The sequence below is a fragment of the Pseudomonas fluorescens genome, assembly GCF_902497775.2.
Classification (GTDB): Bacteria; Pseudomonadota; Gammaproteobacteria; order Pseudomonadales; family Pseudomonadaceae; genus Aquipseudomonas; species Aquipseudomonas putida_F.
This window is the reverse complement of the sequence record NZ_OZ024668.1, coordinates 727,606-841,527: the sequence shown is the minus strand read 5'-3', so window position 1 is coordinate 841,527 and position 113,922 is coordinate 727,606. Positions and strand designations below refer to the sequence as shown.

102 protein-coding genes, 2 tRNA genes, 3 rRNA genes and 2 pseudogenes (2 of these 109 cut by a window edge) are annotated in these 113,922 nt (G+C 62.1%); 55 read left to right on the top strand and 54 right to left on the bottom strand.

Annotation, left to right across the window (positions count from 1 at the left end; all coding sequences use genetic code 11):
- From relA to F8N82_RS03970, 5 genes are all read right to left on the bottom strand, one after another.
- Positions 1-2,034, bottom strand: the 5' portion of a protein-coding gene (gene relA, locus F8N82_RS03990; protein ID WP_038993910.1) for a GTP diphosphokinase. The gene continues 207 nt to the left of window position 1, outside the view; only the first 2,034 of its 2,241 coding nucleotides appear in the window; the start codon lies at positions 2,032-2,034; its stop codon lies off the left edge, out of view.
- A gap of 99 nt (positions 2,035-2,133) precedes the next feature.
- A complete protein-coding gene (gene rlmD, locus F8N82_RS03985) occupies positions 2,134-3,492 on the bottom strand; it encodes a 23S rRNA (uracil(1939)-C(5))-methyltransferase RlmD (protein WP_038993909.1) in 1,359 nt (452 codons plus the stop codon).
- Entirely contained in the window at positions 3,492-4,394 is a 903-nt protein-coding gene (gene cysM / locus F8N82_RS03980) for a cysteine synthase CysM (protein ID WP_038993908.1), read from the bottom strand. The genes rlmD and cysM overlap by 1 nt, the downstream gene beginning before the upstream one ends.
- Before the next feature lie 159 nt (positions 4,395-4,553).
- Positions 4,554-5,924 (bottom strand): sensor histidine kinase, encoded by a 1,371-nt coding sequence (locus F8N82_RS03975; protein ID WP_038993907.1) that lies wholly within the window; start codon positions 5,922-5,924, stop codon positions 4,554-4,556.
- Positions 5,896-6,612, bottom strand: coding sequence for a response regulator transcription factor (locus F8N82_RS03970; RefSeq protein WP_038993906.1), 717 nt, complete (start codon positions 6,610-6,612; stop codon positions 5,896-5,898). Before F8N82_RS03970 ends, F8N82_RS03975 begins: the two co-directional genes overlap by 29 nt.
- Before the next feature lie 213 nt (positions 6,613-6,825).
- Between F8N82_RS03970 and F8N82_RS03965 the strand changes: the two genes are divergently transcribed.
- The 4 genes from F8N82_RS03965 to F8N82_RS03950 all read left to right on the top strand — a co-directional run bounded on the left by F8N82_RS03965 (position 6,826) and on the right by F8N82_RS03950 (position 11,515).
- On the top strand, positions 6,826-9,579 hold the full coding sequence (locus F8N82_RS03965; protein ID WP_038993905.1) for a response regulator: 2,754 nt from the start codon (positions 6,826-6,828) through the stop codon (positions 9,577-9,579).
- Positions 9,580-9,655: 76 nt separating this feature from the next.
- A complete protein-coding gene (locus F8N82_RS03960; protein WP_038993904.1) occupies positions 9,656-10,645 on the top strand; it encodes a 2-hydroxyacid dehydrogenase in 990 nt (329 codons plus the stop codon).
- Between the two features lie 31 nt (positions 10,646-10,676).
- Complete coding sequence (locus F8N82_RS03955) at positions 10,677-11,114, top strand: hypothetical protein (protein ID WP_038993903.1); 438 nt, start codon at positions 10,677-10,679, stop codon at positions 11,112-11,114.
- The gene (locus F8N82_RS03950) at positions 11,111-11,515 is read left to right on the top strand and encodes an META domain-containing protein (RefSeq protein WP_038993902.1); all 405 of its coding nucleotides are present in this window, start codon (positions 11,111-11,113) and stop codon (positions 11,513-11,515) included. The genes F8N82_RS03955 and F8N82_RS03950 overlap by 4 nt, the downstream gene beginning before the upstream one ends.
- 99 nt (positions 11,516-11,614) lie before the next feature.
- Here F8N82_RS03950 and F8N82_RS03945 read toward each other — a convergent pair whose 3' ends face one another.
- Positions 11,615-12,079: a TlpA disulfide reductase family protein gene (locus tag F8N82_RS03945; protein ID WP_038993901.1), complete on the bottom strand. Its 465-nt coding sequence runs from the start codon at positions 12,077-12,079 to the stop codon at positions 11,615-11,617.
- Positions 12,080-12,165: 86 nt separating this feature from the next.
- On the opposite strand from F8N82_RS03945, the gene arsC reads away from it, so the two are divergent.
- The 3 genes from arsC to F8N82_RS03930 are packed head-to-tail and all read left to right on the top strand — an operon-like array spanning position 12,166 to position 13,530.
- Positions 12,166-12,519 carry an arsenate reductase (glutaredoxin) gene (gene arsC, locus F8N82_RS03940; RefSeq protein ID WP_038993900.1) on the top strand — a complete coding sequence of 118 codons (354 nt, stop codon included), beginning with the start codon at positions 12,166-12,168 and terminating at the stop codon, positions 12,517-12,519.
- Positions 12,516-13,121 carry an NAD(P)H:quinone oxidoreductase gene (gene wrbA / locus F8N82_RS03935; protein ID WP_038993899.1) on the top strand — a complete coding sequence of 202 codons (606 nt, stop codon included), beginning with the start codon at positions 12,516-12,518 and terminating at the stop codon, positions 13,119-13,121. Before arsC ends, wrbA begins: the two co-directional genes overlap by 4 nt.
- The gene (locus tag F8N82_RS03930; RefSeq protein ID WP_038993898.1) at positions 13,114-13,530 is read left to right on the top strand and encodes a DUF2069 domain-containing protein; all 417 of its coding nucleotides are present in this window, start codon (positions 13,114-13,116) and stop codon (positions 13,528-13,530) included. The genes wrbA and F8N82_RS03930 overlap by 8 nt, the downstream gene beginning before the upstream one ends.
- An 81-nt stretch (positions 13,531-13,611) precedes the next feature.
- On the opposite strand, the gene F8N82_RS03925 is transcribed toward F8N82_RS03930, so the two are convergent.
- Both F8N82_RS03925 and ttcA read right to left on the bottom strand, forming a co-directional pair.
- Positions 13,612-14,283, bottom strand: coding sequence for a DNA-3-methyladenine glycosylase I (locus F8N82_RS03925; protein ID WP_038993897.1), 672 nt, complete (start codon positions 14,281-14,283; stop codon positions 13,612-13,614).
- A gap of 5 nt (positions 14,284-14,288) precedes the next feature.
- The gene (gene ttcA / locus F8N82_RS03920; protein WP_038993896.1) at positions 14,289-15,113 is read right to left on the bottom strand and encodes a tRNA 2-thiocytidine(32) synthetase TtcA; all 825 of its coding nucleotides are present in this window, start codon (positions 15,111-15,113) and stop codon (positions 14,289-14,291) included.
- 267 nt (positions 15,114-15,380) lie between these two features.
- On the opposite strand from ttcA, the gene F8N82_RS03915 reads away from it, so the two are divergent.
- Positions 15,381-15,980: a Yip1 family protein gene (locus F8N82_RS03915; RefSeq protein WP_038993895.1), complete on the top strand. Its 600-nt coding sequence runs from the start codon at positions 15,381-15,383 to the stop codon at positions 15,978-15,980.
- Positions 15,981-16,117: 137 nt separating this feature from the next.
- Positions 16,118-16,612 carry a SprT family zinc-dependent metalloprotease gene (locus tag F8N82_RS03910; protein ID WP_038993894.1) on the top strand — a complete coding sequence of 165 codons (495 nt, stop codon included), beginning with the start codon at positions 16,118-16,120 and terminating at the stop codon, positions 16,610-16,612.
- Between the two features lie 124 nt (positions 16,613-16,736).
- On the opposite strand, the gene F8N82_RS03905 is transcribed toward F8N82_RS03910, so the two are convergent.
- The 4 genes from F8N82_RS03905 to F8N82_RS03890 form a co-directional block, all read right to left on the bottom strand.
- A complete protein-coding gene (locus F8N82_RS03905) occupies positions 16,737-18,059 on the bottom strand; it encodes a dicarboxylate/amino acid:cation symporter (protein ID WP_038993893.1) in 1,323 nt (440 codons plus the stop codon).
- 271 nt (positions 18,060-18,330) lie between these two features.
- Positions 18,331-19,686 (bottom strand): ATP-binding protein, encoded by a 1,356-nt coding sequence (locus tag F8N82_RS03900; RefSeq protein ID WP_038993892.1) that lies wholly within the window; start codon positions 19,684-19,686, stop codon positions 18,331-18,333.
- Positions 19,683-20,360, bottom strand: a complete 678-nt coding sequence (locus F8N82_RS03895; protein ID WP_038993891.1) for a response regulator — start codon at positions 20,358-20,360, stop codon at positions 19,683-19,685. The genes F8N82_RS03900 and F8N82_RS03895 overlap by 4 nt, the downstream gene beginning before the upstream one ends.
- Before the next feature lie 114 nt (positions 20,361-20,474).
- On the bottom strand, positions 20,475-21,077 hold the full coding sequence (locus tag F8N82_RS03890) for an outer membrane protein (protein ID WP_038993890.1): 603 nt from the start codon (positions 21,075-21,077) through the stop codon (positions 20,475-20,477).
- Between the two features lie 142 nt (positions 21,078-21,219).
- Between F8N82_RS03890 and F8N82_RS03885 the strand changes: the two genes are divergently transcribed.
- Both F8N82_RS03885 and F8N82_RS03880 read left to right on the top strand, forming a co-directional pair.
- Entirely contained in the window at positions 21,220-22,017 is a 798-nt protein-coding gene (locus F8N82_RS03885; RefSeq protein WP_038993889.1) for a dienelactone hydrolase family protein, read from the top strand.
- A 116-nt stretch (positions 22,018-22,133) separates the two neighbouring features.
- On the top strand, positions 22,134-22,835 hold the full coding sequence (locus F8N82_RS03880) for a 4'-phosphopantetheinyl transferase family protein (protein WP_038993888.1): 702 nt from the start codon (positions 22,134-22,136) through the stop codon (positions 22,833-22,835).
- A 3-nt stretch (positions 22,836-22,838) separates the two neighbouring features.
- Here F8N82_RS03880 and fhuF read toward each other — a convergent pair whose 3' ends face one another.
- From fhuF to F8N82_RS03865, 3 genes are read right to left on the bottom strand one after another with little or no spacing between them, the layout of a single operon-like run.
- Positions 22,839-23,384 (bottom strand): siderophore-iron reductase FhuF, encoded by a 546-nt coding sequence (gene fhuF / locus F8N82_RS03875; protein WP_150776993.1) that lies wholly within the window; start codon positions 23,382-23,384, stop codon positions 22,839-22,841.
- Complete coding sequence (locus tag F8N82_RS03870) at positions 23,381-24,997, bottom strand: ATP-binding protein (protein WP_038993887.1); 1,617 nt, start codon at positions 24,995-24,997, stop codon at positions 23,381-23,383. Before F8N82_RS03870 ends, fhuF begins: the two co-directional genes overlap by 4 nt.
- Positions 24,994-25,716: a response regulator transcription factor gene (locus F8N82_RS03865; protein ID WP_038993886.1), complete on the bottom strand. Its 723-nt coding sequence runs from the start codon at positions 25,714-25,716 to the stop codon at positions 24,994-24,996. Before F8N82_RS03865 ends, F8N82_RS03870 begins: the two co-directional genes overlap by 4 nt.
- A 764-nt stretch (positions 25,717-26,480) precedes the next feature.
- Between F8N82_RS03865 and F8N82_RS03860 the strand changes: the two genes are divergently transcribed.
- Positions 26,481-29,369, top strand: coding sequence for a ribonucleoside-diphosphate reductase subunit alpha (locus F8N82_RS03860; protein WP_038993885.1), 2,889 nt, complete (start codon positions 26,481-26,483; stop codon positions 29,367-29,369).
- Between the two features lie 232 nt (positions 29,370-29,601).
- On the top strand, positions 29,602-30,849 hold the full coding sequence (locus tag F8N82_RS03855; RefSeq protein ID WP_038993884.1) for a ribonucleotide-diphosphate reductase subunit beta: 1,248 nt from the start codon (positions 29,602-29,604) through the stop codon (positions 30,847-30,849).
- Between the two features lie 62 nt (positions 30,850-30,911).
- Here the strand turns inward: F8N82_RS03855 and F8N82_RS03850 are convergent, their stop codons facing one another.
- Positions 30,912-31,808 carry a LysR family transcriptional regulator gene (locus F8N82_RS03850; RefSeq protein WP_191626744.1) on the bottom strand — a complete coding sequence of 299 codons (897 nt, stop codon included), beginning with the start codon at positions 31,806-31,808 and terminating at the stop codon, positions 30,912-30,914.
- A gap of 99 nt (positions 31,809-31,907) precedes the next feature.
- Here F8N82_RS03850 and F8N82_RS03845 point away from each other — a divergent pair, with 99 nt between their 5' ends.
- Both F8N82_RS03845 and F8N82_RS03840 read left to right on the top strand, forming a co-directional pair.
- Positions 31,908-32,570 carry an NADPH-dependent F420 reductase gene (locus F8N82_RS03845; protein WP_038993883.1) on the top strand — a complete coding sequence of 221 codons (663 nt, stop codon included), beginning with the start codon at positions 31,908-31,910 and terminating at the stop codon, positions 32,568-32,570.
- 374 nt (positions 32,571-32,944) lie between these two features.
- Entirely contained in the window at positions 32,945-33,247 is a 303-nt protein-coding gene (locus F8N82_RS03840) for a hypothetical protein (RefSeq protein WP_038999209.1), read from the top strand.
- 54 nt (positions 33,248-33,301) lie between these two features.
- On the opposite strand, the gene F8N82_RS03835 is transcribed toward F8N82_RS03840, so the two are convergent.
- From F8N82_RS03835 to F8N82_RS03800, 8 genes are all read right to left on the bottom strand, one after another.
- A complete protein-coding gene (locus F8N82_RS03835; RefSeq protein WP_038993882.1) occupies positions 33,302-34,294 on the bottom strand; it encodes an asparaginase in 993 nt (330 codons plus the stop codon).
- Positions 34,291-35,481 carry a hypothetical protein gene (locus F8N82_RS03830; protein ID WP_038993881.1) on the bottom strand — a complete coding sequence of 397 codons (1,191 nt, stop codon included), beginning with the start codon at positions 35,479-35,481 and terminating at the stop codon, positions 34,291-34,293. Before F8N82_RS03830 ends, F8N82_RS03835 begins: the two co-directional genes overlap by 4 nt.
- A gap of 10 nt (positions 35,482-35,491) precedes the next feature.
- Positions 35,492-36,388, bottom strand: coding sequence for a nitrilase family protein (locus F8N82_RS03825; protein WP_038993880.1), 897 nt, complete (start codon positions 36,386-36,388; stop codon positions 35,492-35,494).
- A gap of 262 nt (positions 36,389-36,650) precedes the next feature.
- Positions 36,651-36,766, bottom strand: a 5S ribosomal RNA gene (gene rrf / locus F8N82_RS03820).
- Between the two features lie 137 nt (positions 36,767-36,903).
- Positions 36,904-39,794 (bottom strand): 23S ribosomal RNA (locus F8N82_RS03815).
- A gap of 222 nt (positions 39,795-40,016) precedes the next feature.
- Positions 40,017-40,092 (bottom strand) — tRNA-Ala (locus F8N82_RS03810).
- 10 nt (positions 40,093-40,102) lie between these two features.
- Positions 40,103-40,179: transfer RNA gene (locus F8N82_RS03805), tRNA-Ile, on the bottom strand.
- Between the two features lie 85 nt (positions 40,180-40,264).
- Positions 40,265-41,801 (bottom strand): 16S ribosomal RNA (locus F8N82_RS03800).
- The 16S, 23S and 5S rRNA genes sit together here with 2 tRNA genes alongside, the layout of an rRNA operon.
- Positions 41,802-42,368: 567 nt before the next feature.
- Here F8N82_RS03800 and F8N82_RS03795 point away from each other — a divergent pair.
- Positions 42,369-43,175: an aminoglycoside phosphotransferase family protein gene (locus F8N82_RS03795; RefSeq protein WP_038999207.1), complete on the top strand. Its 807-nt coding sequence runs from the start codon at positions 42,369-42,371 to the stop codon at positions 43,173-43,175.
- A 52-nt stretch (positions 43,176-43,227) separates the two neighbouring features.
- Positions 43,228-44,121, top strand: coding sequence for a formate/nitrite transporter family protein (locus tag F8N82_RS03790; RefSeq protein WP_038999206.1), 894 nt, complete (start codon positions 43,228-43,230; stop codon positions 44,119-44,121).
- On the opposite strand, the gene F8N82_RS03785 is transcribed toward F8N82_RS03790, so the two are convergent.
- Positions 44,118-45,218, bottom strand: coding sequence for an MBL fold metallo-hydrolase (locus F8N82_RS03785; RefSeq protein ID WP_038999738.1), 1,101 nt, complete (start codon positions 45,216-45,218; stop codon positions 44,118-44,120). The two genes, F8N82_RS03790 and F8N82_RS03785, sit on opposite strands and share 4 nt — an antisense overlap.
- 129 nt (positions 45,219-45,347) lie before the next feature.
- Here F8N82_RS03785 and F8N82_RS03780 point away from each other — a divergent pair, with 129 nt between their 5' ends.
- Positions 45,348-46,421: a diguanylate cyclase gene (locus tag F8N82_RS03780; RefSeq protein ID WP_038999737.1), complete on the top strand. Its 1,074-nt coding sequence runs from the start codon at positions 45,348-45,350 to the stop codon at positions 46,419-46,421.
- 55 nt (positions 46,422-46,476) lie between these two features.
- Positions 46,477-49,059 carry a bifunctional diguanylate cyclase/phosphodiesterase gene (locus F8N82_RS03775; protein ID WP_038999205.1) on the top strand — a complete coding sequence of 861 codons (2,583 nt, stop codon included), beginning with the start codon at positions 46,477-46,479 and terminating at the stop codon, positions 49,057-49,059.
- Here the strand turns inward: F8N82_RS03775 and F8N82_RS03770 are convergent.
- Positions 49,056-49,637 carry a TetR/AcrR family transcriptional regulator gene (locus tag F8N82_RS03770; RefSeq protein WP_038999204.1) on the bottom strand — a complete coding sequence of 194 codons (582 nt, stop codon included), beginning with the start codon at positions 49,635-49,637 and terminating at the stop codon, positions 49,056-49,058. The two genes, F8N82_RS03775 and F8N82_RS03770, sit on opposite strands and share 4 nt — an antisense overlap.
- A gap of 105 nt (positions 49,638-49,742) precedes the next feature.
- On the opposite strand from F8N82_RS03770, the gene F8N82_RS03765 reads away from it, so the two are divergent.
- Entirely contained in the window at positions 49,743-51,185 is a 1,443-nt protein-coding gene (locus F8N82_RS03765) for an amidase (RefSeq protein ID WP_038999203.1), read from the top strand.
- Between the two features lie 56 nt (positions 51,186-51,241).
- Here the strand turns inward: F8N82_RS03765 and F8N82_RS03760 are convergent, their stop codons facing one another.
- The gene (locus F8N82_RS03760; RefSeq protein ID WP_038999201.1) at positions 51,242-51,565 is read right to left on the bottom strand and encodes a DUF2025 family protein; all 324 of its coding nucleotides are present in this window, start codon (positions 51,563-51,565) and stop codon (positions 51,242-51,244) included.
- Between the two features lie 187 nt (positions 51,566-51,752).
- On the opposite strand from F8N82_RS03760, the gene F8N82_RS03755 reads away from it, so the two are divergent.
- On the top strand, positions 51,753-52,967 hold the full coding sequence (locus tag F8N82_RS03755) for a GAF domain-containing sensor histidine kinase (protein WP_038999200.1): 1,215 nt from the start codon (positions 51,753-51,755) through the stop codon (positions 52,965-52,967).
- Here the strand turns inward: F8N82_RS03755 and F8N82_RS03750 are convergent.
- Complete coding sequence (locus F8N82_RS03750) at positions 52,906-53,694, bottom strand: LysR substrate-binding domain-containing protein (protein ID WP_038999199.1); 789 nt, start codon at positions 53,692-53,694, stop codon at positions 52,906-52,908. The two genes, F8N82_RS03755 and F8N82_RS03750, sit on opposite strands and share 62 nt — an antisense overlap.
- 125 nt (positions 53,695-53,819) lie before the next feature.
- Between F8N82_RS03750 and F8N82_RS03745 the strand changes: the two are divergent.
- A pseudogene (locus F8N82_RS03745) lies at positions 53,820-54,306 on the top strand (SDR family NAD(P)-dependent oxidoreductase).
- Here the strand turns inward: F8N82_RS03745 and F8N82_RS03740 are convergent.
- On the bottom strand, positions 54,303-55,079 hold the full coding sequence (locus F8N82_RS03740) for a LysR family transcriptional regulator (protein ID WP_038999193.1): 777 nt from the start codon (positions 55,077-55,079) through the stop codon (positions 54,303-54,305). The pseudogene F8N82_RS03745 and the gene F8N82_RS03740 sit on opposite strands and share 4 nt — an antisense overlap.
- 100 nt (positions 55,080-55,179) lie before the next feature.
- Here F8N82_RS03740 and F8N82_RS03735 point away from each other — a divergent pair, with 100 nt between their 5' ends.
- Complete coding sequence (locus F8N82_RS03735; protein ID WP_038999192.1) at positions 55,180-55,905, top strand: SDR family oxidoreductase; 726 nt, start codon at positions 55,180-55,182, stop codon at positions 55,903-55,905.
- On the opposite strand, the gene F8N82_RS03730 is transcribed toward F8N82_RS03735, so the two are convergent.
- From F8N82_RS03730 to F8N82_RS03700, 7 genes are all read right to left on the bottom strand, one after another.
- Entirely contained in the window at positions 55,906-56,775 is an 870-nt protein-coding gene (locus tag F8N82_RS03730) for an efflux RND transporter periplasmic adaptor subunit (protein ID WP_038999191.1), read from the bottom strand.
- A gap of 11 nt (positions 56,776-56,786) precedes the next feature.
- On the bottom strand, positions 56,787-56,993 hold the full coding sequence (locus F8N82_RS03725) for a DUF1656 domain-containing protein (RefSeq protein WP_010221104.1): 207 nt from the start codon (positions 56,991-56,993) through the stop codon (positions 56,787-56,789).
- The gene (locus F8N82_RS03720; protein ID WP_038999189.1) at positions 56,980-58,968 is read right to left on the bottom strand and encodes an FUSC family protein; all 1,989 of its coding nucleotides are present in this window, start codon (positions 58,966-58,968) and stop codon (positions 56,980-56,982) included. The genes F8N82_RS03725 and F8N82_RS03720 overlap by 14 nt, the downstream gene beginning before the upstream one ends.
- Before the next feature lie 180 nt (positions 58,969-59,148).
- Positions 59,149-59,265, bottom strand: coding sequence for a cytochrome c oxidase subunit CcoM (gene ccoM, locus F8N82_RS03715; protein ID WP_038999736.1), 117 nt, complete (start codon positions 59,263-59,265; stop codon positions 59,149-59,151).
- A 134-nt stretch (positions 59,266-59,399) separates the two neighbouring features.
- Complete coding sequence (locus tag F8N82_RS03710; protein ID WP_095162293.1) at positions 59,400-59,564, bottom strand: hypothetical protein; 165 nt, start codon at positions 59,562-59,564, stop codon at positions 59,400-59,402.
- 76 nt (positions 59,565-59,640) lie between these two features.
- A complete protein-coding gene (locus F8N82_RS03705) occupies positions 59,641-59,970 on the bottom strand; it encodes a hypothetical protein (RefSeq protein ID WP_038999188.1) in 330 nt (109 codons plus the stop codon).
- A 91-nt stretch (positions 59,971-60,061) separates the two neighbouring features.
- Complete coding sequence (locus tag F8N82_RS03700; protein ID WP_038999186.1) at positions 60,062-60,748, bottom strand: M949_RS01915 family surface polysaccharide biosynthesis protein; 687 nt, start codon at positions 60,746-60,748, stop codon at positions 60,062-60,064.
- Positions 60,749-60,866: 118 nt separating this feature from the next.
- Here F8N82_RS03700 and rapA point away from each other — a divergent pair, with 118 nt between their 5' ends.
- A complete protein-coding gene (rapA, locus tag F8N82_RS03695) occupies positions 60,867-63,713 on the top strand; it encodes an RNA polymerase-associated protein RapA (RefSeq protein WP_038999184.1) in 2,847 nt (948 codons plus the stop codon).
- A gap of 35 nt (positions 63,714-63,748) precedes the next feature.
- Here rapA and F8N82_RS03690 read toward each other — a convergent pair whose 3' ends face one another.
- Positions 63,749-65,119: a spinster family MFS transporter gene (locus F8N82_RS03690; RefSeq protein WP_052251640.1), complete on the bottom strand. Its 1,371-nt coding sequence runs from the start codon at positions 65,117-65,119 to the stop codon at positions 63,749-63,751.
- A gap of 278 nt (positions 65,120-65,397) precedes the next feature.
- On the opposite strand from F8N82_RS03690, the gene F8N82_RS03685 reads away from it, so the two are divergent.
- Positions 65,398-67,674 carry a putative bifunctional diguanylate cyclase/phosphodiesterase gene (locus F8N82_RS03685; RefSeq protein WP_038999182.1) on the top strand — a complete coding sequence of 759 codons (2,277 nt, stop codon included), beginning with the start codon at positions 65,398-65,400 and terminating at the stop codon, positions 67,672-67,674.
- Here the strand turns inward: F8N82_RS03685 and F8N82_RS03680 are convergent.
- Positions 67,574-68,461 carry an NAD(P)-dependent oxidoreductase gene (locus F8N82_RS03680; protein ID WP_038999180.1) on the bottom strand — a complete coding sequence of 296 codons (888 nt, stop codon included), beginning with the start codon at positions 68,459-68,461 and terminating at the stop codon, positions 67,574-67,576. The genes F8N82_RS03685 and F8N82_RS03680 overlap by 101 nt on opposite strands.
- A gap of 201 nt (positions 68,462-68,662) precedes the next feature.
- On the opposite strand from F8N82_RS03680, the gene F8N82_RS03675 reads away from it, so the two are divergent.
- Positions 68,663-70,843: a hypothetical protein gene (locus F8N82_RS03675; RefSeq protein WP_038999178.1), complete on the top strand. Its 2,181-nt coding sequence runs from the start codon at positions 68,663-68,665 to the stop codon at positions 70,841-70,843.
- A gap of 157 nt (positions 70,844-71,000) precedes the next feature.
- Here the strand turns inward: F8N82_RS03675 and F8N82_RS03670 are convergent, their stop codons facing one another.
- Complete coding sequence (locus F8N82_RS03670) at positions 71,001-71,306, bottom strand: DUF2288 domain-containing protein (RefSeq protein WP_038999176.1); 306 nt, start codon at positions 71,304-71,306, stop codon at positions 71,001-71,003.
- Positions 71,307-71,668: 362 nt separating this feature from the next.
- Here F8N82_RS03670 and F8N82_RS03665 point away from each other — a divergent pair, with 362 nt between their 5' ends.
- The 6 genes from F8N82_RS03665 to F8N82_RS03640 all read left to right on the top strand — a co-directional run bounded on the left by F8N82_RS03665 (position 71,669) and on the right by F8N82_RS03640 (position 77,043).
- Positions 71,669-72,796: a branched-chain amino acid ABC transporter substrate-binding protein gene (locus F8N82_RS03665; RefSeq protein WP_038999175.1), complete on the top strand. Its 1,128-nt coding sequence runs from the start codon at positions 71,669-71,671 to the stop codon at positions 72,794-72,796.
- A 227-nt stretch (positions 72,797-73,023) separates the two neighbouring features.
- On the top strand, positions 73,024-73,947 hold the full coding sequence (gene livH, locus F8N82_RS03660; protein WP_028943524.1) for a high-affinity branched-chain amino acid ABC transporter permease LivH: 924 nt from the start codon (positions 73,024-73,026) through the stop codon (positions 73,945-73,947).
- A complete protein-coding gene (locus F8N82_RS03655) occupies positions 73,944-75,200 on the top strand; it encodes a high-affinity branched-chain amino acid ABC transporter permease LivM (RefSeq protein WP_038999174.1) in 1,257 nt (418 codons plus the stop codon). Before livH ends, F8N82_RS03655 begins: the two co-directional genes overlap by 4 nt.
- The gene (gene livG, locus F8N82_RS03650; RefSeq protein ID WP_038999173.1) at positions 75,197-75,964 is read left to right on the top strand and encodes a high-affinity branched-chain amino acid ABC transporter ATP-binding protein LivG; all 768 of its coding nucleotides are present in this window, start codon (positions 75,197-75,199) and stop codon (positions 75,962-75,964) included. The genes F8N82_RS03655 and livG overlap by 4 nt, the downstream gene beginning before the upstream one ends.
- Positions 75,965-76,666 (top strand): ABC transporter ATP-binding protein, encoded by a 702-nt coding sequence (locus F8N82_RS03645; RefSeq protein WP_038999172.1) that lies wholly within the window; start codon positions 75,965-75,967, stop codon positions 76,664-76,666.
- Positions 76,667-76,806: 140 nt separating this feature from the next.
- Entirely contained in the window at positions 76,807-77,043 is a 237-nt protein-coding gene (locus tag F8N82_RS03640; RefSeq protein WP_038999171.1) for a hypothetical protein, read from the top strand.
- Positions 77,044-77,046: 3 nt separating this feature from the next.
- Here the strand turns inward: F8N82_RS03640 and F8N82_RS03635 are convergent, their stop codons facing one another.
- Positions 77,047-77,955 carry a LysR family transcriptional regulator gene (locus F8N82_RS03635; RefSeq protein WP_038999169.1) on the bottom strand — a complete coding sequence of 303 codons (909 nt, stop codon included), beginning with the start codon at positions 77,953-77,955 and terminating at the stop codon, positions 77,047-77,049.
- 107 nt (positions 77,956-78,062) lie between these two features.
- On the opposite strand from F8N82_RS03635, the gene F8N82_RS03630 reads away from it, so the two are divergent.
- The 3 genes from F8N82_RS03630 to F8N82_RS03620 all read left to right on the top strand — a co-directional run bounded on the left by F8N82_RS03630 (position 78,063) and on the right by F8N82_RS03620 (position 81,127).
- Positions 78,063-78,662, top strand: coding sequence for a short chain dehydrogenase (locus F8N82_RS03630; RefSeq protein ID WP_038999168.1), 600 nt, complete (start codon positions 78,063-78,065; stop codon positions 78,660-78,662).
- 70 nt (positions 78,663-78,732) lie between these two features.
- Positions 78,733-79,407: a COG3650 family protein gene (locus tag F8N82_RS03625; protein WP_038999167.1), complete on the top strand. Its 675-nt coding sequence runs from the start codon at positions 78,733-78,735 to the stop codon at positions 79,405-79,407.
- A 106-nt stretch (positions 79,408-79,513) separates the two neighbouring features.
- A complete protein-coding gene (locus F8N82_RS03620) occupies positions 79,514-81,127 on the top strand; it encodes an NAD(P)/FAD-dependent oxidoreductase (RefSeq protein ID WP_038999165.1) in 1,614 nt (537 codons plus the stop codon).
- Between the two features lie 112 nt (positions 81,128-81,239).
- On the opposite strand, the gene F8N82_RS03615 is transcribed toward F8N82_RS03620, so the two are convergent.
- The gene (locus F8N82_RS03615; protein WP_038999163.1) at positions 81,240-82,334 is read right to left on the bottom strand and encodes a PLP-dependent cysteine synthase family protein; all 1,095 of its coding nucleotides are present in this window, start codon (positions 82,332-82,334) and stop codon (positions 81,240-81,242) included.
- A 223-nt stretch (positions 82,335-82,557) separates the two neighbouring features.
- Between F8N82_RS03615 and nhaA the strand changes: the two genes are divergently transcribed.
- Entirely contained in the window at positions 82,558-83,739 is a 1,182-nt protein-coding gene (gene nhaA, locus F8N82_RS03610) for a Na+/H+ antiporter NhaA (RefSeq protein ID WP_038999161.1), read from the top strand.
- Positions 83,740-83,806: 67 nt separating this feature from the next.
- On the opposite strand, the gene F8N82_RS03605 is transcribed toward nhaA, so the two are convergent.
- Entirely contained in the window at positions 83,807-84,271 is a 465-nt protein-coding gene (locus F8N82_RS03605; RefSeq protein ID WP_010221079.1) for a glycine zipper 2TM domain-containing protein, read from the bottom strand.
- 147 nt (positions 84,272-84,418) lie between these two features.
- Here F8N82_RS03605 and F8N82_RS03600 point away from each other — a divergent pair, with 147 nt between their 5' ends.
- Positions 84,419-84,655, top strand: coding sequence for a hypothetical protein (locus tag F8N82_RS03600; RefSeq protein WP_038999159.1), 237 nt, complete (start codon positions 84,419-84,421; stop codon positions 84,653-84,655).
- Here the strand turns inward: F8N82_RS03600 and pdxH are convergent.
- The 5 genes from pdxH to dinG form a co-directional block, all read right to left on the bottom strand.
- A complete protein-coding gene (gene pdxH / locus F8N82_RS03595) occupies positions 84,652-85,299 on the bottom strand; it encodes a pyridoxamine 5'-phosphate oxidase (protein ID WP_038999158.1) in 648 nt (215 codons plus the stop codon). The two genes, F8N82_RS03600 and pdxH, sit on opposite strands and share 4 nt — an antisense overlap.
- A gap of 18 nt (positions 85,300-85,317) precedes the next feature.
- A complete protein-coding gene (locus F8N82_RS03590) occupies positions 85,318-86,298 on the bottom strand; it encodes an OmpA family protein (RefSeq protein ID WP_038999156.1) in 981 nt (326 codons plus the stop codon).
- A gap of 99 nt (positions 86,299-86,397) precedes the next feature.
- Positions 86,398-87,543, bottom strand: a complete 1,146-nt coding sequence (locus tag F8N82_RS03585) for an EstA family serine hydrolase (protein ID WP_038999155.1) — start codon at positions 87,541-87,543, stop codon at positions 86,398-86,400.
- Between the two features lie 107 nt (positions 87,544-87,650).
- Complete coding sequence (locus F8N82_RS03580) at positions 87,651-89,909, bottom strand: beta-galactosidase (RefSeq protein ID WP_038999152.1); 2,259 nt, start codon at positions 89,907-89,909, stop codon at positions 87,651-87,653.
- 79 nt (positions 89,910-89,988) lie between these two features.
- Positions 89,989-92,133: an ATP-dependent DNA helicase DinG gene (gene dinG, locus F8N82_RS03575; RefSeq protein ID WP_038999151.1), complete on the bottom strand. Its 2,145-nt coding sequence runs from the start codon at positions 92,131-92,133 to the stop codon at positions 89,989-89,991.
- A gap of 96 nt (positions 92,134-92,229) precedes the next feature.
- Between dinG and F8N82_RS03570 the strand changes: the two genes are divergently transcribed.
- Positions 92,230-92,688, top strand: coding sequence for a CopD family protein (locus F8N82_RS03570; RefSeq protein ID WP_038999150.1), 459 nt, complete (start codon positions 92,230-92,232; stop codon positions 92,686-92,688).
- A gap of 70 nt (positions 92,689-92,758) precedes the next feature.
- Here F8N82_RS03570 and F8N82_RS03565 read toward each other — a convergent pair whose 3' ends face one another.
- The 4 genes from F8N82_RS03565 to F8N82_RS03550 all read right to left on the bottom strand — a co-directional run bounded on the left by F8N82_RS03565 (position 92,759) and on the right by F8N82_RS03550 (position 95,385).
- Positions 92,759-93,517, bottom strand: coding sequence for a hypothetical protein (locus tag F8N82_RS03565; protein ID WP_038999148.1), 759 nt, complete (start codon positions 93,515-93,517; stop codon positions 92,759-92,761).
- The gene (locus F8N82_RS03560) at positions 93,510-93,785 is read right to left on the bottom strand and encodes a DUF1145 domain-containing protein (RefSeq protein WP_038999146.1); all 276 of its coding nucleotides are present in this window, start codon (positions 93,783-93,785) and stop codon (positions 93,510-93,512) included. Before F8N82_RS03560 ends, F8N82_RS03565 begins: the two co-directional genes overlap by 8 nt.
- 97 nt (positions 93,786-93,882) lie before the next feature.
- A complete protein-coding gene (locus F8N82_RS03555; RefSeq protein ID WP_038999144.1) occupies positions 93,883-94,602 on the bottom strand; it encodes an OmpA family protein in 720 nt (239 codons plus the stop codon).
- Positions 94,603-94,692: 90 nt separating this feature from the next.
- Positions 94,693-95,385, bottom strand: coding sequence for an OmpA family protein (locus tag F8N82_RS03550; protein ID WP_038999143.1), 693 nt, complete (start codon positions 95,383-95,385; stop codon positions 94,693-94,695).
- 160 nt (positions 95,386-95,545) lie between these two features.
- Here F8N82_RS03550 and F8N82_RS03545 point away from each other — a divergent pair, with 160 nt between their 5' ends.
- The 11 genes from F8N82_RS03545 (at position 95,546) to F8N82_RS03495 (ending at position 106,405) form a co-directional block, all read left to right on the top strand.
- A complete protein-coding gene (locus tag F8N82_RS03545; RefSeq protein WP_038999142.1) occupies positions 95,546-96,040 on the top strand; it encodes a DUF6231 family protein in 495 nt (164 codons plus the stop codon).
- A 4-nt stretch (positions 96,041-96,044) separates the two neighbouring features.
- Positions 96,045-96,521 (top strand): YchJ family protein, encoded by a 477-nt coding sequence (locus F8N82_RS03540; protein WP_038999141.1) that lies wholly within the window; start codon positions 96,045-96,047, stop codon positions 96,519-96,521.
- Positions 96,522-96,526: 5 nt separating this feature from the next.
- On the top strand, positions 96,527-96,997 hold the full coding sequence (locus F8N82_RS03535) for an LEA type 2 family protein (RefSeq protein ID WP_038999140.1): 471 nt from the start codon (positions 96,527-96,529) through the stop codon (positions 96,995-96,997).
- A 6-nt stretch (positions 96,998-97,003) separates the two neighbouring features.
- Positions 97,004-97,204: an SEC-C metal-binding domain-containing protein gene (locus F8N82_RS03530; RefSeq protein ID WP_010221064.1), complete on the top strand. Its 201-nt coding sequence runs from the start codon at positions 97,004-97,006 to the stop codon at positions 97,202-97,204.
- A gap of 168 nt (positions 97,205-97,372) precedes the next feature.
- A complete protein-coding gene (locus tag F8N82_RS03525) occupies positions 97,373-99,814 on the top strand; it encodes a penicillin acylase family protein (RefSeq protein WP_095162279.1) in 2,442 nt (813 codons plus the stop codon).
- Positions 99,815-100,008: 194 nt separating this feature from the next.
- Complete coding sequence (locus F8N82_RS03520) at positions 100,009-102,048, top strand: c-type cytochrome (protein WP_038999137.1); 2,040 nt, start codon at positions 100,009-100,011, stop codon at positions 102,046-102,048.
- Positions 102,049-102,212: 164 nt separating this feature from the next.
- Positions 102,213-102,995, top strand: a complete 783-nt coding sequence (locus F8N82_RS03515) for a transporter substrate-binding domain-containing protein (protein ID WP_038999135.1) — start codon at positions 102,213-102,215, stop codon at positions 102,993-102,995.
- A gap of 63 nt (positions 102,996-103,058) precedes the next feature.
- Positions 103,059-103,787, top strand: a complete 729-nt coding sequence (locus F8N82_RS03510; protein WP_038999133.1) for an ABC transporter permease — start codon at positions 103,059-103,061, stop codon at positions 103,785-103,787.
- Positions 103,784-104,494, top strand: coding sequence for an ABC transporter permease (locus tag F8N82_RS03505; RefSeq protein ID WP_038999132.1), 711 nt, complete (start codon positions 103,784-103,786; stop codon positions 104,492-104,494). The genes F8N82_RS03510 and F8N82_RS03505 overlap by 4 nt, the downstream gene beginning before the upstream one ends.
- 7 nt (positions 104,495-104,501) lie before the next feature.
- Positions 104,502-105,617, top strand: a complete 1,116-nt coding sequence (locus F8N82_RS03500; protein WP_038999131.1) for a succinylglutamate desuccinylase/aspartoacylase family protein — start codon at positions 104,502-104,504, stop codon at positions 105,615-105,617.
- Positions 105,618-105,640: 23 nt separating this feature from the next.
- Entirely contained in the window at positions 105,641-106,405 is a 765-nt protein-coding gene (locus tag F8N82_RS03495) for an ABC transporter ATP-binding protein (protein ID WP_038999130.1), read from the top strand.
- Between the two features lie 3 nt (positions 106,406-106,408).
- On the opposite strand, the gene F8N82_RS03490 is transcribed toward F8N82_RS03495, so the two are convergent.
- Positions 106,409-106,642: a hypothetical protein gene (locus F8N82_RS03490; protein WP_038999129.1), complete on the bottom strand. Its 234-nt coding sequence runs from the start codon at positions 106,640-106,642 to the stop codon at positions 106,409-106,411.
- A gap of 99 nt (positions 106,643-106,741) precedes the next feature.
- The gene (gene dcd, locus F8N82_RS03485; RefSeq protein ID WP_028943496.1) at positions 106,742-107,308 is read right to left on the bottom strand and encodes a dCTP deaminase; all 567 of its coding nucleotides are present in this window, start codon (positions 107,306-107,308) and stop codon (positions 106,742-106,744) included.
- Positions 107,309-107,659: 351 nt separating this feature from the next.
- Here dcd and F8N82_RS03480 point away from each other — a divergent pair, with 351 nt between their 5' ends.
- Complete coding sequence (locus F8N82_RS03480) at positions 107,660-107,869, top strand: cold-shock protein (protein WP_010221054.1); 210 nt, start codon at positions 107,660-107,662, stop codon at positions 107,867-107,869.
- Between the two features lie 128 nt (positions 107,870-107,997).
- Here the strand turns inward: F8N82_RS03480 and apbC are convergent, their stop codons facing one another.
- Positions 107,998-109,092, bottom strand: coding sequence for an iron-sulfur cluster carrier protein ApbC (apbC, locus tag F8N82_RS03475; protein ID WP_038999127.1), 1,095 nt, complete (start codon positions 109,090-109,092; stop codon positions 107,998-108,000).
- A gap of 156 nt (positions 109,093-109,248) precedes the next feature.
- On the opposite strand from apbC, the gene metG reads away from it, so the two are divergent.
- From metG to F8N82_RS03450, 5 genes and pseudogenes are all read left to right on the top strand, one after another.
- A complete protein-coding gene (gene metG / locus F8N82_RS03470) occupies positions 109,249-111,288 on the top strand; it encodes a methionine--tRNA ligase (RefSeq protein ID WP_038999126.1) in 2,040 nt (679 codons plus the stop codon).
- Between the two features lie 90 nt (positions 111,289-111,378).
- Complete coding sequence (locus F8N82_RS03465) at positions 111,379-111,960, top strand: Rnf-Nqr domain containing protein (RefSeq protein WP_038999125.1); 582 nt, start codon at positions 111,379-111,381, stop codon at positions 111,958-111,960.
- Positions 111,957-112,793 (top strand): annotated as a pseudogene (gene rsxB, locus F8N82_RS03460) (electron transport complex subunit RsxB); the annotation flags it as partial. The gene F8N82_RS03465 and the pseudogene rsxB, both read left to right, overlap by 4 nt.
- Before the next feature lie 4 nt (positions 112,794-112,797).
- A complete protein-coding gene (locus F8N82_RS03455) occupies positions 112,798-113,778 on the top strand; it encodes an RnfABCDGE type electron transport complex subunit D (protein WP_038999123.1) in 981 nt (326 codons plus the stop codon).
- Positions 113,775-113,922, top strand: partial view of an RnfABCDGE type electron transport complex subunit G gene (locus tag F8N82_RS03450; RefSeq protein ID WP_038999122.1) — the 5' end (the start) only. 470 nt of this gene lie beyond the right edge of the window; the window shows 148 of its 618 coding nt (coding positions 1-148); the start codon lies at positions 113,775-113,777; its stop codon lies off the right edge, out of view. The genes F8N82_RS03455 and F8N82_RS03450 overlap by 4 nt, the downstream gene beginning before the upstream one ends.

Here is a 113,922-nt window from a genome sequence, read left to right as displayed (position 1 = left end):
ACGGTCGTAGGCGCGGATGATGATATCCACCGGGTAGGTCTGCACCGGCACCGGGCCCCAGCTGACCTGGATGATCCGCTCCGGCTCGCGCCCGGCCAGTTGCAGCACCGAGGCGCAGTCCTGGCGGTGAATGGTCACGCCGCGGCCCTGGGTGATATAGCCAACGATCGCATCGCCCGGCAGCGGCTGGCAGCAACCGGCCATCTGCGTCAGCAGGTTGCCGACGCCCTGGATCTGGATGTCGCCACGCTTGCCCGGCTTGTAGCCGGTAGCCTTGCGCGGCACCAGTTCGACGTGATCGCTGCGCTCCGGCTCCACCAACTGTTGCGCGGCGTTGACCAGGTGCGCCAGGCGCAGGTCACCGGCGCCCAGCGAGGCGAACATGTCCTCGGCGGTACGCAGGTTGGCTTTTTCCGCCAGGCGTTCAAAGTCGACCTGCGGCAGCCCCAGGCGGTTGAGTTCGCGTTCGAGCAAGGTCTTGCCGGCGGCGACGTTCTGGTCGCGGGCCTGCAGCTTGAACCAGTGGACAATCTTCGCCCGCGCCCGCGAGGTGGTGACGTAGCCCAGGTTCGAGTTCAACCAGTCACGACTGGGGTTGCCGTGCTTGCTGGTGATGATCTCGACCTGCTCACCGGTCTGCAGGCTGTAGTTGAGCGGCACGATGCGGCCGTTGATCTTCGCCCCGCGGCAGTTGTGGCCGATCTCGGTGTGCACCCGGTAGGCAAAATCCAGCGGCGTAGCGCCCTTGGGCAAGTCGATGGCGTGGCCATCGGGGGTGAATACATAGACCCGGTCCGGCTCGATATCAACCCGCAATTGTTCGGCCAGGCCACCGATGTCGCCCAGCTCTTCGTGCCATTCCAGCACCTGGCGCAACCAGGAGATTTTCTCCTCGTAGTGGTTGGAGCTGGGCTTGACGTCGGTGCCCTTGTAGCGCCAATGCGCGCAGACGCCGAGCTCGGCCTCTTCGTGCATGGCGTGGGTGCGGATCTGCACCTCGAGAACCTTGCCCTCAGGGCCGATAACCGCCGTATGCAACGAGCGGTAGCCGTTTTCCTTGGGGTTGGCGATGTAGTCGTCGAACTCTTTGGGAATGTGCCGCCAGAGGGTGTGGACGATGCCCAGCGCGGTGTAGCAGTCGCGCATTTCCGGGACCAGCACGCGCACTGCGCGCACGTCGTAGATCTGGCTGAACTCCAGGCCCTTGCGCTGCATTTTGCGCCAGATCGAATAGATGTGCTTGGCCCGGCCGCTGATGTCAGCGTTGACGCCGGTGGCCAGCAGCTCGTTCTGCAGCTGGTTCATCACGTCGCTGATGAAGCGCTCACGGTCCAGCCGGCGTTCGTGCAGGAGCTTGGCGATCTGCTTGTACTGATCGGGTTCGAGGTAGCGGAAAGACAGATCCTCCAGCTCCCACTTGATGTGACCGATGCCCAGGCGGTGGGCCAAAGGTGCATAGATGTCGAAGACTTCACGGGCGACGCGGTTGCGTTTCTCGTCGTCGGCGCCCTTGACCGCGCGAATCGCGCAGGTACGTTCGGCCAGCTTGATCAGCGCCACACGGACGTCATCAACCATGGCCACAAGCATCTTGCGCAGGTTCTCGACCTGCGCCTGCGAGCCCAGCACCAGCGAGTGGCGCGGGCTCAGGCTGGCGCTGATGGCGGCCATGCGCAGCACGCCGTCGATCAGCTTGGATACCACCGGGCCAAAGCGCTGGCCGACTTCAGCCAGGGTCACCTTGCCTTCGCGTACGGCGCGGTAGATGACCGCGGCGACCAGCGAGTCCTGGTCGAGCTTGAGGTCGGCAAGGATTTCGGCGATTTCCAGGCCGGCCTGGAAACTCGACGTGCCATCGGCCCAGGAATGCTTGGCCGGATTGCCCTTCTTCTCGATGTCCTGGGCGAACTCGCAAGCGGCCTTGAGGGCCTCCCGGTCCAGCGCCAGGTCGACGCTCACCACATGATCCAGCCATGCTTCGAGATTGATACTGCCGTCGGTGTTGACCGGCTGGTGCACTCTCACCTGTACCATCTTTGTTTACCTTTCCCTACAGCGCATTCGCGATGCGCTTGAAATCACTGGTGCTGCCCCTGCCGGACCCAAGGTGCAGCGCCGAACGCGTCAGCCTGGCTAACCCGCTTCGAATAACGCCATGGCTTCGACATGCGCCGTTTGAGGAAACATGTCGAGAATCCCGGCACTTTTTAACCGGTAACCCTGCCTGACCAGTTCGACGGTGTCGCGGGCCAGGGTCGCCGGATTGCACGATACATAAACAAGACGTTTCGCGCCGAGGTCTGCGATTTTTCGCACAACCTCAAATGCACCATCACGCGGTGGGTCCAAGAGTACCGCAGAAAAGCCTCCTGCGGCCCAGCCCGACGCCGCCAAAGGCTGCGATAAATCGGCCTGAAAAAACTGCGTGTTATGCAAATTGTTGCTACGGGCATTGGCGGCCGCCCGCTCGACCATCGCCTGCACCCCTTCCACCGCCACCACTTCCTTCGCCTGCCGGGCCAGCGGCAGGGCAAAATTGCCCAGACCGCAGAACAGGTCGAGCACGCGTTCATCGGCCGTGGGCGCCAACCAGGCCAGGGCCTGCTCGATCATTGCGGTGTTGACCTGAGCGTTGACCTGGACGAAATCGCCGGGCCGGTACGCAAGCTCCAGACTCCAGGGCTCAAGGCGGAAACCGAGGCTCTGACCGGCTTCCACCGGCAAAGGTTCACCCTCGCCTTGCAGCCACAGCTGTACCCCCGCCTCGGCGCTGAACGCCTGCAGACGCGCCAGGTCGCCCTCGCCCAGTGGCCCGGTATGGCGCAACAGCAGCGCCAGCGCGGTACCGCTGAACAGTTCGACGTGGCCCACCACCTGCGGCTTGCTCAGGCTGCGCAACAGCGTTGGCAGGTGGCGCATGATCGACTGCAAGGGTTGTACCAGCACCGGGCAGTCGTCGATGGCGACGATGTCCTGGCTGGCTTCGGCGCGAAAGCCGACTTCGAGATTTTTTGCCTTGTTGTCCCAACGCACGGCAACCCGTGCCCGGCGCCGGTAGCCGAATTCCGGCCCGGTCAAGGGCACCGCCCAATGCTCGGGCTGCACGCCAGCGACCCGTTGCAACTGCTCGGCCAACAGGCGTTGCTTGAGCGCCAGCTGATCGGCATGGGACAGGTGCTGCAGGTTGCAGCCACCGCAGCGGTCAAAGTGCTTGCACGGGGCCTCGCGGCGCGCCGGGCTGGCATTGAACACCCGCTCCAGGCGAGCCTCGACCACCTTGCCGTGGGTGTTGAGCACCCGCGCTTCGACCTCTTCCTCGGCCAGGGCGCCACTGACGAACCAGGTGCGACCGTCGAGAAAGGCAATGCCACGGCCGTCACCGGCCAGGCGCTCGATACTCAGACGCTGTTTCTTGCCGGTGGGGATCTGTGGCGCACGGGTGCCACCGGCCGGCTGAAAGCGCAGGCCGCTGTTACGTTTGTTCTTGGACATCAGTTCACTGAATCGAAAATGCCGGTCGACAGGTAACGGTCGCCACGGTCGCAAATGATCGCCACCATCACGGCGTTTTCCAGCTCGCGGGACAGGCGCAGCATGGCTGCCACTGCACCACCGGAGGACACACCACAGAAAATGCCCTCTTCGCGGGCCAGCCGGCGGGTGGTTTCTTCGGCTTCGCTCTGGGCCATGTCGACCACGCGGTCAACGCGCTCGGACTGGTAGATCTTCGGCAGGTATTCCTGCGGCCAGCGGCGAATGCCGGGGATGGCCGAGCCTTCCATCGGCTGCAGGCCGACGATCTGCACCGCCGGATTCTGCTCCTTGAGGTAGCGCGAGCAGCCCATGATGGTGCCGGTGGTGCCCATGGAACTGATGAAATGGGTAATGGTGCCCTGGGTCTGGCGCCAGATTTCCGGGCCGGTGCTCACATAGTGGGCTTCAGGGTTGTCGCCATTGCCGAACTGGTCGAGCACCAGGCCACGGCCTTCGGCCTGCAGGCGGTCGGCCAGGTCGCGGGCGCCTTCCATGCCTTCTTCCTTGCTGACCAGGATCAGCTCGGCGCCGTAGGCAGTCATCGCCGCCTTGCGCTCGGCGCTGGAGTTGTCGGGCATGATCAGGATCATCTGGTAACCCTTGATCGCCGCCGCCATGGCCAGAGCGATGCCGGTATTGCCCGAGGTCGCTTCGATCAGGGTATCGCCCGGCTTGATCTGCCCACGCAGCTCGGCGCGGGTGATCATCGACAGCGCCGGCCGGTCCTTGACCGAGCCTGCCGGGTTGTTGCCTTCGAGCTTGAGCAGGAGGGTATTGCTGGTTTCGCCGGCAATGCGCTGCAGGCGGACCAGAGGCGTGTTGCCGACGCAATCGGCGATGGTTGGGTACTGCAAGGTCATGGCGTATTCGCAATCCAGACTGCGGGGGCGCCTATCATACCGGCAAACGGGATTTGCCCATATCACGCAATGTGTTGGGGTTATAGCTGCGAGCTATAAGCAGGGGGTCCGGGTGCTTGTTGCGGCCCTATCGCGGGTCGAGCCCGCTCCCACAGGAGATCACACCGCTGGCAACTGCATGTTCAGGCGCAGGCCCTGGCCGGTGTTTTGCGCCCACAAGCGCCCGCCCTGGCGGACGATGGCGTTGCGGGCAATACTCAGGCCCAGGCCGAAGCCGCCATCGCCCGGGCGTGAACCATCGAGCCGGGTAAACGGCGCGAAGATGCGCTCAAGCTCCCCCTCCGCCACGCCACCACCCTGGTCTTGCAGCCAGATCAGCCAGTCATCGCCCTGGCGTCGACCATCCAGGCGAATCACGCCACCGGCTGACGAATGCCGAATGGCATTGCGCAAGATGTTCTCCAGGGCCTGGGCCAGGCTGTTGAGGTTGCCCTGCACCCAGCACGAGGCGTCCAGCGCACAGTGCAGTTGCGCAGCCGGCCAGGCACTTTCGTAGCAGGCATCTTCGGCCAGCATCTCCCACAGCGCCTGGACCTGGATCGGCTCCTTGCTCAGTGGTGCGCGCTCGGTGTCGAGCCAGGCCAGTTGCAGGGCATCCTCGACCAGGCGCTGCATGCAGTCGATTTCCCGGCCCAGGCGTTCGCGCAATTGCCCGGCATCAGCCTCGCTGTCGCAGGCCACGCGCAGGCGGCTCAAGGGCGTGCGCAGTTCGTGGGAGAGATCGCGCAACAACTGCTGTTGCAGGGCCACCGTGCCTTGCAGACGCTCGGCCATGTCATCGAAGGCGCGGCCCAGCTCGCCCAGTTCGTCCTGGCGACTGGTGGTGCTGCTGGCCACCCGCGCTGCGAGCTGATCGGCGCGCCAGGCATTGGCCTGCTCACGCAACTGGATCAGCGGCACGATCAGCATGCGATAGAGGCCGACGCACAACAGCAGGGTAAACAGCCCGGGGATGATGCCGTTGGTCACCACCCGCCACAGCACCCGGTACTGCCCCGGCGCCAGGCGTTGCGGCAGTTCCATGACCAGGGTGCCCAGGTGCGGCTGCTGCGGGAACGGCAGGCGCATCCACGGCATGCCGATCGAGCGTGGGCTCACCGGCCAGTCAATGCCGCGCAAAAAAGTCAGGCGCCGGCTTTCAGCCTCGTTGAGCGGCGTGCTGCTCAATGACCGCAGGTCCGGGCCGATCACCCCGCCCCAACCGGACTCCTTTTCACGTAGTGCCGCCAGCCAGGCGTCGACACCGCCCTGCCCTCCTCGCAACCAGGCCTGCTCGGCTTCGCTGGCATAGCCTTGCAGCGTGCTCTTGGCCTGCTCGGAAAGGAACGCGTTCTGGGTTTCCATATGCCGGCCCCAGGTCCAGCTCAGGCCGATCATCAGCAGGCAGAAGCCCACCAGCAGGATGGCCAGTTTCCAGAACACTGAATGGCGATTGGGCACTTCAGTGAACCTCGGCGGCGCTGAGCACATAACCCTTGCCCCACACCGTGCGCACTTCACGTTCGAGGTAACCGATGGCCTTGAGCTTGCGGCGGATCTGGCTGACATGCATGTCCAGGCTTCGATCGTGGCGGGCATAGCCACGCTGCAATACCTGCTGATAAAGGAAGGCCTTGCTCAGCACCTCTTCATCGCTGCGGTGCAGGGTGTCGAGCAGGCGGTACTCGCTGAGGGTCAGCCCCGCCCACTGCTCGGCATAACTGACATCGCAGGCCTCTTCATCAAAACGCAATTCCCCGGCCTGCACCTGAGCGGGTTGTTGATGACGGCGTTCCAGTGCCACCCGGCGCAGGATCGCCTCGATGCGCACCTGCAGCTCGACCATGCTGAAGGGCTTGGGCAGGTAGTCATCGGCGCCGCGCTGGAAGCCGGTAATGCGGTCGGCCTCGGCGCCCAGCGCCGACATCAGGATCACCGGCGTCGAACTGCTCTGGCGCAGTTGCGCCAGCACATCCAGGCCATTGAGGCCCGGCAGCAGGATATCCATCAGCACCACGTCAAAGCAGCTGTTTTGCGCGACCTGCAGGCCTTCGTTGCCATTCTGGCACCAGGTGACCTTGAAGCCGCCGCGTTGCAGCTCTTCACGCAGGTAGGCGCCCAGGACCGGATCGTCCTCGATGGCAAGGATGTTGGAGGTGCGAATAGATACAGGAGTCATTGGCCGATGCTAGCAATTCTCAATCACGCAATTATTCGGCATTCGCTGTGCGCAGGCAACCGGGGCTCGAGCAAAGCCGCAGTTATAGTTGGCAATCGACAAAAGCAGATACAAATGAGTGCATTACGCGAGTAGGCGCGGTACTTTTCCGACTTGGTCTGTCAGCAGGAGCTGGCGGAGGCTTACAGCGCTTACCGAGCACAGGAGAGTGGCGTGCTGAATAGATTGGGGATCAGAAGCCGCGTGCTGTTGCTTGCCTTGTTGCCAGCCGGCCTGATGGCGCTGGTGCTGGGCGGCTACTTCACCTGGTTGCAGCAGAGCGAGCTGCAGACCCAACTGCTGCAACGCGGCAAAATGATTGCCGAGCAACTGGCGCCGTTGGTGGCGCCGGCCCTGGCGCGGCACGACCCGGCGCAGCTGGAACGCATCGCCGCCCAGGCCCTGGAGCAGTCCGATGTGCGTGCCGTGGCCTTCCTCGGCCCCGACCGCAACGCCCTGGCCCATGCCGGCCCGAGCATGCTCAACCAGGCACCCACCGGTGGCGGCACGCAGTTGCTGCAACGCACCGGCAATGACGCCACCCGCTACCTGCTGCCGGTGTTCGGCCGCCACCGGGACCTGGCTGGCGAGCTGATCCCCGGTGAAGCCGACCGCCTGCTCGGCTGGGTGGAAGTCGAACTGTCCCACGACGGCACCCTGCTGCGCGGCTACCGCAGCCTGTTCACCAGCCTGCTGTTGATTCTTCTGGGCCTGGCCGCCACCGCCCTGCTGGCCTTGCGCATGAGCCGCACGATCAACGGCCCGATTGGTCAGATCAAGTACGCGGTCACCCAGTTGAAGGACGGCAACCTCGAAGAGCGCCTGCCGGCGATGGGCAGCTACGAGCTGGACGAACTGGCGGCCGGTATCAACCGCATGGCCGAAACCCTGCACAACGCCCACGAAGAGCTGCAGCACAGCATCGACCAGGCCACCGAAGACGTCCGCCAGAACCTGGAAACTATCGAGATCCAGAACATCGAATTGGACATGGCGCGCAAGGAGGCCCTGGAGGCCAGCCGGATCAAGTCCGAGTTCCTCGCCAACATGAGCCATGAGATCCGTACGCCGCTCAACGGCATTCTCGGCTTTACCCACTTGCTGCAAAAAAGCGAACTGACTCCGCGCCAGCTCGACTACCTGGGCACCATTGAAAAATCCGCCGGCAGCCTTCTGGGCATCATCAACGAGATCCTCGACTTCTCCAAGATCGAGGCCGGCAAGCTGGTGCTCGACAGCATCCCGTTCAACCTGCGCGACCTGATCCAGGACACCCTGACCATCCTCGCCCCGGCCGCCCACGCCAAACAGCTGGAGCTGGTCAGCCTGGTATATCGCGATACCCCGCTGTCGCTGGTCGGTGACCCGCTGCGGCTCAAGCAGATCCTCACCAACCTGGTCAGCAACGCCATCAAGTTCACCCGCGAGGGCACCATCGTCGCCCGGGCCATGCTCGAGGATGAGCGCGAAGACAGCGTACAGTTGCGCATCAGCGTTCAGGATACCGGCATCGGCCTGTCAAACCAGGACGTGCGGGCGCTGTTCCAGGCCTTCAGCCAGGCCGACAACTCGTTGTCGCGCCAGCCCGGTGGCACTGGCCTGGGTCTGGTGATTTCCAAGCGCCTGATCGAGCAGATGGGCGGCGAGATCGGTGTCGACAGCACGCCCGGCGAAGGTTCGCTGTTCTGGATCAGCCTGAGTCTGCCCAAGGCCCGCGACGATGCCGAAGACCTGCCCATGCAACCACTGGTGGGCCGCCGCGTGGCGATTGTCGACAGCCACGAACTGGCGCGTCAGGCCCTGGAGCACCAATTGGAAGACTGCGGCCTGAGCGTCAGTCTGTTCGTCACCGTCGAACAATTGCTGCACGCGGTCGAAGCCGCCACCCTGGCCGGGCAACCTTTCGAGCTGGCGGTGCTCGGGGTCAACCTCGACAGCCTCTCGCCGGAACGCCTCGGCCAGTACATCCAGCATTTGGAGGGCTTCGCCTGCCAGGCCCTGGTGCTGTGCCCGACCACCGAGCAGGCGCTCTACCATCCGTACCTGCCCAACGCCCACGGCCAGTTGCAGGCCAAGCCTGCGTGCACGCGCAAGCTGCGCCGGGCATTGGTCGAGATGGTCCAGCCACGGCGCCCGGGCAGCGAAAGCAAGCCGGTGTCCGACCAGCCGTTGCCAAAAGTGTTGTGCGTCGACGACAACCCGGCCAACTTGCTGCTGGTGCAAACCCTGCTGGAGGACCTCGGCGCCGAAGTGCTGGCGGTCGACAGCGGTTATGCGGCGGTTCAGGCGGTACAGGACGAGCGTTTCGACCTGGTGCTGATGGACGTGCAGATGCCCGGCATGGACGGGCGCGAATGCACCGAGCAGATCCGCCAGTGGGAAAGCAGCCAGAGCGGCCCGGCGCTGCCGATCGTTGCCCTGACCGCCCACGCCATGGCCAACGAAAAGCGTGCCCTGCTGCACAGCGGCATGGATGATTACCTGACCAAGCCGATCAGCGAACGCCAGCTGGCCCAGGTGGTGCTCAAGTGGACCGGCATGGCCCTCGGCGCGCCACGCCCGGAACGCCCGCTGGAGCGCACGCCCGACAGCAGCGAACTGAAGGTGCTCGACCCCGAGGAAGGCCTGCGCCTGGCCGCTGGCAAGCCGGACCTGGCCGCCGATATGCTGGCGATGCTGCTGGCATCGCTGGAGTCTGACCGCGAAGCGATTCGCGCCGCCCGCGAGGCAGCCGACCGCAATGGCATGATCGAGCGCGTGCACCGGCTCAATGGCGCCTCGCGCTACTGCGGCGTACCGCAACTGCGCGCCGCCTGCCAACGCAGTGAAACCTTGCTCAAGCAGGATGACCCACAGGCGCCGCAAGCCCTGGACGAACTGGACCGGGCCATCACCCGGCTCACGGCCCAGGCGCGCATGAGCGCCTGAGCCCTGGCTGACCTGGGGCAAGGCCGAATCCTTGCCCCTTGGTTAAACTTTCCGGCAAAGCCTTCAGGAACATCCCATGCGCGTATTGTTTTTCAGCAGCCAGACCTACGACCAGGACAGCTTCACCAGCGCCACTGCCGTGCCGGGGCTTGAGCTGCACTTCCAGCCCGCACGCCTGACCGAAGACACCGCACCGCTGGCCGCCGGCCATGAGGTGGTCTGCGCCTTCATCAACGATGACCTCGGCGCTGGCGTGCTGGAGCGCCTGGCCGCCGCCGGCACACGCTTGATCGCCCTGCGTTCGGCCGGGTACAACCATGTCGACCTGGCCGCCGCCAAACGCCTGGGCCTGGCGGTGGTGCGGGTACCGGCCTATTCACCCCATGCCGTGGCCGAACACGCGGTGGCGCTGATCCTGGCGCTCAACCGGCGCCTGCACCGGGCCTACAACCGCACCCGCGAAGGCGACTTCACCCTCCACGGCCTGACCGGCTTCGACTTGCACGGCAAGACCGTCGGCGTGGTCGGTACCGGGCAGATCGGCGCGGCCTTTGCCCGGATCATGGCCGGCTTCGGTTGCCAGTTGCTGGCTTACGACCCCTACCCCAACCCCGAACTGCTGGCGCTCGGTGCGCGCTACCTGAGCCTGCCGCAGCTGCTGCGCCAGGCGCAAGTCATTAGCCTGCACTGCCCGCTGACCGACGACACCCGGCACCTGATCAACGCCCAGAGCCTGGCCGAGCTGCAGCCAGGGGCCATGTTGATCAATACCGGCCGCGGCGCCTTGGTCGATACCCCGGCGCTGATCGAGGCACTGAAAAGCGGCCAGCTCGGCTACCTGGGGCTGGACGTCTATGAAGAAGAAGCCCAGCTGTTTTTCGAGGACCGCTCCGACCTGCCCCTGCAGGACGACGTACTGGCACGGCTGCTGACCTTCCCCAATGTGATCGTCACCGCCCACCAGGCCTTCCTCACCCGCGAGGCACTGGCGGCCATTGCCACTACCACCCTGGACAACATAACCCGCTGGGCGGCAGGCAATGCGCAGAACTTGGTCGAGGGTTGATGCTAGGATACGCGGCAGATTTGGAGGACCCATGGTCGAACACGATTTCCGCTACACCCTGTTTAACCCGCAACACACCCTGATCGAGTGCCGCGCCCTGGTGCCAGGCCGCTATCAAGTGACCGGCAACGGCGGCTCGATCCAGAAGAACGACGTTCTACTGGTGACCCTCAAGGGCAGCAAGGATTTGTCCATGCGACTGACCGTGGAATCGGTGCGCCACCTGATCAACCCGACCGGCCAATGGGTCGCGGTGGCCAGCGGCCCGGTGTTCGGCGAGCTGGCGATCCACACCTGGGACGTCAACTGCGACAGCTGCCAGGCCACCCTGAACTTCGAGTTCGCGGTCGACGCCAAACTGGGCAAGAAGGCCCAGCAACCCGCCGCCAGCGCGCGTATCGCGGAACTGGGCTGGATCAGCCGCGGCGACAAACACCTGTGCCCGAAATGCAAGGAGACGGCCCAGTGAAAACGCTGTTGCTCTCAGGCCTGATCGGCACCGCCCTGCTGGGTTGCGCCGCCGAGCCGATGAAGCTGGAACAGGAACGCAGCTACCTGCTGGAGTGGATTGGCGAGCGTCCGCTGATGGACTACAGCCACCTGACCCTGACCCTGGCCGCCGACGGCCGCGCTTATGGCAATGGCGGCTGCAACCACTGGTTCGCGCCGTACCAGCTGGAGGGCGACAAGCTGACCTTCGGCAAGGTCGGTAGCACCCGCAAGCTGTGCGCACCGGCGCTTATGGAGCAGGAAAAACGCTTCCTGCAGGCGCTGGAAACCGTACAGCGCTGGGATATCTCGCCGATCGAGCAGGTGCGTTTCTGGCCAGCCGAGGGCAAGCCGCTGCGCTTCTGGCCGGAAGAGGGTTGACTTAAGCGGCAAGCTACAAGCTTCAAGCCGCAAGTAAGAGCAGACTGTGCGCGGTCTGGCTCTTTCTTGCAGCTTGTAGCTTGTGGCTTGAGTCTGCTGTCAGGCGCCCTTGAGCGCCTTGACCTTCTGGGTCAATCCCTCAAGGGTCTGCTCACCCATCAACTGCTCACGCACCTTGCCTTTGTCATCGATGATGTAGGTCACCGGCAAGGCTTCGCTACGCGGCAATTCGTAACGCTCGGCCGGGTCGCTGGCCAGTACCGTGAAGCCGATGCCCAGCGCTTCGCTGGCCTTTTTCAGGTCTTCACCCTGCAGGCCGTCGAAGTTCACCCCGAGCACCTGCACGCCCTGCCCCTGCCATTGCTTGGCAGCTGCGTTGAGTTCGGGAATTTCTATGCGGCACGGGCCGCACCATTCCGCCCAATAATTGAGCACCAGCCAGTGCCCTTCAATCTGCTCGGCTTTCACTGCCTGACCGTGCTGGTCCAGGCCGTAATCTGCACCGCAACCGCCGAGCAACAGGCTCGCGGTGATGGCCAGTGCTGCTGCCAAACGCCTTGTCATGGGTCAATCCTTCTCGAAGATTCAAGCAAAATGCGAAGTCGCTGCGGTTAGAATAGCCGCCACACCCTGCTGGATGCGACCCGAACATGACTGACCTGACCCTCTATCACAATCCGCGCTGCTCCAAATCCCGTGGCGCCCTGGAGCTGCTCGAAGCCCGCGGCCTGGCCCCGACCGTGGTGCGCTACCTGGAAACGCCGCCGACTGCCGACGCGCTCAAGGCTCTGCTCGGCAAGCTGAACATCAGCGCCCGCCAGCTGCTGCGCAGCGGTGAAGACGAATACAAAACGCTCAACCTGGCCGACGCCAGCCTCAGCGAGGCGCAGTTGATCGAAGCCATGGTCCAGCACCCCAAGCTGATCGAGCGGCCAATCCTGATTGCCGGCGATAAAGCCGTGATCGGCCGGCCACCGGAGAAGGTGCTGGAGATCCTGCCGTGAGCGCGCCGTACATCCTGATCCTGTTCTACAGCCGTCACGGCTCGACCAGCGAGATGGCCCGGCAAATTGCCCGCGGCGTCGAGATGGCCGGCCTGGAAGCGCGCATCCGCACCGTACCGGCGATTTCCACCGAGTGCGAAGCGGTAGCCCCGGACATCCCCGATACCGGCGCGCTGTACGCTACCCTGGACGACCTGCGCCACTGCTCGGGCCTGGCTCTGGGCAGCCCGACGCGCTTTGGCAACATGGCCGCGCCGCTCAAGTACTTTATCGACGGCACCAGCAGCCTGTGGCTGAGCGGCGGCCTGGTGGGCAAGCCGGCGGCGGCGTTCACTTCCACCGCCAGCCTGCACGGCGGCCAGGAGTCGACCCTGCTGTCGATGCTGCTGCCGCTGATGCACCACGGCATGCTGATCATGGGCCTGCCCTACAGCGAGTCGGCGTTGCTGGAAACCCGTGGCGGCGGTACGCCCTATGGCGCCAGCCACCATGCCGGCGCCGACGGCAAGCGCGACTTGGATGCTGACGAAATCGCCCTGTGCCGCGCCCTTGGCCAGCGCCTGGCGAGCACCGCCAAACTGCTGGAGAACGGCCGTGGCTAAAAAGCCCAAGGTACTGCCGCCACTCGAATGGCTGGCGCCGCGCCTGCGCCTGACCCGGGCGCTGAGCCTGGCGAGCTTTTTCGGCCTGATCGCCTTGCTGACCCTGAACAACCTGCTGTTCGCCGACCTGCACGGTGCGCGGGTCGGGGTGATCCTGGCGATCGAGCTGGTGCCGCTGGCCCTGCTGCTGCCGGGCATGCTGCTGGGCAACGCCCGCGCCCACGCCTGGACCTGCTTTGTGGTCAACCTGTACTTCATCAAGGGCGTGCTGGCCGCGTTCGACCCGGCCCGGGCGCTGTTCGGCTGGCTGGAAGTGGCGATCAGCCTGGCGTTGTTCGTCAGTGCCCTGCTGTATGTACGCTGGCGCTTTCAGTATGAGCGGCGCTTGGCGGGGGAAGGTTCGAACTAAGAGTTGAATCCATCGCTGGCAAGCCAGCTCCCCCAGGGTTTTTTGGGAGCTGGCTTGCCAGCGATGGCGGCACCACCGATTTCAGTGATTGACGGTATGCGCCAGCATCACCGACAGCTGACACAGTGGCCGCCCGCTCTCGGCATGCCACTGATTGAAAGCCTGCTGCACCAGGGCCAGGTCGCGCTGGCTGGTCGGCGGCTTGTCGATGATGTCCTGGGCGATCAGCGCCGCAGCCATGTCAGTGGTGGGGATGAACGTGTCCTTGCCGCACATGCGCAAGAAGCGCGGCGCCGACAGCCCGCCCAACTGGTTGCCATGCTTGGCCAGGTACTTCCACAAGCCGACGATATCGGTCACCGGCCAATCCGCGATAAACGTGCCGAAACTGCCGTGCTGCTTCTGGATATCGAGGATCATCTGCGCATTGCGCGGCACGCTCTTGAGCTTGCCCAGGTGGCGGATGATCCGCGTGTCGTGCATCAGCCGCTCCAGGTGCTCGGCGCCCATCAGCACGACCTTTTGCGGGTCGAAGCCGAAGAACACCTGCTCGAAGGCTGGCCACTTGGCATCCACCAGGCTGTGCTTCAAGCCGGCGCGAAACACTCGCAGGGCCAGGGTCGACAAGTAACGGTCAGCGCCGATCGCGCGCAACTGCTCGGGGCTTTTCGCCTGGGGCAGGTGCGCTTCGAGGGCCGCAGCCGAGCCGAAGCGGTTCAGGCAGTACTCATGCAGCCATTGGTAATCACGCATGGCCGTCAGATGTTCAGCACGTCGACAAAGCGCGGGGTGGCGGTCTCGTCGATCTTCAGGCTGGTGAAGTCGAACAGGTTGCGGTCAGCCAGTTGCGACGGCACCACGTTCTGCAGGCCACGGAAGATGTTCTCGGTACGCCCCGGGGTCTTGCGCTCCCACTCCACCAGCATGTCCTTGACCACCTGACGCTGCAGGTTTTCCTGGGAGCCGCAGAGGTTGCACGGGATGATCGGGAATTCCTTCATGTCCGAGTAGGCCTGGATGTCCTTCTCGCTGCAGTAGGCCAGCGGGCGAATGACCACGTTGCGCCCGTCATCGGCACGCAGCTTGGGCGGCATGGCCTTGAGGGTACCGTTGAAGAACATGTTGAGGAAAAAGGTCTCGACGATGTCGTCGCGGTGATGCCCCAAGGCCATCTTGGTCGCGCCGATCTCGTCGGCGAAGGTATACAGGGTGCCACGACGCAGGCGCGAGCACAGCGAGCAGGTGGTCTTGCCTTCCGGGATCAGTTCCTTGACCACCGAGTAGGTGTCCTTCTCGACGATGTGGTACTCGACGCCGAGGGCTTCGAGGTAGGCCGGCAGCACGTGCTCGGGGAAGCCAGGCTGCTTCTGGTCCATGTTCACTGCGACGATGTCGAACTTGATCGGCGCCACTTTCTGCAGGTGCAGCAGAACATCGAGCATGGTGTAGCTGTCTTTGCCGCCGGACAGGCAGACCATGACCTTGTCACCGTCTTCGATCATGTTGAAGTCGGTGATGGCTTCGCCGGCGAGACGACGCAGGCGTTTTTGCAGTTTGTTCTGGTTGACCGAAAGGGTGCCCATAGCGCTTGGAATCCGCGAGGTGTGACAAAAGCCGAACATTTTACCCTTAAACCGCCAGTGGGCGTAGGCCAATCCGATAAAGACTGCATTGTGATTAAGCAGGCCCCTGACAGCGCGATTTGCTCTAAAAAGCCGGCTTTATGCGGCGAACGCCTTCCTATACTGCGACATAAGGCCACACCAAGGTGACCTCCAACCTCTGGCCCAGACTTGGGGCCGCAAGCGCTCCGATGGGGGGCGATGGCAACAACGAAAGGAGTGACCGGCATGATCCATCACGTTGTTGGGCTGTTTACCCATCCCGATCAGGAATGGAAAGAAATACGCGGTGAAGAAGAAAGCATCAGCCACATGTACCTCACCCACACGCTGATCCTCGCCGCGATCCCGGCGATTTCGGCGTTCATCGGCACCACCCAGGTTGGCTGGGTCATCGGCGATCGCGCTCCGGTCATGCTGACCCAGGAAAGCGCGCTGTGGATGACCATCATGTCTTACCTGGCCATGCTCGGCGGCGTGGCGGTGATGGGCGCCTTCATCCACTGGATGGCCCGCACCTACGACGCCAACCCCAGCCTGGCGCGTTGCATTGCCTTCGCCACCTACACCGCGACGCCACTGTTCGTCGGCGGCCTGGCGGCGCTGTACCCGCACCTGTGGCTGGGCATGATCGTCGGCACGGCAGCGGTGTGCTACACGGTCTACCTGCTGTATGTCGGCCTGCCGACCTTCATGAACATTCCATCCGATGAGGGCTTTTTGTTCTCAAGCTCGGTGCTGGCGGTGGGCCTGGTGGTGCTGGTCGCCATCATGGCCTTTACCGTAATTGTCTGGGGACTGGGCGTGGGGCCCGTCTACACCAGCTAGAGTGAACCATTAGAAACAGCAACATAGGCGCAACACCCTCAGGCCGCCGCCAGGCGGCCTGATACTGTGCGCTGACAGGTGGCTCGGCAGCGCCGCTGCGGTTGCGGCATAATTGTCGGCCAGGAGTGTTCCCCGATATGCCCGAACTGCTCAAATCCCGCGTCGAAACCTGTTACCAGCAAGCCGAAACCTTTTTCAAACGCCCCTTCCCGCGCCCCGAAGTCAGCTTCAAGTTGCGCGGTCAGAAGGCCGGCGTCGCGCACCTGCACGAAAACCTGCTGCGCTTCAATTTGCAGCTGTACCGCGAGAACAGCGAAGATTTCCTCAAACAGACGGTGCCCCATGAGGTCGCCCACCTGGTTGCCCACCAGCTGTTCGGCGACCGCATCCAGCCCCATGGCGAGGAATGGCAGCTGATCATGCGCGGCGTGTACGAACTACCGCCGCACCGCTGCCACAACTACGCGGTCAAGCGCCGCACGGTGACCCGCTATATCTACCGCTGCCCGTGCACCGGCAGCGACTTCCCGTTCTCGGCGCAACGCCACAGCCTGGTGCGCCAGGGGCGGCGGTACCTGTGCCGGCGCTGTCGCAATACCCTGGTGTATAGCGGCGAGACCCGGGTGGAGTGAAAGCATCGCGGGGCAAGCCCGCTCCCATCCAATCTGTAGGAGCGGGCTTGCCCCGCGATGAAGCCCCCGCAGACACAAAAAAGCCCATCCGAAGATGGGCTTTTTGCATTACACAGTCTGCCTGTTAGCGAGCAGGACCTTCAGCCACGCCCAGGTCATCCATCGGACGGGTGTCAGTCAGCGGCGAGCCACCGGAAGCCAGCTCGGCCTGCAGCTTGTCTTCGTCCAGCTCATTGACCCACTTGGCCACGACCACGGTGGCCACGGCGTTGCCGATCAGGTTGGTCAGGGCACGGGCTTCGGACATGAAGCGGTCGATGCCAAGGATCAGCGCCAGGCCGGCAACCGGCAGGTGGCCAACGGCCGACAGGGTTGCGGCGAGGACGATGAAGCCACTACCGGTAACGCCCGCAGCACCTTTGGAGGCCACCAGCAGCACCAGCAGCAGGGTGATCTGGTGGGTGATGTCCATGGTGGTGTCGGTCGCCTGGGCGATGAACACAGCAGCCATGGTCAGGTAGATCGAGGTGCCGTCGAGGTTGAACGAGTAGCCGGTCGGGATCACCAGGCCAACCACGGATTTCTTCGCCCCCAGACGCTCCATCTTGGTCAGCATGCGTGGCAGCGCCGACTCCGAAGAGGAGGTACCCAGAACGATCATCAGCTCTTCACGGATGTAGCGGATCAGCTTGAGGATGCTGAAGCCGTGAGCGCGAGCGATGCTGCCGAGCACCACCAGGATGAACAGCACGCAGGTGACGTAGAAGCAGATCATCAGCTGGCCCAGTTGCACCAGCGAACCGACGCCGTACTGGCCGATGGTGAAGGCCATGGCACCGAAGGCACCGACCGGCGCCAGCTTCATGATCATGTTGATGATGTTGAACATGACATGGGCGAAGCGATCGATCAGGTCCAGCAGCGGCTTGCCGTAGGCACCCAGGCGATGCAGGGCGAAACCGAAGATCACCGAGAACATCAGCACTTGCAGGATGTCGCCGTTGGCGAAGGCGCCGACCACGGTGTTGGGGATGATGTTGAGCAGGAAGCCGATGGTGGTCTGCTGCGCGCCGGCGGCGGCGTAAGCAGCCACACTGCTGGCGTTCAGGGTGCTGACGTCGATGTGCATGCCGGCGCCAGGCTTGACCACGTTGACCACGACCAGGCCGATGATCAGGGCGATGGTCGAAACGATTTCGAAGTAGAGCAGCGCGTAGCCACCGGTCTTGCCGACCGATTTCATGTTCTGCATGCCGGCGATGCCGCTGACCACGGTGCAGAAGATGATCGGGGCGATGACCATTTTGATCAGTTTGACGAATCCGTCACCCAGTGGCTTCAGGGCCACGCCGGTTTCAGGGTAGTAATGGCCCAGCAGGATACCGATGGTGATCGCTACTAACACCTGGATATACAGCGATTTGTACAGTGGCTGACGCGTCGTCATGGCTAATTCCTCAAGGGTACCGACCCATCCTTCACAGGATGTGGGGTACCTAAAGCGCGAACCCTCCTGCACTGGAGGGATTTGTTGTGTCGAGCTGCCTGGCAGAACTCTGATGAGTCCATAGCAAGCCCGATGCCAAAATGCGCTTTAACAGTGCAAGCCCCGGTTTTACGGGGCCGCGATGCACAATGAGGTTGCAGGTGGGTGGAATGGGGTTGGCGGATTTCCGCACGCCACGGAAAAGATTCCGACAATGATGGCGGTAATCCGCCTAGGCATTTCGCTCCAGCTCGAAGCGAATACGGAAGGCCGCACCGCCCAGGGACGAATCGTCGAGGGTCAGGGTCGCGTCGTAGCTTTCGATGATGTCCTTGACCACCGCCAGGCCAATGCCCTGCCCCGGGTTCTGCCGGTCGAGGCGCTCGCCGCGCTGGAGGATGCGTTCGCGCTGATCGGGCGGAACACCCGGACCGTCGTCCTCGATACACAGCACCACCTGGGTTTCGCTGGCCTGCAGGCTGATGTGCACCTGGCCAAGACACAGGCGGTAGGCGTTTTCCAGCAGGTTGCCAAGCAGTTCGAGCAAGGCGCCTTGCTCCATCGGCACCAGGGCGTGCTCCGGCACATCCACGCGGATGTGCACATGCTTGTCGCGGTAGACCTTGGCCAGGGTGCTGCACAGGCTGTCGAGCAACGGCCGCAACTGCACCTGGTGGCGCACCAGGCCGCTCTTGCGCAGGCTGGCGCGTTGCAGCTGATAGTCGATCTGCTGGCTCATGCGTTCGATCTGGCTTTGCAGCACCCGCGCCTGTTCACGGTCTTCGCGGCGCTGGGCCATGCTTTCGCTGACCCCCTGGAGCACGGTCAGCGGGGTTTTCAGGCTGTGGGCCAGATCGCCCAGCGAATCGCGGTAGCGCCGACGCTGCTCGCGCTCGCTGCGCAGCAGGCGGTTGAGCGAATCGGTCAGGCGCAGCAGTTCCCGCGGGTGTTCGCCGCTCAGGCCTTCACGGGCGCCGGATTCGACATCGTCCAGCTCGCGGCTCATCTGCCGCAGCGAACGCAGGCCCCAGGTCAGACCGGCCCAGAGCAGCACCAGCAACGCCAACAGCGCCGCGCCAAAGCCCAGGTAGAGCTTTTCGCGCAGGCCATCAAGGGTGTGCTGGTACTCGCGCACCGGTTGCAGGGCAACGATACTGAAAGCGGCGGTCTTGCCGCCGAGCAGCTTGACCTCGACGTCATAGACGAAGAACTCCTCGCCATCGTCCTGGCGAATCCGCGCGAACTCGTTGCCGCGCCCGTCATAGCGCGGGGTGTAGTTGATGTTCTCGTCCGCCGTGGCGCGCGAACGCCACACCAGGTTGCCCTGGCGGTCGTAGATGTAGCCGAGCAGGCGGCTGTCGGGCAGGTTGAATTTCTCATCGGGCAACAGCACCGGCATCTGCAGGTTGCCGTCTTCGATGCGCGCAGCGGAAATCAATGTGGTGACGTCCGAGGCCAGGCGCTGCTCGATAGACTCCTGCAAGGCCAGGCTGAAGGCCTTCTGCAAGGCCGGCAGCAAGCCGAGCATGAACAGCAGCGCCAGCACTGCGGCCGCCAGCATCAGGCGCAGGCGTAGCGAACGGATCATCGGCAGCGCTCGGTAAACAGGTAGCCCAGGCCGCGCACGGTGTCGATCGGCTTGAAGCCGTTGCTGCCCTCAAGCTTGCGCCGCAGGCGGCCGACCAGCACCTCTATGACATTCGGATCGCGCTCGTCATCGTCCGGATACAGTTGCTCCATCAGACGGTCCTTGGCCACCACCTGCTGGTGATGACGCATCAGGTATTCGAGGATGCGGTATTCATAGGCCGTCAGCGCCAGGGGCTGTTCATCGAGGGTTGCCTGCTTGCGATTGAGGTCGAGCACCAGGGGCCCGGCGGCGATGGTCGACTGGGTAAAGCCGCTGGAGCGGCGCAGCAAGGCGTTGAGGCGGGCTTCGAGCTCTTCGAACTGGAAGGGTTTGACCACGTAATCGTCGGCGCCGGCGGCCAGGCCTTCGACCTTGTCCTGCCAGTTGCCACGGGCGGTGAGGATCAGGATCGGGAAGCTGTTGCCCTGGGAACGCAATTGGCGGATCAGGTCGAGCCCGCTCATGCCCGGCAGGCCCAGGTCGATCACCGCCAGGTCATGGTTGAACTGCTCGGCCTGGTACAGGGCCTCCTCGGCATTGGCCACCGCTTCGACCACATGCCCGCTTTCCGTCAAGCGGCTGTACAAGTGATGACGCAAGAGTGCCTCATCCTCGACCACCAGCAGTTTCATACGCTCCTCCAGATCCGTGCCGGCCTTCATTGGCCAGTCAATTTGTAGACCGAATGCAGAATAACAGCGAACCGGCCGTGCGCATGCAGGCCGGTTCGGACATCGTCAGGCGACTTAGAACGCGTAGTTGGCCGACAGGTAGGTCTGGGCGCTGCTGTTCAGGCGCAGGCTGCCGACTTTCGGGCCATCATGCTCGGACAGCTCGGTGCTGGCGTTGCTGCGCAGGTAACGGTAGCCCAGTTCCACCGAGGCATTGTCGCTGACTTGCTGCAATACGCCGGCTTGCAGGCCGATGGCATAGCCGGTGTCGGTGTCGCGGCTGTAGCCGGAGGACTCCATGCTCATCTTGGTCAGGCCGGCGCTGGCGCCACCGAACAGCTTGGTGGTGCTGCCCAGCGGGTAGAACATGTCGTAGCTGCCCAGCAGGTTTTCCTGACGCACTTTCAGGCCGCTGTGGTCGTTGGAGACGTTGTCGTAGGTCAGGTAGTAGCGGCCCTGGTCGTTCATCTGGCCGACGCGGATGCCGTAGGTGCTGTCCTTGCTGATGATGCCGTCGGTGTTCAGGTGATCAGTGTTGCGGGTCAGCAGACCGGACTTTTTCATCTTGTCGCTGGTCTGACCATAGGTGACGCCGGCGAAGGTGGTGTCAGCGGCCTGGGCGGCGGCGCTGGCGCCAAGGAAAGCAACGGTGAGCAGCAGGGTGTTGAGCTTTTTCATCGTGTGGTACTCCAGGTGATGCACTGTGTTGGTGTGGAAGCTAGAGTAAGCAAGCCGTCCTGAACCGCCGCTGAACCCAGGCTGAACCTCGGCTGAACAGCTGCACTGAATGCAAAACCGACTGCACATAAGGAGTACGACCATGCGTTGTCTGCTCGCTCTGGCCCTGTTCGGTGCCGCCAGCCTGGCCCAGGCGGCGGTGCAAACCCGTGAAATCCCCTACCAGGACGCCGATGGCAAGCGTCTGATCGGCTATTACGCCTACGACGACGCCGCCGAGGGCAAACGCCCGGGAGTGGTCGTGGTGCATGAATGGTGGGGGCTCAACGACTACGCCAAGCGCCGCGCCCGCGACCTTGCCGGGCTTGGCTACAGCGCCCTGGCGATTGACATGTATGGCGACGGCAAGAACACCGAGCACCCGGCCGATGCCCAGGCATTCATGGCCGCAGCGCTTAAAGATCCGAATGCGGCGGCCAAGCGCTTTGATGCCGGGGTTGAACTGCTGAAGATCCAGCCGCAGACCGATACCAGGCAGATCGCCGCCATCGGCTACTGCTTCGGCGGCAAGGTGGTACTCGATGCCGCGCGCCGCGGTGAAGCACTGGCCGGGGTGGCCAGCTTCCATGGTGCGCTGGTCACCAATGCGCCCGCGACGCCGGGCAGCGTCAAGGCCAAGGTGCTGGTGGAGCACGGCACCAGCGACAGCATGGTGACTCCGGAGCAGGTGGAGAAATTCAAAGAGGAGATGGATGCGGCCGGCGTGACCTATGAGTTCGTCAGCATTCCCGGGGCCAAGCATGGCTTTACCAACCCCGATGCCGACCGCCTGAGCCATGGCGAGCATGGCGGGCCGGATATTGGCTACAACAAGGCGGCGGATGAAAGCTCGTGGGCGGACCTGCAGGCGTTCTTCAAGAAGATCTTCCCTAAAGGTTAACCTCTGTAGGAGCGGGCTTGCCCCGCGATAGCGGTGTGTCAGACAGACCGTTATCGCGGGGCAAGCCCGCTCCTACACAGTGGCGCGCGGGCAACTGCCACGGCACAATACCGGCCATGAACCGACTGCCCACCTGCTGCGCCCCGCTCCTGCACCACTGGCCCCTGCCGCGCCCGGTCCCCGGCGCGCTGCTGGTCAGTTGCCCATTCGACCCTGCCCTGCTGGCCAGCGACGACTTCATTCGCGCCGGTATCGAGCAGACCGCCAGCCTGCAACGCTCGGTGGCCAAGCGCCAGGCCGAGTACCTGGCCGGCCGGGTGTGTGCCCGCGCAGCCTTGAAGCAGCTCGATGGCAGCGACTATGTCCCGGGCACCGATGAAGACCGCGCGCCCATCTGGCCAGCCGGCATCTGTGGCTCGATCACCCATGGCAAAGGCTGGGCTGCCGCCGTGGTTGCGCGTAACAGCGATTGCCAGGGGCTGGGCCTGGATCAGGAAAGCCTGCTCAGCGAGGAGCGCGCCGAGCGCCTGGCCCGGGAGATTCTCACCAAAGCCGAACTGCAGCGCATGAACCCCAGCCAGGTGGGCCTGACGGTAACCCTGACCTTCTCGCTGAAAGAAAGCCTGTTCAAGGCGCTCTACCCTATCGTCAAACAGCGGTTCTATTTCGAGCATGCCGAAGTGCTGGAATGGTCCGCTGACGGCCATGCACGCCTGCGCCTGCTGACCGACCTGTCGGCGCAGTGGCACCACGGCCGGGAGCTTGAGGGGCAGTTCTGCCTGCAGGACGATCAGCTGTTGAGCCTGGTCAGCGTCTGAGCCTCAGGGCAGCAGCGGGCAATGCTCACAGTGCCCGACCCAATCGACCTTGTAGCTCAGGCAGCAGCTACGGCGTCGACGCCTGCCGGCAGCATCCTGGCTGACGGCGGCATATAAAGGACTGCCGAGGGTTTCCAGCAGCACCTGCAAGCCTGCGCTGTCCCTGCCGTCTTGCAGCGCCTGATCCAGGCAATCGCCGGCATTGCCCCACAATACAGCCGTAGATACCGCGCCCAGTTCCGCCAGGCGCGCCACGAACGGTTGCAGATGCTCCGCCAGCAGTGCCTGCAGGCCCTGACAGGGTGCGCCCTCGGCAATCAGCGTGAGCGGCAGACCGCGCGCATCCACCTGCACCGCGGTAGCGCTGAAAGCCGACAAGGGTGCGCCCTCGCGCAACATCCGCCAGAACAACGCGAAGTAATACTTGGACCACTGCGACACCAGCACCGGCCGCTGCGCCGACATCAACTCGGGGCCATACAGCGCCAGCAGCAAAGGATCGAAGCGGGCTGGGTCGAGCAAGGCCTGCAGGGCCATCGGCGAGCTCATTCGCCGTCCTGGTTGCGTGGCCAGTTCAGGCTGAAGCAGGCGCCGCCCAAGCGTTCGCTGCGCCCCACTGACGCCCGCCCGCCATGCCAATAGATGATCCGTCGCACGATCGACAACCCCAGGCCATGCCCGCCCGAGGCACGGGTGCGGCTGTCGTCGAGACGGGTAAACGGCGTGAAGATACGCTCCCAGACGCTTTCCGGCACACCGGGACCATCGTCCTCGACATCGATTCGGCAGCGTTGCAGGCCCAGCTGATAGCTGAGGCAGACCTGCGATTCAGCGTGGCGCATGGCGTTGCTGACCAGGTTCTGCAACGCCCGGTGCAAGTAGCGCGGCTCGGCCTCGACCCACGCCCCCTGGCCATCCGCGCCCTTGTCGCCGCCCTGGCACGGCCCGCGCAGCACCCGTACCTCGCGGCGCAGCGGCGCCAGCTCGGCGATCACCTGATCGAGCAAGGCATCCAGGTCGACCCGCTGGAAATGCAGGGCCGGCGCACCCTGCTCCAGGCGCGCATAGGTGAGCATTTCATCCACCAGCTTGTCCAGGTCCTGAATATCCCCATCCATACCGGTCAGGTACTTCTCCCGAGCCTGGTCATTGCTGGCACTGGCGATCATCTCCAGGCCAAAGCGCAAGCGCGCAACCGGCGTGCGCAGCTCATGGGACACCGCCCGCACCAGCTCGCGTTGAATGGTCAGCGAGCGCTGCAGGTGTTCGGCCATGCCATTGAATGCCGCAGCCAGGCGCCCGACCGAATCGGCGTCGTCGGCGGCCACACGGGTTTCCAGGCTGCCCTGGGCAATCAGCGTCGCGGCGGCTTCAAGCCCGGACAGGCGCCGCTCCAACTGGCGTACCAGCAGGTAGACGATCAGGCCGATCAGGCACAGGCCCAGCACCGCGATCAGCACCAGCAACTGCGGCGGATAGGGGTTCATCTGGTACAGCGGGCCGATTTCCAGCACCCAGGGCGTGCCGACAAGGCCTGCGAACACGCGGATAGAGTCGCCGTCCTTGCCCAGGGCCATCACCGTGTCGCCTTCATCGATGCGCCGGCGCTGGTCGTCGTCCATGTCGGTCTGGTTGACCCGCTGCAGGCGCAGGTCGAAGCCAAAGCCCTTGCTCTGTTTGAGTGCGGCCAGGCGCTGGGGCTGCTCGGCCACCGGGTAGCGCACCAGCTCATCGGCCAGCAGATAGATAGTGGCACGGGCCAGTTGCTCGCTGATCTGCTGCACTTCGCCGACCAGCAGCAAATCCTGATCAGCGACCTGGCGCAGCACCTTGGCCGCGTGCGGGCCGGTTTTCTCGACCAGTACCTGGCCGCGCTGCAACTGGCTGCGCTGGCTACCGTCGAGGGCGGTACGGCTCAGCGCCTGCAACTCCAGGGGAATCCCCAGCAGGCGCTCCCAGATCAGCAGCGCACGCTTGCGCTCGACGGCGTCCAGCGGCGCCAGGTTGTCCGCCATCAGGGTAAAGGTGCCGTGGGCCAGGCGCTCGCGGTACTGGCCGGCGCGCACCTCGTTGAGCAGGTGCAGGCTGAGCACGCCAAGCACCGCCACCAGCACCAGGGCGGCGAGCATGCCGCCATAGATGCGCAGGAAGATCGAGTTCATTGCACCTGACCCATGGCTTCGGCCGCTTCGCGGACGAACAGGTAGCCTTTGCTGCGGATGGTCTTGATCATCCGCGGGTGCTCCGGGTCGTCGCCTATTTTCGGGCGGATGCGCGAAATACGCACATCGATGGAGCGGTCCTGGCCGTCATAGCCGACGCCGCGCAGGGAGGTGAAGATCTCCTCGCGCGACAAGGTGCGCCCGGCGTTGCTCACCAGCAACCATAAAAGGTCGAATTCGGCGCTGGTCAGTTCGATACCGCTGTCGTACAGCCAGGCCTCGCGCAGGGTATTGTCGACCCGCAACGGGCCGAACTGCAGGGCTTGCGGCGTCTGCGCCTCGGCCGGCACCTCGCTGCGGCGCAGCAGGGCGTTGATGCGTGCCAGCAACAAGCGCGGGCGCACCGGCTTGCACACGTAGTCGTCGGCGCCCAGGTCCAGGCCCTGGATCTGATCCAGGTCGTCGCTGCGCGCGGTCAGCATCAGGATGGGCCCTGGGTATTGCTTACGCACCTTGCGGCAGATGCTCAGGCCGTCCTCGCCGGGCAGCATCAGGTCGAGAATCACCAGGTCCGGCTGCTCGGCAATGATCCGCGCCGCAGCCCGGGCGCCATCGCCCTCCACTTCCACGGCAAAGCCATTGGCCTGCAGGTATTCACAGGTCAGGTCCGCCAGCCGCTGGTCATCCTCGACGATCAATACCCGACTGCTCTGCTCCACGGCTCACCTCAACAGCTTGTTGTTATATAGAGTGCCCAGATCACCAAAAGGCAACATTGGCCCCGGATACTACGTCGGGCACCGACGCCTGCCAACTGCCGCTCCCGGGGATCAAAAAGCAGCGGGAAAGCCGCTCGGACAAGGCGATTTTTTGTGATAGGGTTCGCGCCCGCAAAATCTGCCTGCGACCCTAAGACCCGCGAAAAAATCGGTGACGGGCGGTCATGCAGCGCTAAGACGCGGCCTACAAGGGGTTGAGTGAAGTCACTCACAAAATACGCACAAGTTATCCACAGAGCTCGACCTTGCATTACCCCCAAGACCGCATTATCTTGTATCCCCAGCGAAACAAAACACTACATCTTGGGGTTTCCTGAAAATCCCAAGCACAAGTGAAGCAGAGAACTCAAGCCCTCAACGGGTAGATTTTTTGCTTGAACTTTAGAAGAGATCAGCAGCCAAACCGCTCCTGCGGAGGCGACCGGTGCAAGCCCTTGGAGGGTGTTGTTTCGGGTACGGGTGAGGCCATCAGCACACCCGACAGCAACAGTTTTGAGTCGTAGATTCAAAACCTTTGACTTCGGCCAGGGAGCGGCAAGCATTTGCCCTAATTCCTGAACTGTCCCGAAGTGAGTATGCCCGACCTGTGCGGCATGCCGGAACGCTCGTTCCTGCGCGCCCTTGAGGTCGGTTGTTGAGCTTTCGGACGGAACGGTTGGCGCTCATAAAGCGCCTAAACATACTTAGAGAACGTGGAGACACCCATGCAAACCGACACAACTCGCGAGAACCCGCAGGCTTTGGCGCCGCAGGCCGCTGATTCGAACCAGGATCTGGCTGCCACCGCCCCGGGCCAACTGCGCGTGATCAAGCGTAACGGCACTGTCGTCGCCTACACCGATGACAAGATCACCGTGGCCATCACCAAAGCGTTCCTCGCAGTTGAAGGCGGCACCGCTGCCGCCTCGTCGCGCATCCACGACACCGTTGCCCGCCTGACCGAACAAGTCACCGCGACCTTCAAGCGCCGCATGCCTTCGGGCGGCACCATCCACATCGAAGAAATCCAGGACCAGGTCGAACTGGCCCTGATGCGTGCCGGCGAGCAGAAAGTCGCCCGCGACTACGTGATCTACCGTGACCAGCGTGCCAAGGAGCGTGCCACCCGTGGCCACGCCGAAGACGCAAGCGTGCAGCCGCACCCAAGCATCCGCATCACCCTGGCCGACGGCAGCCTGGCGCCGCTGGACATGAACCGCCTGAACACCATCATCAGCGAAGCCTGCGAAGGCCTGGCCGAAGTCGATGGCGACCTGATCCAGCGCGAAACCCTGAAGAACCTCTACGACGGCGTGGCCCTCACCGACGTCAACACCGCCCTGGTGATGACCGCCCGTACCCTGGTCGAGCGCGAGCCGAACTACTCGTTCGTTACCGCCCGCCTGCTGATGGACACCCTGCGCGCCGAAGGCCTGGGCTTCCTCGAGGTCGCCGACAGCGCTACCCACCACGAGATGGCTGAGCTGTACGCCAAGGCCCTGCCTGCCTACATCGCCAAGGGTGTCGAGTTCGAACTGCTCAACCCTGCCCTGGCCGACTTCGACCTGGACAAGCTGGGCAAGGCGATCAACCACGAGCGCGACCAGCAATTCACCTACCTGGGCCTGCAGACCCTGTACGACCGCTACTTCATCCATAAGGATGGCGTGCGTTTCGAGCTGCCTCAGGTGTTCTTCATGCGCGTGGCCATGGGCCTGGCGCTGGAAGAGAAAGACAAAGAAGCCCGTGCCATCGAGTTCTACAACCTGTTGTCGTCCTTCGACTACATGGCTTCGACCCCGACCCTGTTCAACGCCGGTACCCTGCGTCCACAGCTGTCGAGCTGCTACCTGACCACCGTGCCGGACGACCTGTCGGGCATCTACCACGCGATCCACGACAACGCCATGCTGTCGAAATTCGCCGGTGGTCTGGGCAACGACTGGACCCCTGTGCGTGCACTGGGCTCCTACATCAAGGGCACCAACGGTAAATCCCAGGGCGTCGTGCCGTTCCTGAAAGTGGTCAACGACACCGCCGTCGCCGTTAACCAGGGTGGCAAGCGCAAGGGCGCTGTCTGTGCCTACCTGGAAACCTGGCACCTGGACATCGAAGAATTCATCGAGCTGCGCAAGAACACCGGTGATGACCGTCGTCGTACCCACGACATGAACACCGCCAACTGGATCCCTGACCTGTTCATGAAGCGCGTCTTCGATGACGGCAAGTGGACCCTGTTCTCGCCATCGGAAGTGCCAGACCTGCACGACCTGACCGGCAAGGCCTTCGAAGAGCGCTACGAGTACTACGAAGCCCTGACCGAGTACAACAAGATCAAGGTGTTCAAGACCATCCAGGCCAAAGACCTGTGGCGCAAGATGCTCTCGATGCTGTTCGAGACCGGCCACCCATGGCTGACCTTCAAGGATCCGTGCAACCTGCGTTCGCCGCAGCAGCACGTGGGCGTGGTCCACAGCTCGAACCTGTGCACCGAGATCACCCTGAACACCAACAAGGACGAGATCGCGGTCTGCAACCTGGGCTCGATCAACCTGCCGAACCACATCAATGATGGCAAGCTGGACACCGCCAAGCTGCAACGCACCGTCAACACCGCCGTGCGCATGCTCGACAACGTGATCGACATCAACTACTACTCGGTGCCGCAAGCGCGTAACTCGAACTTCAAGCACCGTCCGGTCGGCCTGGGCATCATGGGCTTCCAGGACGCGCTGTACCTGCAGCACATCCCTTACGGCTCCGACGCTGCCGTCGAGTTCGCCGACAAGTCGATGGAAGCGGTCAGCTACTTCGCCATCCAGGCTTCCTGCGACCTGGCCGACGAGCGTGGCGCCTACGAGACCTTCCAGGGCTCGCTGTGGTCCAAAGGCATCCTGCCGCTGGATTCGCAACAGATCCTGATCGAAGCCCGTGGCCAGAAGTACATCGACGTCGACCTGAACGAGACCCTGGACTGGGCACCGGTACGTGCCCGCGTACAAAAAGGTATTCGTAACTCGAACATCATGGCCATCGCGCCGACCGCGACCATCGCCAACATCACCGGCGTATCGCAGTCCATCGAGCCGACCTACCAGAACCTGTACGTGAAATCGAACCTCTCGGGCGAATTCACCGTGATCAACCCGTACCTGGTTCGCGACCTCAAGGCCCGCGGCCTGTGGGACTCGGTCATGATCAACGACCTGAAGTACTACGACGGTTCGGTGCAGCAGATCGAGCGCATCCCGCAAGAGCTCAAAGACCTCTACGCGACTGCCTTCGAAGTCGAAACCAAGTGGATCGTCGACGCCGCCAGCCGCCGTCAGAAGTGGATCGACCAGGCCCAGTCGCTGAACCTGTACATCGCCGGCGCTTCGGGCAAGAAGCTCGACGTGACCTACCGCATGGCCTGGTACCGTGGTCTGAAAACCACCTACTACCTCCGTGCCCTGGCCGCGACCAGCACCGAGAAGTCGACCATCAACACCGGCAAGCTCAACGCCGTTTCCAGCGGTGGCGACAGCGCCCCGGTACAAGCAGCGCCAGCCGGCCCTGCTCCGGTACCGAAGGCCTGCGCGATCGACGAGCCGGACTGCGAAGCCTGCCAATAAGCGCCTGAAGGCCCGCTCCCTGTAGACGCGGGCTTGACTCGCGAAAGGGCCGGCCCTGCCGCCCCCTTTCCACAGCGCCGAACAACAAGGTCGGGGCCACCCCGACCTCCCCCGCGGGCCTCAGCCCCGGGAAGCATTCCAAGATTTTGCGTGCACCGCAGTACCTAACCGCAAGCACCGCAACCAAGATCCACCGGCCATACTGATATGGCCCTCAAGCAGGAGACCCACCATGCTGAGCTGGGACGAATTCGAAAAAGACGAAGGCGAAGAAGCCGCCAAAGGCACTACCGCCACGCAAGCCGCTGCCGCAGGCATCGACAAGCTCGATAACGCTGGCGGTGTTGCCGCCCTGGAAGCTCGCGCCGTAACTGCCGAAGACTCCGAAGCGGTCAAACGCGCCAAGGCTGCCCTGGACCAACTCGACATCGCCGAAGGCCTGGCTGAGCTGGAAGGTTCCGCTGCCCGTGTCGCGGTTGACGAAAAGCGCATGATCAACTGCCGCGCCGACCTCAACCAACTGGTGCCTTTCAAGTACGACTGGGCCTGGCAGAAGTACCTGGACGGTTGCGCCAACCACTGGATGCCGCAAGAGGTCAACATGACCGCGGACATCGCCCTGTGGAAAAACCCGGAAGGCCTGACCGACGACGAGCGTCGTATCGTCATGCGCAACCTGGGCTTCTTCTCCACCGCCGACTCCCTGGTTGCCAACAACCTGGCCCTGGCCGTGTACCGCCTGATCACCAACCCCGAGTGCCGCCAGTACATCCTGCGCCAGGCGTTCGAAGAGGCGATCCACACCCACGCCTACCAGTACTGCATCGAATCGCTGGGCATGGATGAAGGCGAGATCTTCAACATGTACCACGAGATCCCGTCGGTCGCTAAAAAAGCCGCCTGGGGCCTGAGCTACACCCGCGCGATCTCCGACCCGGAATTCAACACCGGCACCGTCGAGACCGACAAAGAGCTGCTGCGCAACCTGATCGCCTACTACTGCGTACTGGAAGGCATCTTCTTCTACTGCGGCTTCACCCAGATCCTGTCCATGGGTCGTCGCAACAAGATGACCGGCGTTGCCGAGCAGTTCCAGTACATCCTGCGTGACGAATCCATGCACCTGAACTTCGGTATCGACGTGATCAACCAGATCAAGATCGAAAACCCGCACCTGTGGGATGCCGAAATGAAGGAAGAAGCCTCGCAGATGATCCTGCAGGGCACCCAGCTGGAAATCGAATACGCCCGCGACACCATGCCTCGCGGCGTGCTGGGCATGAACGCAGCGATGATGGAGGACTACCTCAAGTTCATCGCCAACCGTCGCCTGTCGCAGATCGGCCTGAAGGAAGAGTACCCAGGTACCACCAACCCGTTCCCATGGATGAGCGAGATCATGGACTTGAAGAAAGAGAAGAACTTCTTCGAGACTCGGGTGATTGAGTATCAGACCGGTGGGGCGTTGAGCTGGGATTGATTGCCCCGTTCATGTTCGACAAGAAAAGGCTGCCGCGAGGCGGCCTTTTTTATTGGTTCAGCTCAAGCCTCTGCGAAGCGCTTAAGTACTGTCTCGACAAAACAACGAAGTTTGGCGGTTCTCTGCCGGTTGGCGGTATAGAGCAAATGCATCTGCCGGCTCGGCGGCGGGTAGTCCGCCAGTACCCGCACCAGTTCGCCACTTTGCAACGCCGGGCGCAGAAAGTCTTCCGGCCCCAGCACAATCCCGAAGCCATCCAGCGCCGCTGACATCAGCGCCCTGCTCTCGTTGACCTGCAAACGGCTGGCGACCTGCACCTTGTGCAGCGTATCGCCCTGGACGAACTGCCACTCGCGGTCAGCCGGACGCGACCAATACACGTAGCCCAGGCATTCGTGCTGTTCGAGGTCGGCTGGCGTTCGTGGGGTGCCGTGGGCGGTCAGGTAGCGCGGCGATGCGCAGGCCACCAGCCGGTAGGGCGCAAGCGGCCTGGCGGTCAGGCTGGAGGTGCCCAGGGGGCCGATGCGAAATGCCACTTCGAAGCCCTCCTCGACCAGGTCAACGAAGCGGTCGGTCAGGTGCAGGTCAATCTCGACCTCCGGGTACTGGCGCAGAAAGTCGGTCACCAGCGGCATCAGGCTGTAGGAACCGAAGGTGACTGGCGCGCTGACCTTGAGTTTGCCCCGGGGCGTGTCGTTCATGATCTGCGCCAGGGAGTCGGCCGCCTGCGCCTCGCTGAGGATGTGCTTGCAGCGCTCGTAGTAGGCGCTGCCAAGCTCGGTCAGGCTCTGCCGGCGCGTGGTGCGGTTGAGCAGGCGCGCGCCCAGGCGTTGCTCCAGGGTGGCTACATGCTTGGCCACCATCTGCGGCGACATGCCCAGACGCTGCGCCGCACTGGCGTAGGAACCCGCTTCAGCCGCCATCACAAAGGCACCCATGCTGGTCAGGCGATCCATCATTCAACACTCCTGGTAACGACATTCAATCCAGATCGCTAATTTATCTCCATCTGGTTGCCAATCATCATAAACGCTCCTATCACGCAACGGAGCAAGAGCATGCGTATCGGCATTATCGGGGCAGGTTTTATCGGGCGGGCAGTGGCGCAGCTGGCGCTGGCGGCCGGGCATCAGGTGATGCTCAGCAACTCACGCGGGCCGCAGACCATGAGCAGCGTGCGCAGCGGCATTATCGGCTGTGAAGTGGGCAGCGCAGAAGAGGCTGCGCAGTTTGGTGAGGTGGTACTGCTGGCGATTCCCTTCGCGCACTATCGCAGCGTGCCCGCGCAGTGGCTTGAGGGCAAGATCGTCATGGACGCCAACAACTACTACCCGGACCGCGACGGCCAGCTTCCCGCGCTGGACCGCTTCGAGACCACGACCAGTCGCCTGCTTGCCGAGCATCTGCAGGGTTCGCGGGTGGTGAAGGTGTTCAATGCGATTCTTGCCCAGGACCTGGAGAAAGACGCACGTGTCAGTGGCGCAGCGGATCGGCGTGCCCTGCCAGTTGCCGGCGATGATGATGAAGCGAAGTCAGTTGTGAGCACGCTGCTCGACGATCTGGGCTACGACGCCGTCGATGCCGGGGGCCTGGATGAGAGCTGGCGGTTTGAACGGGCCAAGCCGGCGTATTGCATCCCCTTTGCTGCAGAGGGCTTGAAGCGGGCGCTGGCGCAAGCCGAGCGTGAGGTTGAAGTGCCCGAAGGTGCCTGGCGGCGTTGAATTGCAGCGCTCCAGTTGAATCTGATCCGTATTTTGCAGCGCCATCTGCATCTGTTTCGGTAACAGCGCCAGAGCGAAAATACGCCTGCGCCCCGCTCTACCGGGCGCATTTCGCGGGTGCGGCCTGGCGCTGCACCGCAAAACCTCTATCTGGAGCGCTCAATGGGTAAGCTTGCATTCTTCGTCGTAGGTTTTCTGGTGCTGGCCATTGCGATTGGCGCACTCGGTACCATTTCTCCCCTGTAAACAACGCTGTTCTCCAACCTTCTGACTCAAGCCTCCAGCATGACGTTGACGATGGCGCCGCATCTGCCGCCAACCTGTGCGAAAATAGGAGGCTTTTGTTCATATGTTTGGAGATGTACAGCTTGGTAATGCACTACTCAACCAGCAGCGACGCAGTCGCTTGCGGTCGCGCCGGTAATAACCTCACCAGCACCTCCACCCCTGACCAGGTTTCCTGCAAGTCGTGTCAGCGGTCCCTGGTCAAGACGGAGTCGCCTGCGTCGACCAAGAAATCCACCCCGTCCCTGGCAGAGCTGCGTAAGCAACGCATGGCCAAGGCCAGCCCTGGCCCGAGCACGTTCTGCTTCAAGGCCAACTGGCGTGACCGCCTGAGCGCCCTGCCAGGCAGCAGCCGCCTGCCACGCGGCGTAGTGCCTCAGCGTTTCGTCTAAGCGCCCTTGCGAGGACACGTGGGCGCCGTTCCCCGGCCCCACGTGATCTTCCCTTCATCGCGGCTGACGATACTCGGCCAGCCAGTGCTCCAGCTCGTCATCCATCCCGCAGCCAATCAGCACCCACAGCAATACCCGGCATTTGCGTGGGCACAAGAATCCCGCCATCAGCGCGCCCTTGCGTTGCAGATCCATTTCCCCGCCATCGAAGCCATAGGTCTGATGCGCCGTCGGGCCGCAGCCGGTTCGCGAGGCGACGATCACTGGCATTCTGGTGGTGAGGTATCCCACGCATTTGGCCCATGCTGCCGACACGTGCCCGGCGCCAAAACCGGCGATCACCAGGCCCTCATAACCCAACCCGGCGACTTGCTCGAGCAGCAGGGTATCGGCGGCGAAATCAGCCTCCAGCAACGCCACACGTTGGTCCAGGCGCCAAGGCTCAGGTAATGGTTGGCGGGCCCTGGCGGGCTTCAGATAACAGGCGCGCCCCTCTATCAGCAGGCCTTCGCAGCCAAAATGCGGTGAACTGAATGCAGCCATGGCCAGGCTCGCGGTTTTGCGCACATGGGCAGCGGCGTGGATCTGATCGTTGATCACTACCAGCACGCCGCGGCCACGACTCTGTACATCCAGCGCCACCTGCACCGCCGCCAGCAGATTGGCCGGGCCATCGGCGCCGGGCTCGCTGGCGGCACGCATGGCGCCGGTCAGGATCAATGGCGCATCGAAGGGCCAGAGCAGTTCGAGAAAGTACGCCACTTCCTCCAGGGTATCGGTACCCTGAGTCAGCACCACGGCGTGTGCGCCCTCCTCCACCTGGGCTTTGGCCCAGTACAGAACATCAACCAGTTGAACGAACGACAACGATGCACTGGGCAACATCTGCAGGGTTTTCGCCGAAATGCGCGCAAGGCTTGCAAGCTGAGGCACGTCGGCGAGCATCTGTGCGCTGTCCAGGCCCGGAGTGATACCTTCACCTGCTGCTGGCGCAAGCATGCTCAGAGTGCCACCCAGAGTGCCTATGGCAAGTTGGGGCAGGGTCATGTGTCACCTCCTGTAACCAGGCTGATGAAGGGGAGAATTACCAGGGTAGAAATGGCCATGGACAGCACATTGCCGATGAAGCCGTGCATGTGCTTAGGCAGGCGCTGGCTGATTGCGCTCGCCAACGGAGGTGCCAGCAACGCTCCCAGCACCGCGCTGAGCCCAATCACCTGCCAACTGCCGCCGAACGTGAGCACGGCGGCCGGCACTACGGAGACGATCGGGATATAGGTTGGATACCATCCCAGGCGCATCCACTGCCGTCGCCAGATCAGCACACCGATAAAGGATGCCAGTGCTTGCCCTGCCACCATCTGCACGACCAGTTGCGAGCCGTAGGCGGGGCCAGTGGGTGAGAGGATGTAGGCCAGCAACACACCTGATAACAAGCCGAGGCTTGCCAGTTCATTGCCGAAGAACGGCGCTTCACTGAAATCGGCAAGCACCCGGCGCAAGGTCCAGGTAGCGCCGTAGCCGGTGTGGCTCGGGCCGGGCGCTTTGGGGGTGTTTTCAGATGCGGTGGATTTCACCAACAGCGGAAATCGGCGGATCAAGCTGAATGCCAGGACACTGGCAACCGCCATGCCCCCGACATTGCCGACCACCACTGGCAGCGTCAATGGGTAGCACAGGTAGTTGACCAACAGCAGGCTGGCCGGAGTTACCAGAAAGGCGGCCAGAAGCGCACCATTGAAAGCGACCTTCCAGCCCGCGCCGAACATCAGCACCATGGCCGCCGGCAACGAAACGAACGCCACGAAGGTCGGTTGCCAGAGGCCGCTGTTCAAGGTCCAGCCCCATAGCGCATGGCTGAACCATAATCCCAGCAGCGAACTGGTCAGCAACCATGGCCACAAACCTGTGCCGTAACAGATGGCGAAGCCTTGCCAACGCTTGCCGTTGCGGTTGGCCCAATGGGCCAGGGCCGCGCCTGCCAGCAAGCCCAGTGCCGGCAACTCATGCTTGTAGAAGGCCACTTCACTGATATCACCGATGATCCAGCGCAAACGTGCCAGCGGCTCGTTGAGGTTCGACATCATGTGGGCATAGTCTGGCCACAGGCCAATCCAGGCGTCGGCGCGGCCGCTGATAACTTCAAGCAGCACCGTGGTGACCAACGACACCATCAGGCACAACAGTAGCAAAGGCCAGAAGTTGGAACGGGAGGTTTCGAGTGAGTTGTCCATCACCCCCTCCTTAGCGCGGCAAGGCTGGGTGCAGGTCATAACCGAGCATCGAGCCGTAGAGGTCAGTGCGTCGGTCGCGGGGCAGATCGTTGAGGCTGTTCCAGATCGGTGTACTGCGAGCACTGCTGAGGTCGAGATCGGCGTAGAGGATGCACTGGTTTTCCGGCCCGGCGATCTCACCGAGGGGCCAGCCGTTTGTGCCGGCAATCAACGAACAGCCTAGAAACCGCCCACCACGCTCACTGCCGATACGGTTGGCGGCCGCGATATGCACATTGTTGACATGGGCGGCGGTCATGGTCAGGTAAGAGGCCATGCAGCGGCCACTGGCATCGAACAACGGCGCTGGCGTCCATACCCAGTTGTTCAGGCTGCAGATGATATCGGCCCCCTGCATCGCCAACAGCCGCGGCACTTCCGGAAACCAGATGTCCCAGCAGATCAACAGGCCGATTCGGCCGATGGGCGTCTCGAACACAGGGAAGCCGAGGTTACCGGGGCTGAACCAGAGCTTCTCCTGGTTCCACAGATGGGCTTTACGGTAGTGCCCGAGCAAACCTTCCGGACCGAACAGCACAGCACTGTCATACAGTTTCAAGCCATCGCGCTCGGCAAACCCTGCAACCAGATAGACATGGTGTTCACGGGCAAACGCCGCCCAGGTTTTCAGGCTAGGACCGTCCGCCAGTGCTTCGGCATGAGCCCAGGCTTCGGCGCGGGTATTGAAGCTGTAGCCGGTGTTGGCCAGCTCAGGCAGGATTATCAGATTGGCGCCCTCACGAACCGCTTGTTCGGCGAGCTCTAACCCATGGCAAAGGTTGTTGTCGCAATGTTCAAGGCCGACCTGCGGGTCGAACTGGATGACTGCGACACGGGCGGGACTGATCGGGGCAGCATTTGCAGACATGGGCTTTGGCCTTCTTATCGTTATAGGTGGGACGCCAGTTAAGCGGACACTCGGTTAGATAAGACAGTCAGGCGAGTCTGAAGCTGGGGCGGGAATGGTCTTAGGTTGCGGGGGGTTTTCGGGTGTATGCAGGCTTGCTGTGGCAGCGGTGGCGCCTAGGTTGCCGGCAAGGCCGGCTCCCGCAAGGGCCACGACTAGCAGTTAAATCGCCAGAAAGACAAAACCCCTACCTGCATACGCAGATAGGGGTTTCGGAATTTAATCTTGACGATGACCTACTCTCACATGGGGAAACCCCACACTACCATCGGCGATGCATCGTTTCACTGCTGAGTTCGGGATGGGATCAGGTGGTTCCAATGCTCTATGGTCGTCAAGAAATTCTGTTGCCAGAAGGTCTTGTTAGACACTCCAGCGAATCGGGTATGTGATGTTTTGTGAGTTACAAATTCTCGGCTGTGCAGTCTTCACAACACCGCAATCTGGCCTTTCGACGCAAATTGCTTGGGTGTTATATGGTCAAGCCTCACGGGCAATTAGTATTGGTTAGCTCAACGCCTCACAGCGCTTACACACCCAACCTATCAACGTCGTAGTCTTCGACGGCCCTTCAGGGAGCTCAAGGCTCCAGTGAGATCTCATCTTGAGGCAAGTTTCCCGCTTAGATGCTTTCAGCGGTTATCTCTTCCGAACATAGCTACCCGGCAATGCCACTGGCGTGACAACCGGAACACCAGAGGTTCGTCCACTCCGGTCCTCTCGTACTAGGAGCAGCCCCTCTCAAATCTCAAACGTCCACGGCAGATAGGGACCGAACTGTCTCACGACGTTCTAAACCCAGCTCGCGTACCACTTTAAATGGCGAACAGCCATACCCTTGGGACCGGCTTCAGCCCCAGGATGTGATGAGCCGACATCGAGGTGCCAAACACCGCCGTCGATATGAACTCTTGGGCGGTATCAGCCTGTTATCCCCGGAGTACCTTTTATCCGTTGAGCGATGGCCCTTCCATACAGAACCACCGGATCACTAAGACCTACTTTCGTACCTGCTCGACGTGTCTGTCTCGCAGTCAAGCGCGCTTTTGCCTTTATACTCTACGACCGATTTCCGACCGGTCTGAGCGCACCTTCGTACTCCTCCGTTACTCTTTAGGAGGAGACCGCCCCAGTCAAACTACCCACCATACACTGTCCTCGATCCGGATAACGGACCTGAGTTAGAACCTCAAAGTTGCCAGGGTGGTATTTCAAGGATGGCTCCACGCGAACTGGCGTCCACGCTTCAAAGCCTCCCACCTATCCTACACAAGCAAATTCAAAGTCCAGTGCAAAGCTATAGTAAAGGTTCACGGGGTCTTTCCGTCTAGCCGCGGATACACTGCATCTTCACAGCGATTTCAATTTCACTGAGTCTCGGGTGGAGACAGCGCCGCCATCGTTACGCCATTCGTGCAGGTCGGAACTTACCCGACAAGGAATTTCGCTACCTTAGGACCGTTATAGTTACGGCCGCCGTTTACCGGGGCTTCGATCAAGAGCTTCGCGTTAGCTAACCCCATCAATTAACCTTCCGGCACCGGGCAGGCGTCACACCCTATACGTCCACTTTCGTGTTTGCAGAGTGCTGTGTTTTTAATAAACAGTCGCAGCGGCCTGGTATCTTCGACCGGCATGAGCTTACGGAGCAAGTCCTTCACCCTCACCGGCGCACCTTCTCCCGAAGTTACGGTGCCATTTTGCCTAGTTCCTTCACCCGAGTTCTCTCAAGCGCCTTGGTATTCTCTACCCAACCACCTGTGTCGGTTTGGGGTACGGTTCCTGGTTACCTGAAGCTTAGAAGCTTTTCTTGGAAGCATGGCATCAACCACTTCGTCGCCTAATGGCAACTCGTCATCAGCTCTCGGCCTTAAGATCCCGGATTTACCTAAGATCTCAGCCTACCACCTTAAACTTGGACAACCAACGCCAAGCTGGCCTAGCCTTCTCCGTCCCTCCATCGCAATAACCAGAAGTACAGGAATATTAACCTGTTTTCCATCGACTACGCTTTTCAGCCTCGCCTTAGGGACCGACTAACCCTGCGTCGATTAACGTTGCGCAGGAAACCTTGGTCTTTCGGCGTGGGAGTTTTTCACTCCCATTGTCGTTACTCATGTCAGCATTCGCACTTCTGATACCTCCAGCAAGCTTCTCAACTCACCTTCACAGGCTTACAGAACGCTCCTCTACCGCGTCACCTAAGTGACACCCGTAGCTTCGGTGTATGGTTTGAGCCCCGTTACATCTTCCGCGCAGGCCGACTCGACTAGTGAGCTATTACGCTTTCTTTAAAGGGTGGCTGCTTCTAAGCCAACCTCCTAGCTGTCTAAGCCTTCCCACATCGTTTCCCACTTAACCATAACTTTGGGACCTTAGCTGACGGTCTGGGTTGTTTCCCTTTTCACGACGGACGTTAGCACCCGCCGTGTGTCTCCCATGCTCGGCACTTGTAGGTATTCGGAGTTTGCATCGGTTTGGTAAGTCGGGATGACCCCCTAGCCGAAACAGTGCTCTACCCCCTACAGTGATACATGAGGCGCTACCTAAATAGCTTTCGAGGAGAACCAGCTATCTCCGAGCTTGATTAGCCTTTCACTCCGATCCACAGGTCATCCGCTAACTTTTCAACGGTAGTCGGTTCGGTCCTCCAGTCAGTGTTACCTAACCTTCAACCTGCCCATGGATAGATCGCCCGGTTTCGGGTCTATACCCAGCGACTAAACGCGCTATTAACACTCGCTTTCGCTACGCCTCCCCTATTCGGTTAAGCTCGCCACTGAATATAAGTCGCTGACCCATTATACAAAAGGTACGCAGTCACCTAACAAAGTAGGCTCCCACTGCTTGTACGCATACGGTTTCAGGATCTATTTCACTCCCCTCTCCGGGGTTCTTTTCGCCTTTCCCTCACGGTACTGGTTCACTATCGGTCAGTCAGTAGTATTTAGCCTTGGAGGATGGTCCCCCCATATTCAGACAAAGTTTCTCGTGCTCCGTCCTACTCGATTTCATGACTAAGAGATTTTCGCGTACAGGGCTATCACCCACTATGGCCGCACTTTCCAGAGCGTTCCGCTAATCTCAAAGCCACTTAAGGGCTAGTCCCCGTTCGCTCGCCACTACTAAGGGAATCTCGGTTGATTTCTTTTCCTCAGGGTACTTAGATGTTTCAGTTCCCCTGGTTCGCCTCTTGCACCTATGTATTCAGTACAAGATACTCAGCTTATGCTGAGTGGGTTCCCCCATTCAGAGATCTCCGGATCAAAGTCTGTTTGCCGACTCCCCGAAGCTTATCGCAGGCTACCACGTCTTTCATCGCCTCTGACTGCCAAGGCATCCACCGTATGCGCTTCTTCACTTGACCATATAACCCCAAGCAATCTGGTTATACTGTGAAGACAACATTCGCCGAAAATTTGTAATGATTCACAAATTTTACCTTAGCCTGAACATACACCAGTGAAAGTGCTGTCCAGTCTATCTTTCTATCACATACCCAAATTTTTAAAGAACGATTCTGAAAAAGTTCAGAAATCAATATTCGATGCGAATATTCATTTCTAAGCTTTGACACGGTAGCAAGGGGTGGTGGAGCCAAGCGGGATCGAACCGCTGACCTCCTGCGTGCAAGGCAGGCGCTCTCCCAGCTGAGCTATGGCCCCAACAAGAAACTGGTGGGTCTGGGCAGATTCGAACTGCCGACCTCACCCTTATCAGGGGTGCGCTCTAACCAACTGAGCTACAGACCCAGTTAAGAGCTGTTACCGATATCGTCTTCTTCAATGAATCAAGCAATTCGTGTGGGAGCTCATAAGACAGCTGATGTCTGTCGATTAAGGAGGTGATCCAGCCGCAGGTTCCCCTACGGCTACCTTGTTACGACTTCACCCCAGTCATGAATCACACCGTGGTAACCGTCCTCCCGAAGGTTAGACTAGCTACTTCTGGTGCAACCCACTCCCATGGTGTGACGGGCGGTGTGTACAAGGCCCGGGAACGTATTCACCGCGACATTCTGATTCGCGATTACTAGCGATTCCGACTTCACGCAGTCGAGTTGCAGACTGCGATCCGGACTACGATCGGTTTTGTGAGATTAGCTCCACCTCGCGGCTTGGCAACCCTCTGTACCGACCATTGTAGCACGTGTGTAGCCCAGGCCGTAAGGGCCATGATGACTTGACGTCATCCCCACCTTCCTCCGGTTTGTCACCGGCAGTCTCCTTAGAGTGCCCACCATAACGTGCTGGTAACTAAGGACAAGGGTTGCGCTCGTTACGGGACTTAACCCAACATCTCACGACACGAGCTGACGACAGCCATGCAGCACCTGTGTCAGAGTTCCCGAAGGCACCAATCCATCTCTGGAAAGTTCTCTGCATGTCAAGGCCTGGTAAGGTTCTTCGCGTTGCTTCGAATTAAACCACATGCTCCACCGCTTGTGCGGGCCCCCGTCAATTCATTTGAGTTTTAACCTTGCGGCCGTACTCCCCAGGCGGTCAACTTAATGCGTTAGCTGCGCCACTAAAATCTCAAGGATTCCAACGGCTAGTTGACATCGTTTACGGCGTGGACTACCAGGGTATCTAATCCTGTTTGCTCCCCACGCTTTCGCACCTCAGTGTCAGTATGAGCCCAGGTGGTCGCCTTCGCCACTGGTGTTCCTTCCTATATCTACGCATTTCACCGCTACACAGGAAATTCCACCACCCTCTGCCCTACTCTAGCTTGCCAGTTTTGGATGCAGTTCCCAGGTTGAGCCCGGGGATTTCACATTCAACTTAACAAACCACCTACGCGCGCTTTACGCCCAGTAATTCCGATTAACGCTTGCACCCTCTGTATTACCGCGGCTGCTGGCACAGAGTTAGCCGGTGCTTATTCTGTCGGTAACGTCAAAATACTCACGTATTAGGTAAGTACCCTTCCTCCCAACTTAAAGTGCTTTACAATCCGAAGACCTTCTTCACACACGCGGCATGGCTGGATCAGGCTTTCGCCCATTGTCCAATATTCCCCACTGCTGCCTCCCGTAGGAGTCTGGACCGTGTCTCAGTTCCAGTGTGACTGATCATCCTCTCAGACCAGTTACGGATCGTCGCCTTGGTGAGCCATTACCTCACCAACTAGCTAATCCGACCTAGGCTCATCTGATAGCGCAAGGCCCGAAGGTCCCCTGCTTTCTCCCGTAGGACGTATGCGGTATTAGCGTTCCTTTCGAAACGTTGTCCCCCACTACCAGGCAGATTCCTAGGTATTACTCACCCGTCCGCCGCTGAATCGAAGAGCAAGCTCTTCTCATCCGCTCGACTTGCATGTGTTAGGCCTGCCGCCAGCGTTCAATCTGAGCCATGATCAAACTCTTCAGTTCAATACTGCTTGGGTTTTGAGAAAACCCTAAACTTGGCTCAGCAATCTCAAATGACTTACTTTCAAAATCTTTCGATTTTTCGTGTAGCCACTTGTGATGCTGATAATCTTTTTGACTATCAGTCTGAGCTCACAAGCACCCACACGAATTGCTTGATTCAGTTGTTAAAGAGCGGTTGGTTAAGAGCTTTTCGTCTCAACCGAGGCGCGCATTCTACGCTTTCCTCAGAGCCTGTCAAGCGTTTATTTTGAAGTTTTTCAGAATTTCTCTTTCAACTTCAACCACTTGACTCGCTGCGATCTCTCGTCAGCGGGAGGCGAATTCTACAGCGTTTCAAACCGCTGTCAACTGCCTTTTTCACCGCTGTCGATCTTTCGATCGAAGCCCTTCCGGATGACCCTGGAACCGCTAACTCTTTGAAACTCAAGGAGTTTTCAGTTCCGACTGCGCCGGAAGTGGGGCGAATTATAGAGAGATTAAATCGGGCGTCAAGGGTTAATTTGAAAAACACGGAACAAAGGTAAAATGAGTACCTATATAGAGAGTACTGGGCTGCCTGGAGGCACTATGTTCGAACCCTACCTGCAACGCTGGCAATTGATTGCCGATGGCGAGCCGATCATCACTCACAGTAGCCACCTGCTGCCCGTCCTTTATAAAGGCAAGGCAGCGATGCTCAAGATCGCCCTCGAACCGCAAGAGCAGGCCGGCGCCTTGTTGATGCAATGGTGGGGCGGCCAGGGCGCCGCCGCAGTGCTGGAGCATACTGATGACGCCGTACTGCTTGAACGAGCACAAGGTGCCGCCTCACTGCTCGACTATGCCGAACACGGCCGCGACGACGAGGCCACGCGTATCCTCTGCGCGGCAATCGCCTGCCTGCACGCACCACGGGACCAACCGCTACCGCCCCTGATCGAACTGCAACCCTGGTTTGCCGGACTGTGGCCGGCAGCCGAGCTGCACGGCGGCCTGTATCAGCAATGTGCCGACATCGCCCGCCAACTGCTCACCGCCCCAGGGGAGCAAAGGGTGCTGCACGGCGACATCCACCACGGCAATGTCCTCGACTTTGGCGACAGAGGCTGGCTGGCCATCGACCCCAAACATCTTTATGGCGACCGCGCTTTCGACTACGCCAACCTGTTTTGTAATCCTACCCACGCCTTGGCCACTGACCTACAGCGCTTTCAGCGGCGCGTGCAGATTGTTTGTGAAATCGCTGACCTGCCCTGCCAGCACCTGCTGCGCTGGATAGTCGCCTGGTGCGGGCTATCGGCAGCCTGGTTTCTCGAGGACGACCTGCACGAGAATGCCCGCACGCCCCTGCAGGTTGCGCAACTGGCACTGAACGCTTTGGCGGCAGGCAACTAATCAAAGCGGCGTTGATCTGTAGATAAGGCACCCTACTAGATGAGCCACCGCCATGAGTGAAGCGCAAAGCGGCAAGACCCCGGGCCTGTCTGCGGACGAAGAGCAGGAAGTCAGCCATAACCAGCCTCCCCGCGCGGCGGTGTTGCACGAGATCATTCGTTACCAGGGTGACCAGGAGCTGGAGCGCACCATCGCCGCGCTGTTCTGGTCGGCGCTGGCCGCCGGGCTGACCATGGGCCTGTCGCTGATGGCCATGGGGCTGTTCTATTCGCGTCTGCCCGAAGGCGATAGCAGCCAGGTAATTGCCAGCATCGGATACTCCGCCGGGTTTCTCGCGGTGATCCTCGCCCGCCAGCAACTCTTTACCGAAAACACCCTGACGGCAGTGCTGCCAGTAATGACCGAGCCCAGCCTGCGCAATTTCGGCCGCTTGCTGCGTTTATGGTCTGTGGTGCTGCTCGGCAATCTGGCCGGCACCATCCTGGTGTCCTACGTGATGCTCAACCTGCCGATTTTCGACAGTAAAACCGACGTCGCCTTCCTCGACGTCGGCCGCAAGGTAATGGAAAACGACCTGAACCAGATGTTTGCCAAGGGCATCATCTCGGGCTGGATGATCGCCACCATGGTCTGGATGATCCCGTCGATGGAGACCGCCAAGGTATGGATCATCCTGATGATCACCTACCTGATGGCCCTGGGTGATTTCACCCACATCGTCGTCGGCTCGGTGGAAGTCTCCTACCTGGTCTGGGCCGGGGAAGTCAGTTGGGCGGCGTTCTGGCTGGACTTCGCCGCACCAACGCTGATCGGCAACATTATTGGCGGCAGCTTTATATTCGCTCTGATCAGCCATGCCCAGGTGCGCAGCGATAGCGGCAAACCACCCTCCGCCCTGCCCCGGCGCGAGCAGCGCAAAGAACCGTCGATCGGCAAGAACCCCTAGGGTTCTCGCGCCGCCAGCACCCGTTCGCCGCCCTTGCGCAATTCCCGCTGTGGCTTGGGCTGCCACCAGGCCGGCCCGCCATGGGGCTGCTCGATGCTGACCCGCTCGCCGATCTGCGGCGTACTCAACGACACCTGGGCCGCGTTGGCCAGAGCCAGGATGCGGTCGAACGGTTCATGCCAACTGTGCGTGGAGAGGTCGAACGTGCCGTTATGAATCGGCAGCAGCCAGCGCCCGCGCAGGTCGAGGTGTGCCTGCAGGCCTTGCTCGGGCTGCATGTGTACATCGGGCCAATTGACGTTGTAGGCGCCGGTTTCGATCAGGGTCAGGTCGAAGGGGCCGTACTGCTTGCCGATCTCCTTGAAGCCGTCGAAATAGCCGGTATCGCCACTGAAAAACACCTTCAGTTGGTCATCGATCATCACCCAGGAGGCCCATAGGGTGCTATTGCTGTCAAACAGGCCACGCCCGGAAAAATGCTGCGCCGGGGTCGCGACAAATCGCACGCCTTCGACGCTGGTTTCCTGCCACCAATCCAGCTGCCGGACCTTGGCTGTCGGCACACCCCAGCCAATCAGAATATCGCCCACCCCCAAAGGCGCAATAAAGTGCTCGGCGCTGGCGGCCAATTGGCGTATGGCCTGTTCGTCGAGGTGGTCGAAGTGATCATGGGAGAGAATCACCGCCGTTAACGGCGGCAACTCGTCGAGTTTCAGGGGCGGCTGATGAAAGCGTCGGGGACCGGCCCATTGCACCGGCGAGGCGCGCTCGGCGAACACCGGGTCGGTAATGAAGAAGCGCTCGCGCAGTTTCAGCAGTACCGTGGAATGCCCCAAGCGCCAGACGCTGTGGTCCGGGGCCTCAAGCAACTGCTGGCGGCTCAGCGGCTGCACGGCAATGCTGACGCTGGGCCGGGTATCGGCGGGCTTTTTCAGGAACAGGTACTTGAGGCCGATGCGCAGCTTTTTCATCACCCCGTCCTGGGGCAACTGCGCCAGGTTGCGATAGCGCCCATCCTGGCGTTGCGCCGGTTCACCGGCCTGGGAAGTCAGTGGGGCCATGAGCAGAAACACTCCAAGGATGAAGGTGAGTTTCATGGTACCCCACAGTGATTGCATCAACCGTGAAATGGCTTGTAAGGCCATTTTTCAACAGCCTGCGATTGTTCAACAATATTGACAGCAATTATGCGATAAACGGCGCCCCGGAACAGACCAGCATCCATGATGGAAAAGAAAAGCGGCAAGGGACTTTCATTTGTAAAACGGATCTACTTGCCGCGCATCATCGGCCTGGGGATCGGCATGCTCAGCGTAATGGCGGGGATTGCCAGCCTGCCTGTGCCGCCATGGGTGTGGGGCCTGCTGCTGTTCAACGGCCTGGCCTGGCCGCACCTGGCTTATCAGCTCGCCCTGCGCGCCAACGTCCCGTATCACGCCGAGTATCGCAACCTGCAACTGGACTCGCTGATGGGCGGGTTCTGGACCGCCACCCTGCAGTTCAACCCGCTGCCCAGCGTGACCATTCTGGCGATGATGGCCATGAACAACTTCGCTGCCGGCGGCCAGCGCCTGTTCTTCAAGGGCCTGCTGATCCAGGGCCTGGGCATGCTGCTGTCGATTGCCCTGTTAGGCCCCGGGCTGCAACTGCACGCCAGTACCCTGCAAGTCTATGCCTGCCTGCCGATGCTGACCCTCTACCCCATGGCCGTTGGCTGGGTCTGCTACCGCCTGGCGATGAAACTGTCCGAACACAAGCGCCGGCTCAGCGCCCTGAGCCGCACCGACAGCCTCACCGGCCTGCTCAATCACGGCTCATGGAAAGACCTGCTGCAGCTCAAGTTCCAGATCTGCCAGCAGCAACGCCGCGAGGCGGTGATCGCCATCATCGACATCGATCATTTCAAGGCCATCAACGACACCTATGGCCATGTGGTCGGTGATTGCGTTCTGCATCTGTTAAGCAATGAACTCAAGCGCAGCCTGCGCGAGGATGACCTGGCCGGGCGCTATGGCGGTGACGAATTCTGCGTGATCCTCCCGGACACCCGCCTGGAACACGCCAGGCAGACCATGGAACGCCTGCGCGAACGAGTCGGCAGCTACCGCAACCCGCAATTGCCGGAGCTGCGCATCAGCCTGAGCATCGGCCTGGCCAGTTGCAACGAGGCCCTGCCCGATCCGGAGGCCTGGCTCAATGAGGCCGACAAAGCCCTGTACTGTGCGAAGAAAGCCGGCCGTAATCAGGTCAATTTCGCCGATCCGGACCTCACCGCGCTGAAGCTGGCCTATCCTGAGTGAACGTTCATCCCCGTGGCCTGGCCAGGGATGCAGCTCACCAAGGATCAGCCCGCGTATGGACAGGATTGCCGATGTTCCGCCCGCCAGCCAGCGCCCCAGCCTGCAGACGCGCAAGCTCATTGCCGCCATCGCTGCGCTGTTCGCCCTGGCCTGCCTGATCGCCCTGGGGGCATTGTTCAACATCGCCACCACGCTCAATGCCAACGAGCGGGAAAAAAGCAGCTTTTACGCCCATAAGGCACTGGAACAGCGCCTGGAGTCCTCCCGCCAGTTCCTCTCCAGCTACGCGGTATGGAACGCAGCCTACGATCACCTCAATGGCAGCCCCGACCTGCAATGGGCTTATGACGAGAAGAACGTCGGCGATTCGCTGTTCACCGCCAGCGGCTACGAAGGGGTGTTCGTCGTCGATGACCAGACCACCAAGTACGCCCTGTTCAAGGGCCAGTTGAGCAAGGCGCCGGCGGGCACCTATATAGAGAACCCAATAGGCCCGATTATCGCCAAGGCGCGCAATGTCGCTGCCGAGCGCCAGCAGATCACCGAGCACGTGCTGTTCAACGGCTGGCCCGCCGTGCTGGTGGCCGCCGCCATTCGCCCGGATGACGAAGTGCTGAGCATCGACCCACAAACTACCTCGGTAATGCTTTTCGTCGATCAACTGACCCCGGAAAAACTCACCCGCCTGGGCACCGGTGTCGGCCTCGACGGCATGCACATCGAAAAAGCCGACCCGCCGCTGGCGGACCAGCCCAGCCTGAAGCTCGGCGACACTGGCTACCGGCTCGACTGGATTACCCCCCGCCCCGGCGACCAGTTGCTCTGGGCAGTCCTGCCGCCACTGCTGGGCGCCATGCTGGTGCTGGGTTTGCTGATGGTGTACTTCTTCCGCTATGCCCTGCGCACTTCACGAGAGATCGACGCCAACCTGCGCCGCCTGCAGGCCAGCAACCAGGCGCTGGAGGCCAGCGAGCAACGCTTTCGCGCAGTGGCCGAGGCGGCTTCGGACTGGATTTGGGAAACCGACCGTCATCACCGTCTGAGCTACCTGTCCCAGCGCTTCGTCGCCGTGACTGGCTTTCAGAGCGAGGACTGGCTGGGCCAACCGCTCAACCAGTTGCTCAGTTGCGAGACCACGCCGCTGATCCAGTGGCTCGATAACCAGGCCGACTCCGATTCGCAGCAAGTCGCCAATCTGCGCTGTGCCTACCGCGACCACACCGGCCAGGTCCGCTTCTGTCGGGTGTCGGCGCGCTCGATTGTGTTCGACGGCAAGCTGGTCGGCTATCGGGGTACTGCCAGTGACATTACTGATGAAGTGGCTGCCCATGCACGTATCCAGCACCTGTCGATGCACGACGCACTGACGGGCCTGGCCAACCGCAACAAGCTCTCGCGCTTTCTTGACCAGGCGTTGCTCAAAGGCCCAGACGCCACACCGCTGACCCTATTGTTACTTGATCTGGACAGTTTCAAGCCGATCAACGACTCCCTTGGCCACGCCGCCGGCGACGCGGTGCTGCTGGAAGTGGCCGCACGCCTGCGCGAATCGACCCGTGACGGCGACCTGGTAGCACGGCTGGGCGGCGACGAGTTCGTGCTGGTGATGAACGGCATGGACAGCCGCAACGAAATCGACCGCTTTTGCGGGCGCTTGATCGACAGCCTGCACCAGCCGATCTACTTCGAAGAGCAGGCCCTGCACATCGGCGCCAGCCTGGGTGTGGCGCAAACGCGCCTGCAGGGGTTCGATGCCGGCGAACTGATCCGCTGCGCCGACATCGCCCTGTATCAGGCCAAGGCCGAGGGCAAGAACACCTGGCGCTACTTCTCCCCGGAAATGAACGAGCAGATCCAGTACCGCCGCCAACTGGAAAACGACTTGCGCAAGGCGTTGAAGAACAACGAGTTCATTCTTCACTACCAGCCACGCTACCGCCTGGAGACCCTCGAGATCGTCTCGGTCGAGGCATTGGTGCGCTGGCAGCATCCGATCGAGGGCCTGCTAAGCCCGGACACCTTCATTCCCCTGGCCGAACAGACCGACCTGATCGTGCCCCTGGGCCGCTGGGTGCTGCGCGAAGCCTGCGAAACCGCGCGCAACTGGCCAGCCGGCCTGCTGGTATCGGTCAACCTGTCGCCTGCGCAGTTTTCCCGCAGCGACGTGGTCAGGGATGTTCACGAGATTCTGGTCGAGACCGGCTTCCCGGCCCAGCGCCTGGAGCTTGAGATCACCGAGAACGTGATGCTCAACGATATCGAAGGCGCGCTGGGCACCATGAACGCGCTCAAGGAACTGGGCGTGCGCCTGAACATGGACGACTTCGGTACCGGTTACTCGTCGCTGGGCTACCTGCGTACCTACCCGTTCGACAGTATCAAGATCGACAAGCGCTTCATTGCCGGGCTCAGTAGCGATGGCAACGACCGCGCCGTGGTTCAGGCGATCATCAACCTGGGCAGGGCCATGGGCCTGACCGTGACTGCCGAAGGGGTGGAAACCGAGCAGCAACTCAAAGCTCTGGGCAAGGAGCAGTGCCATGAAGTACAGGGCTACTACCTGAGCAAGCCGATCGACAAGCTGGCGTTCGAGGCGCTGCTGCAATCGGCTGAGAACCGCCACGCCGACGTCTCTTAGGCCGCAGGTAAACCCAGCCGCGCCCGTACCAGCTTGAGCAGGTTCGGGCCGACCTGATCGAAGCCTTTGTTCTGCGCAACGATTTGCCCCCCCTCAAGCAGCAGCGTCAGTTCGAACGCTGCCTGCTCCGGCTCGACCATTCCCGCCTCTTCACACAAGCGCACCAGGCGTGCCGCCTGACGACGTTTGTGCGCCTCGATCAGTTCGCGCGCCGGGCTGTCGCACACCGGCAGCTCAGCCAGGGTGTTGGTGTAGGCGCAACCACGGTGCGAAGACAGCACCGGCTCCTGAACCAAAAATTCGGCAAAACCGAGGATCTGCCGCGCCGGCTGGCCATTGAACTGTTCGGCCAAATGCGTCCAGACCTCGTCGTACTCAGCCATTAACAGGCGCAACCACTCCAGCACCAGCACGTCCTTGGATTCGAAATGCCGGTACACAGTCATCTTGGTGGTTGCTGCCTTCGCGGCAATGGCGTCGACGGTGACGCGGCTGATGCCCTCATTGAAAAACAGCTCGTGGGCGGCATCCAGGACCCGCTCGCGTGGGGGCAGACGGGCGATTCGTTGCGAACGCATAGGCAGACTCCGGTTGACGACGATACCAATCAGTATCACTCTATACTCATGAGTATCGATCGATACCCGCCGGTATTTTATCGTCAATTGTCACGGGAGTGCGCAATGAAAGTGAGTGAGTATGTGCAATTCGATGCCGTCGGCCTGGCCGAGCTGATTGCCCAAGGGCATGTCAGTGCCGATGAAGTGCAGGCGGCGGCGCAGCAGGCCATCGCCATTGTCGAGCCCAAGGTCAATGCCCTGGCCGAACACTGGCACGACGAACCTCTGCCAACCTGTGCTGAAGGGCCGTTGCATGGCGTACCGTTTCTGATCAAGGACCTGGCAATCAGCATGCGCGGCCGTGCCCATGAGTTTGGCAGTCGCCTGGCACAAGGCACTGGCAGCACTGCCGATTCGTTCCTGATGCAGCGTTTTCGCCGCGCCGGGCTGGTCACCCTGGGGCGCACCACCACACCGGAACTGGCCATCAGCACCACCACCGAATCGCGCCTGAGTGGCCCAACCCGCAACCCCTGGGACCTGAACCGCAGCGCCGGTGGCTCCAGCGGTGGGTCGGCGGCAGCAGTTGCCAGCGGCATGGTGCCGGTCGCCCATGCCACCGATGGCGGCGGTTCGATCCGGGTGCCGGCTGCGGCCTGCGGCTTGTTTGGCTTGAAGCCCAGCCGCGGGCTGATTTCCATGGGGCCGTTCATGGACGAAGCCTGGAGTGGCCTGGCGGTGCAGGGTGTGCTCAGCCGTTCGGTGCGCGACAGCGCCCTGCTGCTCGATTGCATGGCCGGGGCCGAACCTGGTGATCCGTTTCAGTTGGCGCCCGCACCAGGCAGTTACCTGAGTGCGCTCAAGCAAGCGCCCGGCGCGTTGAAAATAGCCGTGCAATGGCATCCGCTCAATGGCCAGCGCAGCGATCCACTGATGGTCGAGGCGCTTCAGGGGTTGGTCGAAACCCTGGAAAGCCTTGGTCACCACTGCGAGCAGGTGGACCTGGACATCGGCCTGTCGTGGGACGCTTTCGTCGAGATGAACGCGCGTTTCTGGGCCAGCAATACGGCGGCCTGGCTGGACGCCCTGAGTGCCGAGACTGACCGCCCGCTCAATTCTCCATGGCTGGAGCCGGCAACCCTGGCGCTGCATCGCTTTGGCCAGGCGCTGCCTGCTCGCGACCTGCTGGCGGCGATGGACCAGCGCAACCTGGTCAGCCGGCAAACAGGCGCGTTCTTCCAGCGCTTCGACCTGTTGCTGAGCCCGACCCTGAGCCAGTTGCCGCCCCTAATCGGCACCTACAACGCCGGCCAGGAGCAGCTCGATGGATTGGGCTGGATGCACCGGGTGTTCAACCACTCCCCTTTCACCGCCCTGGCCAACATTTGCGGCACGCCGTCGATGTCGCTGCCGTTGTACCAGGATCGGGTCAGTGGTTTACCGCTCGGTATGCAGTTTACTGCGGGGGCCGCGGGGGAACGCCTGCTGTTGAGCCTGGCCGGCCAGCTGGAGCAGGCGTTGCCCTGGTACGGGCGAATCCCGCCAGTCTGGGCGGCGCAAGGCTGAGAAGCATCGCGGGGCAAGCCCGCTCCTACCGGGGGAGCGGGCTTGTACACCCGCAATCAGGCCCGAAGCCGACGCTGAGCGGCGATCTCCGGCAGGTCCTTGCGGCGCAGGTACACCCGCAGCGGCTCGCTAACATTGAGCCGCTCATCGACATTCTGCGCCAAGAGGATCTCGATCAGGGCACGGCTCAAGGTCATGACCTCGCCATCGGCGGCCTGCCAGACGAATTCGTTGCTGGGGGTGATGCTGTCGTCAGCCACGTCCATACCGAACGAGTCTTCACTAAAGCGCACGATGTGCTTGCCAAGCTTGCGGTGAAAACCGACAAAGCCCTTGAGCTGGTCGGCGGCGACGCAGATGTCCTGGGATGTGATGTGCATGTCAAACCTCACTTGAAAAGGGGATTGGCACACTGGGCAAAAGGGTTGCACTCTGACGGGCAACTCGGGGGTCAAGGTTAATGGAAATTCATCGCATCCGGTAAAGGATTTTTTTACCCAGGCGGCAGTTGCTCGCTAGACTTAACCTTCTCAACGCCTCCCAGTAGTCAGCGAACGTGGATGATTCATGAGCACCGCCGTCACTTCCGAAATCGCCACGATCGGCCGAATCAACGCGGTACCGGCCATCCTGCAGGTGATCTGCGAGACCACCGGTATGCGCTTTGCCGCAGTCGCGCGGGTCACCGACAGCAGCTGGACGGCTTGCGCGGTACTCGATTCGCTGGGTTTCGGCCTGGAGGTTGGCGGCGAGCTGGACCTGATCACCACCCTGTGCCACGAGATCCGTGCCAGCCACCAGACCATCGTGATCGACAAGGCCAGCGAAGACGAGCGGTACTGCAACCACCACACCCCGCGCATTTACAAGTTCGAAAGCTATATCTCCGTGCCGGTGTTTCGTACCGACGGCAGTTTCTTCGGCACCATCTGCGCCCTTGACCCGCTACCTGCCGAGCTCAAGGGCAGCGCCATCCAGCCGATGATGGAGTCCTTCGCCCGGGTGCTGTCGATCCAGATCGAAAGCGAAGAGAACGCCCAGCAAACCGAGCAGGCCCTGGAAGAAGAGCGGGCCATCGCCGACCTGCGTGAACAGTTCATCGCCGTGCTCGGCCACGACCTGCGCAATCCACTGTTCGCCATTACCGCAGGTGCCGAACTGCTGAGCCAGCGCCTGCGGGATGAAAAAAGCCGCGCCATCGCCCAGCACATCCTGACCTGCGGACGCCGCGCCAACCAGTTGGTACGCGATGTCCTGGATTTTGCCCGCGGCCGCCTGGGCAACGGCATCATGATCAACGTCCAGCCCTGCCCGGACCTGGCCGAAGCCCTTAGCCACGTGGCATCGGAGCTGCAACGGGTGCATCCGCAGCGCTTGATTCGCCTGAACATCGGCGACCTCGGCAGCATGCACTGCGACCGTGAGCGGGTCACCCAGTTGCTGTCCAACCTGATCGCCAACGCCCTCACCCACGGCGCGGCCGACAGCCCGGTGGATGTCATGGCCGATATTCGCGACCAGGTGTTCGTCCTCGGCGTGCATAACCTGGGCGAGCCGATTGCGCCACCGGTAATGGCTCAGTTGTTCCAGCCGTTCTCGCGACCGCGTGACGATGCGCCGCAACCCGGCCTGGGGCTGGGCCTGTACATCGCCAACCAGATCGCCCTGGCCCACGGCGGGCGCATGGAGGTGGTGTCCAGTGCTGAAGCCGGCACGCTGTTTACCTTCCGCCTGCCACTGGATCGAGTTGCCCCTCAAGCAACTGCACCAGCCAGTCCATGAACGCCCGTACCCGTTGCGGCAGGTGCAACTGCGCGGCGTAGAGCAATGACACCGGCATCGGCGGCGCGTTGAATGCCTCAAGCACCGGCACCAGTTCGCCGCGCTCCAGGTATTCGCGCAACCCGGCAGCCGGCGCCTGGATAATCCCAAGCCCGGCCAGGCAGGCACTTTCATAGGCTTCGGTGCTATTGACCGTGATAACTCCGGGCATTGCCTGGTAACGCGTGGCGCCATCCTGTTCATATTCGAAGCCCAGGGTCCGGGCAACCAGATTCAGGTCACTGAGGGTACCGATGCGCAGCACGCAGTCAAAGCCTTCTCGCAGCAGGTCGACCTGGCGATCGGTGCAGCTGACTTCCAGCGTCAGGCCAGGATGGCGGTCCACAAACTGCGGCAGGTTCGGCAGGATGATGCGCCGCGCCACCAGGGTCGGCAAATCGATCCGCAAACGGCCACTGAGCGCGGCGGCATCGGTGCGAAACAGCCCTTCGAGCTCATCCATTCGCGCCAGCAGGTCTTTGCTGCGCTCGTACAGTTGCAGGCCATCCTGGGTCGCCTGCACCCGCCGCGTGGTGCGGTTGAACAGGCGCGCCCCGAGCAACGCTTCCAGGGCCTGGACCTGTTCGGAAACACTCGAGCGCGGCAGCCCCAGGCTTTCGGCGGCGAGGGTAAAACTCGACAGCTCGCTGACCCGTACAAAGGTGCGCAGCAGTTCCAGCTTGTTCATGAGTGGGCATCCAACTGTTCGGATTATCCGAGCAATATTTCCGATTCCAATGGATTTATCAGCAAATACACGACCAATAAACTCCTCCCATCTTCAGCCACCGGCTCGACCACGAGGATCACACCATGCCCCGCAAAATCGCACTGATTACCGGCGCCAGCCGCGGCCTGGGCAAGAACACCGCCCAGCACCTGGCCGCCCAGGGCATCGACATCATCGGTACCTACAACAGCAAGGCCGAGCAAGCCCAGGCCTTGGTCAAAACCCTTGAGGCCAGCGGTGTACGTGCGGCCATGCTGCAGCTGGACGTGAGCAATAGCGCCAGTTTCGAGGCCTTCGCCCAGCAATTGAGCACTACCCTGCATCAGGTGTTCGGCCGTCAGCAGCTGGACTTTCTGGTGAACAATGCCGGCATCGGCATCAACGCGCCGTTCAGCGAAACCAGCGAAGCGCAGTTCGAGCAATTGTTCAACATCCAGCTCAAGGGTCCGGTCTTCCTGACCCAGCGGCCTGCCGGACGATATCGGCGCCGCGGTTGCCCTGTTGCTGGGCCATGGCGGCGGCTGGATTACCGGCCAGCGCCTGGAAGTGTCCGGCGGCATGTTCCTTTAAGCGCCCAGCGCCTGATGCAACTGCGCCAGCGCCGGCAGTTGCAGGGCCTGGGCCGCAAAGCACAAGCCTACCCGGCGAGTCAGTGCCGAGCCTGGGCAAGGGCGCCAGTGCAGCCCGGGGTGACGATCAACCAGTGATTGCGGCAGCAATGCCGCGCCCAGCCCGGCTGCCACCATCGGCAGCGCCTGCTGCAACGACCCGGCGTGCCCGACCTGCTGCGCCCCTGTATAGAACCCGAGCAAGCGCTGGTGCGCATAGTGTTGCGGGCAGCTGATCCAGCGTTCGGGTTGGCTGCTGCCGTTGGACATGGCCAGCACGAAGGGTTCTTCCCACAGCGCTAGAAACAGTTCGTCTTCACAGCACAGGGCTTCCACCCCGAGGCGCACATCGCCCACACAGCCATCGAGCAGGGTCAACTGCATACCCGGGACGTTCTGCGTCGCCAGGCGCACGAAGGCCTCGACCTGGCTGCTGGCGATGTCCGCCTCCACGCCAACCTGCAAGGGCTGACGGTCTTCACCCTGGCGAAAGCGCCGGCTCAGTGCCTGGGCCTCGGCAACCATGCGCTGGGCCTGCGGGTACAGCTGGCGGGCGTGCTCACTGACCTCGACACCCCGAGCCTGGCGCAAGAACAACGCCACGCCCAACTCGTCCTCAAGCTGGCGAATGGTCACCGACAAGGTCGGCTGGGCAACACACAGGCGCTGGGCAGCCAGGGTGATGTTGCGCTCCTCGAACACCGCGAGAAACGCCTTGAGGTGACGAATATCCATAGTTTTTTCCGATACCAGCCCTAGAAATAAGCCGTTTCTCAATGATTAACAGCGTTCTTACACTGGAGCCATTGAAAGCGATTATGCCTTGGAGGCCAGTATGCACAAACCCCTGATCATCATCACCGGCGCCAGCTCCGGTATCGGCGAAGCCACCGCTCGTTTGCTGTCCAGCGCCGGTCACCCGTTGCTGTTACTGGCTAGGCGCCTTGAACGCCTGCAGGCCCTGGAGCTGCCGAGCTGCCTGTGCCGCGCGGTGGATGTCAACGACCGCCAGGCGTTCATCGCGGCGGTGAATGAAGCGCAGGCGCTGTACGGCCCGGCCGATGCCTTGGTCAACAACGCCGGGGTAATGCTGCTGGGGCAGATGCACGAGCAGGACCCGGCGCAATGGGAGCAGATGCTCGACGTCAACGTCAAAGGCCTGCTCAACGGCATTCATGCCCTGGTCGGCGGGATGATCGCCCGTCGCCACGGCACCATCATCAATGTCAGCTCCGTGGCCGGGCGCAAGACCTTCCCCAACCACGTAGCCTACGTCGGTACCAAGTTTGCCGTGCACGGCATTTCGGAAAACCTGCGCGAAGAAGTCGCCGCGCATAACGTGCGGGTGGTGACCATCGCCCCCGGCGCGGTGGAGACCGAGCTGCTCGGCCACACCACCGACGAGGCCATCAAGCAAGGCTATGAGGCCTGGAAAACCGAGATGGGCGGCCAGGTGCTGAGCGCCGAAGATATTGCCCAGGCGATTGCCTACGCCTACCACCAGCCGCAACACGTGTGCATTCGCGAAATCGTCCTGGCCGCTACCCGCCAGCAGGCTTGATCAGCGCTGCACCTGGTCCTCGCGCACCTGCACGCTGGCGGTCATGCCGGCGCTCAGGTTGACCCCTTCGGGTACCTGGTCGAGCTTGATCCGCACCGGAATGCGTTGGGCCAGGCGCACCCAGTTGAAGGTCGGTTCGACTTCGGCGAGCAACTGGCTGTCGGGGTTGGCGTTGCGGTCGGTGATGCCGCGGCTGATACTTTCGACATGCCCCTGCATCGGCTCGCCAGCACTCATCAGCCAGACCTTGACCGGGTCGCCAACGCGGATACGCGGCAGCTTGGTCTCTTCGAAATAGGCTTGAACGTAGAAAGTCGAGTCATCCACCAGGGCCATCACCGATTGCCCGGCATTGACGTAGTTGCCTTCGGCCAGGCGCAGGTTGGTGATGTGCCCGCTGCGCGGCGCCTTGACCTGACTGCGTGCCAGGTTGATGGCCGCGACCTTGACCTCGGCTTGCGCTTCGCGCAGCTCACCACGGGCAACGGCAGCGTTGATCTGGGCGTTCTCGCGCAACTCGGCGCTGATTGCCTGCGGGCCCAGGGCGGCGCGCCGGGAGGCTTCGTGTTCGCGCAGGCGCAGTTGCTGCTGGCGGGTTTCGGCCACGGCATTGGCCTTATCCAGGGCCGCTTCAAAACGATCACGGTCGATCGACATGAGCAGCTCGCCGGCCTTTACCTGCTGGTTGTCGTGCACTTTGAGCTCGCGCACCCAGCCGGACACGTCCGGGGCAATGATCACCACGTCGGCGCGAATCTTCGCATCACGGGTCCAGGGGGTGAGCATGTAGTACTGCCAGAGCTTCCAGCCGGCAAATATGGCCACCGCCACCAGGCACAGGGTTACTGCGATACGTACAGCAGCACGCATGGTCACACTCCTTATAACGGCCCCAGCACGTGGGTCACCAGGGTCAGAATACAAACGAACAGCGCGCAGTCGAACAACGCCTCATGCCAAACCCAGCGCCCCAACGGTGTGTAGCGCAACAACAGACGCACCACGCCGGTCAGCAGCAAGGCCAACAGCACATACACCAGAAACGGGCTGAGCAACACACCGCCCAGCGCCCACTCACGCAAGCCCATGGATTTCCTCCTGTCGACGGCACCACTTGCCCCAACTCTTCTGCAATTGCAGCACGGCGCCGATGGCCAGGCGCAGTGGGTCACTGCCAGGCACTCGTTGCAACGCGTCGATGAATTGCTCGCTGGCCGCGTCCAGGCGCTGGCCACGCCCCGGGGCCGGGCCGCTGGCCAAGACCGATTCAAGTTGTTGCAGGTACTGGCGCTCGGCGGCCGCCACCGGCGCCTGGGCGACCGCCAGGCACATGCGCAGGTGCAGCAATTCATCGCCGATATCCAGGCCGTGCAGGCCATCATCCCAGCGCCCGCGCTCCTGTTCCGGCAAGGCGCCGTAATGCCGGGCCAGTTGCAGCAGACGATCGGCCATGCGCCCACCGAACCAGGTGTCGGCGCCGCGCAGATCGCGACGGGTCAGCCGTACCAAGTCGCTCTGGGTCGCGGCGCGCAGGCGCTTGCCATGCCAGGCCGGGTTGCGCAGTACCAGCAACTTGAACGCCAGCACTGCGGCACCGACGCCCATGAGCATGGCCTGGGCGCTGTTGAAGAAGTTGGCGACATCGAAACTCATGACATTCAACGGCGCCACCAGCACGATGAAGTGCAGGCAATAAGAAGTCGCAGTGGCGCCGATCTTCGGATTGGCCATGCCCAGGGCGCCGAAGAACAGCGGCACGCCCATGGCCAGGCCGAGCATGGCAAAACCGCTGAGCTCGGGCAGGAGGACCTGCCCGACCACGAACGCCACCGGGATGGCCAGCAAGATCCCGCGCAAAAAGCTCATGCCGATCTGCGCGCCGTTCTCGCGGCTGGCGAACAGGCTGCAGACCACGCAGGTCAGCACCAGTCCTCCAGGCGCCGCCTGCCAGGCGGTGGCCAGCCAGAAGCTGGCCATGGCCAGAAATGCCAGGGCGCTGCGCGAGCCGAACAGCAGGGCCAGCGACACATCGCGGTGGGCGGCCAGGCTGTCGGGCACATCGGCGGCCGGCTTGCCCTCCTCGACCCCGCGCAGAGCCAGGGTCGCGGCCATGGCGTTGTCCAGCAGCAGGGTCAGGCGCGCCAGGCAGTAGTGTTCGGCAGGGCTGATGCGCTCATCGTGGGCCGCATCCCAGACGCGCTGACGCAACAGCAACAGGCTGGCCTGATCGGGGTTGGCCAGCAGCGCCTGGACCTCCTCGAACCAGGGCGCCATGTGCTGCGCCTGCTGCTCATCGAGTTGCCGCCATTGCCGGCGCACCGAGCGGGAAATCCGCAACAGCACCAGCAGCTTCTGGCTCAGCCCGCGAATCGCCCGGCCGCGCTGCCGGCCGAGGCTGCCCTCGAACCAGGCATGCTCGCGCTGGGAATCAACGGCAACAATACGCCCAAGAATTTCCAGCAGGCCCTTGCGCCCCTGTTCTTCACCGCTCAAGGCGGCGCTGGCAGCCTGCAGCCCGCTATGCCAGGCCTGGCGCGCCTGCCCGCTCAACTGCTGCTCGACGCGCATGGGCCAGAGCAAGGCGCTGGTGGCAGTGGCGCAGACAATCCCCAGGCAGATCTCGGTACAGCGCGCCACCGCCTGGTCGAACACCAGCAGCGGATGGTTGATGGCCGGCAAGGCAATGATCGCCACGGTGTAACCGGCCAGCACGAACGAGTAGGCCCAGGCGCTGCGCAGCAAGGTCGAGCAGGCGGTACACAACGCCAGCCACAAGGCCAGGGCGAACAAAAACAGCCACGGAGTCTGGGCAAAGGCGCCGATGAACAGCACCGACATGACCGTGCCCACCAGTGTGCCGAGCAACCGCGCCAGGCCCTTCTGCACCACCATGCCCGACAGTGGCTGGGCGACGATGAACGCCGTCATCAGTGCCCAGGCGGGTTGCTCAAGCCCCCAGCGCAGCGCCAGCCACAAGGCCAGGCCGCCGCCCAGCACGGTCTTGAGGGCAAATTGCACAGCGGATTTGTTTGGCGCCAGCAGGGCCTGCAACGTGATGGGCACGGGACGCACCTTGAACGACGGTGTGGTAAAGATAGCCAGGATGAGGCGAGAAGTTCAGGGCTTAATTATTAGCTAGCTAACTATTAATAGTCCAGAGGGAGCTGAAAGGTTTTTTCATCGGCAAAAAAATGGGCGACCGAAGTCGCCCTAAATGCCTTGCGTGCTCGTGACTGAAAAGGATCAGCGCTCTTTGCGCTTGTTCGAGTCTTTCCAGATGAAAATTCCGAATCCGACGAAGAACATCAGCATCAGACCGACCGTAACCACTCCAGCGATAACCACATTATCGAAGAACATGTCGGCCTCCATTCGCCTGAACCTGTCCGATGGGCTTAAGGTAACGAATGGGACGGGGGAGGAAATTGACCGAGGTCAATAGCGCCCGGAACCGGGCGCGCAAGGCGGGTGCAGGCTTGACCTGCATCAAGTTTTCAACGCTTCTTGGGTTTGCCCTTGGGCTTTTTCTTCTTCGCCTTGCCCAGCGGCATGGCCTGCTCGAACGCCTGGCGAACTTCGTTCAGGCGCTTTTCGTTGAGGTCGTGGACCCGGCGTGCACGTTCGGCACCGAGGTCGATCAGATTGTCGTCTTGGCTCATGGTGGGCTCGGAAAGCTGACTGCAGTGCTGCAATGATGAAGGCTGCAGCCGGCGCTGACCAGTAGCGCTTGTATCCTCAGACCTCGATGTCCACCAGCAGCCCCTGGCGCGGCTGCTCCCCCATCAACGGCGCCACCGGCACGGTGTTGTCAGCGTTGACTTCGTCGCCGGGCAGCGGTTGGTACAGTTCTTCATCCTGGCTCGACTGGCGCCGGCGCTGGTGACGGCGCTGCTCTTCGCGCAAAAGGATGGCCGCCTGCTCCGGGTCACGCTGCTTGAGGTCGATGGTACTGTCGCTGGAGGTTGGCTGCGCCGGGACCACGGGCTTGATGTCTGGCGTCGGCTTTACCGGGTCCAGTTGTTGTGTCACGGGTGCAGCGCTGAGCGGGATGAGGGGCGGCAGCATGGGATAATCTCCTGTCGCCAGTGTTTCGGCTGATGGCCATGGGCCTTGAGCCAGGTCCGGTAAAAACTGTGGCTCGCTTCACAATTGCCGGCTAGCGATCGTCTTCCTCGTCCGCCGGGGTGGGCTGAGCCTCGCTCCACGGGCGTTTGAGCACCTTGCTCCAGACCTCGTTCAGGTGATCGCGCAACACTTGCGGCGCCCCCTTGAGCGACGGGCTGTCTTCGCGCTCACCGCCATACGGCTCCTCGCCCTCGATCGCGATCAGCGACTGGCCATTGATAGCATAGCTGGCCTGGCCTTCGCGCAACTCGACATGCAGTTCATGGGGGTCGACACCGCCGCCACAAAAGGCGTGGCTGGCGACCGTCAGCTCGGCCAGGCCGTCATTGTTGAGGTCGCTGGCGCCGCTGACATCGGCATAAAAACCGACATCCAGGTCGAGCCCGGCGCAGGTGGTCTCGTTCTCGATCTTCCAGCGCGCCTTGAAGCTGTCATCGCTCTGACGCTCATAGAGCGTTGCAGTGAGCACCACGCGGTCGACGTCCTGATCGGTTTCTTCGTCGCTGACCTGATCGTCATTACGGCTCAGCACCAGCAGGCCTTCGCCCTCGCGGTCGTGGTAATGCACGCTCTGCACCGGCGATTGCACGCCCAGGGCCTCAAGCTGCCCGGCGGGAATCGGCGCAAGTATTTCGAAACCTTTCTTGTCGCAGGCACCCAGCAGTAGCAGTCCCGCCACGGTCAACGTTCGGATGAACCAGGGGTTGGAGATCGGCATGGCTGTATCGGGCCCTCACTGGCGACAGCGGTTTTCGTCGATGAAGTTGCTAGACTCTTTGGTCTGCACAGAGCTATCCGTTAAGATAGTCGGCTTTTCATGGCGGGAGTCAGGCAGTATGGCGCAGCAGTATCAACCGGGGCAACGCTGGATCAGCGACAGCGAAGCCGAGCTAGGTCTGGGGACCGTTCTGGCACAGGACGGCCGCTTGTTGACCGTGCTCTACCCGGCCACTGGCGACACACGCCAGTACTCCCTGCGCAATGCGCCCCTGACCCGGGTGCGCTTCTCGCCTGGCGACCAGATCACCCATTTCGAAGGGTGGAAGCTGACTGTGCGCGAGGTCGAAGATGTCGACGGCCTGTTGGTCTATCACGGCCTCGACGCCCAGAACCAGGCACGCACCCTGCCAGAAACCCAGCTGTCAAACTTCATCCAGTTCCGCCTGGCCAGCGACCGCCTGTTCGCCGGGCAGATCGACCCGCTGGCGTGGTTCTCGCTGCGCTACAACACGCTGGAGCACACCAGCCGTCAGTTGCAGTCGTCGCTTTGGGGCCTGGGTGGCACCCGCGCACAACCGATTGCCCACCAGTTGCACATCGCCCGTGAAGTGGCCGACCGTATCGCCCCGCGAGTACTGCTGGCCGACGAAGTGGGCCTGGGCAAGACCATCGAAGCCGGCCTGGTGATCCATCGCCAACTGCTCTCGGGCCGCGCCAGCCGCGTGCTGATCCTGGTTCCGGAGAACCTGCAGCACCAGTGGCTGGTGGAAATGCGCCGGCGCTTCAACCTGCAGGTCGCGTTGTTCGATGCCGAGCGTTTTATCGAAAGCGACGCCAGCAACCCCTTCGAAGATGCCCAGCTGGCGCTGGTCGCCCTGGAATGGCTGACCGAAGACGAGAAGGCCCAGGACGCGCTGTTTGCCGCTGGCTGGGACCTGCTGGTGGTCGACGAAGCGCACCACCTGGTCTGGCATGAAGACCAGGTCAGCCCCGAGTACGCGCTGGTCGAGCAACTGGCCGAGGTCATCCCCGGCGTGCTGCTGCTGACCGCTACCCCGGAGCAACTGGGCCAGGACAGTCACTTCGCCCGCCTGCGCCTGCTCGATCCTAACCGTTTCCACGACCTGGCCGCCTTCCGCGCCGAGAGCGAGCACTATCGCCCGGTAGCCGAAGCGGTCCAGGAACTGCTCGACGAAGGCCGCCTGTCGCCCAAGGCCCACGCCACCATCGAAGGTTTCCTCGGTGCCGAAGGCGAAGCCCTGCTGGCCGCGGTCAACGATGGCGACACCCAGGCCAGCGCCCGCCTGATCCGCGAGCTGCTCGACCGCCACGGTACTGGCCGCGTGCTGTTCCGTAACACCCGCGCCGCCGTCCAGGGCTTCCCTGAGCGCAACCTGCACCCCTACCCGCTGCCCAACCCCGACCAGTACATGGAGCTGCCGCTGGGCGAGCACGCTGAGCTGTACCCGGAGGTTGCCTTCCAGTCCCAGGGCGAAGGCAGCGAAGAAGAGCGCTGGTGGCGCTTCGACCCACGGGTCGACTGGCTGATCGATACCCTGAAGATGCTCAAGCGGGTCAAGGTCCTGGTGATCTGCGCCCACGCTGAAACCGCCATGGACCTGGAAGACGCCCTGCGCGTGCGTTCCGGTATTCCCGCGACGGTGTTCCATGAAGGCATGAGCATCCTTGAGCGTGACCGCGCGGCCGCCTACTTCGCCGACGAAGAATTCGGCGCCCAGGTACTGATCTGCTCGGAAATCGGCAGTGAAGGCCGCAACTTCCAGTTCGCCCATCACCTGGTGCTGTTCGACCTGCCAGCTCACCCGGATCTGCTCGAGCAGCGTATCGGCCGTCTGGACCGGATCGGCCAGAAGCACACCATCGAACTGCACGTGCCGCACCTGCAAAACAGCCCGCAAGAGCGTCTGTTCCAGTGGTACCACCAGGCCCTGAACGCCTTCCTCAACACCTGCCCGACCGGCAACGCCCTGCAGCATCAGTTTGGCCCGCGCCTGCTGCCGCTGCTCGAAAGCGGTGACGACGATGAGTGGCAAGCGCTGGTCGACGAGGCCCGCGCCGAGCGCGAGCGCCTCGAAGCCGAGCTGCACAGCGGTCGCGACCGTCTGCTGGAGCTCAACTCCGGTGGCGCCGGTGAAGGCCAGGAGCTGGTCGAGGCAATTCTTGAGCAGGATGACCAGTTCGCCCTGCCGATCTACATGGAAACCCTGTTCGACGCGTTTGGCATCGACAGCGAAGACCACTCGGAAAACGCCCTGATCCTCAAACCGAGCGAAAAAATGCTCGACGCCAGCTTCCCGCTGGGCGACGACGAAGGCGTGACCATCACCTACGACCGCAACCAGGCGCTGTCACGCGAAGACATGCAGTTCATCACCTGGGAGCACCCAATGGTCCAGGGCGGCATGGACCTGGTGCTGTCCGGCTCGATGGGCAACACTTCGGTGGCGCTGATCAAGAACAAGGCGCTCAAGCCCGGCACCGTGCTGCTGGAACTGCTGTACGTGAGTGAAGTGGTGGCTCCGCGCGCCCTGCAACTGGGTCGCTACCTGCCGCCGGCGGCCCTGCGCTGCCTGCTCGACGCCAATGGCAACGACCTGGCTTCGCGGGTGTCCTTCGAGACCCTCAACGACCAGCTCGAAAGCGTGCCAAAGGCCAGCGCCAACAAGTTCATCCAGGCCCAGCGCGACGTGCTGGCGCCGCGGATCAACGGCGGCGAAACCAAGATCATGCCGCGCCATGCCGAGCGTGTCGCCCAAGCGCAGGGCCGCCTGGCGGCGGAAACCGACGAAGAACTGGCGCGCCTGACGGCGCTGCAAGCGGTCAACCCGACCGTTCGCGACAGCGAAATCGAAGCCCTGCGCAAGCAGCGTGAACAAGGCCTGGCGATGCTTGATAAAGCGGCGCTGCGCCTGGAAGCGATTCGGGTCTTGGTCGCCGGATAAACCGCGTCGTATTCAATCGCGGGTCAAGCCCGCTCCTACGCCACCCCTGTAGGAGCGGGCTTGCCCCGCGATACGTCCAGCAGCTCACTGTCTGCCACCATCCCCTCCCGCATCCTCTGCGCATCCCGGCTAAAGCACCGCGAGGCCAGCAGCAGGAACACCAGCGTCAGCATCAATGCCACGGGTATCAGGTACATCGCCCCGTGCAGGCCTTCAGCCTTGAACCCCTCGCTCATCTGCACCTCCCCCGCTGCCTGCATCGCCGCCACGGCAAAATGGTCCGACAGCGCGCCCACCACCACCGGCCCCAGGCCGCCGCCCAGCAGATAAAGCCCGGCAAAGAACAGCGCCATGGCCGTTGCCCGCAGTCGTGGCTGCACCACATCCTGAATCGCGGTGTAGACGCAGGTATAGAAGTTGTAGGCAAACAACCAGCCGACACCGAACACCGCCACGAACACACCGATCTCGATCCGCCCGGCGTGCAGCGCCCAAGCGGTGGCCAGGGTCGCAATCAGCATGCTCAGAGCACCGAACAACAAACGCCCATTGGCAAAGCGCTGGTGCACCTTGTCGGCAATCCAGCCGCCGAGGGTCAGGCCCACCAGGCCGGTCAGGCCGACGATCACCCCGGTGGCCACCGCGGCCTGCTGCAGCGAAAGCAAGAAGTAGCGCTGCAGCATCGGCACCATGAACGAGTTGCAGGCGTAGGTGGCGAAGTTGAAGGTAAGGCCAGCCAGCACCAGCCAACAGAAAGTCGGCACGCTCAAGACCCGGCGCAGCGGCCGGTCCAGCGGCGCCTGGGAAATCGCCACCGACTCAGCCGCCCCGCGCGCCGGCTCGCGGATCATGAACATGAACAGCGCCAGCAGCAGCCCCGGCACTGCAGCGATAAAGAACGGCGCGCGCCAGCTGTCAAAGGCTTGCACCATCGCCCCAATGGTAAAGAACGCCAGCAGCAACCCCAGCGGCAGGCCGAGCATGAAAATGCCCATGGCCCGCGCCCGCCGCTCAGCGGGAAACAGGTCGCCGATCAGCGAGTTGGCGGCCGGCGCATAGCTGGCTTCACCAATGCCCACGCCCATGCGTACCAGCAAAAAGCTCCAGAAACTGCCGACCATGCCATTGACCGCCGTCAGCCCGCTCCAGGCCATCAACCCCCAACCCATCAATTTGCTGCGTGAACCGTTATCGGCCAGGCGCCCCAGCGGCAGCCCGGCAATCGCATAAACCAGGGTGAAGGCGGTACCGATCAATCCGATCTGAAAGTCGCTCAGGTGCCATTCCAGGCGGATCGGTTCGATGATGATGGCGGGAATGGTGCGGTCGAAGAAGTTGAACAGGTTGGCCAGAAACAACAAAAACAGGATTCGCCAGGCGTTCGCCGCTTGAGTGGAGCTCTGCATCGATCAGTCCCTCATTATTATTGTTCGGGGCATTCCAGCACGCCGAACTGAATCTAGAGGGCCCTCTGCGATCTGTCTGCCACCATTGACCGTACTGATACCGGGTAATTGTAACCATTCGCGGTTTTAGAACCCGGCGCTATTGCCTCAATGACCAAATCGTCGGAATCAATATGCCATTATTCAGGATGGACTAATGCCGAGTTCCTATACTCCTGCAGAACGGTCTCCGAGTGGGCAATTGGGGGACGAGTGCAAACTCGACTACGAGGAATGCTATGGAGTGGCTGGGGCTACAAATGCTCGCCGAACTTCCGGCAACCGGGCAGATCCTTCTCGATTGCAGGCACAACCCGTATCTGGTGCTGCTTGCGTTTCTGATCGCCTGTGCCGGCAGCTTCGCCACCCTGGACATGGCCGAGCGCCTGAGCCACGTCGAACTGCCCGCCGCCCAGCGGCAATGGCGCCTGCTCGGTGCCTGCTGCCTGGCCGGTGGCATCTGGGCCATGCACTTCGTCAGCATGCTGGCCCTGCAAACACCACTGGAAGTTCACTACGACGTTGCCCTGACCGGCGTCTCGCTGCTGATCATGCTGCTAGCCGGCTGGATGGCCATGAATACCCTCGGCCGCCAGGAGCTGCGGCCACGCCACTACTTGCAAGCGGCGGTGTGCTTTGGCCTGGGTATCGTCGCCATGCACTACACCGGCATGGCGGCCATGCGCTCGACCGCCCAGCAGTTCTATCGCCCCGACCTGTTTGCCGCCTCTGTCGCCGCGGCTATCGCCACCAGCATGGCGGCGCTGCTGTTCGCCCGCTTCTTTCGCAACGGCAGCGGCACCCTTTATCAGTTGATGAAATACGGTGCCAGTCTGCTGATGGCCGGCGGGATTGTCGGTACCCATTTGCTGGGGATGGCGGCGTTGACCCTGGTGCTGCCCCCCGACACCCCGCTGTCGCTTCCGGTCAGCGACAACAGCCTGCAACTGAGCCTGACCATCGCCTTTATCACCCTGCTGATCAGCGCCAGCAGCATCAGCGCCGCGCTTTCGGACAAAAAATTGCAAAGCAAGGAGCACGACCTGCGCCGGGTCAACGTCTTGCTCAGCCAGCTGGACCAGGCCCGGGTCTCTCTGCAGCAGGCCGCCCATTACGACGCCCTGACCAACCTGGTCAACCGCCGCGGCTTCAACCAGGTGTTCGCCGAGCGCCTGGCCGAGCAAACGGCCAATGACGGCATGCTGGCGGTGATGTTCCTCGACATCGACCACTTCAAGCGCATTAACGACAGCCTCGGTCATGACGCTGGCGACGAGTTGCTCAAGGTCATAGCCGCGCATATCAAGACCGCCACCCGCAGCCAGGATGTCGTCGCCCGTTTTGGCGGCGACGAGTTCTGCATCCTCACCGCGCTGCACAGCCGCGACGAAGCCCGGCACTTGGCCCAACGCATCATGCAAAAGATGAAAGAGCCGATCGACCTGGCCGGGCGGCGTATGGTCATGACCACCAGCATCGGCATCAGTGTGTTTCCCGATGATGGCCGCAGCTGCGAAGAGCTGCTGAAAAACGCCGACCTGGCCCTCTATCAATCCAAGGGTTGCGGGCGCAACAACCTGAACTTCTTCAACAGCAACCTGAAAACCCGCGCCACCCTCGAGCTGCAACTGGAAGAAGAGCTGCGCATCGCACTGCTCGAAGAACGCGGCCTGCGCATCCACTACCAGCCGATTTTCGACCTGCACAGCGGCCAGGTTGCCAAGCTCGAAGCACTGGTACGCTGGCAGCACCCGCAACATGGCCTGCTCAGCCCGGACCGTTTTATCGGCATAGCCGAAGCCAACGGCCTGATCGCCGAACTCGACCTCTGGGTGCTGCGTCATGCCTGCGCAGACCTGGCCCAGCTCAACCGTCACGGTTATGACGGGCTCAAGGTGACGGTCAACTGCTCGGCCTTGACCCTGGCCCGTGAAGAGCTGGCCCGGGAAGTTGAAGATGCCCTGCGCCAGGCCGGCATTTCGGCGCGCCAGCTGGAACTGGAAGTCACCGAAAATGCGTTGATGGGCAACATCCACAACACCATCGCCCTGCTCAAGGGCATCCGCGCCCAGGGCGTGTCACTGTCGATCGATGACTTCGGCACCGGCTATTCGTCACTGGCCTATCTCAAGCGCCTGCCGCTGGACACCCTGAAGATCGACCGATCGTTTATTCAGGATGTACCACGCTGCCGACAGGATATGGAAATCGTCCAGGCAATTATCGTCATGGCGCACACCCTGCACCTGCAAGTGATCACCGAAGGCGTCGAAACCATCGAGCAGTACCAGTTCCTCGCCCAGCAAGGCTGCGATTTTATCCAGGGTTACCTGCTCAGCCGGCCAGTACCACTGGGTGAACTGCGACCGATCCTCGGCGAACTCAACCAGCGCCATGAACAGGCGCTGAGCAGCATCAATCCTTACGCCGGTACAGATCAATCAAGGTCGCTGGATCTTTTTGCAGATAGCCCTGACTACCATGCAAGCGCATCAATTGCGCGGCCAGGCCGCTGATCGGCGTCGACGAACCCTGTTCACGGGAAAACTTCACCGCGCTATCCAGGTCCTTGAGCAAGGTGCGCACGTGCCACTTCACTGGCTCGAAGCGGCTTTCGGCCATTTGCGGGGCAAGGATCTGCAGCGGCCTCGAATCGGCAAAGCCACCGGCCAGGGCCTCGGCCATCAGGCTGGCGTCCACGCCCGATTGCTCAGCCAGCGCCACCACTTCGGCAATTACCAGCGCGTTGCAGGCAACGATCATCTGGTTGCAGGCCTTGGTCACCTGCCCTGCCCCGACCGGCCCCATGTGGGTCACGCGTTGGCCGAGGGTCAACAGCACCGGGCGCATGCGCTCAAGGTCTGCGGCAGCGCCGCCGACCATGATCGCCAGGGTGCCGGCTTCGGCGCCCGGGGTGCCGCCGGAAACCGGGGTGTCGAGCCAGCTCATGCCGGTCTTCGCGGCCAGCTCGCTGGCCATCTCGCGGGTGGCGGTCGGTTCGAGGCTGGAGAAGTCCACCAACAACTGACCGGCCTTGCCGGCGGTAGCGATGCCCTGTTCACCAAACACCACCTCGCGCACCACCGCGGTGTCCGCCAGGCACAGCATCAGCACATCGGCGTGCTGGCACAGCTCGGCCGGGGTCGCCACCTGACCGGCGCCGGTCTTGACCAGTTCGGCGCATTTGTCCGGCGAGCGGTTCCACACCGTCAGCGGATAACCCGCTGCCAACAGCCGCCGACACATGGGCAAGCCCATCAGACCGATACCAGCAAACCCCAACGTAGGACGTGCAGTGCTCATGTACAGCTCCAGACAGATTAAAGAAGTTGACTGATCGGACGATTCAGTTTGCAGGCGTGGCAAGGAAAACTCCTACACAGGCATAGGGTTAACCCCTATCGCTCACGCCAAATGCGCACTGATACAGTCGCGAACCTCATCCAGTGATGGCTCTATGCTACCTACTAGAACAGCCACCCACCCCCAGGCAAATGGCGCAAAATGACCTCCAAGACTACTTCTGCCAACGCGGTTTCCGAGCTGACTTCATCCACTCCCGCGTACAGCGCTCCCGGCTCGAGTTACTACAGCCCGCGGGCGCTTAACCCGCAGCAGTACCTGTACTTCACCGAAACCGATATCCAGCGCATCCTCGACAACCTCGACGGCCTGCGCGACCTGGTGTTCCCGCCCAGCGTGCATGTCGAAGACGACACCCAGTTGCGCCTGGACCAGCAATTCCCTTCGGTGTGTCTGATTGGCCTGGGCCGTTGCGGCTCGAACATCGCCCTGGATGTTGCAGAACTTGTATACAACGCCAGGACCTTCTACCTCAACGAATTCAACAACGAAGACCGCGCCGGCAGCGAACCGAACTACAGCCCGGCACGCTGGATTCGCAACAACCTGCGCCTGGTACAGAACAAAGGCACCAAGCCGGTGTTCCTGGTAGAGCCGCTGGTGATGCTCGGTGACCTCGACAAGGATATCGCCGGGCGCATCCGCTTTTCGCGCAAGGGTGAGAAGAGCGGGTTCATTCGCGACTACAGCAAGATGAAGATCATGGACCTCTCGGAAGTGCATGCCGGGGGCGCCGGTAACGCGCCGATCCTCGGTCAGTACCTGGCCAAGATCATCCTCAACAAGGAAACCCACCGCTTTTCCAGCGCCGACTGGAAGCTGATCCACTCGTACCTGATCGATTCCTGCGGGATCAAGGCTAACCAGTCGCGCCTGTACTTCTACATCTTCAGCGCTGGCGGCGGTACCGGTTCGGGCATGGCTTCGGAGTTTGGCCTGGCCCAGCAATACTCGTACATGAACAAGACCTTCGACACCAAGCCGGCCGACGAGAACGACGGCAAGAGTGGCCATTCGTTCGTCTTCGAGCCGATCTTCACCAGCGGCATCTGCGTGCTGCCGAATATTTCCGATCACCGCAGCGAAATGTCCGAAGCCCTGCACATCAACGCCGGCCGGCTGCTGTGTAAGTACCTGTCAGAAGAATGGGATTTCTCGTACAACTTCGACAATGAAGACAGCAGCGAAGCCAGCGTCATGGGCCGCATCCGCCCATGGAACGCGATGATGCTGATCTCCAACGACATCATGCGCTACGCCGAAGAGAACGATGACGGCAACATCCAGAACATCGATGTCAATGCCATGGAGAAGCACGCCAACCAGTACATCTCCCAGCAGATCTTCAACATCCTCACCGCCCAGGCGGTGACCACCGACTACGACCAGAACTACTTCCGCCGAGCCGGCATCGACATCGGCGAAACCATTCGCCTGGATGCCAACGACCTGTTCATGAGCCTGGCCGGCCCCGTGGCCATCGCCTATGCCGAATCGGTAGTACCGGAACAGCCGTCGCCAAGCTCGGACAAGTTCAAAGTGTTCGAGAAGGAACAGCCGCGGCTGAACATCGACGACCTGTTCTTCCGCTCGATCGACCTGCCGCATTTCAACAAGGTGACCCAGGCGATCGAAGGTATCAGCCTGTTGCCGATCGAGTCCCGCCGCTACCGCGCAGCCCTGGAGCAATACCAGGCTTCCGGCTATGACGCGGCAGCGCTGCACGACCTGCACTTTTTCAAGAATTGCTCGTCGGTGGTGTCGATCGTGTCCCTGCCCAAGGACTACAAACTGTCGTACATGGACCTGAACCGGCTCAAGACCCACCTCAACAGCCTGTTCCCCAATACCACGCTCAAGCGCTATGCGCTGGTCATCGGCGCTTCGGCCAACCTCTCGCTGACTACCCTGATCGCCAAGAGCCCGTGCCTGTCGGACGACTTCCTGACCCTGATCGTGGCCTTTATCAAGCGTTGCTTTGCGCGTAACCCGTACCGGTTCGACGACACCCTGGACAACGCCATCCTCGAGTTCATCACCAGCGATGCCTTCGATGAAGACCGCATCGATGACCTGCTCAACGAGTTCGAGAACCCGGCGAAGATCCTCGATACCAACTGGTATGCAATCAAACCGATGTACGAGAAGAAATACCGCGAACTGATCAACGACAAGAGCAAGTTCGTCTCGATCAATGACATCCGGCTGTCACGCGAATGCGTGAAGAAAGCAGTGAAATACCTGCGTGAAATCTACCGTCACCGCATTGGCAAGACCCGAGTGATCTCTTTGAACAGTCATACCGGGAAAGTGGATTACTGATAGAAAGCATCGCGGGGCGATCCGACTTGCCCCGCGATCAGACTGTTACCGCACTCTTTTGGCACACCCAACTGTTACCAACAGCCACCCCGGCTGAACAGTCCCGCGCACCAAAACCACCTCGCTGTGCATTTTCACGCACCAATTTGGCGCGCGATCAGCCGTTGGTCTTTTCCTGAATCACGATAAACGGCGAAACCACCACGGCCCAGATCTCTGGATCGCGGCTCTGAAGGTCTAGCGCCTGCTCTGTAGTGACCGGACCTACCGTGCCAGCATTACGCCATGCAGCGAAGGTTTCGCTACGGTTTTCGGCCATTGCCTGTGCAACTTCGATCAGGTCCAGGGTCGGGTCGACCCAAATCAGGTCACCCTTGGCCCAAAAACGCTCCAGCGCTTTCCACTCGATTCTTCCGGTCTCGCCGAGCAATTTGGCATAGAGGGTGCTTGGTTGATCTGTCATGGGTTCCTACCAGAAATAATTCGACCGCAATAAAGGTCGGTATTTTTGCAGAAAAACCCAGTTTCAAAATAAGTAATTGATCGACAAGGTGGTAAATGCCCGGGATTGACCAGAAAAACTGGCAAAACAGTGGCGTTTTTCTATAACTTTCTGTCGATTAGGCGACACCCCTGGTTTTTGCCCCAGCGGGCCTGCTTTTCAAGCGACAAAGCAGCGCTCTACACTGTACCGGTACAGTTGCCAGGGCCGATCCGGGGGTTATCCGGGTCCATGACGAGGCGTCGCCTCCCATGGAACCTGATCCGGTCCTCACGCTCTGGCCGCCAGGACTATAAAAATTACAACAGAATGAGTGGAGCACTATGAGTAAGGCTACTAAGCAGATTTCCAAACTGTTTGCCGCAATGGTTCTGGCCGGGGTTGCCAGCCATTCGTTTGCAGCCGATACCATCAAGATCGGCATCGCCGGCCCGAAAACCGGTCCGGTCACTCAGTACGGCGACATGCAGTTCATCGGTGCAAAACAGGCCATCAAGGACATCAACGCCAAAGGCGGCGTCGACGGCAAGATGCTTGAAGCCAAAGAATACGATGACGCCTGCGACCCTAAACAGGCCGTGGCAGTCGCCAACAAAGTGGTCAACGACGGCGTCAAGTACGTGGTCGGCCACCTGTGCTCCAGCTCCACCCAACCTGCGTCCGACATCTACGAAGACGAAGGCGTGATCATGATCACTCCGGCTGCCACCAGCCCGGAAATCACCGCCCGCGGCTACAAGCTGATCTTCCGCACCATCGGTCTGGACAGCGCCCAGGGCCCGGCAGCCGGCAACTACATTGCTGACCATGTCAAACCGAAAGTGGTTGCGGTACTGCACGACAAACAGCAGTACGGTGAAGGCATCGCCAGCGCCGTCAAAAAAACCCTCGAAGGCAAAGGCGTCAAGGTTGCCGTGTTCGAAGGCCTGAACGCCGGTGACAAGGACTTCTCCTCGATCATCCAGAAGCTCAAGCAAGCCAACGTCGACTTCGTCTACTACGGCGGCTACCACCCAGAGCTGGGCCTGATCCTGCGCCAAGCCAAAGAGAAAGGCCTGAACGCCAAGTTCATGGGCCCTGAAGGTGTCGGTAACGACTCCATCTCGCAGATCGCCCAAGGCGCCTCCGAAGGCCTGCTGGTGACCCTGCCGAAATCCTTCGACGCCGATCCTGCGAACAAGGCAATCTCCGATGCCATCAAGGCCGATGGTAAAGACCCTAGCGGCCCGTTCGTATTCCCGGCCTACTCGGCTGTCGAGCTGATCGCCGAAGGCATCAAGGCCGCCAAGTCCGAAGACACCGACAAAGTGGCTGCCGCCATCCACGCCGGCACCTTCAAGACCCCGACCGGCGACCTGTCGTACGACGACAAAGGCGACCTGAAAGACTTCAAATTCGTGGTCTACGAATGGCATTTCGGCAAACCTAAAACCGAAGTTTCTCCTCAGTAATCCCGTCTGACTATATGACTACAAGCCCACTGTGCGAGCAGTGGGCTTTGTTTTACGAGGTTCATGGGCCTGATTCCCGCGATCCGGGAGCAGGTTCACCTGAAAATCTTAAAACCGTCACCAGCGGTTCGCTGGCAGTTGCCTGTGCCGAAGTGGCCAAGACCACAAGACCGGGCCGGGGGCATCCCCACCAGTGAAATGCGTATCAGGTTTTTAGGAGCGCTGTAATGCCTGAGATCTATCACTTCTTCCAACAGCTGGTTAATGGCCTGACCATTGGCAGCACCTATGCCTTGATAGCCATTGGCTACACAATGGTTTACGGCATCATTGGAATGATCAACTTCGCCCATGGCGAGGTGTACATGATCGGTTCCTACGTGGCCTTCATCGCCCTTGCGGGGCTGGCCATGATGGGTATCGATTCACTGCCGATATTGATGACCGTCGCCTTCGTCGCCACGATCTTCGTAACCAGTGCCTATGGCTACAGTATCGAACGGGTCGCCTACCGTCCGTTGCGTAACAGCAACCGGTTGATCCCGCTGATTTCTGCCATCGGCATGTCGATTTTCCTGCAAAACACCGTATTGCTATCCCAGGACTCCAAGGACAAGTCCATCCCCAACCTGATCCCTGGGAGTATCTCCTTCGGCCCGGGCGGCGCAGAGGAAGTGCTGATCTCCTACATGCAGATCCTGGTTTTCGTTGTCACCCTGGTGGCCATGACCGGTTTGACCCTGTTTATCTCCCGTTCGCGTCTGGGCCGGGCCTGCCGGGCCTGTGCCGAAGACATCAAGATGGCCAACCTGCTGGGCATCAACACCAACAACATCATCGCCCTGACCTTCGTCATCGGTGCCGCCCTGGCGGCCGTGGCGGCGGTACTGCTGAGCATGCAGTACGGGGTGATCAACCCCAACGCCGGCTTCCTGGTAGGCCTGAAAGCCTTTACCGCAGCGGTACTGGGCGGCATCGGCAGCATTCCGGGCGCCATGCTCGGCGGGCTGGTGCTGGGGGTGGCCGAAGCCTTTGGCGCCGATATCTTCGGTGACCAGTACAAGGACGTGGTGGCGTTCGGCCTTTTGGTTCTGGTGCTGTTGTTCCGTCCGACCGGCATTCTCGGCCGTCCGGAGGTTGAAAAAGTATGAACAAAAATCTCAAACAGGCGTTCTTCAGCGCCTTGCTGGTCTGGGCCGTGGCCTTCCCGGTACTGGGACTCAAACTCAGCATCGATGGCATCAACCTGATCGTTCACAGCCAGGGGCCATTCACCATCACGGTGATTGCCGTGTGCTCGGTGCTGATGTTCCTGCGTGTGCTGTTCGACAAGCAGTGGAGCGCGGTTACCCATCGGCGCTCCGATCGCAAGCTGATCTCGCCGGCGGTAAGCAACTTCCTGACCCTGCCCAAGACCCAGCGCTGGATAATCCTCGGCCTGATCATGGTTGCCCTGGTCTGGCCGTTCTTCGGCTCGCGCGGCGCGGTCGACATCGCCACCCTGATCCTGATCTACGTGTTGCTGGGCCTGGGCCTGAACATCGTGGTCGGCCTGGCGGGCCTGCTCGACCTGGGTTATGTCGGCTTCTACGCCGTCGGCGCCTACAGCTACGCCCTGCTGTCGCACTACTACGGCCTGAGCTTCTGGATCTGCCTGCCGATCGCCGGCCTGATGGCGGCGACCTTCGGCTTCCTGCTCGGTTTCCCGGTACTGCGTCTGCGCGGTGACTACCTGGCCATCGTGACCCTGGGTTTTGGTGAGATCATCCGCCTGTTCCTGCGTAACCTCACCGGTCTTACCGGCGGTCCAAACGGGATCAGCAACATCGAGAAACCGACCTTCTTCGGCCTGACCTTCGAACGCAAGGCCGCCGAGGGCATGCAGACCTTCCACGAGTTCTTCGGCCTGCAGTACAACTCGATCAACAAGGTGATATTCCTCTACCTGGTGGCGCTGCTGCTGGCACTGCTCGCGCTGTTCGTGATCAACCGCCTGCTGCGCATGCCGATCGGTCGTGCCTGGGAAGCCCTGCGTGAAGACGAGATCGCCTGCCGCGCGTTGGGTCTGAACCCTACCGTGATCAAGCTTTCAGCGTTCACCCTGGGTGCCTGCTTCGCCGGTTTCGCCGGCAGCTTCTTCGCTGCGCGCCAGGGCCTGGTGACACCGGAGTCGTTCACCTTCATCGAATCGGCCATCATCCTCGCCATCGTCGTGTTGGGTGGCATGGGCTCTCAGTTGGGCGTGATTCTGGCGGCCATCGTGATGATCCTTCTGCCTGAACTGATGCGTGAATTCAGCGAATACCGCATGTTGATGTTCGGTGCGCTGATGGTATTGATGATGATCTGGCGTCCGCAGGGCCTGCTGCCTATGCAACGTCCACATATGGAGCTGCGTCGATGAGCCGCGAAATTCTGCAAGTCAGCGGCCTGAGCATGCGCTTCGGCGGCTTGTTGGCGGTCAACGGCGTGGCCCTGACCGTCAAGGAAAAACAGGTGGTGGCGTTGATCGGCCCGAACGGCGCCGGCAAGACCACGGTGTTCAACTGCCTGACCGGCTTCTACAAGCCGAGCGCCGGCAGCATCCTGCTCGACGGCCAGCCGATCCAGGGCCTGGCCGGCCATCAGATCGCTCGCAAGGGCGTGGTGCGGACCTTCCAGAACGTGCGTCTGTTCAAAGAGATGACCGCCCTGGAAAACCTGCTGATCGCCCAGCACCGGCACCTGAATACCAACTTCCTTGCCGGCCTGCTGAAAACCCCGGGCTTTCGCCGCAGCGAGCGCGAAGCCATGGACTTCGCGCAGTTCTGGCTGGACAAGGTCAACCTCACCGAGTTCGCCAACCGTACCGCCGGCACCCTGGCCTACGGTCAGCAACGGCGCCTGGAGATCGCCCGCTGCATGATGACCCGTCCGCGGATCCTCATGCTCGACGAGCCGGCGGCAGGCCTGAACCCGAAAGAGACCGAAGACCTCAAGGCGCTGATCAGCGTGCTGCGTGAAGAGCACAACGTCACCGTGCTGCTGATCGAGCACGACATGAAGCTGGTCATGAGCATCTCCGACCACATCGTGGTGATCAACCAGGGCACGCCCCTGGCCGACGGTACGCCGGAACAGATCCGCGACAACCCTGAAGTGATCAAAGCCTACCTGGGGGAAGCGTAAATGCTGCAGTTCGAAAACGTTTCCACCTTCTACGGCAAGATCCAGGCACTGCACAGCGTCAACGTCGAGATCCGCCAGGGCGAAATCGTCACCTTGATCGGCGCCAACGGCGCGGGTAAATCCACCCTGCTGATGACCCTCTGCGGTTCGCCCCAGGCGCACAGTGGCAGCATCAAGTACCTGGGGGAAGAACTGGTCGGCCAGCCGTCCTCGCACATCATGCGCAAGAGCATCGCGGTGGTCCCTGAGGGCCGCCGCGTGTTCGCCCGCCTGACCGTGGAAGAGAACCTGGCCATGGGCGGATTCTTCACCAATAAAGGCGATTACCAGGAGCAGATGGACAAGGTCCTGCAACTGTTCCCGCGCCTGAAGGAGCGCTTCAGCCAGCGTGGCGGCACCATGTCGGGCGGCGAACAGCAGATGCTCGCCATCGGCCGGGCGCTGATGAGCAAGCCCAAGTTGCTGTTGCTCGACGAGCCATCGCTGGGCCTGGCACCGATCATCATCCAGCAGATCTTCGACATCATCGAGCAACTGCGCCGCGATGGCGTGACGGTGTTCCTGGTCGAACAGAACGCCAACCAGGCGCTGAAAGTCGCCGACCGCGCCTATGTGCTGGAAAACGGCCGGGTGGTGATGGAAGGTACCGGTGAAGCGCTGTTGACCGACCCCAAGGTTCGCGACGCTTACCTGGGTGGCTGAGCATTGCACTGCAACAAATGAAAAAAGGCCTTCGGGCCTTTTTTCTTGCCCGCTGTAACACCTCCAGGGCAAGGGACTCTAGTGCTGCAGGTGAGCCAGAACCGCTGGCTCTCACCTCCCCTTACTACTGGAGTTTCAGCATGAACAAGACCCTCAGCGCCGCCGCACTCATCCTTTCCCTGGGCTCGGCCCTGGCGTTCCTGCCTGCGGTCCACGCCGCCGACGACATGAAAATGAGCAAGGAAGCGAGCATGGACAAGGACATGAAAATGGACAAGAAAATGGCCGACGACAAGAAGATGGACATGAGCAAGGACAAGAAGATGGAAAAGAACGACAAGATGATGAAAAACGAAATGCACGACGACAAGATGTAAACCCTAGAGGGTCCGCAGCGCCTGGCTGCTGCGCCTGAACCAGGCCAGCAGGTAATCGGCCAGTACCTGGACCCGCTGGGGCATCCCGCCCTGATAGGGGTGCACCAGAAACAACGGCACGCTGCGCGTCTGATAGTCGCGCAGTAGCCACTGCAAGCGGCCGTCAGCCAGCTCTGCATGCAGCATGTACGACGGCAGACGGGCAACCCCGGCGCCCAGCAGTGCCGCTTTTTTCAGCAGGCTGTAATGATTGCTGGCAAAGCTGCCAGCCACCTGCACCCGCAACAGTTCGTGCTGCTGGTGATACAACCACTCTTCACGGCCGCTGTAATGGCTGTTGAGCAGGCAGCGATGGCCGCTCAACTCACTTGGCACTTTCGGTTCACCATGGCGCTGCAGATAGGCCGGGCTGGCACAGGTCAGCTCCTGCATGGCCAGCACCGGGCGGGCGACCAGGCGTGCGTCATCCTGGACTTCGGTTCGAATCGCAAGGTCGAAGCCGTCGCCCAGGAGGTCGCGGTAGCCATTGTTCAGCTCAAGCTCCACCTGCAAATCCGGGTAGCGGCTGGCGAACTCCAGCAGCAATCCTTCGAAAAAAGTCTCGCCCAACGACACTGGCACAGTGATGCGCACCGGTCCCGCCAGTTCGTCCTTGAGCATGGCCAGGGTCTGACGCGCCCCTTCCATTTGCCGCACCAGTGCCTGCGCCTGCGGCAGCAACATGGCACCGGCAGCCGTCAGGCTCAGCCTCCTTGTAGTGCGGTGCAACAACTTCACCGAGTGGCCGGCCTCCAGGGCACTGATGCGCTTGGACAACTGCCCCTTGCTCCAACCCAGTTGTTGCGCAGCCAGGGTGAAGCTACCGGCATCCATCAGCACGGCAAAGGCCGCCAGGTCATCGAGGTCGCTCATGGATTGTTTCCATGTAAAAACCAAAGGTTGCCTATTAGCACGCTTATCTGCAGAAAAATCCACCCTAGACTTGAGCCTTGTCTTCACACCCCATGAGGAATGGCTCAATGAAAATCCTGTTGATCGGCGCCAGCGGTACCATCGGTTCGGCGGTTGCCAAAGAGCTGGAACAACGTCATGAAGTGCTGCGCATCGGCCGCAGCAGCGGCGACTATCAGGTGGATATCAGCGACAGTGCCTCGATTCGGCGCCTGTTCGAACAGACCGGCCGTTTCGATGCCCTGGTCTGCGCCGCCGGCAACGTCACCTTCGCGGCCCTTGAGGAGATGAGCGCGGAGCACTTCGCCCTGGGCCTGAACGACAAGCTCATGGGCCAGGTCAATCTGCTGCTGATCGGCCGCGAGTTCATCAATGATGGCGGCTCGTTCACCTTGACCAGCGGCATCCTCAACCGCGACCCGATTCGCTCCGGCGCTTCGGCTGCACTGGTCAATGGCGCCCTCGACGCCTTCGTCAAAGCGGCCGCCATCGAACTGCCGCGTGGCCTGCGGGTCAATTCCATCAGCCCCAACGTACTGGTCGAGGCCATGCCGGCGTATGCCCCGTATTTTCGCGGTTTCAAACCGGTGCCGGCCGCCGACGTGGCACTGGCCTATGCCAAGAGCGTCGAAGGATTGCAGAGCGGCCAGACCTACCAGGTTGGCTAAGGCCTTGTGATCGGCGATCAGCCTGCGTAACGTGGCGGCACCTTTTGCTCGAGATGCTGGAGTTTGCTTGATGCGTGCCGCCCCTTCGCTGTTGCTTGTCGCCTTGTTGCCGCTGTTTTCCGGCTGCCAGATGCTGGCTGAAAAGCCGCAAGCCGCCTCTACCGCAGGCCAGACCCGCATGCAGGGCGAACTCACTGCCCAGGGCGGACAACTGCTGTTCAAGCCCTGCGAAGAAACCCGCCGCTTTGCGGTCAATGACAGCGGCAACACCGGCCTGCTGCAGGAAGCCACGGCATTGGCGGCAACCCCTGGCACCCTGTTTGCCGACGTACGCGGTACCTTGTCGGCCAGCCAGAAAGGCGGCAATGACGGCCAATTGAATGTGCAGCGCCTGTACCGCATCGAGCACTCCACCAGCGCCTGCAGCGACCCCAACTTCAAGCGCCTGACCCTGCGTGCCAGCGGCCATGAGCCGGACTGGAACCTCAAGGCCGGCGGCAAGGGCATGGTCCTTGAGCGCCTTGGTCAGCCGTCGCTGGCCGTGCCTTATCTGGAAGAACAACTGCCCGACGGTCGTTTCAGTCTGAACACCGAGGCCAACGGCCAGAAAGTCGAGCTCTGGGTCGCACCGCAGCGCTGCGTCGACAGCGCCACCGGCAGCGTCCAGCACCTGAAGGCCGAGCTGCGCGTAGACGGCCAGACCCTGCGTGGCTGCGCCTACTACGGCGGCTCGCGCAACGACTGATCATCGGCGCCTGCGTTTATCCTGCCTGCAAAGGCAGCGAACAGCTTATACTTGGCGGTTTGTGTAAAGCCGCCGGCCGTTCATGGCCGGGATACTGGACCCTGCCATGTTACGAATCACCGAACTGAAGCTGCCGCTGGATCATCCTGATGAAGCCCTGCGCGAGGCCATCGTGCAACGCCTAGGCATCAGCGACGAGCAACTGCTGGACTTCACCCTGTTCAAGCGCAGCTACGATGCGCGCAAGAAGAACAGCGAGCTGCTGTTCATCTACACCATCGACCTGCAAGCGAGCAACGAAGCCGAACTGCTGCAGAAGTTCGCCGACGATCACAATGTCAACGTCGCCCCGGATGTCAGCTACAAAGTGGTTGGCCACGCCCCTGCCGACCTGCAGGAGCGTCCTGTCGTGGTCGGCTTCGGCCCGTGCGGAATTTTCGCCGGCCTGCTGCTGGCGCAGATGGGCTTCAAGCCGATCATCCTCGAGCGCGGTAAGGAAGTTCGCCAGCGCACCAAGGACACCTGGGGCCTGTGGCGCAAAAGCGTGCTCAACCCCGAGTCGAACGTGCAGTTCGGCGAAGGCGGCGCCGGGACCTTCTCCGACGGCAAGCTCTACAGCCAGATCAAAGACCCGCAACACCACGGCCGCAAGGTCCTGCACGAGTTCGTCAAAGCCGGTGCGCCGGACGAGATCCTCTTCGTCAGCAAGCCGCACATCGGTACCTTCCGCCTGACCGGCATGGTCGAGAACATGCGCCACGAGATTCACGCGCTGGGCGGCGAAGTGCGCTTCGAGCAGAAGGTCACCGACCTGCTGATGGACGACGGCCAGCTCAACGGCGTGGTCCTGGAAAGCGGCGAACAGTTGCACTCGCGCCACGTGGTCCTGGCCCTGGGCCACAGTGCCCGTGACACCTTCCGCATGCTGCACGCCCGTGGCGTGTTCATGGAAGCCAAGCCGTTCTCCATCGGCTTCCGGATCGAGCACCCGCAATCACTGATCGACCAGGCGCGCCTGGGCAAGTACGCCGGCCACCCGAAACTCGGTGCTGCCGACTACAAGCTGGTCTACCACGCCAAGAACGGTCGCTCGGTCTACAGCTTCTGCATGTGCCCAGGCGGCACCGTGGTTGCCGCTACCAGCGAGCCGGGCCGGGTGGTCACCAACGGCATGAGCCAGTACTCGCGTAACGAGCGCAACGCCAACTCCGGTATTGTCGTTGGCATTACCCCCGAGCAGGACTATCCGGGCGGCCCGCTGGCCGGTATCGAGCTGCAGGAAAAACTCGAAGCCCACGCCTACGTGCTGGGTGGCAGTAACTACCAGGCCCCAGCGCAACTGGTCGGTGACTTCGTCGCCGGACGGCCGTCCACCGCCATCGGTAGTGTCGAGCCGTCCTACAAGCCAGGGGTGAGCCTGGGCGACCTGGGCCCGAGCCTGCCGGACTTTGCCATCGAAGCCATTCGTGAAGCGCTGCCGGCCTTCGATCGGCAGATCAAGGGCTACAACCTGCCTGACGCGGTATTGACCGGGATCGAGACCCGCACTTCATCGCCGCTGCGCATCACCCGTGATGCCAGCATGCAGAGCCTGAACCTCAAGGGTCTGTTCCCAGCGGGTGAAGGTGCCGGTTATGCCGGCGGGATCCTGTCGGCGGGTGTCGACGGGATTCGCATTGCTGAAGCGGTAGCGCGCAGCATGCTGGGGCTGCAGGACTGATTCATACCGCAGTAAAGCAATCGCCGGCAACGCCGGCTCCCACAGGGTCCGAGTCGCCGCGGACCTTGTGGGAGCCGGCCTTGCCAGCGATGGGCTACAGAGCAGCCCGCCTTCAAACGCCCTCGCGCAATACCGATTCCGGCAACGCCTCACCGCGCTCGACACACGCAGTCACCGCCTCAATCATCCCCTCCAACTGATACCCCTGCCCGTTCAACCAGTCCTGGTCATAGTAAGTCGTGGCATAGCGATCGCCGCCATCACAGAGGATCGCCACGATCGAACCGGCCTCCCCCGCCGTGCGCATCTGCTGCGCCGCCGCCAGAGCGCCGATCAGGTTGGTGCCGCTGGACCCGCCGACCCGCCGGCCAAGGCGCTGGGCCAGATAATGCATGGCCGCCAGTGACAGAGCGTCCGGCACCTTGACCATGGCATCGATCACCTGCGGCAAAAACGAAGCCTCGACCCGCGGCCGGCCGATGCCTTCAATGCGCGAACCACAGTCCAGGCGCAGGGAACGGTCACCGGTCTTGTAGCAGTCGAAAAACACCGAGCGCTCGGCATCGGCGCACAACACCCGGGTGGCGTGCTGGCGGTAGCGCACATAGCGGCCCAAGGTGGCGGTGGTGCCGCCCGTGCCCGGGCTGGAAATCAGCCAGCTCGGCTCAGGGAACTGCTCGAAGCGCATCTGGGCAAAGATCGACTCGGCAATGTTGTTGTTAGCGCGCCAATCGGTAGCACGCTCGGCATAGGTGAACTGGTCCATGAAGTGCCCGCCACTTTCCTGGGCCAGGCGCTCGGATTCGGCGTAGATCTGCGTGGGATCCTGCACCAGGTGGCTCTGCCCCCCGTAGAAAGCAATCTGGGCGATTTTTTCCTGCGAGGTGGTGGCCGGTACCACGGCTATAAAGGGCAAACCGAGCAAGCGCGCAAAGTAGGCTTCGGAGATCGCCGTCGAGCCGCTGGACGCTTCGATCACCGGTGCGCCCGGACGCAACCAGCCATTACACAGGGCATAGAGAAACAACGAGCGCGCCAGCCGATGCTTGAGGCTGCCCGTGGGGTGGCTCGACTCATCCTTGAAATACAGCTCGACCTCGGGAAAGCCAGGCAGCGGCAGCGGGATCAGGTGGGTATCGGCGCTGCGCTGGAAGTCCGCTTCGATAATGCGGATGGCTTCACGGGCCCACTGGCGGTGATCGTTCATGGTCGATTCTCGGGCAAAAAGGTCGAAGTTCAGCAGAACATGTTAGGAAAATTCTGATAATTGCTACAGACACAGCCACGATGAATTATCGACCGCAACTGCTAGGCTGCATGGCGTGAATTGGTTACAGCTTATAACAAAAAAGAATATAGTTTTTGTTTTAAAGAATATCACCACAGGGTAGGGTGTGCCCCTATCAGAACCTTCAGGATGGAGAGCGCCCTTGCCCCTGCGTAGCACTTTCACACGTTTCTTTCAGTTGGAAGCTGCCAGCGGTCTATTACTGATTGCTGCAGCTGCCCTGGCCCTGATCATCAACAACTCGCCGCTGTCGTACCTGTACAACGGCCTGCTGGATGTGCCTGTAGTCGCCCAGATTGGCGCGTTGAAAATCGCCAAACCCTTGCTGTTATGGATCAATGACGGGCTGATGGCCCTGTTCTTCCTGTTGATCGGCCTTGAGGTCAAGCGCGAGGTGGTCGACGGTCATCTGTCCAAGCCTTCGCAGATCGTCCTGCCCGGCGCGGCCGCCATCGGCGGCATGGTAGTGCCAGCGCTGATCTACTGGTTCCTCAACAAGGACAACCCGGCTGCCGTCGCTGGCTGGGCGATCCCCATGGCCACCGACATCGCCTTCGCTCTCGGCGTGCTGGCCCTGCTGGGCAAGCGCGTACCGGTTTCGCTCAAGCTGTTCCTGATGACCCTGGCGATCATCGACGACCTGGGTGCGATCATCGTCATCGCCCTGTTCTACTCCGGTACCCTGTCGAGCCTGTCGCTGGGGCTGGCGGCAGCCTGCCTGCTGGTGCTGATCGCAATGAACCGCATGGGCGTGGTCAAGCTTGGTCCGTATATGGTGGTCGGCCTGATCCTCTGGGTCTGCGTGCTCAAGAGCGGCGTGCACGCCACCCTGGCCGGTGTCACCCTGGCGCTGTGCATTCCGCTGCGTACCAAGAACGCCGAGCCGTCGCCGCTGTTGACCCTGGAGCATGCCCTGCACCCGTGGGTGGCCTATGGCATCCTGCCGCTGTTCGCCTTCGCCAACGCCGGCGTGTCGCTGACCGGTGTCAGCCTCGAAAGCTTCACCCATCACGTGCCGATGGGCATTGCCGTGGGCCTGTTGCTGGGCAAGACCCTGGGGGTATTTGGCTTCGCCTGGCTGATGATCAAGGCCGGCATGGCCGCCTTACCGGCTGGCGCCAACTGGGGCCAGGTGCTGGGCGTGGCGATTCTCTGCGGCATCGGTTTTACCATGAGCCTGTTCGTCGGCTCCCTGGCCTTCGTGCCGGGTAGCAGCGAATACGCCGGCATGGACCGCATGGGTATTCTCACCGGCTCCATTCTGGCCGCGCTGATCGGTTATGGCATCACCGCGCTGTCGAGTCGCAAGCCCGTCACGGCCTGAACTTCAAGGCAATAAAAAACCCCGACCGGCACTGCCGAGTCGGGGTTTTTAATGGGGGGTGCAAAACTCAGTGAGTGACGCGGCTGGTGCCGTCGACCGTCATGATTCGCACACGCTCGCCGACGCGGAAGATCTCGTTCTGCTGCACGGCCTGCACGTAGGCACGCATGCTGCCGTCGTCTTCACGCACGGTGATTTCCACGCCCTGGGTGCGGGTCAGGCCTTCTTCGGCCGCGGAACCTGCCAGGCCACCGGCCACGGCACCGATCACGGCGGCAACGATACTGCCGCGACCACCCCCCACCGCACTACCGGCGACGCCGCCGACGATGGCACCGGCGCCACCACCGATCGGGGTTTTGGTACCTTCGATTTTCACTGGGCGCAGGGATTCGATGGTGCCCATGCGCACGGTCTGCACACGGCGCGCTTCATCACGGGAGTACGAATCGCCGGTCAGGCTCGAGGCACAACCACCGAGCAGCAGCGACATTGTGGTGAAGCTTGCCACCAGCAGAACAGATTTACGCATTGGATAATCTCCGTAAGACAGATGCTCATTAGACTCCGCGCATTGACGACTGTCACGACACATGCGGGGTAAAATTGCTTCCATTCAGCTTCCGTACAGCCTGTGCTATCGGGGCAGCCTGTAGAAACTTCTAGCGCAAGGATAGACATGGATTACTTCATCGTCGTCATAACCACCGTGGCAGGCCTGTACTTCCACTGGTGGATCTATGTTCGCATCAAGCGCTGGATGGACCGCGACCTGGCCTTGTCGCTGGCAGGCCAGGACGAAGGCAAGAAGGCCTTCATGCTACAACGTCTGGACAGCGCCAAGGCGCAAAAGGTCAAACGCAGTGAACTGGCGGCCTGGCTGGAACGCGAGGCCGCCGGTTACCAGGCCGATTAAGGCGCGAGGCGCTCACGCAGCCAGTTGCCCTGCTGCAAGCGGTAGTTGAGGCGGTCGTGCAGGCGGCTGGCGCGGCCCTGCCAGAACTCGATGCGCTCGGGCAGCAGGCGATAGCCGCCCCAGTGTTCCGGGCAGTGTGGCTGGTTGTCGCTGAAGCGCTGCTCGGTGGCCTCGACCAGGCCTTCGAGCTCGGCGCGGTCGGCAATCACCCGACTCTGCGGTGAGGCCCAGGCGCCCAGGCGGCTGCCCAGCGGGCGCACCTGGTAATACTCGTCCGATTCCTGCGCAGTCACCTTGACCACCTTGCCTTCGATACGCACCTGACGCTCCAGCGCCGGCCAGAAGAAGGTCATGGCCGCGAACGGATTGGCCAGCAGCTGCTGGCCCTTGGCGCTGTCGTAGTTGGTGAAGAAGGTGAAACCCTGCTCGTCCAGGCCCTTGAGCAGGACGATACGGCAATGCGGGCGACCATCGGCATCCACCGTCGCCAGGGTCATGGCATTGGCTTCCACCGGCGGCTGCTCGGTGTTCAGGGCATCATCGAACCATTGGCGAAACAACGCGAACGGCTGCTCCGGAGCCTGGGCTTCGGTCAGGCCATCGCGGGTGTAATCGCGGCGCATATCGGCCAGGGACTGGGTCATTACTGCGTTCCTTGACGATCAGTTGGTCTTCGCAGGGGTGGTGTTGGCAGCGACCTTCTTCGCCGCTGGAGCCGCAGCTTTTTTCGCTGCGGGCTTGGCGGCAGGCTTCTTGGCAGCAGCCTTGGCCGGCGCGGCTTTCTTGGCCACAGTGGCTTTTTTCGCCGGGGCCTTGGCCGCAGGCTTGGCAGCCGGTTTCGCCGCAGCCTTGGCCGGCGCCTTGGCATCCTGCACGGCAACCAGTTCGGCCGGGCTTGGGGTTGGCTGCTTGTACTTGGCCAGCAAGGCAACCATGGTGTTCTGCGGCGTCAGTACCAGCTCGACACGGCGGTTCAGGGAGCGGCCTTCAACGCTGTCATTGGCCGCACGCGGCATTTCCGAGCCCATGCCACGCAGCATCAGGCGATCGCGCTCCAGGCCGCTAAGGCGGAAGATTGCAGCCACCGAGCCGGCGCGCTCCTGGCTCAGCTTGGTATTGGCGGCGGCGACACCGCTGGTGTCGGCATGGCCGAGGACCAGTACCGCGGTCTGCTTGTCAGCCTCGATGGCTTTGGCCACACGGGTGATCGGGCCGAGGGTGACCGGCAGGAGCATGGCCGGGCGATCCGGATTGTAGGAACTGTCGACCGGCACGGTCACCACCAGCACGTCTTCACGGCGCTCGACTTCGAACTTGCTGTCCTTGATGGCTTCGCGCAGCTTCGGCTCGTAGCTGTCCAGCCAGGCCTGGGTGGCCTTGTGGTCGATTTTCGGTACGGCTGCGGCCTTGCTCTTGGCGCTGTCGTCAAACGGCCACCACCAACGGCTGGCGCTTTCCGACTTGGCGTCGGCCTTGGCGACTTTTTCGCTGACCACTTCCTTCACTTCCTTGTCGACGAGCTGGTCAGAACCAAACGGCCACCAGTTGAAACCGGCATCAGCGGCCCCGTCTTTCTGAGGATGCTGCGCGCAGCCGGTCACGGCCAGGCACAGGGCGAGAGCTAAGGATTTATGCGAAGACATCAGCGATACACCATGAAAATGAAAGAAATTTGGCCCAGCAATGCAGGGCTTTGGAATTCAGAATAGCTAAAGGGTTCAGGCCACACCGGGGTTAACCGATCAAAGGCAACTGGCCAACACCCGCACCAGCTTCTGCGCCCGGGGGTCCATGAGTACATAGGGGCCCAGGGTATTGGTAACAAAGCCAAAGGAAACATCATGTTCCGGATCGGCAAAGCCAACGGAGCCGCCCGCACCCGGGTGACCGAAGGCGCGCGCGCCCAGACCAAAGGTAGCGTTGGCAACGGCTGGCTGGTCGAGCATGCAGCCCAGACCAAAACGGGTCGAGGTCAGCAGGGTCTGGTCCTGGCCGACGCTGTGTTCGCGGGTCAGCTCATCGAGCAGTTCCGACTCCAGCAGGCTGCCATCGAGCAGGCCGGCGTAGAAACCGGCGAGGCTGCGGGCGTTGCCGTGGCCATTGGCCGCCGGTTGCTGCATGCGCCGCCACTCGGGTTTGTTGACGCTGGTAAGCATCCCTGGCGGGTTGGTGAAGGCCCGGGTCGACAAGGCTTGCGGCTCACGCATAGTGACCTGGAGCAAGCGCTGGGCCGCCTCATCGCCCATGTTGCCTTTGCCGCGGGCAATATGCGCGACACGGGGGAAGTGCTCTTCACCGAGGCCAATATGAAAGTCCAGGCCCAGCGGCCTGGCGGTGCGCGCGACGATCGACTCGCCAGGCTCACGGCCATCGGCACGGCGGATCAACTCACCGATCAGCCAGCCAAAAGTGATAGCCGCGTAGCCGTGGGCGGTACCCGGCGTCCACCAGGGTGATTCGCCAGCCAACGCCTGGACCATGGTTTGCCAGTCATAGAGGGCCTCGGCCGGCATCAGCTCACGCAGGGCCGGAACACCAGCGCGATGGCTGAGCAACTGACGCAGGGTGATCGATTGCTTGTCGGCCTGGGCGAACTCCGGCCAGTAGCGGGCCACCGGCGCGTCCAGGGCCAGCTTGCCTTCGCCGACCAATTGCAAGGCGGTTACGGCGGTAAACATCTTGGTACAGGAGAACAGGTTGGCGATGGTGTCGCTGTGCCAGGCCTCGGCGCCATCTTTGTCAGCGCTACCGGCCCAGAGGTCGATGACGGTTTCACCGCCGACCTGGATGCACAACGCCGCGCCACGCTCCTGAGGATCGTCGAACAGCGCCGCAAAGGCTTCACGTACCGCTTCAAACTTAAGCTCGTAATGACCCTGAATCTGCACCCAGCAACTCCCGTGAAACCGGCTTCTCAAATGGGTGTGCATTGTTTCAGTCTGCGCACGATTTGGGAACAGACAGAAGCCGGGCGGTCCATGCCCGGCAGCGGGTGTCAGGGGGTCTTGGGCGCTTTTTCCGAAGTCACCAGGGTTTTACCGAACTGATCCTGAGTCTGCAGGTTGCTCTTGCGCACTCCGTCGACAAAACCCTGGAACGGTACATCGGTAATGCCGACCAGGCCGAAGTGGCCGTTCTCGCCATCGAGCAGGCGCCCGCTGGCGGGCTGGTCCAGGTACTGGAACCAGTGCACGCCGACGATCGACGGCTCATCCAGCGCAGCCTTGACGAAGCTGGCATAGGCCGGCGCCCTGCCCTCTTCCTTGGCCACTTCCATCGGCCCCGGCCAGAACGGACCGCGGTCACGGGAGCCGAACTGGAACTCGGAGACCAGCACCGGCTTGTCCAGCGCCTTGAGCTGGTTGAAGTCGTAGCCGTCCTGCGGTTTTGGCGTGTAAAAGTTGAAGCTGATCACGTCGCAGTACTCGGCACAGGCCGCGACGGCTTCCGGGTTGCTGACGGCATAACGGCCGCCGAGCAGCAGGTGATTGGGCGCATGCCATTTCAGCGAGTCGGAAATGGTCTTGAAATAGGTTTCGGCAAAGACCTTCTGGAAGTACTTGAAGTCAGCCTCGATTTCCGGGTGTTCAGGGCTTGGCAGCGGCGGTTCGAACCCCGGGTCTTCCATCAGTTCCCAGGCTGGCAGGTCGATGCCCCAGGCCTTGGACAGGCCGGCCTGGTTGCGGTATTTGTCGCGCAATTGCTTGAGGAAAGCACGCTTGGCCGGCACATCGGTGGTCAGGCGCAAGGTGCCGTAGGCCAGGGCGTAACGCGCCTTGGGGTCATCCCCCGGGGCGGCCCAGGCCAGTTCGTTGTCGGCAAAATAACCGATCAGCCACGGGTCGTCGCGGTGGTCGCGGGCAGCAATTGCCACGGCCCGCTCGGTGGCCATGGCGAAGCGTGGGTCGAATGGGTCGGGCATGCCGCCCCACCAGTCCATGCCGGTACTGATGCTGGTGTAGTCACCGACGATCGCCAGCGGCAAGGTGTAAGGCATCCGATTGGCTTGACCCAGCGTCGGCTCGCTCCAGTTGCCCAGGGTATTGAAGCCCCAGGCCTGCAGGCGGTCGAGGGTGTGTCCCTGCCAACGCTGCTTGTCGAAGCTTGCGGGCGGGCAATCCACCGCCGGGGCCTTGTCGCTGGCCGCCACCGGCGTGCACGGGGTGCCATGGCTGCGCTCGATATTGGCGGCATAGAAGTCGAACCAGCGCCCCTGGTTGAAGTTGCGGCCACGGGCCGAGCCGTTGCCGTCGTTGTTGTTGCCTTCGCCGTAGAACTGCGCAAGCGCTTCACCAGCTTGAGGCAGCACACTGAACATGCTTTCGCGCCCGGCCACATAGGTGCGGCCACCGTCGGCAGCGACGGTGTTGACGCCCAGGGAGTAGAACGGATGCCCTTCGGGGGTCACCAGGTACCAGCGACCCTCGCGTTTCTCCGTGCGGAAGAAGCCCTTGGCCTCGAACGCCGGGCCTTCGGTGATGCCGCCGAACTTGTCCAGCTTGAGTTTGCTGCGTTCGCCCAGCCAACCTTTGAGCTGCTGCTGTTCGCGGCTGGCGGCGGCTTTGAGCTGATCGTCGCTGACGATCTTTTCCGGCCAGCGGCCGCGGGTGGACTGGCCATAGCCGTCGATCAAGCCGGTATACACGGCCTTTTGCAGTTGGTCGTCATCCTGGGTGCCGACACGCTCGATGAGGATGCTCTGGGCGACGTTGGGCTTGTTCATCGACAAGGTCACCGACACCACCTGCTTGAGATCGACCTCGCCGGCACTGCTGGTCAGCAATACCCGCTGGCCCTCATGCACCCACGGCATCGGCGGCCCGGCACGCATGCCCTGGCTCAATGGCGAGCTGGCCTTGAGCGGCACGTAGACGGTTTGCGCAGGGCCCGCTGGCAAATCGATACGGCTGGTGAGGGTCTTGCCGTCACTGCTTTGCACCGTGACATCGACGGTCAGCGCCCAGTCCATGGCGCTTTGCAGACGCAAGGTCATGGCCGTCGCGCTGGACCAGTCCCAGGCCCCGGCCTGCGGGGTCAGGCGCAGTTTGGGCTGCTGCACCGGGTTGAACACCACGCGGCGCAGCACCTCGCCCTCGGCCGTCTGCTCTGCGTTGTACTGCGGCAGGCTGGCATCTTCGGTCACCACGTTGACCACGGCGGCCGGGCGAACGAAGCTGAACAGCGTCTGTTGCCCGGCCAGCAACGGCGTGCTGAACAACAGTGCGAATACGGCAGGCAAGGTACGGCGAATCATAGGGCTGGAGCTCTCCTTGAGGGCCCATGGGGCCTTGAACTGAGTGATAGACAACGCCCGGAGCATTGCGCTCCGGGTTTCAGGAAATTTCCCGGCGAAACGGTGGCAACGCATTGAGAATAGCCTTGCCGTAGCGCTGGGTGACCACCCGCCGATCAAGCAGGGTGATGGTGCCGCGATCCTCTTCGGTACGCAGCAGGCGCCCGCAGGCCTGGATCAGCCGCAACGAGGCGTCCGGCACGGCGATCTCCATGAACGGGTTGCCACCACGGGCCTCGATCCATTCGGCCAGGGCCGCCTCGACCGGATCATCCGGCACCGCGAACGGGATCTTGGCGATCACCACATGCTCACAGTAGGCCCCCGGCAAGTCGACACCTTCGGCGAAGCTGGCCAGGCCGAACAGCACGCTGGAATCACCGCCATCGACCCGCGCCTTGTGCTTGTTGAGGGTTTCCTGCTTGGACAGGTTGCCCTGGATGAACACCTGCTTGCGCCAGTCACGGTCCAGGCCGTCGAACACATCCTGCATCTGCTTGCGCGAGGAGAACAGCACCAGCGAACCGCGCGAACCTTCCACCAGCTCCGGCAGATCGCGGATGATCGCCGCAGTGTGGGCGGCCGCATCGCGCGGGTCGGCACGCAGGTCCGGCACGCGCAGTACGCCGGCGTCGACGTGATGGAACGGGCTGGGCACAACGCTGGTGACCGCAGTTTTGGGCAACCCGGCACGCATGCGGAAACGATCGAACTTGCCCAGCGCGGTCAGGGTCGCCGAGGTTACCAGGGCGCCATGGGCGACGTTCCACAGGTTGCGCCGGAGCATTTCGGCGGCGAGGATCGGGCTGGCATTGACCTCGATATCGAACAGCGCACCGCTTTCGGCCAGGGTCAGCCAGCGGGCCATGGGCGGGCTGTCTTCCGGGTCTTCGGCGGTGAAGGCGGTCCACAGCTCCCAGTTGCCCTGGGCACGCATCAGCAAGCTGCCGAACAACGGGTACCACTCTTCGGCCTGGTGGCTGGGAATACCGATGCTGACCTCGGCGTCCATGCCTTCCTTGAGCAGTTCGGTGAGGCGAGTGAACAGGTCATTAAGGCGCGAGAAGCCCTTCTTCAGCTCAATGCCCATCTCGCGCATATGCTCGGGCACCACGCCGCCCACGAAGCGATGCCGGGGCCGCTCGCGACCTTCCATGTCTTCGCCTGGGCGAAAATCGGCGACCTGCTCGCAGGCGCTGAACATGAACTGCTGCTGGGCCTTGATCTCACGGGCCAGTTCCGGCACCTGCTCGATCAGCTTGCCCAGATCGCCCGGCAGCGGATGCTGGGCCAGCAGTTTGGTCAGGTTCTTGGCGGTTTGCTCGAGCCAGTCGGCGGTCGAGCGCAACCGGGTGTAATGGGCGAAGTGGCCGATGGCCTTGTCGGGCAGGTGGTGGCCTTCGTCGAACACGTAAATGGTGTCGCGCGGGTCCGGCAGCACAGCGCCGCCGCCCAGGGCCAGGTCAGCCAGGACCATGTCATGGTTGGTGACGATCACATCGACCTTGCCCATGCCTTCACGGGCCTTGTAGAAAGTGCATTGGCCGAAGTTCGGACAATGGCGCCCGGTGCACTGGCTATGGTCGGTGGTCAGGCGTGCCCAGTCCTGGTCTTCCAGGGCCTGGGGCCAGCTGTCACGGTCACCATCCCAGCGGTTGCCGGCAAGTTTCTCGATCATGCTGGTAAACAGCTTCTGGCTGGCCTCATCGACCTCGATCCTGAAGCCTTCTTCTTCGAACAGCTGGGCGGTCGCCGATTGCGCCTGGCCTTCCTGCAACAACACATCGAGTTTCGACAGGCACAGGTAGCGGCCCCGGCCCTTGGCCAGGGCGAAGCTGAAGTTCAGGCCGCTGTTGCGCATCAGGTCGGGCAGGTCCTTGAAGACGATCTGCTCCTGCAGGGCAACCGTTGCCGTGGCGATCACCAGGCGCTTGCCGGCCGCCTTGGCTGCCGGAATCGAGGCCAGGCTGTAGGCTACCGTCTTGCCGGTACCGGTGCCGGCCTCGACTGCGACCACAGCCGGCTCGCCGACGCGCCGACCTTCGTCGTCGCAGTCGATATCGCCGAGCACCTTGGCCACTTCGGCAATCATCAGGCGCTGGCCGTAGCGAGGCTTGAGGCTCTTGGCTTCGAGAAAACGCGAATAGGCGCCCTGAATCGTGGTTTTGAGTTCGTTGCTGATCATGGTGTCGGGCGCCCGAAGGGCTGGATAAATTTTCAGTGTTTCGATTGGGTCGCTATCATACCCCGCTATTGCCCTTTGCGCCGAATGGAGATCCCGATGCCCGTCTTAGCCCTGTCTTACAGCCTGCATGTTCTGGCCGCTCTGGTGTGGGTCGGGGGGATGTTCTTTGCCTGGCTGATCCTGCGCCCTGCGGCGGTTGCAGCCCTGGAGGGCCCTGCTCGTCTGCGCCTGTGGGTGGAAGTGTTTCAGCGTTTTTTCGTGTGGGTGTGGATCGCAATCGCAGTGTTGGCGATCAGCGGTATGTTCATGGTCAATACGCGTTTTGCCAGCTTCGAAACGACGCCGCGGCATGTGCAGGTGATGATCGGCGGCGCGATTGCGATGTTCGCCCTGTTCTTTCGTGTCCAGTCGTTGCTGTACCCGGAACTGCGCCAGGCAGTGCAGGCCGAAGACTGGCCGGCAGGCGCGGCGGCAATGGCGAAAATTCGGCGGATGGTCGGGATCAACCTGATGCTGGGGATCGCGGTGGTGCTGTCGGGTGGGATGTTGTGGTGATTTAAAGGCGGGGGCTGCTTTGCAGCCCATCGCCGGCAAGGCCGGTTCCCACAGGGTCCGGCGTGTGTCTCTACAGGCGCTGCAGAATCAACTCTCCAGCCGCACCCGCTGCACCCGGCTGACCCGCAGCCCCAGGCTTGCCCGCAGCACCGCCCGCAGTGCTGTACACCAGACAACCCTTGCTCGCGCCACCGGCACCCGGCTTGCCGGCTGCACCCGCCATGCCCGGCGCACCGCCATCGAGCTGGACCACTACGTGCTCGGCGGGGAACCCTGCAGGCAGTGCCAAGCGCACCCGGCCACCAGGCGCGCCATCATGGCCATTACCGCCATTGTCGCCATTGGCCCCGCGGCTGGCCTGGCCCCAGGTGCAGCCTCCCGGCTTGCCGTTGGCGCCATCGAGCCCGATATAACCCGGCGCACCCGCCCCGCCGCGCGCATCAATGGCCAGCGTCGAGGCCTGCAGCTCATGCAGTTGCAACTCCAGGTTGCGACCGGCCTTTGCCGCCTTCTCATAGGTCCCCGGCGCACCATGGGCGACGATCTGGCTGCCCTCGCCGAAACTGGCCCGGCTCACTTCGATCTGCAAGGTGGATTCTGCCGGCACGATGGCAATCCGTGCCTCCTGGCCCAGGTGCAACTCATCGACCCTGAGGTCGATCAGGCTGGCGGGCAGCACCAGGGTGGCGGAATCAGCGACATCCAGGCGCTGCAAATGCACGACGCTGGCCTTGTTCGGCAGGCGCAGCACCGAATGCGCGGCGACGCTGATGGCATCGGCCAGGGCCAGGGGGCTGAACAATGCAGCCAGAATGATCAATTTACGCATGAGCAGCTTCCTTGCGGGGTGCCGGAATTGAAAGAACATGAAAAATACCGACCAGCAGGATCTGCAAGCGATCGAACCAACGATGGCTGCGCTCGCGCAAGCAACCATTGAACATCAGCACTTCCAGCAGGTGCAGGCCAAGCAGGGCGGCACCGGCGGCGTTGATCAGCAGGTGGAAGGGGTGCTCCAGCGGTATCAGCAGATTCACCAGCACCACCCACCAGAACACCACGGTCAGGGCCTTGGCCAGCCCCAGTAAACCTTGCATAGGCGCCCCCCGTTGTTATTTTTCGGTGGCGATGCCAGGTACGCTGGCATCACCTGCAACAGTAACGGCTGACACACGCCTTGCACCAGAGGCGCGATCAATTAAGGTGCAGTTCCACCCTGCGGTTCTGCGCCCGCCCGGCATCGGTGTCGTTATCGGCGATCGGCTGGCTTTCACCCCTGCCCTGACTGGTGACCTTCGCTGGCGACAGGCCCTGGCTGATCAGGTACTCGGCAACACTGCTGGCACGCCGTTCGGACAGTGCCTGGTTGTAGGCATCCGAGCCCTGGCTGTCGGTATGGCCGATGACCTTGACGCTGACCACATTGTCGCCATTGAGCTTGCTGGTAAGCGCCTGCAGCTGTTGATGGGCCGCGCTGGTTAACTCCGCCGAATCAAAGGCGAACATCACTGCGCCCTGATCGCTGAGAGTGATCACTTCCGAGGTCGGTGCAGAGCCCGGCGCTTTCTGGCTCACCGGATACTGTGGCAGCGGGCAACCGGTGTGACTGACCGGGGTGTTGGCCGGCGTGTCGGGGCAACGGTCGCGACGGTCGAACACGCCGTCTTCATCTTCGTCACCGTCCTGGGCATAACAGATCAGGCCGCCGGCAATCGCACCGGCAGCACCGGCGCCAGCTGCCCAGGCAGAACTTTCGATGGCGCCAAGACCGCCACCGACCAGGCCGCCAAGCAAGCTGCAGATAGGCCAGGTCCTTTGATTGAGTGGGGCGCTGCCATCACTGTGGGTCGCGCAACCGGAGAGCAGGCCTGCGGCCAGAAGGACCGGCAGTGTGGCCTTGAAGAAAACACTCATGGGAATTGCTCCTGTGTCACCGGCCTCTACCGGTCACACAGGAGTAAAGACCGGCCTGCGGTACTTCTCAAGCCACAGGCCGCTGGCGCTTTAGCGCTCGATGCGAATTTCCGTACGACGGTTCTGTGCCCGGCCTTCGGCGGTGGCGTTATCGGCAACCGGCTGGGTTTCACCCGCGCCCTGTACCGAAACGAAGCTGGCACGTGGCACGCCGCTTTCGATCAGGTACTCGGTGACCGAATGGGCGCGGCGTTCCGAGAGCTTCTGGTTATAGGCGTCGGAGCCTTTGCTGTCGGTATGGCCGGTGACGCTCAAACGCGCGCTCGCCGCTTCGTTTTTCAGGCGCAAGGCAATGGTATTGAGGCGTTCCTTGTCGGCTGCGGTCAGCTTGGCCGAGTCGAACTCGAAGTGAACATCACGGATGACAATGACCTCTTCCTTGACCACGGCCACCTCTTCGACCACAGCCACAGGCTCTGGCGGACAACCGTTGGCATCGACCTGCACGCCGCGTGGCGTGCCCGGGCACTTGTCGCGGCTGTCCGGTACGCCATCGCCATCTTCGTCGCCATCGCCATGGGACCAGCAATAGCCCGCGGCCAAGCCTGCACCGAGCAACGCGCCCCAGCCTGCCCAGCTGGAACTCTCGATAGCGCCCAGGGCTGCGCCGCCTACGCCCCCGACGGCAGCACACTTCGGCCAGTCGGTTTTTTGCAAACCTGCACAACCAGTCAACACGCTGGTTAGCAGAACCAGAGGTAATGCTGTGCGTACTATGCTCATTTTGTTGCATCTCCTAGGGGGAATCGGTGCAAAACCGATGCTCTGGGAGTAAAGACCGCCTCATTGATATCCGCCAGCAATAGGCCATGATGCGGCGCCGCGGCACTATGCCAAGTGGCGCCGGACCGTTAGTCTTGACGTATCTGACCGAGGATTCCCGATGATTGACGGTTTTTCCCAGCGCACCCCGCAACAGGCCCTTGCCGCCCTGCTCGACCGCTATGCGCCGCAGCGCCTGCTATTGATAGGTGAGCGATTTCCCGCCCTGGAGGCTTTCGCCCAGGCGCATCCCCAGGTACAGATCGCCGTGGCCAGCCCCGGCCCGCTGCCGACAGAGCTGGCGGCGCAACGCTTTGACCTGGCATTGCTGGTCGATTGCCTTGAGCACCTGAGCAAACGCGATGGCCTGCAATTGCTCGGTGGCATCCGTAATCTCAATGCCAGCCGCGTGGCAGTGCTGGCCGATCTGAGCGCCTGCGGCTGGCAAGAGACCGACTTTTTCGCCCTGGCCCTTCAGACCAGTGAAAAATTCCAGCGTGATTCGCAGGTTCTGAACCTGTTCACCTATGATCTACGTGAATACAAACAGGTCCCGGACTGGCTCAACGCCAAGTTCTGGGCCAACCCGGAAAATTTTGGCAAGTACTGGTGGTGAAGTAATGAGTGTCTCGGTTTGTCCCTGCGGTAGCGGCGATCTGCTTGATACCTGTTGCGGGCATTATCACGCAGGGCTCCCCGCCCCCGATGCGCAGACCCTGATGCGTTCGCGCTACAGCGCCTATGTGCTGGGGCTGGTCGACTACCTGGTAGCGACAACCCTGCCAGTGCAGCAGGCCGGGCTCGACCGCGAGGCGATCAAGGCCTGGAGCCAGCAAAGCACCTGGCTGGGCCTTGAGGTGGAAGGCGCCGAGGTGTTCGGTGGCAAGCCTGAACACGCATTCGTGACCTTTACCGCCCGCTGGCACGACAACGACGGCGAACATTGCCACCGCGAACGCTCGGCCTTCGTCCAGAACCAGGGCCGCTGGTACTTCATCGACCCGACCGTCGGCCTCAAGGCCACGCGCAACGATCCCTGCCCGTGCAACAGCGGGCAGAAATTCAAGAAGTGCTGTTCCAGTTACCTGGGTAGCTGAGCCTGATGGCCCGCCTGCTGCTGCTCGGTGTTCTGTTCCTGCAACTGGTGGGCTGCGCCAGCTGGCTGGACGGTGACTATCAGGACCCGCAGGTACACCTGCTCAAGGTGGAACCCGTGAAGATGCGCCTGCTGCAACAGGAGTTCGTGCTCCATGTGCAGGTCGACAACCCCAACGACAGCCGACTGTTCATCCGTTACCTGAGCTACAAGGTGCTGATCAACGACCTGCCGCTGACCGAAGGCGAGGCCAGCCTGTGGCGCAGTGTCGGCCCCCACGCGCGGCGCACCTTCAAGATCCCGGTGCGCACCAACCTCTGGCAGCAGGTCAAACCCCTGGCAAAACTGCTCAAAGGCACTGAAGGCCCTTTGCGCTATCGCCTGGAAGGCGAACTGAGCAGCGGATTATTCTTCGCCCGCGACCTGCACTTGTCGCGCAGTGGTGAGATAATTCCCGGCGATCTTATTCCGGAGTAACCCAAGATGACCCAGCAACCCCATGTCCATGGCCCTGACTGCAACCACGATCATGATCATCACGACCATGACCATGGCCATGTACACGGCCCGCACTGCAACCACGGCCACCAGGAGCCGGTGCGTAACGCCCTGAAGGACGTCGGTCGCAACGATCCGTGCCCATGCGGCAGCAGCAAGAAGTTCAAGAAGTGCCACGGCGCCTGATCGCGGCCTTTTAATAGTGGTCGCCGCTTGCGCAGCGCGCAGGTGCGACCGCTAGCCGGGCTTGACGCCTCGTCAGCTCGCGAAAATAAAGGCTGCGCCCCGCTTGCATGGCGTGATCGCGCTCACTAACGTAGCGCCTTTTACGCCACGCCCTGCAGGAGCCTGATCATGGCCGCGCCAGCCTTTCCCCCTTTTCCTCCCCGGTTCGGCGTAGCCGCTGTGATGCTCGGGCTGCTCAGCCTGGGCGGCTGCCAGATGGCCGGCCAGCGTGACAGCGTGCTGCCCAGCTCCGGCGTACAGCCGCTCAAGGGCCTGGCGCAGAACGTTTCGGTGCGCCGCAACGCCATGGGCATGCCGCTGATCGAGTCGAGCAACTTCCACGACGCTCTGTTCGCCTTGGGCTATATCCACGCCGGTGACCGAATCGGCCAGATGGTCGGCATGCGCCTGCTGGCGCAAGGCCGCCTGGCGGAAATGGCCGGCGCCGATGTGCTGGAAGTCGACCGCCTGATGCGCGCGGCCAACCTCAAGGCCAGTGCCAACCAGCTGTACGCCGATGCCTCGCCACGCCTCAAGCGCTTCTTTGAGGTGTATGCCCGCGGTGTCAACGCCTATATGTTCCGCTACCGCGACAAGCTGCCGGCGCCATTGGCGCAAAGCGGCTACCGCCCGGAATACTGGAAGCCCGAGGACTCGGCGCTGATCTTCTGCCTGTATAACTTCAGCCAGTCGGTCAACCTGCAGGAAGAACTCGCCGCCCTTGGCCTGGCGCAAAAAGTCGGTACCGACAAACTGGCCTGGCTGCTGCCCAGCTACCCTGACGAGCCCCTGGCCGTGGCCGAAACCGACAAGCTCAAAGGCCTCAACCTGAACACTCAGCTCGCGGGCCTGGCGCCACTGACGGCAGTCAGCGAGCAATTGGCCGCGCTCAACTTGCTCGGCACGGCCGGTTCCAGCAACTGGGTAATTGCTCCGCAGCGCAGCCGCAGCGGCAAGAGCCTGATGGCCAGCGATACCCTTGGCGCCTGGGCGATGAGCCCGGTACAGATCCGTTCGCCCAAGTACCAGGCCGCTGGCGTGTCGATTGCCGGCCTGCCGCTGGTGCTCTCGGGCTACAACGGCAAGCTGGCCTGGAGCACCAGTGCAGTGATGGCCGACAACCAGGACCTGTTCCTGGAAAAGCTGCGCAAGGAAGGCAGTCGCCTGATGTACCAGGCCGACGGCAAGTGGCTGCCGGCCCAGGCCCGCAACGAAACCTTCTTCATCCAGGGCCAGCGCCCGCTGCGTGAAACCCTGTACGACACCCGCCACGGCACCCTGCTCGGCCAACCACAGAATGCCAGCCTGGGCCTGGCCCTGCGCATGCCTGAGCTCAAGGGTGACCAGAGCCTGGACGCCTTCTTCAACCTGTCGCGGGCGCAGAACGTCGAGCGTGCCTTCGACAACACCCGCGAGATTGGCGCCGCAGCGCTGAACTTCGTGTTTGCCGACGCCAGCAACATCGGCTGGCAAGTCAGCGGGCGCTTCCCCAACCGCCGCGAAGGCCAGGGCCTGCTGCCTTCGCCTGGCTGGGACGGCCGCTACGACTGGGACGGTTACGCCGACCCGATGCTCCACCCCTACGACCAGGACCCGCCCCAGGGCTGGATCGGCAATGCCAACCAGCGCAGCGTGCCCAAAGGTTACGGCATGCAGCTGTCCAACAGCTGGTACTACCCCGAGCGTGCCGAGCGCCTGGCGCAACTGGCCGGCAATGGCAAACATGACAGCCGTAGCCTGATGCTGATGCAAAGCGACCAGACCACGCTGTTTGCCGACAAACTGAAAAAGATGTTCGAAGCCCCCGGCATGGCCCAGCCGCTGAAGCAGGCGATCGACGCCCTGCCTGCCGATCAGCGCACCAAAGCCCGTGAGGCCTACACCCGGTTGATGGCATTCGACGGCCGCCTGAGCAGCACCTCGGCAGATGCCGCCCTGTATGAACTGTTCCTGCAGGAAAGCGCAAAACTGACTTTCCTCGACGAACTGGGCCCCGAATCCAGCCCGACCTGGCAGGCCTTCGTCGGCAACGCGCGGTTGTCCTATTCAGCCCAGGCCGACCACCTGCTCGGCCGCGAAGACAGCCCGTTCTGGGACGATCAGAAGACCGCGCAAAAAGAAGACAAGCCGACCATCCTCGCCCGCAGCCTGGCTGCGGCGGTCAATGCCGGCGAAGCGCAACTGGGCAACGATCACCGCGCCTGGCAATGGGGCAAGCTGCACCAGTACCGCTGGCCAGTGCCGACCTTCCATGGCCTGGGTGACGCGCTCAGTCGCGGCCCGCTGGCCGCTGGCGGCGACCACAGTACCCTGAACCTGGCACCTTACGCCTGGGGCAAGGACTTCAATGCTCAACTGGCGCCGTCGCTGCGCCTGGTGGTGGACTTCGGCCAGCTCGAACCGCTGCAACTGCAAAGCAGCAGCGGCCAGTCCGGTAACCCGGCCAGCCCGCACTTTGCCAATGGCCTGGATGCCTGGTTCAAGGGCCGCTACATGAGCCTGCCGCTGCAACCGCAGAACTTCGACCGCGCCTACGGCAACAAGCGCCTGACTCTGGTACCGGGCAAGTAACACGCCGTTATCAGCACGCGCAGCCGGTGCAATGCCGGCTGCGCTGATCCATATCAACAGCCCCCGCCAGCAAATCCCTTACAACGAAACTGAGGCAAGTTTCGTCACCTGCCTTTGCCTGATGAACCATAAAAACGATTGCAGCCCTGTGCCCAGGGGACCACCCCAGGCCAGGTGATTAAAGGAATAATGCAATGGCATCTGCCTTCTCCCGTCTGGCCCTGGTGGCCACGACCGTGTTCTCGTTCTCCGTACTCGCCAGTGAGCCGCCCCCGGCAGCTGCGGCCGACAGCCAACTCCTCGCCCGCGGCAAGTACATCGCCCAGCTGGGCGACTGCATTGCTTGCCACACCGCCCCGCAAGCACCGGAAATGGCCGGTGGCCTGCAACTGAAAACGCCGATGGGCACCATCTACTCGAGCAACATCACCCCCGACCCGGACACCGGCATCGGCCGCTACAGCTTCGAGCAGTTCGACACGGCCATGCGTGAAGGCGTTACCCCGGACGGCACCAACCTGTACCCGGCGATGCCCTACCCGTCCTACGCGAAAATGAGCGAAGAGGACATGCGCGCGCTCTACGCATACCTGATGCACGGCGTGACGCCGATCAGCCAGTCCAACCAGGAAGCGGACATGAGCTGGCCGTTCAACATGCGTTGGGGCCTGTCGCTGTGGAACTTCGCCTTCGTCGACACCGAGCCCTTCGAGCCCGATCCCGACAAGGATGAAGTGCTCAATCGTGGTGCTTACCTGGTCCAGGGATTGGGCCATTGCGGTGCCTGCCACACCCCACGCGGTATCGCCTTCCAGGAAAAGGCCATGAGCGACGCCGGCCGTAGCGGCAAGCACTTCCTCGCCGGCGAAACCGTGGAACACTGGCGCGCCCTGAGCCTGCGCAACCTGTGGACCGTCGAAGACACCGTGCAACTGCTCAAGACCGGGCAAAACCGTTTCGCCACGGTGTCGGGCAACATGGCCGACGTGATCCATCACAGTACCCAGCACTTCAGCGATGGCGACCTGGTTGCCATCGCCAGCTACCTGAAATCACTGCCGCCAGGCAAAGATGACCTGCCGATGCCGGATATCCCGCTGGCCGCAGCCGCTGCACCGGATGACCTGTTCAGCAGCCGCGGCGGCCTGGGCTACACCCAGTTCTGCAGTGATTGCCACCGCCCCGACGGGCGTGGGGTCAAGGGCCTGTTTCCGCCATTGGCCGGCAACCCGAGCATCGCCTCGGCCAACCCGACCTCCCTGCTGCACATCACCCTCACCGGCTGGGAAACCGCGCAAACCGCCACCCATTCGCGGGTCTACACCATGCCGGGCTTCGCCCGCCTGGCCGATGAGGAAATCGCCGAAATCCTGAGCTTCGTGCGCAGCCGCTGGGGCAACAACAGCTCGCCGATCACCGCCAAGCAGGTAAAAGCCCTGCGTGACCAGCTCAACCCGCAAACCACCGACTCGACTGCGTTTGAAACCCCGCGCCTGGCCAACCTGCTCGCCGCGGCCAATGCCGACCAGGTGATCCGTGGCATGCGCCTGCACCTGCAAACCCGTGAGCTGCTGCCGGACAACGTCGGCAACGCGCTGAACTGCACCAGCTGCCACCTCAACGCCGGCACCGTGGCCGACGGCTCGCCCTTTGTCGGCGTCTCGGCGTTCTTCCCCAGCTACGCCCCCCGGGCGGGTAAGGAAGTCACCCTTGAAGAGCGCATCAACGGCTGCTTTAGGCGCTCGATGAATGGCAAGCCAATCCCGCCACAATCGGCGGACATGCAGGCAATGGTGGCCTATTTCGACTGGATGAAGATGAACACCCTGCCGGGCGACAAAGTGGCTGGACGCGGGGTCGGCAAGATCGATACGGCGATCAAGCCGGACCTGGACAACGGCAAGCAGGTGTATGCCGAGCAGTGTGCGGTGTGCCACGGCAGCAATGGTGAAGGCCTGGCCCGTGAAGATGGCAGCCTGGTGTACCCGCCGCTGTGGGGCGATCAATCGTTCAATATCGGTGCCGGCATGGCCCGCACCTACACCGCCGCGGCGTTCGTCAAACGTAACATGCCGATTGGCTTTCACGAGAAGTTCCCGCTCGGCCAGGGCGGCTTGAGTGATCAGGAGGCGGTGGATGTCGCGGCCTGGTTCTCGCAGCAGCCACGGCCGGACTTCCCGGACAAGGTCAAGGACTGGCCCAAGGGCGGCAAGCCGGTGGATGCGCGCTACTAAGCCGTTCAGGGCCGCACTGCGGCCCATCGCTGACAAGACCCGCTCCCACTGAATGTGGGAGTTGGCCTGGAATATGGTGTGAAACTTGCTATCACTGTGTTGTCTGGCATCGACCGGTAACGGCTTTGTGCCACCCCAACACTTTGCGAATCCAAGGACACACAATGAAAAAAGCATGGCTGACGCTTTCCGCACTCGCGTTGTGTCTGGCTGCGGGGAACACCCTGGCCAAGGAATACAAGGAGCTGCGCTTCGGCGTCGATCCGTCTTATGCACCGTTCGAATCGAAGGCCGCCGACGGTACCCTGGTGGGCTTCGATATCGACCTGGGCAATGCCATCTGCGCAGAGCTCAAGGTCAAGTGCAAGTGGGTGGAAAGTGACTTTGACGGCATGATTCCGGGGCTCAAGGCCAACAAATTCGATGGCGTGATCTCGTCGATGACCGTTACCCCGGCACGCGAAAAAGTCATCGATTTCTCCAGCGAACTGTTCTCCGGCCCCACCGGCCTGGTGTTCAAGAAAGGTGCAGGCCTGACCGCCGACCCGGCCTCGCTCAAGGGCAAGACCGTCGGCTACGAACAAGGCACCATCCAGGAAGCCTACGCCAAGGCCGTGCTGGACAAAGCCGGGGTCAAGACCCAGGCCTACGCCAACCAGGACCAGGTCTATGCCGACCTGACCTCCGGGCGCCTGGATGCCTCGATCCAGGACATGCTTCAGGCTGAGCTGGGCTTTCTCAAGTCGCCCAAAGGCGCCGACTATGAAGTCAGCGAACCGGTCGACAGCGAACTGCTGCCGTCCAAGACCGCCATCGGTATCAAAAAAGGTAACACTGAGCTCAAGGCGCTCCTGGACAAAGGTATCAAAGCGTTACACGACGACGGTACCTATGCCCAAATCCAGAAAAAGCACTTCGGTGACCTGAACCTCTACAGCGGCAAATAACCCTTGTGGGAACCGGCAACGCCGGTTCCCACATGATCGCGTCCACTGGCATAGGTTCGGTTCATGTTCGAAGACCTGCTGCAGTTCCTGGGGCTCTCGGCATTCAGCTTGAAGGGCTTCGGCCCCTTGCTGCTGCAGGGCACCTGGATGACCATCAAGCTGTCCATCATGTCGCTGCTGGTCAGCGTTGGCCTGGGCCTGCTCGGCGCCAGTGCCAAGCTCTCGCCGCTGCGCCCGCTACGCCTGATCGCCCAGGCCTACACCACGCTGATTCGCGGGGTTCCGGACCTGGTGCTGATGCTGCTGATTTTCTACAGCCTGCAAACCTGGCTGACCACCCTGACCGATACCATGGAATGGGAATACATCGAAATCGACCCGTTTGCCGCCGGGGTGATCACCCTCGGCTTCATCTACGGCGCCTATTTCACCGAAACTTTTCGCGGCGCCATCCTCGCCGTGCCCCGTGGCCAGGTTGAAGCGGCCACCGCTTATGGCCTCAAGCGCCTGCAACGCTTTCGCTTCGTGGTCTTCCCGCAAATGATGCGCTTCGCCCTGCCAGGCATCGGCAACAACTGGATGGTGATGCTCAAGGCCACTGCGCTGGTGTCGATCATCGGTCTGGCCGACCTGGTCAAGGCCGCCCAGGACGCCGGCAAGAGCAGCTACCAGCTGTTCTACTTTCTGGTCGTCGCCGCGTTCATCTACCTGTTGATCACCAGCGCCTCGAACGTTGCCCTGCGCTGGCTGGAACGGCGCTATAACGTCGGCACCCGGGAGGCCATCCGATGATCGAGCTCTTGCAGGAATACTGGCGCGCCTTCCTCTACACCGACGGCACGCACATCACCGGCCTGGCGATGACCCTGTGGCTGCTCACCGCAGCCCTGGCGATCGGCTTCGTGGTCTCGATCCCGTTGTCGATCGCACGGGTTTCGCCGCGCTTCTGGGTTCGCTGGCCCGTGCAGTTCTACACCTATCTGTTTCGCGGCACGCCGCTGTATATCCAGTTGCTGATCTGCTACACGGGGATCTACAGCTTGGAAGCGGTGCGCGCGCAGCCGCTGCTCGACAGTTTTTTCCGCGATGCGATGAACTGCACCATCCTCGCCTTTGCCCTGAACACCTGTGCCTACACCACGGAGATCTTCGCCGGGGCGATCCGCAGCATGAACCATGGTGAAGTCGAGGCCGCCAAGGCCTATGGCCTGCGCGGCTGGAAACTTTATGCTTATATCATCATGCCGTCGGCGCTGCGCCGCTCGCTGCCCTACTACAGCAACGAAGTGATCCTGATGCTGCATTCCACCACGGTCGCCTTCACCGCCACCGTGCCGGACATCCTCAAGGTCGCCCGCGACGCCAACTCGGCCACGTTTCTGACCTTTCAGTCGTTCGGCATCGCCGCACTGATCTATCTGTGCGTGACCTTCGCCCTGGTAGGGCTGTTTCGCATCGCCGAACGTCGCTGGCTGGCTTTTCTAGGACCGACACACTAGGACTGATATGCATCACTCGACTCACGACATTCTGGCGCCGGTGCCCGGCATTGCCCGCCAGATCCACAGCTTCCACTTCGGCCCGCGTGGGGCCGGCAAGATCTACATCCAGGCGTCGCTGCATGCCGATGAACTGCCCGGCATGCTGGTGGCCTGGCACCTCAAGCAACGCCTGGCTGAGCTTGAGGCCCAGGGCTTGCTGCGCCGCGAAATCGTGCTGGTGCCGATCGCCAACCCGGTGGGCCTGGAACAGGTGCTCATGGATGTACCCCTGGGCCGTTACGAGCTGCAGAGCGGCGAGAACTTCAACCGCCACTTCGTCGACCTGAGCGACCAGATCGGCGACCAGATTGCCGATCACCTGAGCCAGGACCCGCAGCACAACATCGCCCTGATCCGCGAAAGCCTGCGCCGCGCCCTGGATGCCCATGCCGCCCACACCCCGCTGCAATCCCAGCGCCTGACCTTGCAGCGCCTGGCCTGCGATGCCGAGATGGTGCTCGACCTGCACTGCGACTTCGAGGCCGTGGCGCACCTGTACACCACCCCCGAAGCCTGGCCGCAGGTCGAGCCGCTGTCCCGCTACCTGGGCGCCCAGGCCAGCCTGCTGGCCACCGATTCGGGCGGCCAGTCCTTCGATGAATGCTTCACCCTGGTCTGGTGGCAATTGCAGCAGCGCTTCGGCAAACAGTTCCCGATCCCCCAGGGCAGCTTCTCGGTAACCGTCGAATTGCGCGGCCAGGGCGATGTCAGCCATCCGCTGGCCAAACACGACTGCGCGGCGATCCTCGATTACCTGATCCGCTACGGCGCCATTGAAGGCGAACCCGCCGCGCTGCCCGCGCTGAGCTACCCGGCAACGCCGCTGGCCGGGGTGGAGCCGGTGGCAACGCCGCTGGGCGGTTTGCTGGTGTTCCACGTCAAACCCGGCCAGTACCTGCAGGCCGATGAGCTGATCGCCGAAGTCATCGACCCGCTCAGCGACCAGGTCACCCCGGTACGCAACAGCCAGCCCGGCCTGCTCTATGCCCGCTCTTTGCGGCGCATGGCCACTGCCGGCATGGTTATCGCCCACGTGGCAGGCAACCAGGCCTACCGCAGCGGCTACCTGCTGTCGCCTTGAACCCTTACCTTTAGAGCCTGCGCATGTACAAACTGACCATCGAAGACCTGCACAAACGCTACGGCGAGCACCATGTGCTCAAGGGCGTTTCGCTCAAGGCCAAGACCGGCGACGTGATCTGCCTGATCGGCGCCAGCGGCTCGGGCAAGAGTACCTTCCTGCGCTGCATCAACTTCCTCGAGCAACCCAACGAAGGCAGCATGACCCTCGATGGCAAGCCGGTGCACATGACCCAGGACCACCATGGCCTGCATGTCACCGACCCGGACGAACTGCAGCGCCTGCGTACGCGCCTGGCCATGGTGTTCCAGCACTTCAACCTGTGGAGCCACCTGAGCGTGCTGGACAACATCGCCATGGCGCCGCGGCGGGTGCTGGGCGTCAGCAAACATGAGGCCGAAGAGCGCGCTCGCCGATACCTGGACAAGGTTGGCCTGGCGCCGCGGGTGGCGGATCAATACCCGGCGTTCCTCTCCGGCGGCCAGCAGCAACGGGTGGCCATCGCCCGGGCCTTGGCCATGGAGCCGGAAGTCATGCTGTTCGATGAACCGACCTCGGCCCTTGACCCGGAGCTGGTCGGCGAAGTGCTGCGGGTAATCCAGGGCCTGGCCGAAGAAGGCCGGACCATGATCATGGTCACCCACGAAATGGCCTTCGCGCGCAAAGTGGCGAGCCAGGTGATGTTCCTCCACCAGGGGCTGGTGGAGGAGCAAGGGCCGCCGGACGAGGTACTGGGCAGTCCGAAAAGCGAACGCCTGCGCCAGTTCCTCAGCGGCAACCTCAAGTAGCTGTCAGGCGACGGGTGCCGGTGGTGGCTCGTCGGGCAAGGTTGGCTCACCCGGCTCCATCGGCGGATTCTCCCCCGGTTGCGGTGAGTCAGGGGTGTCTGGATCCGGCTGACCGGGCACACCGCCTGCCTGCACGATGTGCGGGTGCGGATAGGCCAGCAGCGACCAGGCCAACACCCCAACGCTGTTGGGCTGCAGCACGGCCAGCTTGGCACTGATGGTCGGGTCGAGTTTCATGGGCTGCTCCTGGTTGACGTGCGCCTGGCGTGTTGCCAGGCGCAGTGCTTCAACTCGTTGGAGTCTGCCGGAGGCGAGGAATTCCCTCGCTTTGTCGCCTCAGGTGCGTGGCAGGGTGACGCCGCGCTGGCCCTGGTACTTGCCGCCACGATCCTTATAGGACACTTCGCACTCTTCATCGGATTCGAGGAAGAGCATCTGCGCCACGCCTTCGTTGGCGTAGATCTTCGCCGGCAGCGTGGTGGTGTTGGAGAACTCCAGGGTCACGTGCCCTTCCCACTCGGGTTCAAGCGGGGTGACGTTGACGATGATGCCGCAGCGGGCGTAGGTGCTCTTGCCCAGGCAGATGGTCAGCACGTTGCGCGGGATACGGAAGTACTCGACGGTGCGGGCCAGGGCGAAGGAGTTCGGCGGAATGATGCAGACGTCGCTCTTGACGTCGACAAAGCTGCCGGCATCGAAGTTTTTCGGGTCGACGGTCGCCGAGTTGATGTTGGTGAACACCTTGAACTCGTCGGCGCAGCGCACGTCGTAGCCGTAGCTGGAGACGCCGAAGGAGATCAGCCGGTTGTCGCTCTCACCGCGCACCTGGCGCTCGACGAACGGCTCGATCATGCCGTGTTCCTGCGCCATGCGGCGAATCCACTTGTCCGATTTGATGCTCATGGCGGGGTGTCCTGAAATTGCGTGGTGAAAAAATTCTGTGCGGCATCTTACCGGGCCCGGCGCCGGGTTCAAAGTTCCATGCAGCATCAACCGTCGGATCCCCGTATGACGGGGCCTGCACGGGGGCCCCAAGCACCGTCAGTCATGAATTATGAGAAAGCTTCACAAGACCATTGGCACGTTCTGGAAAAAGGGTTAAGGTGACGCCACTGTGCTGCACGTGTCACTGAGAATATCTACCTGATGCAAGATTTCGATCAACCCATCTTCATGAATTTTCTGCCTCTTTGCACTCAGTCTCGGCCAGGGCGTTTCCTGAGTCGTAGTTAACTTTGTCCAAGGAGACAGACCATGTCCAATCGCCAAACCGGTACCGTTAAGTGGTTCAACGATGAAAAAGGCTTCGGCTTCATCACCCCACAATCCGGTGACGACCTGTTCGTACACTTCAAAGCCATCAAAGCTGACGGCTTCAAAAGCCTGAAAGAAGGCCAAGCGGTCTCTTTCATCGCTACCCGCGGTCAGAAAGGCATGCAGGCTGAAGAAGTAGAAGTTATCTAACTTCCGCTTTACAGCTTGAAGAAAGCCCCGCCCTTAACAGGTGGGGCTTTTTTTATGCCCTGGATTTGGGCTCCATCGCGGGACAAGCCCGCTCCTACAGGAGCGGGCTTGTCCCGCGATGATTCACCTCAATCTTCGCTGATGGTGATATTCGGCATCGCCGGTGCCGCCGCTTCCTGCAACACGATCCGCGCACCGACCTGACGGGCCAGCTCCTGATAGACCATGGCAATCTGGCTTTCCGGCTCGGCAATCGCCGTCGGCTTGCCGCTGTCGGCCTGCTCGCGAATCAGCATCGACAGTGGCAGGGAGGCCAGCAGCTCGACACCGTACTGCGCCGCCAGCTTCTCGCCACCGCCCTCACCGAACAGATGCTCGGCATGGCCACAGTTCGAGCAGATGTGCACAGCCATGTTCTCGACCACGCCCAGCACCGGGATGTTGACCTTGCGGAACATCTCTACACCCTTTTTGGCATCGAGCAGCGCCAGGTCCTGCGGCGTGGTGACGATTACCGAGCCGGCCACCGGCACTTTCTGCGCCAAGGTCAGCTGGATGTCACCGGTGCCCGGCGGCATGTCGATCACCAGGTAATCGAGGTCGTCCCAGGCAGTCTGGGTCACCAATTGCAACAGCGCCCCGGAGACCATCGGCCCACGCCAGACCATCGGTGTGTTGTCGTCGGTCAGGAAGGCCATGGACATGACTTCAACGCCATGAGCCTTGAGCGGTACGAACCACTTCTGGTCGCGAATCTGTGGCCGGGTGCCTTCGGCGATACCGAACATCACGCCCTGGCTCGGGCCATAGATATCGGCATCGAGAATCCCCACCCGCGCACCTTCACGGGCCAGGGCCAGGGCCAGGTTGGCGGCGGTGGTGGATTTGCCGACACCGCCCTTGCCCGAGGCCACGGCGATGATGTTCTTGACGTTGGCCAGGCCCGGAATCTGCGCCTGGGCCTTGTGTGCGGCGATCACGCAGTTGATCTCGACCTGCGCCGAGGCAACCCCGTCGATACCTTCGACGGCGGTTTGCAGCACCTGCGCCCAGCCATTCTTGAACAGGCCGGCGGCATAGCCCAGTTGCAGCTGCACGCTAACGCGATCGCCCTGGATATCGATGGCCTGGACACAGCCGGCGCTGACCGGGTCCTGGTTCAGGTAAGGGTCGGTGTACTGGCGAAGAACGGCTTCGACGGCTGCGCGAGTGACGGCACTCATGGAGACTCCCGTGATAAAGACTGAGCAAAACAGGTCACTATGCTAACCCGTCATCCCTCCCCAGATGCGTCCATGGGGTGAAATATATTTCCCGGCGTTTTATAGTGGCCGATCACCGTTTCATCTCAAGTAGCCGAAAAAAGTAGCCGAGCCCCCATGTCCGAGCCACGTCAGATTCTCGTCACCAGCGCCCTGCCCTATGCCAATGGTTCCATTCACCTTGGCCATATGCTCGAGTACATCCAGACAGACATGTGGGTGCGCTTCCAGAAGCTTCGCGGCAACCAGTGCATTTATGTCTGCGCTGACGACGCCCACGGTTCGGCCATCATGCTGCGCGCCGAGAAGGAAGGCATCACCCCCGAGCAACTGATTGCCGCCGTCCAGGCCGAGCACAGCGGGGATTTCGCCGACTTCCTGGTCGAGTTCGACAACTTTCACTCGACCCACGCCGAAGAAAACCGCGAACTGTCGAGCCAGATTTACCTCAAGCTGCGTGACGCCGGGCACATCGCTACCCGTTCGATCACTCAGTATTTCGACCCGGACAAAAAGATGTTCCTGGCCGATCGCTTCATCAAGGGCACCTGCCCCAAGTGCGCCACTGAAGACCAGTACGGCGACAACTGCGAAAAATGCGGTGCCACCTACGCACCAACCGAGCTGAAGAACCCCAAGTCGGCGATTTCCGGCGCCACCCCGGTGCTCAAGGACTCGCAGCACTTCTTCTTCAAGCTGCCCGACTTCCAGGCCATGCTCCAGCAGTGGACCCGCAGCGGCACCCTGCAGGACGCGGTAGCCAACAAGATCGCCGAATGGCTGGATGCCGGCCTGCAGGAATGGGACATTTCCCGCGACGCGCCGTACTTCGGCTTCGAGATCCCCGGCGAGCCGGGCAAGTACTTCTACGTCTGGCTGGATGCCCCGATCGGTTACATGGCCAGCTTCAAGAACCTTTGCGCCCGGCGGCCGGAGCTGGACTTCGACGCGTTCTGGAACAAGGACTCGAAAGCCGAGCTGTATCACTTCATCGGCAAGGACATCGTCAACTTCCACGCCCTGTTCTGGCCCGCCATGCTCGAAGGCGCCGGCTACCGCAAGCCGACCGGCATCAACGTGCACGGCTACCTGACCGTCAACGGTTCGAAGATGTCCAAGTCGCGCGGCACCTTCATCAAGGCCCGCACTTACCTGGATCACCTGGCGCCGGAATACCTGCGCTACTATTACGCCTCCAAGCTTGGCCGCGGCGTCGACGACCTCGACCTGAACCTGGAAGACTTCATCCAGAAGGTCAACTCCGACCTGGTTGGCAAGGTGGTCAACATCGCCAGCCGCTGCGCCGGCTTCATCCACAAGGGTAACGACGGCGTCATGGTGGCCGGCGACGTCGCACCTGAACTGACCGAAGCCTTTCTCGCCGCCGCCCCAGGCATCGCCGAAGCCTACGAAGGCCGCGACTTTGCCCGCGCCATGCGCGAAATCATGGCCCTGGCCGATCGGGCCAACGCCTGGATCGCCGACAAGGCACCGTGGTCGCTGGCCAAGCAGGAAGGCAAGCAGGACGAAGTCCAGGCAATCTGCGCCCAGGGCATCAACCTGTTCCGCCAGTTGGTGATCTTCCTCAAGCCGGTGCTGCCAGTGCTGGCCGCCGACGCCGAGGCGTTCCTCAACGTCGCGCCGCTGACCTGGGCTGACCACCAGACCCGCCTGAGCAACCACCAACTCAACCCGTTCAAGGCACTGATGAGCCGTATCGACCCAGCCAAGGTCGAAGCCATGACCGCCGCGTCCAAGGAAGACCTGGCCGCCAGCCAGACCAGCGTTGTCACCGGCAACGGCGAACTGGCCAAGGACCCGCTGTCGGCGGAAATCGACTTCGACACCTTCGCCGCCGTCGATCTGCGGGTTGCCCTGATCCTCAAGGCCGAAGCCGTGGAAGGCGCCGACAAGCTGCTGCGCCTGACCCTGGACATCGGCGATGAGCAGCGCAACGTGTTCTCCGGGATCAAGTCGGCCTACCCGGACCCGGCCAAGCTCGAAGGTCGCCTGACCATGATGATCGCCAACCTCAAGCCACGCAAAATGCGTTTCGGCATCTCCGAAGGCATGGTCATGGCTGCAGGCCCCGGCGGTGAAGAGATCTACCTGCTCAGCCCTGACAGCGGCGCCAAGCCGGGCCAGCGCATCAAGTAAGGCTCACGCCCCGGCCGATTACGGTCGGGGCGTTCTCATCCTCGCGTCATTGCCGGATAATGGCGGACAGCCTCAGCATTCGGCCCCCTCATGAGCGAATTTTTCCTGGCCCTGGTCAGCGCCGCGCTGATCAACAACCTGGTCCTGCACCAGGGATTGGCCATCGACCCCTTGCTGCGCAGCGCCACCGATCAGCGTCGGCGCCGGATGCATGCGTTGGGCCTGGCGACCTTGCTGCTGCTGGTATTGGCGGTCGGGCTTGGGCAACTGATTTTTCGCCTGGCGCTGCGGCCCCTGCAGCTTGAGTATCTGCGCTTGTTCGTGTTCCTGCCGCTGTGCGTACTGCTGATCAAACCGCTGCTCAACCTGCTGACACGCCTGCTGCCGACCCTGCCCTTCGATGGCTTGCTGCCCTTGCTGCTGACCAACGTGGCGCTGCTAGGCTTGAGCCTGCAGGCCAGTGAAGGCGGTTACGGCATTACGCAAACCCTGGGCTGGAGCCTGGGCGGCGGCCTGGGTTTGTGGCTGGCCCTGAGCCTGTTCAGCGACCTGCGCCAGCGCAGCGACAACGACGACATCCCCGCGGCCTTTCGCGGCCTGCCGATCGAGCTGATCGGCGCTGGCGTAATGGCCATGGCGTTTCTCGGTTTCAACGGATTATTCAACCCATGAGCCTGATTCAACGCATCGACGCCCTGCTGCCGCAGACCCAATGCGGCAAGTGTGGCCACCCTGGTTGCAGGCCTTATGCCGAAGGCCTGGCGGCGGGCGAAGCGATCAACAAGTGCCCGCCCGGAGGCGGCGAAACCATCGCCGCACTGGCCCAGCTACTGCAAGTGCCGGTGATCGAACTGGACCATGAGCGCGGCCGTGCACCGGCGCAGGTCGCCTATATCCGCGAAGCCGAATGCATTGGCTGCACCAAATGCATCCAGGCCTGCCCGGTGGACGCCATTATCGGCGCGGCAAAGCTGATGCACACCGTGATCAGCGCAGAATGCACCGGCTGCGACCTGTGCGTGGCGCCCTGCCCGGTGGACTGCATCGACCTGCTGCCACTGACCACCGCCAGCAAGGTGGTGCCGATTGTCGGCGGCCTGGCCCAGGACGCCGCAGCCCTCGTAGCCCGCAGCCACAAGCGCAACCATGCCCGGCGTCGCTTTGAGCAGCGCAACAACCGCCTGCAGCGCGAAGAAGCCCGCAAGCAGGCCGAACGCCTGGCTCGCAGCCAGCGTGCAGCCAGCGCCACTGCCGCCACCCCGAGCGCGGTTGTCCTCGACCCGATCAAGGCCGCCATCGAACGGGTCAAGGCGCAGAAAGCCGCAGCCGCCGATGCTGCGCTCAAGCAGGCAAAAATCGCCGCAGCCATGAGCCGGGCACAACTGAGCAAGGCCCGCAGCGCCTTTGGTGATGCACCCAACGAGGCCCAGCAAGCACAATTGGTAGAACTTGAGCGCGAAGCGCAACAGGCCCAGGCCCGCCTGCAAGCGCTACAACCGGCAGCCGGCGATGGCCGTGGCTGATAACAGTGAGCGCCTGCGCAGCACCATGGCCCTGGTGCTGCTGGCCTGTGCGCCCGGGTTGCTGACCCTGCTTTGGCTGCATGGCTGGGGGCTGCTGCTGAACTTGCTGCTGTGCGCCAGTGCGGCGCTGGCAACCGAAGCTGTGCTGCTGAAACTGCAACAAAGACCGAGCTTGCCGGCACTCAACGACGGCAGCGCATTGGTCACTGCCGTTCTGCTGACCGCAGCACTGCCCGCCTACGCCCCCTGGTGGCTGCCAATGATTGCTGCCAGCAGCGCCATTGCCTTGGGCAAACAACTTTACGGCGGGGTCGGCAAGAACCTGTTCAACCCCGCGATGGTTGGCTATGCACTGGTGTTGCTGACATTCGCGCAGCATATGACCCAGTGGCCGGTGACCCAGGTGCTGGGCCTGGCAGACACGCTGCAACAGGTGTTCGGGCTTGATCTGGGCAACCGGCCCGATGCCTGGGCGCAAGCGACGGTACTGGACGGCCTGCGCAACAACCGCAGCCTGACCATCGATGAGCTGTTCGCCAGCCACCCGGGCTTTGGGCACGTTGGCGGCCGCGGCAGCGAAGCGGTCAACCTGGCCTTTCTGCTCGGCGGCTTGCTGCTGTTACAACGCAAGGTCATCAGCTGGCACGCCCCGGTCGGCCTGCTGGCCAGCCTGTTCGTGGTCAGCCTGCTGTGCTGGAACGGCTCGGGCTCGGACTCCAATGGCTCGCCACTGCTGCATCTGCTGTCCGGCTCGACCATGCTGGCGGCGTTCTTCATCGTCACCGAGCCGGTATCAGGGCCGAAAAGCCCCAAAGCCAAGTTGCTGTTTGGCGTCGGCGCGGGCTTGCTCATCTATCTGATTCGGACCTGGGGCAGCTATCCGGACGGCGCCGCATTCGCGGTACTGCTGATGAATCTCTGCGTCCCCGCGCTGGAGCGCTGGGCTGAACGTGGGCAGACGCCATGAATACTTCAGCGCTACGCTCCACGCTGCTATTACTGACCCTTGCCGTGCTGGCCATCGGCGCCACAGTACTCTGGCAGCAGTTCACTGCCCCGCGCATCACTGCCGCCGAGCAACAGCTCAAGGCCCAGCGCTGGCTGAGCGTGC

Coding starts and splice junctions, on each gene's coding strand:
- F8N82_RS03795 (WP_038999207.1), top strand. CDS start 42,369: ATGTTCGAACCCTACCTGCAACGCTGGCAATTGATTGCCGATGGCGAG.
- F8N82_RS03630 (WP_038999168.1), top strand. CDS start 78,063: ATGAAAATCCTGTTGATCGGCGCCAGCGGTACCATCGGTTCGGCGGTT.
- F8N82_RS03765 (WP_038999203.1), top strand. CDS start 49,743: ATGAAAGTGAGTGAGTATGTGCAATTCGATGCCGTCGGCCTGGCCGAG.
- livH (WP_028943524.1), top strand. CDS start 73,024: ATGCCTGAGATCTATCACTTCTTCCAACAGCTGGTTAATGGCCTGACC.
- F8N82_RS03620 (WP_038999165.1), top strand. CDS start 79,514: ATGTTACGAATCACCGAACTGAAGCTGCCGCTGGATCATCCTGATGAA.
- F8N82_RS03870 (WP_038993887.1), bottom strand. CDS start 24,997: ATGAACTCGATCTTCCTGCGCATCTATGGCGGCATGCTCGCCGCCCTG.
- F8N82_RS03730 (WP_038999191.1), bottom strand. CDS start 56,775: ATGCGTGCTGCTGTACGTATCGCAGTAACCCTGTGCCTGGTGGCGGTG.
- F8N82_RS03515 (WP_038999135.1), top strand. CDS start 102,213: ATGAAAAAAGCATGGCTGACGCTTTCCGCACTCGCGTTGTGTCTGGCT.
- F8N82_RS03755 (WP_038999200.1), top strand. CDS start 51,753: ATGAGCACCGCCGTCACTTCCGAAATCGCCACGATCGGCCGAATCAAC.
- F8N82_RS03510 (WP_038999133.1), top strand. CDS start 103,059: ATGTTCGAAGACCTGCTGCAGTTCCTGGGGCTCTCGGCATTCAGCTTG.
- F8N82_RS03895 (WP_038993891.1), bottom strand. CDS start 20,360: ATGAAACTGCTGGTGGTCGAGGATGAGGCACTCTTGCGTCATCACTTG.
- F8N82_RS03540 (WP_038999141.1), top strand. CDS start 96,045: ATGAGTGTCTCGGTTTGTCCCTGCGGTAGCGGCGATCTGCTTGATACC.
- F8N82_RS03550 (WP_038999143.1), bottom strand. CDS start 95,385: ATGAGCATAGTACGCACAGCATTACCTCTGGTTCTGCTAACCAGCGTG.
- F8N82_RS03845 (WP_038993883.1), top strand. CDS start 31,908: ATGCGTATCGGCATTATCGGGGCAGGTTTTATCGGGCGGGCAGTGGCG.
- dinG (WP_038999151.1), bottom strand. CDS start 92,133: ATGATCAGCAACGAACTCAAAACCACGATTCAGGGCGCCTATTCGCGT.
- F8N82_RS03925 (WP_038993897.1), bottom strand. CDS start 14,283: ATGCGTGATTACCAATGGCTGCATGAGTACTGCCTGAACCGCTTCGGC.
- F8N82_RS03725 (WP_010221104.1), bottom strand. CDS start 56,993: ATGGGCTTGCGTGAGTGGGCGCTGGGCGGTGTGTTGCTCAGCCCGTTT.
- livG (WP_038999173.1), top strand. CDS start 75,197: ATGAGCCGCGAAATTCTGCAAGTCAGCGGCCTGAGCATGCGCTTCGGC.
- F8N82_RS03890 (WP_038993890.1), bottom strand. CDS start 21,077: ATGAAAAAGCTCAACACCCTGCTGCTCACCGTTGCTTTCCTTGGCGCC.
- F8N82_RS03615 (WP_038999163.1), bottom strand. CDS start 82,334: ATGAACGATCACCGCCAGTGGGCCCGTGAAGCCATCCGCATTATCGAA.
- F8N82_RS03905 (WP_038993893.1), bottom strand. CDS start 18,059: ATGACGACGCGTCAGCCACTGTACAAATCGCTGTATATCCAGGTGTTA.
- F8N82_RS03770 (WP_038999204.1), bottom strand. CDS start 49,637: ATGCGTTCGCAACGAATCGCCCGTCTGCCCCCACGCGAGCGGGTCCTG.
- F8N82_RS03645 (WP_038999172.1), top strand. CDS start 75,965: ATGCTGCAGTTCGAAAACGTTTCCACCTTCTACGGCAAGATCCAGGCA.
- metG (WP_038999126.1), top strand. CDS start 109,249: ATGTCCGAGCCACGTCAGATTCTCGTCACCAGCGCCCTGCCCTATGCC.
- F8N82_RS03530 (WP_010221064.1), top strand. CDS start 97,004: ATGACCCAGCAACCCCATGTCCATGGCCCTGACTGCAACCACGATCAT.
- F8N82_RS03635 (WP_038999169.1), bottom strand. CDS start 77,955: ATGAGCGACCTCGATGACCTGGCGGCCTTTGCCGTGCTGATGGATGCC.
- fhuF (WP_150776993.1), bottom strand. CDS start 23,384: ATGAGCTCGCCGATGGCCCTGCAGGCCTTGCTCGACCCAGCCCGCTTC.
- F8N82_RS03570 (WP_038999150.1), top strand. CDS start 92,230: ATGCCCGTCTTAGCCCTGTCTTACAGCCTGCATGTTCTGGCCGCTCTG.
- F8N82_RS03700 (WP_038999186.1), bottom strand. CDS start 60,748: ATGCCGATCTCCAACCCCTGGTTCATCCGAACGTTGACCGTGGCGGGA.
- arsC (WP_038993900.1), top strand. CDS start 12,166: ATGACTGACCTGACCCTCTATCACAATCCGCGCTGCTCCAAATCCCGT.
- F8N82_RS03740 (WP_038999193.1), bottom strand. CDS start 55,079: ATGGATATTCGTCACCTCAAGGCGTTTCTCGCGGTGTTCGAGGAGCGC.
- F8N82_RS03790 (WP_038999206.1), top strand. CDS start 43,228: ATGAGTGAAGCGCAAAGCGGCAAGACCCCGGGCCTGTCTGCGGACGAA.
- F8N82_RS03785 (WP_038999738.1), bottom strand. CDS start 45,218: ATGAAACTCACCTTCATCCTTGGAGTGTTTCTGCTCATGGCCCCACTG.
- F8N82_RS03915 (WP_038993895.1), top strand. CDS start 15,381: ATGATCCATCACGTTGTTGGGCTGTTTACCCATCCCGATCAGGAATGG.
- F8N82_RS03665 (WP_038999175.1), top strand. CDS start 71,669: ATGAGTAAGGCTACTAAGCAGATTTCCAAACTGTTTGCCGCAATGGTT.
- ttcA (WP_038993896.1), bottom strand. CDS start 15,113: ATGGGCACCCTTTCGGTCAACCAGAACAAACTGCAAAAACGCCTGCGT.
- F8N82_RS03880 (WP_038993888.1), top strand. CDS start 22,134: ATGAACCGACTGCCCACCTGCTGCGCCCCGCTCCTGCACCACTGGCCC.
- F8N82_RS03885 (WP_038993889.1), top strand. CDS start 21,220: ATGCGTTGTCTGCTCGCTCTGGCCCTGTTCGGTGCCGCCAGCCTGGCC.
- F8N82_RS03910 (WP_038993894.1), top strand. CDS start 16,118: ATGCCCGAACTGCTCAAATCCCGCGTCGAAACCTGTTACCAGCAAGCC.
- F8N82_RS03830 (WP_038993881.1), bottom strand. CDS start 35,481: ATGGACAACTCACTCGAAACCTCCCGTTCCAACTTCTGGCCTTTGCTA.
- F8N82_RS03525 (WP_095162279.1), top strand. CDS start 97,373: ATGGCCGCGCCAGCCTTTCCCCCTTTTCCTCCCCGGTTCGGCGTAGCC.
- F8N82_RS03775 (WP_038999205.1), top strand. CDS start 46,477: ATGGACAGGATTGCCGATGTTCCGCCCGCCAGCCAGCGCCCCAGCCTG.
- F8N82_RS03900 (WP_038993892.1), bottom strand. CDS start 19,686: ATGATCCGTTCGCTACGCCTGCGCCTGATGCTGGCGGCCGCAGTGCTG.
- F8N82_RS03860 (WP_038993885.1), top strand. CDS start 26,481: ATGCAAACCGACACAACTCGCGAGAACCCGCAGGCTTTGGCGCCGCAG.
- F8N82_RS03850 (WP_191626744.1), bottom strand. CDS start 31,808: ATGATGGATCGCCTGACCAGCATGGGTGCCTTTGTGATGGCGGCTGAA.
- cysM (WP_038993908.1), bottom strand. CDS start 4,394: ATGACCTTGCAGTACCCAACCATCGCCGATTGCGTCGGCAACACGCCT.
- F8N82_RS03565 (WP_038999148.1), bottom strand. CDS start 93,517: ATGCGTAAATTGATCATTCTGGCTGCATTGTTCAGCCCCCTGGCCCTG.
- rlmD (WP_038993909.1), bottom strand. CDS start 3,492: ATGTCCAAGAACAAACGTAACAGCGGCCTGCGCTTTCAGCCGGCCGGT.
- F8N82_RS03835 (WP_038993882.1), bottom strand. CDS start 34,294: ATGACCCTGCCCCAACTTGCCATAGGCACTCTGGGTGGCACTCTGAGC.
- F8N82_RS03655 (WP_038999174.1), top strand. CDS start 73,944: ATGAACAAAAATCTCAAACAGGCGTTCTTCAGCGCCTTGCTGGTCTGG.
- F8N82_RS03945 (WP_038993901.1), bottom strand. CDS start 12,079: ATGACAAGGCGTTTGGCAGCAGCACTGGCCATCACCGCGAGCCTGTTG.
- F8N82_RS03780 (WP_038999737.1), top strand. CDS start 45,348: ATGGAAAAGAAAAGCGGCAAGGGACTTTCATTTGTAAAACGGATCTAC.
- apbC (WP_038999127.1), bottom strand. CDS start 109,092: ATGAGTGCCGTCACTCGCGCAGCCGTCGAAGCCGTTCTTCGCCAGTAC.
- F8N82_RS03555 (WP_038999144.1), bottom strand. CDS start 94,602: ATGAGTGTTTTCTTCAAGGCCACACTGCCGGTCCTTCTGGCCGCAGGC.
- F8N82_RS03465 (WP_038999125.1), top strand. CDS start 111,379: ATGAGCGAATTTTTCCTGGCCCTGGTCAGCGCCGCGCTGATCAACAAC.
- F8N82_RS03750 (WP_038999199.1), bottom strand. CDS start 53,694: ATGAACAAGCTGGAACTGCTGCGCACCTTTGTACGGGTCAGCGAGCTG.
- F8N82_RS03705 (WP_038999188.1), bottom strand. CDS start 59,970: ATGCTGCCGCCCCTCATCCCGCTCAGCGCTGCACCCGTGACACAACAA.
- F8N82_RS03545 (WP_038999142.1), top strand. CDS start 95,546: ATGATTGACGGTTTTTCCCAGCGCACCCCGCAACAGGCCCTTGCCGCC.
- rapA (WP_038999184.1), top strand. CDS start 60,867: ATGGCGCAGCAGTATCAACCGGGGCAACGCTGGATCAGCGACAGCGAA.
- F8N82_RS03625 (WP_038999167.1), top strand. CDS start 78,733: ATGCGTGCCGCCCCTTCGCTGTTGCTTGTCGCCTTGTTGCCGCTGTTT.
- F8N82_RS03495 (WP_038999130.1), top strand. CDS start 105,641: ATGTACAAACTGACCATCGAAGACCTGCACAAACGCTACGGCGAGCAC.
- F8N82_RS03735 (WP_038999192.1), top strand. CDS start 55,180: ATGCACAAACCCCTGATCATCATCACCGGCGCCAGCTCCGGTATCGGC.
- F8N82_RS03690 (WP_052251640.1), bottom strand. CDS start 65,119: ATGCAGAGCTCCACTCAAGCGGCGAACGCCTGGCGAATCCTGTTTTTG.
- F8N82_RS03535 (WP_038999140.1), top strand. CDS start 96,527: ATGGCCCGCCTGCTGCTGCTCGGTGTTCTGTTCCTGCAACTGGTGGGC.
- F8N82_RS03490 (WP_038999129.1), bottom strand. CDS start 106,642: ATGAAACTCGACCCGACCATCAGTGCCAAGCTGGCCGTGCTGCAGCCC.
- F8N82_RS03480 (WP_010221054.1), top strand. CDS start 107,660: ATGTCCAATCGCCAAACCGGTACCGTTAAGTGGTTCAACGATGAAAAA.
- F8N82_RS03520 (WP_038999137.1), top strand. CDS start 100,009: ATGGCATCTGCCTTCTCCCGTCTGGCCCTGGTGGCCACGACCGTGTTC.
- F8N82_RS03685 (WP_038999182.1), top strand. CDS start 65,398: ATGGAGTGGCTGGGGCTACAAATGCTCGCCGAACTTCCGGCAACCGGG.
- F8N82_RS03840 (WP_038999209.1), top strand. CDS start 32,945: ATGCACTACTCAACCAGCAGCGACGCAGTCGCTTGCGGTCGCGCCGGT.
- F8N82_RS03500 (WP_038999131.1), top strand. CDS start 104,502: ATGCATCACTCGACTCACGACATTCTGGCGCCGGTGCCCGGCATTGCC.
- F8N82_RS03975 (WP_038993907.1), bottom strand. CDS start 5,924: ATGTGCTCAGCGCCGCCGAGGTTCACTGAAGTGCCCAATCGCCATTCA.
- F8N82_RS03560 (WP_038999146.1), bottom strand. CDS start 93,785: ATGCAAGGTTTACTGGGGCTGGCCAAGGCCCTGACCGTGGTGTTCTGG.
- F8N82_RS03710 (WP_095162293.1), bottom strand. CDS start 59,564: ATGAGCCAAGACGACAATCTGATCGACCTCGGTGCCGAACGTGCACGC.
- F8N82_RS03675 (WP_038999178.1), top strand. CDS start 68,663: ATGACCTCCAAGACTACTTCTGCCAACGCGGTTTCCGAGCTGACTTCA.
- F8N82_RS03455 (WP_038999123.1), top strand. CDS start 112,798: ATGGCCGTGGCTGATAACAGTGAGCGCCTGCGCAGCACCATGGCCCTG.
- F8N82_RS03505 (WP_038999132.1), top strand. CDS start 103,784: ATGATCGAGCTCTTGCAGGAATACTGGCGCGCCTTCCTCTACACCGAC.
- dcd (WP_028943496.1), bottom strand. CDS start 107,308: ATGAGCATCAAATCGGACAAGTGGATTCGCCGCATGGCGCAGGAACAC.
- F8N82_RS03640 (WP_038999171.1), top strand. CDS start 76,807: ATGAACAAGACCCTCAGCGCCGCCGCACTCATCCTTTCCCTGGGCTCG.
- F8N82_RS03955 (WP_038993903.1), top strand. CDS start 10,677: ATGGTCGAACACGATTTCCGCTACACCCTGTTTAACCCGCAACACACC.
- F8N82_RS03680 (WP_038999180.1), bottom strand. CDS start 68,461: ATGAGCACTGCACGTCCTACGTTGGGGTTTGCTGGTATCGGTCTGATG.
- F8N82_RS03825 (WP_038993880.1), bottom strand. CDS start 36,388: ATGTCTGCAAATGCTGCCCCGATCAGTCCCGCCCGTGTCGCAGTCATC.
- F8N82_RS03600 (WP_038999159.1), top strand. CDS start 84,419: ATGGATTACTTCATCGTCGTCATAACCACCGTGGCAGGCCTGTACTTC.
- F8N82_RS03855 (WP_038993884.1), top strand. CDS start 29,602: ATGCTGAGCTGGGACGAATTCGAAAAAGACGAAGGCGAAGAAGCCGCC.
- F8N82_RS03670 (WP_038999176.1), bottom strand. CDS start 71,306: ATGACAGATCAACCAAGCACCCTCTATGCCAAATTGCTCGGCGAGACC.
- F8N82_RS03580 (WP_038999152.1), bottom strand. CDS start 89,909: ATGATTCGCCGTACCTTGCCTGCCGTATTCGCACTGTTGTTCAGCACG.
- F8N82_RS03960 (WP_038993904.1), top strand. CDS start 9,656: ATGCGCGTATTGTTTTTCAGCAGCCAGACCTACGACCAGGACAGCTTC.
- ccoM (WP_038999736.1), bottom strand. CDS start 59,265: ATGTTCTTCGATAATGTGGTTATCGCTGGAGTGGTTACGGTCGGTCTG.
- pdxH (WP_038999158.1), bottom strand. CDS start 85,299: ATGACCCAGTCCCTGGCCGATATGCGCCGCGATTACACCCGCGATGGC.
- F8N82_RS03605 (WP_010221079.1), bottom strand. CDS start 84,271: ATGCGTAAATCTGTTCTGCTGGTGGCAAGCTTCACCACAATGTCGCTG.
- F8N82_RS03760 (WP_038999201.1), bottom strand. CDS start 51,565: ATGCACATCACATCCCAGGACATCTGCGTCGCCGCCGACCAGCTCAAG.
- F8N82_RS03970 (WP_038993906.1), bottom strand. CDS start 6,612: ATGACTCCTGTATCTATTCGCACCTCCAACATCCTTGCCATCGAGGAC.
- F8N82_RS03590 (WP_038999156.1), bottom strand. CDS start 86,298: ATGTCTTCGCATAAATCCTTAGCTCTCGCCCTGTGCCTGGCCGTGACC.